Source organism: Kitasatospora sp. McL0602, assembly GCF_052076145.1.
GTDB lineage: Bacteria > Actinomycetota > Actinomycetes > Streptomycetales > Streptomycetaceae > Kitasatospora.
The window spans coordinates 3,132,986-3,247,837 of record NZ_CP197246.1 but is presented as its reverse complement, the minus strand read 5'-3'; the positions used below and the strand labels follow the sequence as shown (position 1 = coordinate 3,247,837).

General features: G+C 71.6%; 97 protein-coding genes, 2 tRNA genes, 3 rRNA genes, 2 pseudogenes and 1 riboswitch (2 of these 105 only partly in view). Of the genes and pseudogenes, 48 read left to right on the top strand and 56 right to left on the bottom strand.

Features of this window, described 5'->3' with window-relative positions:
- Together ACR68M_RS14655 and ACR68M_RS14650 are read right to left on the bottom strand one after the other, a co-directional pair.
- Positions 1-711, bottom strand: the 5' portion of a protein-coding gene (locus tag ACR68M_RS14655) for a radical SAM protein (RefSeq protein ID WP_441250926.1). Its footprint begins 192 nt before the window's first position; only the first 711 of its 903 coding nucleotides appear in the window; the start codon lies at positions 709-711; its stop codon lies beyond the left edge, outside the window.
- An 85-nt stretch (positions 712-796) separates the two neighbouring features.
- Positions 797-1,510: an HAD family hydrolase gene (locus ACR68M_RS14650; protein WP_441250925.1), complete on the bottom strand. Its 714-nt coding sequence runs from the start codon at positions 1,508-1,510 to the stop codon at positions 797-799.
- Between the two features lie 96 nt (positions 1,511-1,606).
- On the opposite strand from ACR68M_RS14650, the gene ACR68M_RS14645 reads away from it, so the two are divergent.
- Complete coding sequence (locus ACR68M_RS14645; protein ID WP_441250924.1) at positions 1,607-2,380, top strand: XRE family transcriptional regulator; 774 nt, start codon at positions 1,607-1,609, stop codon at positions 2,378-2,380.
- Positions 2,367-2,834 carry an NUDIX hydrolase gene (locus ACR68M_RS14640; RefSeq protein WP_441250923.1) on the top strand — a complete coding sequence of 156 codons (468 nt, stop codon included), beginning with the start codon at positions 2,367-2,369 and terminating at the stop codon, positions 2,832-2,834. Before ACR68M_RS14645 ends, ACR68M_RS14640 begins: the two co-directional genes overlap by 14 nt.
- On the opposite strand, the gene ACR68M_RS14635 is transcribed toward ACR68M_RS14640, so the two are convergent.
- On the bottom strand, positions 2,822-3,382 hold the full coding sequence (locus ACR68M_RS14635) for an HD domain-containing protein (protein ID WP_441250922.1): 561 nt from the start codon (positions 3,380-3,382) through the stop codon (positions 2,822-2,824). The genes ACR68M_RS14640 and ACR68M_RS14635 overlap by 13 nt on opposite strands.
- A 284-nt stretch (positions 3,383-3,666) precedes the next feature.
- Here ACR68M_RS14635 and ACR68M_RS14630 point away from each other — a divergent pair, with 284 nt between their 5' ends.
- The gene (locus tag ACR68M_RS14630) at positions 3,667-3,954 is read left to right on the top strand and encodes a transposase (protein ID WP_441250921.1); all 288 of its coding nucleotides are present in this window, start codon (positions 3,667-3,669) and stop codon (positions 3,952-3,954) included.
- A 506-nt stretch (positions 3,955-4,460) separates the two neighbouring features.
- On the opposite strand, the gene ACR68M_RS14625 is transcribed toward ACR68M_RS14630, so the two are convergent.
- Positions 4,461-6,587, bottom strand: a complete 2,127-nt coding sequence (locus ACR68M_RS14625) for a hypothetical protein (RefSeq protein WP_441250920.1) — start codon at positions 6,585-6,587, stop codon at positions 4,461-4,463.
- 252 nt (positions 6,588-6,839) lie between these two features.
- Here ACR68M_RS14625 and ACR68M_RS14620 point away from each other — a divergent pair, with 252 nt between their 5' ends.
- Positions 6,840-7,346 (top strand): hypothetical protein, encoded by a 507-nt coding sequence (locus tag ACR68M_RS14620; RefSeq protein ID WP_441250919.1) that lies wholly within the window; start codon positions 6,840-6,842, stop codon positions 7,344-7,346.
- A gap of 685 nt (positions 7,347-8,031) precedes the next feature.
- Positions 8,032-8,250: pseudogene (locus ACR68M_RS14615) on the top strand (ribosomal protein bL12); the annotation flags it as partial.
- A 449-nt stretch (positions 8,251-8,699) separates the two neighbouring features.
- Here the strand turns inward: ACR68M_RS14615 and ACR68M_RS14610 are convergent.
- From ACR68M_RS14610 to ACR68M_RS14600, 3 genes are all read right to left on the bottom strand, one after another.
- Positions 8,700-9,224: a GNAT family N-acetyltransferase gene (locus tag ACR68M_RS14610; protein WP_441250918.1), complete on the bottom strand. Its 525-nt coding sequence runs from the start codon at positions 9,222-9,224 to the stop codon at positions 8,700-8,702.
- A 42-nt stretch (positions 9,225-9,266) separates the two neighbouring features.
- A complete protein-coding gene (locus ACR68M_RS14605) occupies positions 9,267-10,331 on the bottom strand; it encodes a LysR family transcriptional regulator (RefSeq protein WP_441250917.1) in 1,065 nt (354 codons plus the stop codon).
- A gap of 146 nt (positions 10,332-10,477) precedes the next feature.
- Positions 10,478-11,023 (bottom strand): carboxymuconolactone decarboxylase family protein, encoded by a 546-nt coding sequence (locus ACR68M_RS14600; protein ID WP_441250916.1) that lies wholly within the window; start codon positions 11,021-11,023, stop codon positions 10,478-10,480.
- A 198-nt stretch (positions 11,024-11,221) separates the two neighbouring features.
- On the opposite strand from ACR68M_RS14600, the gene ACR68M_RS14595 reads away from it, so the two are divergent.
- On the top strand, positions 11,222-11,812 hold the full coding sequence (locus ACR68M_RS14595) for a TetR/AcrR family transcriptional regulator (protein ID WP_441250915.1): 591 nt from the start codon (positions 11,222-11,224) through the stop codon (positions 11,810-11,812).
- A gap of 47 nt (positions 11,813-11,859) precedes the next feature.
- Here ACR68M_RS14595 and ACR68M_RS14590 read toward each other — a convergent pair whose 3' ends face one another.
- From ACR68M_RS14590 to ACR68M_RS14560, 7 genes are all read right to left on the bottom strand, one after another.
- Positions 11,860-13,656, bottom strand: coding sequence for an AMP-binding protein (locus ACR68M_RS14590; RefSeq protein ID WP_441250914.1), 1,797 nt, complete (start codon positions 13,654-13,656; stop codon positions 11,860-11,862).
- Positions 13,653-17,144: an FAD/NAD(P)-binding protein gene (locus ACR68M_RS14585; RefSeq protein WP_441250913.1), complete on the bottom strand. Its 3,492-nt coding sequence runs from the start codon at positions 17,142-17,144 to the stop codon at positions 13,653-13,655. Before ACR68M_RS14585 ends, ACR68M_RS14590 begins: the two co-directional genes overlap by 4 nt.
- A 5-nt stretch (positions 17,145-17,149) precedes the next feature.
- Positions 17,150-17,638 carry a cobalamin B12-binding domain-containing protein gene (locus ACR68M_RS14580; RefSeq protein ID WP_441250912.1) on the bottom strand — a complete coding sequence of 163 codons (489 nt, stop codon included), beginning with the start codon at positions 17,636-17,638 and terminating at the stop codon, positions 17,150-17,152.
- 131 nt (positions 17,639-17,769) lie between these two features.
- The gene (locus ACR68M_RS14575; protein WP_441250911.1) at positions 17,770-18,186 is read right to left on the bottom strand and encodes a cupin domain-containing protein; all 417 of its coding nucleotides are present in this window, start codon (positions 18,184-18,186) and stop codon (positions 17,770-17,772) included.
- Entirely contained in the window at positions 18,179-19,045 is an 867-nt protein-coding gene (locus ACR68M_RS14570) for a sulfurtransferase (RefSeq protein ID WP_441250910.1), read from the bottom strand. Before ACR68M_RS14570 ends, ACR68M_RS14575 begins: the two co-directional genes overlap by 8 nt.
- A 53-nt stretch (positions 19,046-19,098) precedes the next feature.
- Positions 19,099-19,653: an HPP family protein gene (locus ACR68M_RS14565; protein WP_441250909.1), complete on the bottom strand. Its 555-nt coding sequence runs from the start codon at positions 19,651-19,653 to the stop codon at positions 19,099-19,101.
- 43 nt (positions 19,654-19,696) lie between these two features.
- Entirely contained in the window at positions 19,697-21,196 is a 1,500-nt protein-coding gene (locus ACR68M_RS14560; RefSeq protein ID WP_441250908.1) for a vanadium-dependent haloperoxidase, read from the bottom strand.
- Positions 21,197-21,493: 297 nt separating this feature from the next.
- Here ACR68M_RS14560 and ACR68M_RS14555 point away from each other — a divergent pair, with 297 nt between their 5' ends.
- From ACR68M_RS14555 to ACR68M_RS14515, 9 genes are all read left to right on the top strand, one after another.
- Positions 21,494-22,345 (top strand): AfsR/SARP family transcriptional regulator, encoded by an 852-nt coding sequence (locus ACR68M_RS14555; RefSeq protein WP_441250907.1) that lies wholly within the window; start codon positions 21,494-21,496, stop codon positions 22,343-22,345.
- A 184-nt stretch (positions 22,346-22,529) separates the two neighbouring features.
- Entirely contained in the window at positions 22,530-23,303 is a 774-nt protein-coding gene (locus tag ACR68M_RS14550; RefSeq protein ID WP_441250906.1) for a VOC family protein, read from the top strand.
- Positions 23,304-23,431: 128 nt separating this feature from the next.
- Entirely contained in the window at positions 23,432-24,181 is a 750-nt protein-coding gene (locus ACR68M_RS14545) for an HAD family hydrolase (protein ID WP_441250905.1), read from the top strand.
- Complete coding sequence (locus ACR68M_RS14540; RefSeq protein ID WP_441250904.1) at positions 24,178-26,577, top strand: glycoside hydrolase family 65 protein; 2,400 nt, start codon at positions 24,178-24,180, stop codon at positions 26,575-26,577. The genes ACR68M_RS14545 and ACR68M_RS14540 overlap by 4 nt, the downstream gene beginning before the upstream one ends.
- Positions 26,578-26,916: 339 nt before the next feature.
- Positions 26,917-28,155, top strand: coding sequence for a S53 family peptidase (locus ACR68M_RS14535; RefSeq protein ID WP_441251617.1), 1,239 nt, complete (start codon positions 26,917-26,919; stop codon positions 28,153-28,155).
- Between the two features lie 155 nt (positions 28,156-28,310).
- Complete coding sequence (locus ACR68M_RS14530) at positions 28,311-30,023, top strand: pyruvate dehydrogenase (protein ID WP_441251616.1); 1,713 nt, start codon at positions 28,311-28,313, stop codon at positions 30,021-30,023.
- A 76-nt stretch (positions 30,024-30,099) separates the two neighbouring features.
- Positions 30,100-30,684 carry a helix-turn-helix domain-containing protein gene (locus ACR68M_RS14525; protein ID WP_441250903.1) on the top strand — a complete coding sequence of 195 codons (585 nt, stop codon included), beginning with the start codon at positions 30,100-30,102 and terminating at the stop codon, positions 30,682-30,684.
- Between the two features lie 17 nt (positions 30,685-30,701).
- Complete coding sequence (locus ACR68M_RS14520; protein WP_441250902.1) at positions 30,702-30,842, top strand: DUF6126 family protein; 141 nt, start codon at positions 30,702-30,704, stop codon at positions 30,840-30,842.
- Between the two features lie 59 nt (positions 30,843-30,901).
- Positions 30,902-31,324: a DUF2690 domain-containing protein gene (locus ACR68M_RS14515; protein ID WP_441250901.1), complete on the top strand. Its 423-nt coding sequence runs from the start codon at positions 30,902-30,904 to the stop codon at positions 31,322-31,324.
- Between the two features lie 25 nt (positions 31,325-31,349).
- Here the strand turns inward: ACR68M_RS14515 and pdxR are convergent, their stop codons facing one another.
- Positions 31,350-32,777: a MocR-like pyridoxine biosynthesis transcription factor PdxR gene (gene pdxR, locus ACR68M_RS14510; RefSeq protein WP_441250900.1), complete on the bottom strand. Its 1,428-nt coding sequence runs from the start codon at positions 32,775-32,777 to the stop codon at positions 31,350-31,352.
- Positions 32,778-32,863: 86 nt separating this feature from the next.
- Between pdxR and ACR68M_RS14505 the strand changes: the two genes are divergently transcribed.
- Positions 32,864-33,343, top strand: coding sequence for a carboxymuconolactone decarboxylase family protein (locus ACR68M_RS14505; RefSeq protein WP_441250899.1), 480 nt, complete (start codon positions 32,864-32,866; stop codon positions 33,341-33,343).
- Positions 33,344-33,439: 96 nt separating this feature from the next.
- The gene (locus ACR68M_RS14500; RefSeq protein ID WP_441250898.1) at positions 33,440-34,282 is read left to right on the top strand and encodes an isocitrate lyase/PEP mutase family protein; all 843 of its coding nucleotides are present in this window, start codon (positions 33,440-33,442) and stop codon (positions 34,280-34,282) included.
- Between the two features lie 35 nt (positions 34,283-34,317).
- Here the strand turns inward: ACR68M_RS14500 and ACR68M_RS14495 are convergent, their stop codons facing one another.
- The gene (locus ACR68M_RS14495; protein WP_441250897.1) at positions 34,318-34,545 is read right to left on the bottom strand and encodes a hypothetical protein; all 228 of its coding nucleotides are present in this window, start codon (positions 34,543-34,545) and stop codon (positions 34,318-34,320) included.
- A 179-nt stretch (positions 34,546-34,724) separates the two neighbouring features.
- Between ACR68M_RS14495 and ACR68M_RS14490 the strand changes: the two genes are divergently transcribed.
- The gene (locus ACR68M_RS14490; protein ID WP_441250896.1) at positions 34,725-37,352 is read left to right on the top strand and encodes a WD40/YVTN/BNR-like repeat-containing protein; all 2,628 of its coding nucleotides are present in this window, start codon (positions 34,725-34,727) and stop codon (positions 37,350-37,352) included.
- An 89-nt stretch (positions 37,353-37,441) separates the two neighbouring features.
- Here the strand turns inward: ACR68M_RS14490 and ACR68M_RS14485 are convergent, their stop codons facing one another.
- From ACR68M_RS14485 to ACR68M_RS14435, 11 genes are all read right to left on the bottom strand, one after another.
- Positions 37,442-38,548, bottom strand: a complete 1,107-nt coding sequence (locus ACR68M_RS14485; RefSeq protein ID WP_441250895.1) for a cytochrome P450 family protein — start codon at positions 38,546-38,548, stop codon at positions 37,442-37,444.
- Positions 38,512-39,966, bottom strand: a complete 1,455-nt coding sequence (locus ACR68M_RS14480) for a cytochrome P450 (protein WP_441250894.1) — start codon at positions 39,964-39,966, stop codon at positions 38,512-38,514. The genes ACR68M_RS14485 and ACR68M_RS14480 overlap by 37 nt, the downstream gene beginning before the upstream one ends.
- On the bottom strand, positions 39,963-40,598 hold the full coding sequence (locus ACR68M_RS14475) for a GTP-binding protein (RefSeq protein WP_441250893.1): 636 nt from the start codon (positions 40,596-40,598) through the stop codon (positions 39,963-39,965). Before ACR68M_RS14475 ends, ACR68M_RS14480 begins: the two co-directional genes overlap by 4 nt.
- Positions 40,576-40,941 (bottom strand): DUF742 domain-containing protein, encoded by a 366-nt coding sequence (locus ACR68M_RS14470; protein ID WP_441250892.1) that lies wholly within the window; start codon positions 40,939-40,941, stop codon positions 40,576-40,578. The genes ACR68M_RS14475 and ACR68M_RS14470 overlap by 23 nt, the downstream gene beginning before the upstream one ends.
- Positions 40,938-41,351: a roadblock/LC7 domain-containing protein gene (locus tag ACR68M_RS14465; RefSeq protein WP_441250891.1), complete on the bottom strand. Its 414-nt coding sequence runs from the start codon at positions 41,349-41,351 to the stop codon at positions 40,938-40,940. The genes ACR68M_RS14470 and ACR68M_RS14465 overlap by 4 nt, the downstream gene beginning before the upstream one ends.
- On the bottom strand, positions 41,335-42,828 hold the full coding sequence (locus ACR68M_RS14460) for an ATP-binding protein (protein WP_441250890.1): 1,494 nt from the start codon (positions 42,826-42,828) through the stop codon (positions 41,335-41,337). Before ACR68M_RS14460 ends, ACR68M_RS14465 begins: the two co-directional genes overlap by 17 nt.
- Before the next feature lie 117 nt (positions 42,829-42,945).
- Positions 42,946-45,126, bottom strand: a complete 2,181-nt coding sequence (locus ACR68M_RS14455) for a SpoIIE family protein phosphatase (RefSeq protein ID WP_441250889.1) — start codon at positions 45,124-45,126, stop codon at positions 42,946-42,948.
- 208 nt (positions 45,127-45,334) lie between these two features.
- The gene (locus ACR68M_RS14450) at positions 45,335-46,399 is read right to left on the bottom strand and encodes a PP2C family protein-serine/threonine phosphatase (protein WP_441250888.1); all 1,065 of its coding nucleotides are present in this window, start codon (positions 46,397-46,399) and stop codon (positions 45,335-45,337) included.
- A gap of 168 nt (positions 46,400-46,567) precedes the next feature.
- Complete coding sequence (locus ACR68M_RS14445; RefSeq protein WP_441250887.1) at positions 46,568-46,771, bottom strand: hypothetical protein; 204 nt, start codon at positions 46,769-46,771, stop codon at positions 46,568-46,570.
- A gap of 122 nt (positions 46,772-46,893) precedes the next feature.
- Positions 46,894-47,466: a TetR/AcrR family transcriptional regulator gene (locus ACR68M_RS14440; protein WP_441250886.1), complete on the bottom strand. Its 573-nt coding sequence runs from the start codon at positions 47,464-47,466 to the stop codon at positions 46,894-46,896.
- Positions 47,466-48,305, bottom strand: coding sequence for an alpha/beta fold hydrolase (locus ACR68M_RS14435; protein ID WP_441250885.1), 840 nt, complete (start codon positions 48,303-48,305; stop codon positions 47,466-47,468). The genes ACR68M_RS14440 and ACR68M_RS14435 overlap by 1 nt, the downstream gene beginning before the upstream one ends.
- 158 nt (positions 48,306-48,463) lie before the next feature.
- Here ACR68M_RS14435 and ACR68M_RS14430 point away from each other — a divergent pair, with 158 nt between their 5' ends.
- Entirely contained in the window at positions 48,464-48,685 is a 222-nt protein-coding gene (locus ACR68M_RS14430; RefSeq protein WP_441250884.1) for a tautomerase family protein, read from the top strand.
- Here the strand turns inward: ACR68M_RS14430 and ACR68M_RS14425 are convergent.
- Complete coding sequence (locus tag ACR68M_RS14425; protein ID WP_441250883.1) at positions 48,682-48,972, bottom strand: YiaA/YiaB family inner membrane protein; 291 nt, start codon at positions 48,970-48,972, stop codon at positions 48,682-48,684. The two genes, ACR68M_RS14430 and ACR68M_RS14425, sit on opposite strands and share 4 nt — an antisense overlap.
- Before the next feature lie 216 nt (positions 48,973-49,188).
- Positions 49,189-49,347: riboswitch (cyclic di-AMP (ydaO/yuaA leader) on the top strand.
- Between the two features lie 13 nt (positions 49,348-49,360).
- On the opposite strand from ACR68M_RS14425, the gene ACR68M_RS14420 reads away from it, so the two are divergent.
- Positions 49,361-50,164, top strand: coding sequence for a M23 family metallopeptidase (locus ACR68M_RS14420; protein ID WP_441250882.1), 804 nt, complete (start codon positions 49,361-49,363; stop codon positions 50,162-50,164).
- A gap of 42 nt (positions 50,165-50,206) precedes the next feature.
- On the opposite strand, the gene ACR68M_RS14415 is transcribed toward ACR68M_RS14420, so the two are convergent.
- Positions 50,207-52,147 (bottom strand): hypothetical protein, encoded by a 1,941-nt coding sequence (locus ACR68M_RS14415; RefSeq protein WP_441250881.1) that lies wholly within the window; start codon positions 52,145-52,147, stop codon positions 50,207-50,209.
- Between the two features lie 218 nt (positions 52,148-52,365).
- Positions 52,366-53,241, bottom strand: coding sequence for a hypothetical protein (locus ACR68M_RS14410; protein ID WP_441250880.1), 876 nt, complete (start codon positions 53,239-53,241; stop codon positions 52,366-52,368).
- A gap of 51 nt (positions 53,242-53,292) precedes the next feature.
- Here ACR68M_RS14410 and ACR68M_RS14405 point away from each other — a divergent pair, with 51 nt between their 5' ends.
- Positions 53,293-53,904: a GNAT family N-acetyltransferase gene (locus tag ACR68M_RS14405; RefSeq protein WP_441250879.1), complete on the top strand. Its 612-nt coding sequence runs from the start codon at positions 53,293-53,295 to the stop codon at positions 53,902-53,904.
- Between the two features lie 100 nt (positions 53,905-54,004).
- Positions 54,005-54,715 carry a sensor domain-containing protein gene (locus tag ACR68M_RS14400; RefSeq protein ID WP_441250878.1) on the top strand — a complete coding sequence of 237 codons (711 nt, stop codon included), beginning with the start codon at positions 54,005-54,007 and terminating at the stop codon, positions 54,713-54,715.
- 70 nt (positions 54,716-54,785) lie between these two features.
- Here ACR68M_RS14400 and ACR68M_RS14395 read toward each other — a convergent pair.
- A tRNA-Met gene (locus tag ACR68M_RS14395) sits at positions 54,786-54,859 on the bottom strand.
- 152 nt (positions 54,860-55,011) lie between these two features.
- Here ACR68M_RS14395 and ACR68M_RS14390 point away from each other — a divergent pair.
- Complete coding sequence (locus tag ACR68M_RS14390) at positions 55,012-55,737, top strand: class I SAM-dependent methyltransferase (RefSeq protein WP_441250877.1); 726 nt, start codon at positions 55,012-55,014, stop codon at positions 55,735-55,737.
- Here the strand turns inward: ACR68M_RS14390 and ACR68M_RS14385 are convergent.
- Genes ACR68M_RS14385 through ACR68M_RS14340 form a run of 10 tightly spaced genes read right to left on the bottom strand, consistent with a single transcriptional unit; the run spans position 55,724 to position 65,025 of the window.
- Positions 55,724-56,716, bottom strand: coding sequence for a hypothetical protein (locus tag ACR68M_RS14385; protein ID WP_441250876.1), 993 nt, complete (start codon positions 56,714-56,716; stop codon positions 55,724-55,726). The two genes, ACR68M_RS14390 and ACR68M_RS14385, sit on opposite strands and share 14 nt — an antisense overlap.
- Positions 56,717-56,763: 47 nt before the next feature.
- A complete protein-coding gene (locus ACR68M_RS14380) occupies positions 56,764-58,278 on the bottom strand; it encodes a long-chain-fatty-acid--CoA ligase (RefSeq protein WP_441250875.1) in 1,515 nt (504 codons plus the stop codon).
- Positions 58,275-58,985, bottom strand: a complete 711-nt coding sequence (locus ACR68M_RS14375; protein WP_441250874.1) for a 4'-phosphopantetheinyl transferase family protein — start codon at positions 58,983-58,985, stop codon at positions 58,275-58,277. The genes ACR68M_RS14380 and ACR68M_RS14375 overlap by 4 nt, the downstream gene beginning before the upstream one ends.
- A 42-nt stretch (positions 58,986-59,027) precedes the next feature.
- Positions 59,028-59,921, bottom strand: a complete 894-nt coding sequence (locus ACR68M_RS14370; protein WP_441250873.1) for an alpha/beta hydrolase family protein — start codon at positions 59,919-59,921, stop codon at positions 59,028-59,030.
- A gap of 2 nt (positions 59,922-59,923) precedes the next feature.
- The gene (locus tag ACR68M_RS14365) at positions 59,924-60,871 is read right to left on the bottom strand and encodes a beta-ketoacyl-ACP synthase 3 (protein ID WP_441250872.1); all 948 of its coding nucleotides are present in this window, start codon (positions 60,869-60,871) and stop codon (positions 59,924-59,926) included.
- The gene (gene fabI, locus ACR68M_RS14360) at positions 60,868-61,671 is read right to left on the bottom strand and encodes an enoyl-ACP reductase FabI (protein ID WP_441250871.1); all 804 of its coding nucleotides are present in this window, start codon (positions 61,669-61,671) and stop codon (positions 60,868-60,870) included. Before fabI ends, ACR68M_RS14365 begins: the two co-directional genes overlap by 4 nt.
- Positions 61,671-62,873: a beta-ketoacyl-[acyl-carrier-protein] synthase family protein gene (locus ACR68M_RS14355; RefSeq protein ID WP_441250870.1), complete on the bottom strand. Its 1,203-nt coding sequence runs from the start codon at positions 62,871-62,873 to the stop codon at positions 61,671-61,673. The genes fabI and ACR68M_RS14355 overlap by 1 nt, the downstream gene beginning before the upstream one ends.
- 8 nt (positions 62,874-62,881) lie before the next feature.
- Positions 62,882-63,136 carry an acyl carrier protein gene (locus ACR68M_RS14350; RefSeq protein WP_441250869.1) on the bottom strand — a complete coding sequence of 85 codons (255 nt, stop codon included), beginning with the start codon at positions 63,134-63,136 and terminating at the stop codon, positions 62,882-62,884.
- A gap of 31 nt (positions 63,137-63,167) precedes the next feature.
- On the bottom strand, positions 63,168-64,274 hold the full coding sequence (locus ACR68M_RS14345) for a radical SAM protein (protein ID WP_441250868.1): 1,107 nt from the start codon (positions 64,272-64,274) through the stop codon (positions 63,168-63,170).
- 31 nt (positions 64,275-64,305) lie between these two features.
- Complete coding sequence (locus ACR68M_RS14340) at positions 64,306-65,025, bottom strand: Phenylacetic acid catabolic protein (RefSeq protein ID WP_441250867.1); 720 nt, start codon at positions 65,023-65,025, stop codon at positions 64,306-64,308.
- A 552-nt stretch (positions 65,026-65,577) separates the two neighbouring features.
- On the opposite strand from ACR68M_RS14340, the gene ACR68M_RS14335 reads away from it, so the two are divergent.
- Positions 65,578-66,783: a PLP-dependent aminotransferase family protein gene (locus ACR68M_RS14335; protein ID WP_441250866.1), complete on the top strand. Its 1,206-nt coding sequence runs from the start codon at positions 65,578-65,580 to the stop codon at positions 66,781-66,783.
- 18 nt (positions 66,784-66,801) lie between these two features.
- The gene (locus tag ACR68M_RS14330; RefSeq protein ID WP_441250865.1) at positions 66,802-67,233 is read left to right on the top strand and encodes a PaaI family thioesterase; all 432 of its coding nucleotides are present in this window, start codon (positions 66,802-66,804) and stop codon (positions 67,231-67,233) included.
- 317 nt (positions 67,234-67,550) lie between these two features.
- On the opposite strand, the gene ACR68M_RS14325 is transcribed toward ACR68M_RS14330, so the two are convergent.
- The 6 genes from ACR68M_RS14325 to ACR68M_RS14300 form a co-directional block, all read right to left on the bottom strand.
- A tRNA-Met gene (locus tag ACR68M_RS14325) sits at positions 67,551-67,624 on the bottom strand.
- A 59-nt stretch (positions 67,625-67,683) separates the two neighbouring features.
- Entirely contained in the window at positions 67,684-68,883 is a 1,200-nt protein-coding gene (locus ACR68M_RS14320; RefSeq protein ID WP_441250864.1) for a PrsW family intramembrane metalloprotease, read from the bottom strand.
- 94 nt (positions 68,884-68,977) lie between these two features.
- The gene (trmB, locus tag ACR68M_RS14315) at positions 68,978-69,826 is read right to left on the bottom strand and encodes a tRNA (guanosine(46)-N7)-methyltransferase TrmB (RefSeq protein ID WP_441250863.1); all 849 of its coding nucleotides are present in this window, start codon (positions 69,824-69,826) and stop codon (positions 68,978-68,980) included.
- A 56-nt stretch (positions 69,827-69,882) separates the two neighbouring features.
- Positions 69,883-71,118: an L-2-hydroxyglutarate oxidase gene (lhgO, locus tag ACR68M_RS14310; RefSeq protein WP_441250862.1), complete on the bottom strand. Its 1,236-nt coding sequence runs from the start codon at positions 71,116-71,118 to the stop codon at positions 69,883-69,885.
- Between the two features lie 220 nt (positions 71,119-71,338).
- Complete coding sequence (locus ACR68M_RS14305; RefSeq protein WP_441250861.1) at positions 71,339-72,934, bottom strand: TROVE domain-containing protein; 1,596 nt, start codon at positions 72,932-72,934, stop codon at positions 71,339-71,341.
- Positions 72,935-73,403: 469 nt separating this feature from the next.
- Positions 73,404-74,825: an MFS transporter gene (locus ACR68M_RS14300; protein WP_441250860.1), complete on the bottom strand. Its 1,422-nt coding sequence runs from the start codon at positions 74,823-74,825 to the stop codon at positions 73,404-73,406.
- A 749-nt stretch (positions 74,826-75,574) separates the two neighbouring features.
- Here ACR68M_RS14300 and ACR68M_RS14295 point away from each other — a divergent pair.
- From ACR68M_RS14295 to ACR68M_RS14285, 3 genes are all read left to right on the top strand, one after another.
- Complete coding sequence (locus ACR68M_RS14295; protein ID WP_441250859.1) at positions 75,575-77,689, top strand: asparagine synthase-related protein; 2,115 nt, start codon at positions 75,575-75,577, stop codon at positions 77,687-77,689.
- Positions 77,690-77,821: 132 nt separating this feature from the next.
- Complete coding sequence (locus tag ACR68M_RS14290; protein WP_441250858.1) at positions 77,822-78,316, top strand: universal stress protein; 495 nt, start codon at positions 77,822-77,824, stop codon at positions 78,314-78,316.
- A gap of 104 nt (positions 78,317-78,420) precedes the next feature.
- Positions 78,421-79,116, top strand: a complete 696-nt coding sequence (locus tag ACR68M_RS14285) for a DsbA family oxidoreductase (RefSeq protein ID WP_441250857.1) — start codon at positions 78,421-78,423, stop codon at positions 79,114-79,116.
- A 37-nt stretch (positions 79,117-79,153) separates the two neighbouring features.
- Here the strand turns inward: ACR68M_RS14285 and ACR68M_RS14280 are convergent, their stop codons facing one another.
- The gene (locus tag ACR68M_RS14280; protein WP_441250856.1) at positions 79,154-81,286 is read right to left on the bottom strand and encodes a sigma-70 family RNA polymerase sigma factor; all 2,133 of its coding nucleotides are present in this window, start codon (positions 81,284-81,286) and stop codon (positions 79,154-79,156) included.
- Between the two features lie 254 nt (positions 81,287-81,540).
- On the bottom strand, positions 81,541-82,512 hold the full coding sequence (locus ACR68M_RS14275) for a TetR/AcrR family transcriptional regulator (protein ID WP_441250855.1): 972 nt from the start codon (positions 82,510-82,512) through the stop codon (positions 81,541-81,543).
- A 407-nt stretch (positions 82,513-82,919) separates the two neighbouring features.
- Between ACR68M_RS14275 and ACR68M_RS14270 the strand changes: the two genes are divergently transcribed.
- The 13 genes and pseudogenes from ACR68M_RS14270 (at position 82,920) to pstB (ending at position 101,322) form a co-directional block, all read left to right on the top strand.
- Complete coding sequence (locus tag ACR68M_RS14270; protein ID WP_441250854.1) at positions 82,920-84,224, top strand: NAD(P)/FAD-dependent oxidoreductase; 1,305 nt, start codon at positions 82,920-82,922, stop codon at positions 84,222-84,224.
- 177 nt (positions 84,225-84,401) lie between these two features.
- Positions 84,402-85,637: pseudogene (locus tag ACR68M_RS14265) on the top strand (PP2C family protein-serine/threonine phosphatase); the annotation flags it as partial.
- A gap of 679 nt (positions 85,638-86,316) precedes the next feature.
- A 16S ribosomal RNA gene (locus ACR68M_RS14260) occupies positions 86,317-87,836 on the top strand.
- Positions 87,837-88,123: 287 nt separating this feature from the next.
- Positions 88,124-91,247 (top strand): 23S ribosomal RNA (locus ACR68M_RS14255).
- Positions 91,248-91,330: 83 nt separating this feature from the next.
- A 5S ribosomal RNA gene (gene rrf / locus ACR68M_RS14250) occupies positions 91,331-91,447 on the top strand.
- Together the 16S, 23S and 5S rRNA genes form the textbook arrangement of a ribosomal RNA operon.
- A 169-nt stretch (positions 91,448-91,616) precedes the next feature.
- A complete protein-coding gene (mshD, locus tag ACR68M_RS14245) occupies positions 91,617-92,639 on the top strand; it encodes a mycothiol synthase (protein ID WP_441250853.1) in 1,023 nt (340 codons plus the stop codon).
- A gap of 292 nt (positions 92,640-92,931) precedes the next feature.
- Positions 92,932-95,175: an RNA degradosome polyphosphate kinase gene (locus ACR68M_RS14240; RefSeq protein ID WP_441250852.1), complete on the top strand. Its 2,244-nt coding sequence runs from the start codon at positions 92,932-92,934 to the stop codon at positions 95,173-95,175.
- A 126-nt stretch (positions 95,176-95,301) separates the two neighbouring features.
- Positions 95,302-96,396: a CHAD domain-containing protein gene (locus ACR68M_RS14235; protein WP_441250851.1), complete on the top strand. Its 1,095-nt coding sequence runs from the start codon at positions 95,302-95,304 to the stop codon at positions 96,394-96,396.
- Entirely contained in the window at positions 96,381-96,920 is a 540-nt protein-coding gene (locus ACR68M_RS14230) for an NUDIX hydrolase (RefSeq protein ID WP_441250850.1), read from the top strand. Before ACR68M_RS14235 ends, ACR68M_RS14230 begins: the two co-directional genes overlap by 16 nt.
- Before the next feature lie 255 nt (positions 96,921-97,175).
- Positions 97,176-98,303: a phosphate ABC transporter substrate-binding protein PstS gene (pstS, locus tag ACR68M_RS14225; RefSeq protein ID WP_441250849.1), complete on the top strand. Its 1,128-nt coding sequence runs from the start codon at positions 97,176-97,178 to the stop codon at positions 98,301-98,303.
- Between the two features lie 141 nt (positions 98,304-98,444).
- On the top strand, positions 98,445-99,425 hold the full coding sequence (gene pstC, locus ACR68M_RS14220; RefSeq protein WP_441250848.1) for a phosphate ABC transporter permease subunit PstC: 981 nt from the start codon (positions 98,445-98,447) through the stop codon (positions 99,423-99,425).
- Complete coding sequence (gene pstA / locus ACR68M_RS14215) at positions 99,422-100,501, top strand: phosphate ABC transporter permease PstA (protein WP_441250847.1); 1,080 nt, start codon at positions 99,422-99,424, stop codon at positions 100,499-100,501. The genes pstC and pstA overlap by 4 nt, the downstream gene beginning before the upstream one ends.
- A gap of 44 nt (positions 100,502-100,545) precedes the next feature.
- Entirely contained in the window at positions 100,546-101,322 is a 777-nt protein-coding gene (gene pstB / locus ACR68M_RS14210; RefSeq protein WP_441250846.1) for a phosphate ABC transporter ATP-binding protein PstB, read from the top strand.
- 145 nt (positions 101,323-101,467) lie between these two features.
- Here the strand turns inward: pstB and ACR68M_RS14205 are convergent, their stop codons facing one another.
- From ACR68M_RS14205 to ACR68M_RS14190, 4 genes are all read right to left on the bottom strand, one after another.
- Positions 101,468-102,463 carry an anion permease gene (locus tag ACR68M_RS14205; protein WP_441250845.1) on the bottom strand — a complete coding sequence of 332 codons (996 nt, stop codon included), beginning with the start codon at positions 102,461-102,463 and terminating at the stop codon, positions 101,468-101,470.
- A 5-nt stretch (positions 102,464-102,468) separates the two neighbouring features.
- On the bottom strand, positions 102,469-103,089 hold the full coding sequence (locus tag ACR68M_RS14200) for a DUF47 domain-containing protein (protein ID WP_441250844.1): 621 nt from the start codon (positions 103,087-103,089) through the stop codon (positions 102,469-102,471).
- Positions 103,090-103,373: 284 nt separating this feature from the next.
- Positions 103,374-103,529, bottom strand: a complete 156-nt coding sequence (locus tag ACR68M_RS14195) for a hypothetical protein (protein ID WP_441250843.1) — start codon at positions 103,527-103,529, stop codon at positions 103,374-103,376.
- 118 nt (positions 103,530-103,647) lie between these two features.
- Positions 103,648-104,544, bottom strand: coding sequence for a hypothetical protein (locus ACR68M_RS14190; RefSeq protein ID WP_441250842.1), 897 nt, complete (start codon positions 104,542-104,544; stop codon positions 103,648-103,650).
- Between the two features lie 157 nt (positions 104,545-104,701).
- Here ACR68M_RS14190 and ACR68M_RS14185 point away from each other — a divergent pair, with 157 nt between their 5' ends.
- Positions 104,702-104,890 carry a hypothetical protein gene (locus ACR68M_RS14185; protein ID WP_441250841.1) on the top strand — a complete coding sequence of 63 codons (189 nt, stop codon included), beginning with the start codon at positions 104,702-104,704 and terminating at the stop codon, positions 104,888-104,890.
- 37 nt (positions 104,891-104,927) lie between these two features.
- On the opposite strand, the gene ACR68M_RS14180 is transcribed toward ACR68M_RS14185, so the two are convergent.
- Together ACR68M_RS14180 and ACR68M_RS14175 are read right to left on the bottom strand one after the other, a co-directional pair.
- Complete coding sequence (locus ACR68M_RS14180; RefSeq protein WP_441250840.1) at positions 104,928-105,599, bottom strand: phosphatase PAP2 family protein; 672 nt, start codon at positions 105,597-105,599, stop codon at positions 104,928-104,930.
- A gap of 164 nt (positions 105,600-105,763) precedes the next feature.
- Entirely contained in the window at positions 105,764-106,810 is a 1,047-nt protein-coding gene (locus ACR68M_RS14175) for a C40 family peptidase (RefSeq protein ID WP_441251615.1), read from the bottom strand.
- Positions 106,811-107,059: 249 nt separating this feature from the next.
- On the opposite strand from ACR68M_RS14175, the gene ACR68M_RS14170 reads away from it, so the two are divergent.
- From ACR68M_RS14170 to ACR68M_RS14145, 6 genes are all read left to right on the top strand, one after another.
- Positions 107,060-107,410 carry a hypothetical protein gene (locus ACR68M_RS14170; RefSeq protein WP_441250839.1) on the top strand — a complete coding sequence of 117 codons (351 nt, stop codon included), beginning with the start codon at positions 107,060-107,062 and terminating at the stop codon, positions 107,408-107,410.
- A 121-nt stretch (positions 107,411-107,531) separates the two neighbouring features.
- Positions 107,532-108,335 carry a hypothetical protein gene (locus ACR68M_RS14165; protein WP_441250838.1) on the top strand — a complete coding sequence of 268 codons (804 nt, stop codon included), beginning with the start codon at positions 107,532-107,534 and terminating at the stop codon, positions 108,333-108,335.
- The gene (locus ACR68M_RS14160) at positions 108,325-109,605 is read left to right on the top strand and encodes a hypothetical protein (RefSeq protein WP_441250837.1); all 1,281 of its coding nucleotides are present in this window, start codon (positions 108,325-108,327) and stop codon (positions 109,603-109,605) included. Before ACR68M_RS14165 ends, ACR68M_RS14160 begins: the two co-directional genes overlap by 11 nt.
- Before the next feature lie 7 nt (positions 109,606-109,612).
- Positions 109,613-111,181: an SCO6880 family protein gene (locus ACR68M_RS14155; RefSeq protein WP_441250836.1), complete on the top strand. Its 1,569-nt coding sequence runs from the start codon at positions 109,613-109,615 to the stop codon at positions 111,179-111,181.
- Positions 111,182-111,202: 21 nt separating this feature from the next.
- Entirely contained in the window at positions 111,203-112,552 is a 1,350-nt protein-coding gene (locus tag ACR68M_RS14150) for an ATP-binding protein (RefSeq protein ID WP_441250835.1), read from the top strand.
- A 155-nt stretch (positions 112,553-112,707) separates the two neighbouring features.
- Positions 112,708-114,525 (top strand): bifunctional metallophosphatase/5'-nucleotidase, encoded by a 1,818-nt coding sequence (locus ACR68M_RS14145; RefSeq protein ID WP_441250834.1) that lies wholly within the window; start codon positions 112,708-112,710, stop codon positions 114,523-114,525.
- A 69-nt stretch (positions 114,526-114,594) separates the two neighbouring features.
- Here the strand turns inward: ACR68M_RS14145 and ACR68M_RS14140 are convergent, their stop codons facing one another.
- Positions 114,595-114,852 carry the final stretch of a PDDEXK nuclease domain-containing protein gene (locus tag ACR68M_RS14140; RefSeq protein WP_441250833.1) on the bottom strand. It continues 339 nt past the right edge of the window, so the window shows 258 of its 597 coding nt (coding positions 340-597); its start codon lies off the right edge, out of view; it ends in the stop codon at positions 114,595-114,597.

The following is a 114,852-nucleotide window of genomic DNA, read 5'->3' as shown; positions in this document are numbered from 1 at the left end:
CGGAGCGCAGATCTCGGCGGCGCCGTCGGCGGACAGGTCCTCGTCGACGATGACCTCGATGGCCAGGTCCGCCGTCTGAAGCTGTTCGCGCAGCCGGGTGTAGGCGGCGGGATCGGTGACGAGGAGCTCGGGGTGGTCGGCGGCATTGCCGACCGGCCGCAGGCAGTGCAGCTTCAACTGCCGTGCACCGAAGTCCTGGAGGGTTCGGGCGAGTGGCAGCACCTCATCGATGTTGCTGGAGGTGACGGTCATCGTCGCGCCCGTCCGGACGCCGAGCTCCCGCGCGAGGTCGAGCGCGCTCAGCGCTCCCTGGTAGCTGCCGAACTTCCGGATGCGGTCGTTGGTGGCGCCGATCCCTTCCAGCGAGATCCGCAGGAGGTCCAGGTACGGGGCGATCTCGGTTAGCCGGCGCTCGATCCGGTAGCCGTTGGTGCAGATCTCGACCTGCAGGCCCAGCTCCTGCTTGGCGTGCCGGACGACCTGGGCGAGGTTCTTGTAAACGAACGGCTCGCCGCCCAGGAGTGTGACGGCCTCTGTGCCGTACCGGTCGCGCATGAGGGTGAGGAGGTTGATCGCCTCCTCGGGGCTGAAGGCGTCGGCGTGCTTGAGCCGCTCGCCGTGGAAGCAGTGCAGGCACTCGAAGTTGCAGCGGTACAGCAACTGCAGGTACAGCATCCGGATCCTGCGGATCCCGGTGACTTCCCCGATCACGTGGGCCTCCCTCGGTCAGTTGCCTGGTTGGAGACCTGATGGTGGCGGAGAGTGCACGGACCGCATCACCGCGTACTCGGACAGTTCAGGGACGTCCTGGGACGTTTTCGCGGGCCGCGAAGATCCGCAGGAGAGCAAGGAGACCGGCGGTGTCCGACAGGTCGGGCAGCACCACGGATGCGCCGGCGGCCGCCAGCTCGGCCTGGCTGTGGATACCGGTGGCGACCGCGATGATCCCTGAGCCCGTGGCGAGGGCTGCCTCGACGTCCCTCGGTGTGTCGCCGACCAGCACCACCGGCACGCCGCTGGGCAGGCCACGACCGCGCTGGACGCGCTCGCGAGCGACGGCCACAAGGTCTGGACGCCGCTCGGCGTCGGCACCGTAAGCCCCGACGGGAAGATCCAGGAGAGGATCGAGGCCGAAGGCCGACAGTTTCACGTGGGCGTTGGCCGCGATGTTGCCGGTCAGCACCGACGACACCCAACCGGACTGCACCGAGGTCGCCTTGAGGGCGTCGCGTACACCCGGCAGAGCCGCGCCGCGCCTGCGGAGGTCACCGAGCCGCTCCTCGCCGGCCCGTGCGAGGGCAGCTTCGACAGTCGGCCAGTTCGGCTCCGGGAGGCGATGCCGGCGGAACATATCGCGCATGATCAGGCGATCCGTGCGGCCCTCTGTCGACGCTGGTTGGGCAGGCTGGATACCGGTCAGCGCGGTGAACGCACCGGCATAGATCTCCTTGCTCACCCCTGCGTTATCGATGAGCGTGTGGTCGACGTCCCACAGGACGATGAGCTGCATACAGCCAGCGTAAGCACCTTGTCGGACCGTCAGGTCCAGTGAAACGTCCCAGAACGTCCTTGCACGCTGGTGCCCGCCTCGGCTTGTATGGCCTCCGTGAACGAGCGACTCCACTCCGTACTCGCCCAGCGCGGCGTCTCACCCGAGTTGCTCGCCGAAGCCTGCGAGGTGGACCCCAAGACCATCGGCCGCTGGCTCGGCGGGCGCGTGCCCCACCCAAGGCACCGCTTTCGTGCAGCCCAGCATCTGCGCGTGGAGGAGACCTTCCTATGGCCCGCTCCGCAGCCCCACGCGGGTCGGCGGACCGGTGGGTTAGGCAGCGAGCTCGTCGGTACCCACCAGAACCGCGCCAGCGTCCCTCGGGAGACCTGGCTGGCCTTGCTGAAGGAAGCCCAGGAGCAGATCGACGTATTGGTCTTCTCCGGTACCTTCTTCGCCCAGTCCAACCCGCACGTCGCCAAGATGCTCGCGGAACGCGCCGCCGACGGCGTCCAAGTACGGCTGTGCTTCGGTGATCCGAGCGGCCAGGCCGCCGCCATCCGGGGCCGCGAGGAGGGCATCGGCGACACTCTCGCCGCCAAGATCCGCGCCTCCCTCACCTACTACCGCACCCTGCTGCCCGAAGCGCGTTGCGAGGTACGGCTCCACGACACCACGCTGTACAACTCCCTCTTCCGCTACGACGACAACCTGCTGGTCAACCCGCACGTCTTCGGCCAGCCGGCCAGCGCCAACCCCCTGCTCCACCTCAAGCGAGTGGATGCCACCGGTTGGTTCGACAACTACGCTCAGAGTTTCGAAGCCGTCTGGGCCGGCGCACGGCCCTGGACGCCTGACCAGGAGGGGACCGCCGCACATGGGCAGGACTGAGTACTACAACGACCCCAGCGCACCCAAGGCCAACACCCTCATCCCCGCCAGCAACCTGCTCGTCGTCGACGACAGCGGCGCCATCCTGCTCCAGCGCCGCCGCGATACCGGCCAGTGGGCCCTGCCCGGCGGAGCCCAGGACATTGGCGAGACCGCCGCCCAGTGCGCCATCCGTGAGTGCTCGGAGGAGACGGGCATCACCGCCGAGATCACCGGCTTCCTCGGCGTCTACACCAACCCGCGCCACATCGTCGCCTACACCGACGGCGAGATCCGCCAGCAGTACGAGAACACCTACATCGGCCGCCCCACCGGTGGCGAGCCCACCGTGAATGATGAGGCCGACGGCGTGCGCTTCGTCCAGCGCGCCGACCTTGACCAGTACGACATCCACCCCAGCATGCGCCAGCAGATCGGCGACTATCTCGCCGGCACCTACCCCTACCTCGGCTGACCCGCCAGCGCCGCCTCTACCCGCGCCACCGCCGCGAAGATCTCCGGCGACGCCCGACGGATGAATCGTCCCACCACGCTGTCCGCCCCGTACCGGCCAACGATCTCCGCCACCCGCTCCTCGGCAGTCGTCAGTCCCCCGTCCGGCGTCGTCGTCATGTCACACCACACCAGTGCGTCCACGAGTCGCTCATCCTCCAGCAGCGGGAACTCTGCCTTCAGCGCCTCCCGGAGCCCGCGCTCTTCGGCCTCCAACAACGCGAACGAGTGGTTCGCCACCAGCCGCACCACTCGGTCGTCAGCGGCGTGGACGTCACGGAGAAACCGGGCGCCGTCGAGCGGGTGGAACCCCGTCGTCGCCAGCCTTGGTGCGTACCCGATGTCGTGCAGTACGGCTGCTGAGAGAAGAAGATCCGCCTCGTCACCCAGCAAGCCCGTGAGCTGGCTCGCGCGTTCCACGACACCGCGCGAGTGTGCCCAGCGTCGGGGCAACTGCTCTGCGAGTTCGGCCTCGGCCAGTTCCCGCCAGGTCACTCTGAATCCGCCCATACATGGGTGCATGCCCCGTACCCGGACGCCCACTCGTTCGCGAGAGCCTGGGAGGAATTCACGCGCCGTGACGGCGGTCGGCTCGTTGAGCCGTTCGTGGGATTGATGCTGTGGCCGTAGGCGGTCGTTTCGGGCGAGCTGGATGTGGCTGTGATCCGGGCACTGGAAGGGGAGTTGGAGGCGCTGTGCGCCTCGGTCGATGACGTGTTCGCGCGTCCGGCCTCGCGGGAGAACCTTCGGGCGATGGTGCGCGGGCTGTTGAGCGAGGTGCCGCGCAAGAACCTGTGGCAGCTCGCCGAGTTCGTCGGCCACCCAACCCGGACCGGCTGCAGGGCTTCCTGGCCAAGGCCGCGTGGGACGCCGACGAGTTGCGCGTCCGGGTCCGAGCCTACGCCGTTGGCGCCCTGGCCGATCAGGGCGCGGTGCTGATCGCTGACGAGACCGGCGACGTCGAGAGGGGCACCAAGAGCGCCAGCGTGCAGCGGCAGTACACCGGCACAGCGGGAGGGATCGATAACGCCCAGGTCAGCGTGTACTTTTCCTATGGATCAAGCCGGGGCCGCGCACCCTGATCGACCGCAAGCTCTACCTCGGCATTGGCCGGGATCACCGCCGACCATGAGCAGTGCTGCGCCGAACGGGGCGTCCCGCCCGAACGCGCCACCCCGGTGGCCACCAAGCCCGAGCTCGCCCGGCGCATGCTGGAGCGCGCCCTGCTGGCGGGAGTTCCGTTCTCGTACTTCCTGGCCGGCGAAGGTCTACGGGCAGTCCTGCGCCCTGCGCGCCTGGTTGGAGGAGCACCGCGTCCGCCACGGTCCCGAAGGACGAGGCCCTGCCCCTGCCCGACGGCCGTACCCGCCAGGGCCGCGAACTGTTACACAGCCGTGCCCGCCGAGGCGTTCGAGCGCCGCTCGTGCGCCAACGGCGCCAAGGATCCCCGTGACTACAACTGGGCCGTCGTCCAACTCGCCTCTACCTCATAGGGGTTGGAGCTCCACCTGCTGGTCCGCCGCTCCACCGTGCCCAACAAGAAGGGCAAGAAGACCGGCGAAACGCCGTGAAACTACCGGCTGTAGTATTAGGCGGTGCTGCCCGCGACCACCTGGTTCTTGAGGAAGGAGATGATCTCCGGAGTCTCCCGGAAGTTCCGCACGTCGACGTGGTTGATTCCAGCATTACCTAGAGCGCGAATATCCAGGACGAAGCTTTCGCCCGCCGTTGACAGTGCCCCGAGATCCGCGAGGCAATCCATTATTCTGGCAGCCTTCTCGTCCCCACGGATAACGTACCTGTCCAGCTGCGCCCGGTTGGCGGAGAGGTATCCGGTGTCGCGCATATGAACGGTGCTTCTGAAGCGCGAGAGTATCCGCCTAAGCACATAGAAGTACTCGCCCAGTGAGACCTCCCCGGGCGCCCGGGGGGCCTGGTGGTCGCGCAGAGATCCTTCGATTTCCTCCCCGATTACGGAGAATACCCCGGATCCGAACGTGCGCACATGGAGAGAATAGTCCGAGATGACGAGCTCACTATCGATGGACACTGGCCCGTCCTCAGTGGATTCGACATACAGCGATCCCGCTTCGATTGACAGGCACTCCGATCTGATGGAAACAGAAGGTCCTAGCTTCACCACCTGCCCTGGGGCGACGATCTCCACATTCCCTGCATAGTCCACGGAAAGGCCTTGGCAGCGACTCGGCAGGCGCAGGCCGCGCCCTGCCGTGTGGAGGGGGACCCGGGCGCTCTCGAAGTTTCTTCCCGGCGTGGCTCGCCGAACTTCCAGCTCGCCGCCCTGTACTTCAGCATTGATGCTGAACTCGTAGTCCAGGGCACCGTCTCTCCGGGCGGCAAGCGATGCAATTAGGAGATCGCAGCGGTTTCCGGGGAAGGTGTTGGTGGGAGATGAGTTCACCAGCTCTACGATGAACGGCGCAAGCGCGGGGGAGGGAAGGCTGTCGGAGTCTCGCAGGTGATCGATCACACGCAAGCTGACGTCATCGACAATCTGATCGCTGAGTACCAGTGCGTACATATAGTCTCGAAATATTCCATTCACGTATTTCCTGTCGGTCGTGATAAACGGATGCTCGCGCAACTGCCCGTCAACTCGATTCCGATAGCTCTCTCTGAGTGTCGCCGGAAGGTGTGCCGGGAGGTTGACATTCGTGGTTTGCGCTTCCACTAGAGATAGTAGTCGGATGCACTGTTCCAGCGGTGTGTAGGCTAGGGCGTGGCCATCAAATTCTTTCCTGGAAACCGTTTCTTCGTACGGCCATCCTCTTAGGAACTTGTCGTTTTCCCGAGTGAGGAGGTCTTCCGTCAGTTTCTTGAGGATCTTCCACTCCGGCATAGATCCTGGCGCCGCAAGTGCGTCATCCGAAATCTTTGCTGCCAGCTCACGATAATTCGGAACGCACAGATAGGAGGCGATTGTGTCGAGCACCGGAGAATATCCGAGGAAGCGCCGGGTGCTTTCCTTGCTCCAATAGTCTGGGCCCTCCACTCCCAAGCCATCGGCAATGCGTGCGAGCACCATTTCCCGTACGTCGAGATATGGCTTGAGATTCACCCGATGTACCGGCTGCCCCTCGTGCAGCCGATCGAGCTTCAGGTCGATATACCTTTCCGCCTCGGACTTCGAGAAGTACTCTAGCGCCAAGCGGCGCAGCGGCAAACCCTCCCGTTGGAACGTGTCGATCACCCAATCCGCGGTGTCGAGCCGGGAGAGCATGATCACATTCCCCAGGCCGGAGGAACGACGGAGTGCCCGGCAGATCCCCTGGAGAAAGGCTTGGAAGTTGAGCTCGCCGGAGAGTAATGAGGTTTCGTCGAGCGCATCCAGGACAATGGTGGCTTCGTTTCTCTCCAGCAGTTCGAGGAATCGTCCGCTAGCCGTCATGCCGAGCGCTTCGGCCAAAATCCCTTTGAAGTCTGTGGCGCCCACTCGCTGCCCGGCCAAATTAACAAGGGGTGCACCGCACCGTACCGCTATGGCCCGTGCGCATGTCGTTTTCCCCGCTGCCGCTGGGGCCACAATGAGGACTGCAGCGGCTCCGGCGTCCGAGTCGGAGGCCTCCGCCAGACGAGGTGACACGAAGTCCGACTGAGCATCGCTCAGGAATTCCAGCCCTCTGGCCGAATCCTCTACCGGGAAGGTCTGGCTATCGACTGCCGGTAACTGGTCCGCGAAACCGTTCATGTCCATGGAAAACACCGTCCCTGTCACCTGGTCCGCCGGTGAGCCGGGGCGCCCGGCGGACGCGAATGCCTTACCCTCCAGTCGAACCCTCAGCGGGCAATCTGGCAACCCCCAGGTTGTTCCTTGACGTGGCAGCCGTCCAGTGGTGATCAACTGCCGACTGCCTCACCATGGAACGTGTCCCTTCCTCATTCGCCGCAAAGCCCCACTCCTGGGAATCTGCATCCGCATGACATCTGGAGTCATGTGGTGATGTCCATGTCAGCGCTTGGCGTCCTCGTGGCCGGGGTGAGCACGGCATTTCTGATCGTGCAGGATGCTGCGACGAGTCTGACCACCGCAACCGCGATTCTGACCGCTCTGATTGCCGTGTACTGGGCGATGTCGGTGTGGTGGGTGAAGCTCGCGATGCGTGACACGGAGGAGATCGAGTCGAGGGGCGGGCGGGTCGTCGATGTGACCGCAAACGCAGACCAGGCGGCTCAGTCCATGTCGACGGCCGGCACGCTGGTCGTCACGGTCCAGGGAGTCGTCCTCGGGCTGCTCTTCGCCTTCAGCAAGGGCCAGCCGATCCTGGTGACGGCGAAGGTCGGCGTTGGGTCTCTCGCATTCGGCGTCTGTGCCGGTCTCCTGCTCGTGTCACTGTGCGCCTTCTCTCTGCCCGGCCGACGGACCCGGGTGGTGTCGGCGTTGCTCTTCAACCTCGCCATTTGGAGCTTGAGTTACGGGCTGGTGTGCATCGCGGCTGCAGCGATCGCATCGTAATTGCGGCTGGGCATCGGAGGTCGGCATGGATACAGCCATACAAATCGCTGCAGTACAGGCCCTGGAGCGAACGGGGTTGTTCACTTTTCAGGAGGAGTCACTGAGGGAGCTCGGGCTGCATGCCGCAGAGCTGGCCGACACCGTGGCAATGACGCCGGAGGGGATCGACGCGTTGGTCGCGCACGACTGCGTCGGTGCAGCAGAGTTGGCAGTCGTGGAGCAAGTGGCGACCGGCCACGCTATCGAGCCACCGGTAACGGTGCGTAACGAACACCTCGCATTGGCCGCCCTCAAGTACGACTGCACGGCACTCTATTGTCCCAAGCAGGAGATGTCCGCGAGCCGCTACACTCCCGACCGGATCACTCTCCTGTCGGGCGATGCCGAGAAGATCGCGACACTGGCGGTCGCGGGCCATGAGCTCATCTCTGCGCAGGCGTTGCACGAACTAGTCCGCAGGATCGAGGAAAGCTATCAGGCTCACCCGACGGGTTTGTTCCGGACCTTCGGCGCCGGACTTGGGCTAAGGATGCAAGGCGTCCTCTGGCGGCTCCAGCTCACTATTGACAAGCGGCCTGGGTTCCCGGGGCCGCTTGCCACCGCGTGCCTCGACACGGCGCGGGAATTGGGCCTGTGGGAGGAGCGCAGTCAGCAACCGTCGACCGGGCCGGCTGAGCGCGGGACTGTGGAACAGGACGAGTTCGACGTCGTCCTCCAGGACGCGGGCGACCGGGCAGCCCAGGTCATCAAGGAGGTCCGCACTCTGACCTCGCTCAAGTATCGGGAGGCCAAGGAGCTCGTCGAGAACGCTCCGCTGACCGTCCTTCAGAGGGTCGACAAGGAGACCGCAGACAGGGCCAAGACCCAGCTTGAAGCAGCCGGCGCCTCCGTAGAGGTCAGGTAGGAGTGTTCCCGGGGGACGAGACCTGAGCGCAGGGTTGGCCGGGTTTCTCCCATCAGCCGCTGGAATGGATCGCTTCGGCCAGCGATCGCGTCTCGCCGGGACCACTCGGTCGGCTGGGCCTTCACCAGCCGCGAGCAGGCGGTCCTCGAGCGGTGGGTCAGGTTTCAGGCTCGGCGCTGGTCCGGACTGACAGGGCGCGTCAGTGCGCTCGTAATGCGTGAGCGGACTGCACGGCAGTGCCCGCTTGAAGCTGGACCGGTAACCACTCCGCGGCACGTCAGCCTGCAGAGATCACACCAAGTGATCGATCGTGGCCATTCGGATCACGATCGGACTTGATCTTTTAATCCGTAGGTTCAGGGTTCGAGCCCCTGGCGGCCCACCGAGCGATCAGCCCCCATGAGTAGTCAACTGCCCATGGGGGCTTCGCTGTGCCACCCGGCAGGCGGCTAGAGGCTGATCCAGTAGCGGCGCTTGGGGCCGATGACGGTGTCGCGGACGTCCTCCAGGAGGCCGCCGTTCCGTTCGATGGTGCGGTACGAGCCCTCGTTGTCCGGGTCGCAGGTGATGAGGACGCGCTCCAGGCCGAGCTCGCGGGCGGTCGGCAGGACGGTGGCCAGGGCCCAGCCGGCCAGGCCCTGGCGGCGGGCGGTGGGCCGGACGCTGTAGCCGATGTGGCCGCCGGCTTCGAGGAGGAAGTCGTTCAGGGTGTGCCGGAGGGCGATCGTGCCGAGGTAGGTGTCGCCCTCGACGATCCAGTGGTTGGTGCAGTGCACCCGGTCCGGTGCCGGGGGCACCGTGAGGTCGGCCTGTCGGCGCAGCCCGGTGACCCAGGTGGCGAAGCCCTCCGGGGTGTCGACCTCGTCGTCGGGGGTGAGGCCCGATCCGTCCTGGTGGATGCCGCGGCCGAACTCGTCGCGGGCGGTGAGCCAGGAGGAGTGCAGGCGGGTGGTGGGTGTGATGAGTTCGGGCATGGCGAGACGCTAGCACCCACCCGGTGGACGGAAAACGCCTGGTCAGGCCACGCCCGAGGTGGCCGGGACGCGGCGGTGGGCGCAGGGCGGGGTGAGGGCCTGGCGGACGGCTTCGGTGAGGGCCCGGCGGTGGGTGTCGGAGATGTCCCGGGAGCGGACGGTGAGGAGGGCGACCGTCCAGTGCATCCGGGGGACGCCGGGGAGCGGGAGGAGGGGCGTGTCGGGGTGGGTCGAGAGGAGCTCGGACGGGACCATGGCGCAGCCGAGGCCGCTCTGGACGGTGGCGTCGACGCCGTCGACGGAGCCGAGTTCGAGGACTTCCGGGGTCTCGCCGTTGCGGAGCCGGAGGAACTCGGGCAGCCAGCGCTGGGAGGGGCAGTCCGGGTCGGCGGTGACCACGTGGCGCAGCGGCCCGGGGCTGAGGGTGTCCGGTCTGGGCGCGCCTGGTCTTAGCGCGTCCGGTCTGAGCGTCTCCGGAGTGGCCGCGCACTGGGGGATGCCTGCGACGGGGGCGAACTCCAGCTCGTGGACGGCGGTTTCGAGCAGGTCGTCGAGTTCGCGGCGGTCGCCGGTGTTGGGCCGGCCGGTGCGGGCGCGTTCGGCGAGCATGGCTGTGCGGACGCTGGCGGTGCTGCGGCGGCCGGGGCTCTCGGCCCCGGCGAGCAGCAGGGCGCCGTCGAGTTCGGCGCCGCGCAGTGCGGCGTGCAGTTCGGCGGTGCCCAGGACGCGCAGGGCGAGCTGGACGTCGGGCAGCAGGCGGCGGCCGAAGTGGGCGAGCCGGGCGAGCTGTTCGCCGTACCCGAGGGCCGGTGCGATGCCGATCGTGAGGCGTGGGGTGGTGGCGCTGGGGCCGCGCATGGCCTCCTCCAACTCGTTCACCAGAGTGAGGAGTTGGCGGGAGTAGCCGCGCAGGGTGGCACCGGCGGCGGTGAGCCGGACGCCGGTGGGCAGGCGCTGGAAGATCTGCTGGCCGAGCTCCCGCTCCAGGGCGCGCATCTGCGAGGTGACACTCGACTGCGAGTAGCCGAGCCGGTGGGCTGCCTTGGTGAAGGAGCCGGTCTGGATGACCGCACAGAAGGTGCGGAGTGTCCTGGCGTCGATGTCCACTGCTGTCGCTCCCGCCGCTGGTGCTGGAAAGCCGCTGGTAGGTCTGCTGGTCGAGCCGTGTGCCGAGCCGTATGCGTGGGGATGCGGGAGGACGCCCGGACCGTGGGGGCCGGGCGTCCTCGCGGGTGCGCGGTGGGCGCGAGTGCTCAGAGAGCCTCGTGCGCGTCGACGAGCGGGAAGTCGAGGTCCGGCTGGGCGACGTGGTTGAAGTAGTTCGACAGCACGTTGAGCGCGACGTGGCCGACGATCTCGGCGATCTCCGCGTCGGTGACGCCGGCCTCGCGGGCCTCGGCCAGCGTGGCGTCGGTGATGTCGCCACCGTTGGCCATGATGTCGGAGGTCAGGTGCAGCACCGCGTGCATGTGCGGGTCGGTGTCGTTGCCCTTGCGGGTCTCCAGCAGCTGCTCGGCGCTCATGCCGACCTTGCTGCCACGCATGGAGTGCGCGGAGACGCAGTAGGTGCAGCCGTTCTCCTGGGCGATGAACAGGGCGAGCTGCTCGCGCTGCTTGGTGCTGAAGGTGCCGCCGACCAGTGCCTCGCGCATGGCCAGGTAGCCGCGGAGCGCGGCCGGGCCGTTGGCCATCGCGGCGTACAGGTTGGGGAGCTTGCCGAGCTGCTTCAGGGTGCCCTCGAGCAGCTCGCGCTGCTCCTCGGTGGCGGTCTCGACGGTCAGCTGGGGCAGGCGGGACATGGTGTGTCTCCTCGGATCGTCCTGAGATGGAACTGATCGGTACCAAAAAAACGGTACCGATCGGTTCCGTCCGAGGCAAGCGAGGGTGCGGACTATGTCAGGTCAGGCCGTGAGTGCGCAGGTGAGTACGGGGGTGGGGTGAGATTCGTATGCCACGGAGCATTCAGTTGAGGCAGCACTGAGTGGTACCGTTTCTGAATGCCGAGCCACGCCAGAGAACGTCTCCTCGTCGCCGCCGAGCGGCTGTTCTACGAGGAGGGAATCCGTGCGGTCGGGATCGAGCGGATCCTCTCGGAGTCCGGCGTCGGCCGGGCCTCCTTCTACCGGCACTTCCCGAGCAAGGACGACCTGGTGGTCGAGGTGCTGCGCCGCCGTGACGCCAACTGGCGTGCCTGGCTCGCGGATCGGGTCGAGAGCAGTGGGCTCGGCGCCGAGGAGCAGCCGCTCGCGCTCTTCGACGGCCTGCGGGAGCGCTTCACCGCCGACGACTTCCGGGGCTGCGCCTTCATCAACACGATGGTGGAGGAGGCCGACCTCGGCAGCCCCGCCCACCACGTCGCGCACGAGCACAAGGAGCGGGTCATCGCCTACCTGGACGGCCTGCTCGACGGCGCCGGCTACCAGGACCACGAGGGCCTGGCCCGCCAGCTCGCGCTGCTCGGCGACGGCGCGATCGTGACCGCCCTGCGCGAGGGCACGCCGGACGCGGCAGGGCGCGCCAGGACCGTCGCGCAGGCTGTGCTCCGAGCCGCCGAGCGGCTCCCCCAGGGGGCGCACGCAGCGGGCTAGCCGCGGCGAGCGCCCCCAACGGGCGAGCCCCCGCGCCCGGGGGGCGCTCACGTGCTCTCGGCCCAGCCGTGCTGCTCCGCGAGGGCGGCGGCCAGCTCGGTGCGGCGGACCTTGCCGGAGCGGGTGCGGGGCAGTTCGGCCGAGAAGTCGACGCCCCGGGGGACGAAGATCGGCGCGAGGTGTTCCGCCGCCCGCGCGAGCAGGGCCGGGAGCAGGGCGGCCTCCGCCGCGCCCGGGATCGGGACGACCACCGCGTGCGGGACGAGCCCGCCGAGCGGGTCGGGACGGGGCAGCACCACGGCGTCGGCGACCTGGGGGTGTCCGCGCAGCACGGCCTCGATCTCCACCGGCGAGACGCGGTGCCCGAACGACTTGAACACGTCGTCGGTGCGCCCGAGCAGCCTGATCGACCCGTCGGCGCAGCGTTCGCCGCTGTCGCCGGTGCGGTAGAGGCCGTCGGCGAAGGCGGCCCGGGTGCGTACGGGGTCGTCGGCGTACCCGGCCATCAGGCCGGCCGGGCGCTCCGTCAGGTCGAGGCAGACCTCGCCCGTCTCGCCGAGCGCGCCGGTGGCCGGGTCGCGCAGCACGACCCGGTAGCCGGGCAGCGGGTACCCGAGCGGTGAGATCGGCTCGGGGCCGCCGGGGGAGCGGCCGATCAGCGCCGTCGCCTCGGTCTGGCCGTACCCGTCGCGGACGCGGACGCCCCAGGCGGCGGCGATCCGCTCGTTGACCTCGCCGGTCAGCGGCTCCCCGGCGGCGGTGGCCTCGCGCAGCCGTACGCCGGAGGGGCCCGGCAGGTGCGGGAGCAGGGCTCGCCAGGCGCTCGGCGGCCCGCAGAAGCTGTCCACCGTGTGGTCGGCCAGGACACCGGGCAGCACCTCGGCGGGCAGGCCGGTGTCCGGCGGGGCGAGCACGGTGGCCTCGGCGGCCCACGGCACGAAGAAGCTGCTCCAGGAGTGCTTCGCCCAGCCGGGGGCGGAGAGGTTGAGGTGCCGGTCGCCGGGGCGCAGCCCGTTCCAGTAGAGGCTGGAGAGGTGGCCGACGGGGTAGCTGGCGTGGGTGTGCTCGACCAGCTTGGGCAGCGAGGTGGTGCCCGAGGTGAAGTAGCAGAACGCCGGGTCGCCGGAGGGGGTGGCCCGCGTGGGCAGGTACGGCCGGTGCACCGAGGTGTCCGGGTACCGGGCCCAGCCCGGCCGGGGCGGGCCGGTCGTGACGCGCACCCCGGGGACGTGCACCCCCGCCTTCGGCAACTCGTCGATCAGCTCGGCGAGTTCGCCCGTGCACAGGACGTGCCGGATGCGCCCTCGGGAGATCCGGTCGGCCGCCTCCTCGCGGGTCACGTCCTGGTACGTCGGCACCACCACGGCGCCGATCTTCAGGCAGCCGAGCAGGCTCTCCCAGAGCGCGGCCCGGGTGCCGAGCAGCAGCAGTACGCGGTCGCCCCGGGCGACCCCGAGCTCGGTCAGCTCGACTGCCAAGGTGTCGGATCGCTCGGCGAGTTCGGCGAAGCTGACGCGTTCGGCGACGGGCACCGCGCCGGTGGGCCCGGGGGCGCCCAGCACCTCCAAGGCGGCCCTGGGGTTGCCGTCGGCGACGACGTCGAACCACTCCAGCGCCCAGTTGAACCGCTCGGCGGCCGGCCAGCGGAACTCGGCCGAGGCCGCCGCCGGTTCGCCGCGCAGGCGGAGCAGCAGGTCCCGCGCGGCCCGGTACTCCTCGTGAGCGGCCGTCCGCCGGTGCTCCCAATAGCCGGCGGGCCGGTCAGCAGTGGGCCGGTCCCCGTCAGGACGGTCAGCGGCGGGCCGGGCCCCCTGCTGGGAGCCCGGCCCTTCGTGCTCGGTCACCGGCTGCTCCCGATGTTCTGCGGGGTGCCCGGCTGTGCCCCGATGCCGAGCGGGTCCGCGCAGGCGGCCGCCGAGTGCGCGGGCGCGGGCTCGTCCTGGCCCAGCAGGGCCACGGCGATCGCGTCGGCGTCCTTGGTGAACGAGCCCCACGGGCCGGGCCGGCCGCTGCCGACCTGGGTGAACCAGCGGGTGTGCTCGCTCGGGATGCCGATCACGTGCATGGTGTTCTCGATCGTGCCGTCCGCCCGCACGGGGTGGAAGGGCGCGTCGGTGGAGGCCAGGCCACCGGTGTTGAAGGCATGATCGGCCCAGGTGTTGACGAAGGTGCGGATCACGCCGTCGGCCAAGAGACCCTTGAGCAGTGGGTCCTGACCAACCCTCAGGTCGGTGCTGGGCACCCGGGCGTCGACCAGCACGTCCAGCTGCGTCCGGGAGTTCTCCACCTGCGGGGAGCAGATGGTGAATCGGCCGTGCTCCTCGTCGGTGCGGAACCGCGCCTGCGGCCCGACCGGGTCGAGGATCCCGGCGTTGACCAGGGCGAGGAACTGCTCCGTCCGCAGCGGCGGCGGGCCGGTGGAGACCAGCGCCGCGACGGGGTTGAACTCGGAGAGGAACCGGCGGTGCGACTCCGGGCAGAGCCCGCCGAAGTCGACCACCGACCTGATCGTCTGCCGGACGTCGCGAAGCACGTCGAACGCGGCCTTCAGCGGCCCGTCCGCGTTGCCGAGCCTGGCCTCCGCCAGGTCGGCCCGCAGCCACTCGGCGAGCGACTTGCGGAACTCCTCGGGCGAGCCGAACCGCACGCCGCTGAACGGCCGGGCGAGCCGGTTCAGGTCGTGCAGCAGGGAGGTGTCCACGCAGTAGGCGGCGGCCAGTTCGGAGAGCGTCTCCAGCCTGGGCAGCTCCGCGCAGCCGAGCTCGGCGACCGCCAGTTCGGCGAACCGGGCGGCGGCCTCGGGCCCGGCCGCGTTCCGGATCCGGGTCTCCAGCAGGACGAGGTTGATCTCGGCCATCAGCCAGGGCAGCACCATCGCGTAGAAGTCGACCGGGCCGCGCGAGCGGACCTCGGCCATCCGCACGGGGGTGAACAGCCTTGCGGTGTACCGGTAGAACGGACCCTTCTGGTTGGCGCCACGGGTCAGCAGCGGGATGCCGCCGCGCGAGGCCGGGTAGATCCGGGGTTCCCGGCCGCTCGGCACGTACCGCAGGCCGTCGTCGCTGGGCACGAACTTCCCGCCCCGGCCCAGCGTCAGCTCGGCCAGCAGGTCGTAGAAGGTCAGGCCCATGCCGACCACGCCGACGGCGGAGCCGGGCGGGATGTGCGAGAGCGGCATGTCGTTGGCGGATTCGCCGACGATGTACTGGAGCGGAGGGTGCGCGGCGGCGAAGGCCGCCCGGTTCTTCTGCTCGCAGTCCAGGTCGTTGCTGGGGTGGCCGGTGGCGAGCACCAGCCGGTCGACGGTCAGTACGTCGCCCCGGTTCATCCGCAGCCGGTAGACCCCGGCCGTGGAGTCCCGCGGCGTGCTGGCACGGCTGCCGCCGACGCCCCAGCCGATGCTGCGTTCGGAGCCGAGGTCGGCGATCCGGTCGGCGGTGAGCACCTGGCCGCGCACCCGGTGCACGGTCAGGTTGGCCGGCAGCGCCATCATGATCCGCTCGAAGACGAACGACAGGTACCGTCCGTAGACCACCCGGGGGGCGAAGCCCTCGGGCTCGGCGGTCTCCGGCTCGGCCTGCGCCCACCACTCGGCGAGCGTCGGCCCGGCGCCCGGCCGGGCCGGGCCGTCGTCGGTCGCCCCGGAGAACATGGTGACCTCCTTGGCCGCCGTGTTCATCAGGAAGTGCGGTGACTGCTCCTGCCGCCAGATCCGCCCGGCCCCCGCGTCGTGCGGATCGATCACGTGGACCATGACCGGGTGCTCCAGCGGCTGTTCGGCGGCACGCGCCACCAGCCGCTCCAGCACCGAGAGCCCGCGCGGGCCCATGCCGACCACGGCGACCCGCAGCGGCTGCTGCGCGACGGGCTCCTCCACGGCGGCCGGGCGCAACAGTGGCACGACCCCGGAGACGGTGGCCGCACCCGAGCCGGCGCCCGACCCGGCACCGGCCGCTGCCGCCGAGGTCTCGGACCCGCCCTGGGCCTCGGCCTCGTAGTCGTGGTCGTCCGCGACGTGCCGGAGCATGGTGGCGAGCCGCCCGGAGGTGAGCGGCGCCGTCCGGCTGGAGCTGGTGAGCGGCATCGCGCCGAGCTCCGCCCAGCGCAGCCGCCCGTCGCTGGCGATGATGCCCCTGGTCGCGCCCCGGTTGTCGGGGTGCAGGCAGTACGGGACGTCCAGCAGGCCGCGGTGGAAGGCGCGTTGCAGTGCGGTGCCGACGTTGTCGGAGAGCGAGAGCACGGCGGTGACGAGGGCGCGGGCCTCCGTCAGCACCTCCTCGGCGTCGACCCCGCCCTGGCCGGGCCGGACGGCGCGCAGGGCGCGTACCGGCTGCCCGTCCCGGAAGAGCTGCCCGTCCCGGAAGGGCAGGCCGCCCTGGTCGGCCAGCGTCTCGCGGGTGCGCCGCGCCTGGGTGGCGGCGGCACGCAGCGCGACGAGGTTCTCCGCGACGGTCGGGATGCGGTGCGCCTCGGTCTCGGTCTTGACGATCAGCCGCTCGGCCCCGCCCCGGACGGCGAGTTCGGCGCTGCGGGCGAGCAGCAGCCGGGCGCCGGGGATGGTGCGGGGGAAGACGCCCATGTAGGTGTAGAGCACCAGGTGCCGGTCGACCTCCTTGGGCAGGAGTTCGTCGGCGAGCAGCCGCAGCGCGGTGAGCGCCTCGGCGTCCTGCTCGTGGTGGGTCTGCTGGGCGTAGCTGAGCGAGACGCTGGTGATGCCGTGCTGGGCGAAGAACAGCGCCTCCAGCGCGGAGATCGCGATCAGCAGCGAGGGCGGGCAGAGCTGCCCGAGCATGCAGCCGCCGAAGGTCTCCAGGTGGGCCCGGATGCCGTTGCTGCGGCTCTCGTCGGCGAGCAGCCGCACCGAGTCGCGCCAGGCGGCGATCGACTCGGCGAGCGGGGTGCGCCCGTACGGGAGGCAGTACGAGACCGGGCCGCCCTCGCTGGCGCCGAGCCCGGCGGCGGCCATGGTGCGGAAGATGGCCATCGGGTCGGCCGAGCCGTGCCGGATCTGCACGGGGACGCGGCCGGCCGCGGCGGCGACCTGGGCGGTGACCCGGGGGCCGTGGCTGACCAGCGGGAAGCCGTTCAGCGGCTGGCCGGCGCGGACGGCGGCGGTGGCGGCCGCGTGGTTGCCGACGCGGGTGTAGCTGTCGAGGGTGATGGTCGCGACCGTGCGCTCGGCCAGGCTTGCGACTGCGCCGACCCCGGCGGACATCTCCTCGGGGCGCGCCATGCCCATTCTGGGCTGTACGACGAGTTCTCCGGCCGCCGCGGCGGCTCGAACGTACGCGCCCAGGTCAGGTGCCGGGGCGCGGTTCGTGGCGGAGGGCACGCGGGTCATGCTGCGACCCGCGCCGTACAGGTGCTGTCGAGGGAGGCGAGCTTGCCGAGCAGCGCGGCCGGGCCGGTGCCGTCGGGGTGGACCTCGTCGAAGCCGGCCGCGAGCAGGTCGGCGGTGCGCTGCTCGGCGCCCTCGGGCGAGATGCCGAGCAGACCGCCGATGACCATGGGTATGTCGCGGGTGGAGCGCTCGGCGCGCATGGCGCCGGCGGCCCGCATGCCGTCCAGGTGGCCGTGGCCGTTGACGGAACTGAAGACGACCAGGTCCGGCTTGGTCAGCTGGGCGGTGTCCACCAGGAGCTTCTCGGGCACGCAGGGCCCGAGGTTGAGCACCGAGTGGCCGTGCTCCTCCAGGAAGAGCTGCAGATGGACCAGGTTCCAGGTGTGGGCATCGGAGGACCCGGTGGTGAGCAGGATGCGGCGGCCGGCGGGAGCCGCTTCCTGCTGGCCGGGACGCAGCAGTTGCGGGGTGGAGGACTGGGACATGACTACTCCTCGGAGGATCTGACGATATGTCAGGTACGCGTAATGCGGCTCGGAACCGCAACAGGGGCGCGGGGTGCGTGAGTTGCTCACAGCGCCCCGCGCCCTTGCTGACAGTCCGCACCTTTGCCGGGTCAGGCTCCCGCGCCGACCCCGGTGGTGATCTGTCCGGCCTCGGGCACGCGTGCCGAGGCCGGGCGGGCGCGGACGGCGAGCACGGTGCAGCCCTCCGCGCTGGACATCTGGTGCCGGGTGCCCGGGGGCTCCACGACCATGTCGCCGCGGTGGAAGCTGCGGCCGTCACTGTGGTCGAGCACGCCGTCCAGGACGAGCATCAGCTCGTGGCCGAGGTGCTCGTGGAAGTCGCCGTGCGCGCCGGCGGGGAAGCGCAGCAGCAGCGCCGCCGAGTCCTCGCCGGTCTTCTCGTCCGGCCCCCAGAGCACCACGTACTCGACGCCGACCCGGCCGGGCTCCGCCCAGGGCACCCAGGGCAGGTCGGTCATCTCGAAGCCGTCGCGGAAGACGTCGGCCATCACGGTGATCTCAGACATCGGCGTCCTCCGTCGTCCGGACGACGCCCCACGGCAGCGGTCCGCGCACCACGGGGGAGCCGATCAGCGAGCCGAACTCCCGCCAGGCGCCGTCGTAGTTGCTGACCTTGTCGAGGCCGAGCAGCTCGTGCAGCACGAACCAGCTGTGCGCGGAGCGCCAGCCGACCCTGCAGTAGACGACCGTCTCCACCGAGGCGTCCAGACAGCCGTACGTCTCCTTGAGCGCCTCGTCGGAGCGGAAGGTGCCGTCGGCGTTGACCGCGGAGTTCCACGGGATGTGCTGGGCGGAGAGGACGTGGCCGGGACGCACGCCCAGGTCGTCCGGCACGCCGGGAGGCGCGGTGCGCTCGCCCAGGTACTCCTCCAGCGAGCGGACGTCGACGAGGTTGAGCTTGCCTATGCCGCTCAGCAGGTCGTCGCGGAAGGCCCGGGGGCCGTGGTCCGGGGTCCGGACGGGGTACTCCACCGGTGTCCGGCGCGGGGACTCGAAGGTGAACGGCAGGCCGAGCGCCTCCCAGCGGGCCAACCCGCCGTCGAGCAGCCGCAGTTCGCGGTGGCCGGCCATCCGGAACTGCCAGAACCCGGCAGCCGCCCACCAGTTGCTGTTGCCGCTGTAGAACACCAGGGTGTCGTCCGGGCCGATGCCGTGCTTCCCGGCCAGGGCGGCGAACTCCTCGGGCGTGATGAGATCCCGGCGGACGGGGTCCTGAAGGTCCCGCGTCCAGTCGAGGCTGACCGCCCCGGGGATGCGCCCGGAGGCGCTGGGCCCGCCGTCAGTGATCTCGACCAGCACGACACCCTCGTCCCGCGAGTGTGCCTGCAGCCAGTCGGTACTGACCAGAATGTTGTCTCGGTTCACCGGATCTCCGATTCCTCTCTGCTCCGGCCGGAAGCTCCGGCCGGAGCCGCCGGTCACCACCAGTAGGTGGGGTACTTGCCGATCGCGCCGATGCGCGAGGCGATCATGCCGACCGCGATCAGCAGCACGCTGCCGATCGCCAGCAGGGCAAGGAACTTGCCCTCGGCCGGGTGCTGCACCACGACCAGCGCGGCGGTGGCGGCGGCCGGGGCGTGCACCGCGCGGAGCAGGCCCATCGCCGCGACGGAGACCCCGGCCGCCACTGCGGCGACCCAGAGCGAGTGCCCGAAGAGGGCGGCGCCGGCGAAGCCGACGACGGCCGAGCCGAGCTGGCCGAGCAGCACACCACGGGGTTGGGCCGGCGGCAGCCCCGGGCTCGCGCAGATGATCATCGCGGTGGCCGCGAGCGGCGCGATCATCAGCAGCTTGTCGGTGGCCTGGCCCAGGGCGACCAGGATCAGCAGGGACACGATGGTGGTGACGGTGCCCAGCACGGTGGCCTTGGTGCCCGCGAACGGCGGTGCGCCCCCGGCCCACCAGCTGGCCTGCGGGCCTGCCGCGGGCTTGCTCACCGGTGTGGACTGCTTGGTGGTGGTCGAGTTGGTCATGGTGTCCTCCTCGCCGAGCACGCTCGGCGGTGGGTCGAGGGGCTCAGGCGTCGCCGTTGAAGTAGCTCATCGCCTTGTCGTAGACGACCGCGCCGATCTGGTGGCCCATCACGATGCCGGGCTCGTTGTCGAAGCTCCAGTGCATTCCGCCGTAGATGCGGGAGATGCCGGCCTGCTCGGCTGCCGCGGTGAAGGTCGGCCAGGTCAGCGTGACGTCCTTGGCCGGCGTGATGCCGGGCTCGACCGTCGAGGTGCCGGCCTTGAACGTGTACGAGTCGCCGAACTCGTCCGAGCCGGTGAAGCGGCGCAGGAACTCGGCGGCCGCACCCGAGAAGGTGCTGTGACCCGAGACGGTCGCCGGGAAGCCCGGGACGGCCACGTAGGCACGGTACTTGGAGCCGTCCATGGTGACGGTGCCCTGGCCGGGGCCGCCCCACGCCTGGATCTGCTGGCCGCGCAGGTCGTACGGCACGAGGGTGCTCGGGCGGGCGTAGTTGTACTTGATCTTGACGGCCCAGGAGCCGATCGCGGCGTCCGTCTCGGCCATGTTGAGGCCGAAGAAGAGCTTCGCGTCGTCGCCGATGTCGTAGCCGTCACGGGCGGAGACGAAACGGGCCCACAGCTGCTGGGCGCCGGGCGGGGTGGTGTCGTTGTCGAGCCAGAACTCGGCGATGGCCTTCTGCTCGTCCGTCAGGTTGGCGCTGTACGCGACGGTCTCGGCGATCGCGGCGGAGGCCTGCAGCGACGGGTAGCTCGGCGGGGCGGGCACCGAGAACTGGTCCGGGCGCTCCAGGGCGAACGGCTTCATGACCGCGAACTGCGGCGTCAGGTACTTCTGGGTGGCGCCGTTCACGATCAGCGGCGTCCAGTGCTCCGGCTCCTTGACCAGCGCCGGGTCGAAGGTGGCGATCGCCTGCGCCGGGTTGACCGGCACGTAGCCGGTGGTGTCCGCGTAGGCCGGGTTGCCGAGCTGGTTGGCGCCGTCCTGGTGACGGAAGTCGAGCACCGCCTTGGCGCAGCGCAGACCGATGTCGGCCGGGCTGTTCTTCGGGGCGCTGGTACGCGTCGGGTCGTAGCCGAGGCTCGTCATGAACGAGTCGGCGGCGGGGGCCTGCAGCGGGAAGAGGTCGACCAGCGCGGTGTGCGCGGCGTAGCTGATCGCCTCGTTCATGTGGGCCGGCGTCCGCTCGCGGCGCGGGCGGCGCATGGAGCCACCGAACTGGGTGCCGACGGCGACGGAGTCGTAACAGGCCCAGGCGTCGTAGATGCAGTTGTGGACGATGGCCAGCGCGCGGGCGTTGACGGTAGCCGGGCCGAAGACGGCGCCGGCGGCCTTGTACTTCGCGAGGATGGCGTCCATCGTCGCCTCGTTCCAACGCACCACCAGGCTCGGGGACGTGGAGCAGTGCGGGCGCACGGTGGACCGCTTCTCGGAGGCCCAGGTGGTCGGGGCCGACAGGGCCAGTGCGCCGACAGCGCCCACCGAGGTGGCGATCACTCTGCGGCGGGACAGCGAACGGGGGGCGGAGGACGGAGGTGTCATCGATGGGTTCCTTCTCGCGATGCTGATGACGGCCGGGTCTGGCCGGCAAGCGGAAGGTATGCGAGGGGACGTGTCACGACCGTTGCAGGCGTATTGCACCGTGTTGCCCAGCGCCGCCGAAACCGCGGCGGAGGGGCCGCCCAGGAGGATCTCCGGCCAGGTCAGGGCACGGATGGCGGGGTGTCGGGCAATCAGCTTCTTCTATGTCAGGTATGCGCCGGGTCGATTGCGCTCGCCGCGCCCACGGCGAGTGGTTAGCGTGGGAAGCCGGTGAAGGAGCTGGGGGGAGTTGGCACCATGATCCAACCTCTGTCTACGGGCGCCGAGCGTGGCAGCACCGCCGCGCTCCAGGCGGTCGAGCACGAGCCGCACGACCCGCACGACTCGCACGAGGACCGGCAGGGGGGCTGCGCGCAGCCGCTGGTCGAGCTGGACCTGCTCGGGGGGTTCGCCCTCCGCTTCGACGGCAGGGAGATCCAACCCACGGTCGGGGCGCGGCGGTTGCTGGCGCTGCTGGCGGTCGAGCCGAACGGGCTGACCCGCTCCCGGGCGGCCGCCGTGCTCTGGCCGCAGCTCGATCCGGCGCGCGCCGGAGCGGCCCTGCGGACGGCGCTGCACCGGCTCCCGGGGGAGCGCGCCAACCTGGTGGACAGCACCCCCGAACGCCTCCGGCTCGCCCCGCACGTCGCCGTTGACCTGGTGGAACGCCGATCCGTGGCGGCCCACGTGCTCAACCTCGCGATACCGATGGGGACGGAGGAGCTCGGCCGCGCGGTCGGCTGCGACCTCGGCGCCGACCTGCTCGCGGACTGGGAGGAGGACTGGCTCTCGCACCACCAGGTCCGCTGGCGACAGCTGCGGCTGCACGCGCTGGAGGCCCTCTCCAGCCGCCTCTCCGAGGCGGGCTGGGCGGGCGCGGCGGTGGACGCCGCACTGGTCGCCATCCACTCCGACAACCTCCGCGAGAGCGCCCACGAGACCCTCGTCGCGGCGTACCTCGCGGCGGGCAACCAGATCGCCGCGCACGCCTACCGGGTGTCCTACCGGGAGCTGCTCCAGCGCGAGCTGAGTGCGGCCGCGCCGGGCCTGTGGGGCCAGCCGCCGGCGGGGCCGGACAGCCCGGGGCGGCGGGTGCGGCGGCTGAGGTGACTGAGTCCGCCCGGTCATCTGACTGAGTCGCGCACGACCGGCCCGTCGGATTCATCTTGGCTGTCCCACCGCTCGGGACGCACCGGGCGCACGGGGACGCACTCGGGTGGCGGCTGCGGCGGAGGGCGGCCAAGGTGGCTCCGGGGGGCTACCACCACGTGCTACCACCACAGGAGAGAAGCACATGCCCGAAGTCACCGCCCCGTACGCGCCCGGCACGCCCTGCTGGGTCGATCTGATGGCCAAGGACCAGCAGGCCGCGCTCGACTTCTACCGCGACCTCTTCGGCTGGCAGGGCGAGAAGGGCCCCGAGGAGTTCGGCGGCTACGCCATCTGCACGCTGAACGGCAAGCCCGTCGCCGGGATCGGCCCGGCGATGGCCCCGGAGGGGATGCCCGAGCCGCCGACGGTCTGGACGACCTACCTCTCCACCGACGACGCGGACGCCGCCCTGCAGGCCGTCACCAAGGCCGGCGGCACCGTGATGTTCCCGGTGATGGACGTCGGCACCACCGGCCGGATGCTGGTCGCCGCCGACCCGACCGGCGCGGTCTTCGGCATCTGGCAGCCCGTCGACTTCTTCGGCGCCCAGATCGTCAACGAGCCGGGCGCGGTGACCTGGAACGAGCTGCACACCGGCGACATGAAGGCCGCGGCGGCCTTCTACCAGGCCGTGCTGGGCATCGTCTCCGAGCCGATGGAGGGCGTGGAGAACTACAGCTCGATCAACGTCGGGGGCCGCGCCGTCGGCGGGCTGACCTCGGTGGCGGCGCCCGGTACCCCGCCGCACTGGCTGACCTACTTCGCCGTGGACGACACCGACAGCGTGGTGGACGCGCTGGTCAAGAAGGGCGGCAACGTCCTGATGCCGCCCTTCGACATGGTCGCGGGCCGGATGGCCGTCGTCCAGGACCCGCAGGGCGCCGTCTTCGCGGTGATCAAGCCCGTCCCGATGTAGGAGCCCTCGATGTAGGGGCCCTCGACGGACGACCGCCCACGTGCCGGAAGGCGCGTGGGCGGTCGCGCGACGCGCCCGGCGGGCCCGAATGGGCGGATCCGGCGGGCTGTTGGCCGAGACTGGCAGTCATGCTCGGGCTTCCGGACCACATCCACGCGTACCTGTTCGACCTCGACGGGGTGCTGACGCAGACCGCCAAGGTGCACGCCGCGGCCTGGAAGGACATGCTCGACACCTTCCTCCGGGCCGAGGCCGAGCGGACGGGGGGTGAGTTCCGCCCCTTCGACCCCGTCGACGAGTACGACACCTACGTCGACGGCCGCCCCCGCCTCGATGGCACCCGGGCCTTCCTCGCCTCCCGGGGCGTCGAGCTGCCGGAGGGCAGCCCGGAGGACCCGCCGGGGGCCCGGACCGTCCAGGGCCTGAGCCGGGCGAAGAACGACACCGTGCTGCGGATGATCCGCGAGCAGGGCGTGCAGCCGTACGAGGGCTCGGTGGCGTACCTGCACCGGCTGCGCGAACTCGGCCTGCCGCGCGCCGTGGTCTCCTCCAGCGCCAACTGCCGGGACGTGCTGCGCGCCGCCGGGATCGACGACCTGTTCGACGTCGTGGTGGACGGTGAGACCGCCCGGCGCGACCAGCTGCCTGGCAAGCCCGCCCCCGACACCTACCTGGCCGCCGCCAAGGCGCTGGGCACCCCGCCCGAGCACGCCGCCGTCTTCGAGGACGCCCTCGCCGGGGTGGCCTCCGGCCGGGCCGGGGGCTTCGGCGCCGTGGTCGGGGTCGACCGCACCGGGCAGGCCGAGGCGCTGCGCGAGCACGGCGCCTCGGTGGTCGTGAGCGACCTCGCCGAGCTGCTCGCGGGGGGCTCGGAGTGACCGCCGTCAGCGCCTTCACCGTCGAGCCCTGGGGCATCTCCGAGCACGGGCTCGACCTGCCCGGCCAGGCCCGCGCCGAGTCGGTCTTCGCACTCTCCAACGGCCACATCGGCCTGCGCGGCAACCTGGACGAGGGCGAGCCGCACGGCCTGCCCGGCACCTACCTCAACGGCGTCTACGAGCTGCGCCCGCTGCCGTACGCCGAGAGCGGCTACGGCTTCCCCGAATCCGGCCAGAGCGTCATCAACGTCACCAACGGCAAGATCATCCGGCTGCTGGTGGACGACGAGCCCTTCGACCTCCGGTACGGCGAACTCCGCAGCCACCAGCGGAGCCTGGACTTCCGGGACGGCCTGCTCCGGCGGGAGGCCGAGTGGACCTCCCCGGCCGGGCGGACGGTGCGGGTCTCCGCCACCCGGCTGGTCTCGCTGACCCAGCGGGCGGTCGCCGCGATCGACTACCGGGTTCAGGCGGTGGACGGGCCGGTGCGGATCGTCCTGCAGTCCGAGCTGGTCGCCAACGAGCAACTCCCGGACGGCGAGGCCGATCCGCGCGCGGCGGCGGTGCTGGAGGCGCCGCTGGTCGGCGAGGCGCACCAGGCGGGCGGCACCAAGTCGGTGCTGGTGCACCGCACCCGCTTCAGCGAGCTGCGGGTGGCCGCCGGGATGGACCACCTGCTGGAGGGCCCCGACGGCTTCGACGCGGTGGCCGAGAGCTCGGACGACCAGGGCCGGATCAGCGTCACGACCGTGCTGCACCCAGGCGAGGAGCTGCGGCTGGTCAAGTTCCTCGCGTACGGCTGGTCGGCGACCCGCTCGCTGCCCGCCGTCCGGGATCAGGTCGAGGCGGCGCTGACCGCCGCCCGGTACACCGGCTGGGAGGGGTTGGTCGCCGAACAGCGGGAGTACCTGGACGAGTTCTGGGCCGGCAACGACATCCGGATCGAGGGTGACGTCGAGCTCCAGCAGGCCGTCCGGTTCGCGCTCTTCCACGTGCTCCAGGCGGGCGCCCGGAGTGAGGAACGGGCCATCCCCGCAAAGGGGTTGACCGGCCCCGGCTACGACGGGCACAGCTTCTGGGACACCGAGACCTTCGTGCTGCCGGTGCTCACCTACTGCCTGCCGGGGGCGGTGAAGCAGGCGCTGCGCTGGCGGCACGGCACGCTGCCGATGGCCCGCGACCGGGCGGCCCAACTCGGCCTGGCCGGTGCGGTGTTCCCCTGGCGGACGATCCACGGCGAGGAATGCTCCGGCTACTGGCCGGCCGGGACGGCCGCATTCCACATCGGCGCCGACATCGCGGTGGCCGCCGCCCGGTACGTCCGGGCCACCGGGGACGTCGACTTCGAGCGGACGTACGGGCTCGAACTGCTGGTGGAGACGGCCCGGATGTGGCGTTCGCTCGGCCATCACGACGCCGCCGGGAGATTCCGGATCGAGGGCGTCACCGGGCCCGACGAGTACAGCGCGGTGGCCGACAACAACGTCTTCACCAACCTGATGGCGCAGACCAACCTGCGGGCCGCCGCCGAGGCCGTCAACCGGCACCAGCTGGAGGCCGCGGCGCTCGGCGTCGACACCGAGGAGACGGCCGCCTGGCGGGACGCGGCGCGGGCGATGTTCATCCCGTACGACGAGAAGCTGGGGGTGCACCCGCAGGCCGACGGCTTCACCGACCACCAGCTCTGGGACTTCGAGGCCACCCCGCCGGAGAAGTACCCGCTGCTGCTGCACTACCCGTACTTCGACCTCTACCGCAAGCAGGTCGTCAAGCAGGCCGACCTGGTGCTGGCCATGCAGGTGCGCGGGGACGCCTTCACGGACGAGCAGAAGGCCCGAAACTTCGCCTACTACGAGCGGCTGACCGTCCGGGACTCCTCGCTCTCCGCCTGCACCCAGGCCGTCATCGCCGCCGAGGTCGGCCAGCTCGACCTGGCGTACGACTACACCGCCGAGGCCGCGCTGATGGACCTGCACGACCTCGGGGGCAACACCCGGGACGGCCTGCACATGGCCTCGCTGGCGGGGGCCTGCATCGCGCTGGTGGCGGGCTTCGGCGGGCTGCGCGACCACGGCCCGTACCTCTCCTTCCGGCCCCGGCTGCCCGCCGGGCTGCGGCTGCTGTCGTTCTCGATGAAGGTGCGGGGCAACCTGCTGAACGTGGAGATCACCCACACCAGGACGCTCTACTCGGTCCGCGAGGGCGGCCCGATGACGGTGCTGCACGAGGGCGAGGAGCTGCAGCTCACCCCCGAGGAGCCCGTCAGCCGCCCGACCACCGCACCTGAGCTGGTCGAGCGCTGCACCCAGCCGCCCGGCCGCGAGCCCGCGATGCGGAAGGCGCAGGCCGGCGTCCAGGTCGGCAGCGGGTCGGTGGAACACCTGCAGGCCGAGTAACGCTTGCTCCCTGTGTGTCCGCTCTATGTGTGCGAACTTGGCATTCTGTAAGTCAGGTTGAGCAAGTGTGTTTCAACTGTATGCCGGGCCGATGAAGGTGAGTGACGCATTCCCAGCCCTTGGGTAAAGGGATAGTCGAATCTCTGTCCGACCCATTGTTGTCCTGCCCATGCCCTGGCTAGCGTCAGCGGCGGCTCCCCAAGCGGTACGTGGCGACCTGATCGCCCGTCACGTCCGCATGCCCGGCCGCCACGGCGCTCACCCGTGCCCGCGCGGCTGCCCCCCACTCGGCCCCTAGGTTCACCGCCACAGGAGGCAGTCCCAGTGCGTACCCCCACCATGTCCGCAGCCACCCGCCGCAGCGTTCTGGCACTCGCGGGCACCGCCGCTCTCGCGGTCTCCAGCTTCGCCGCCGCCGTGCCCGCCGGCGCGGCCGGCACCCCGACCGTGCACTCGAAGGGCGGCACCTCCTGGGTGCGCTCCTGCGAGACGCTCGCCAAGGGCGACACCATGGCGTGCAACGCGCTGCGCGTCACCAGCAGCGCCCAGCACGTCAACGCACTCGGCCTCACCCCGAACGCCACCCCGGGCGGCTTCGGCCCGAGCGACCTGCTCAGCGCCTACAAGCTCCCGGCGGGCGGCGGCGCGGGCCAGACGATAGCCATCGTCGACGCCTACAACGACCCCAACGCCGAGTCGGACATGGCGGCCTACCGCGCCCAGTACGGCCTCCCGGCCTGCACCAAGGCGAGCGGCTGCTTCAAGCAGGTCAGCCAGACCGGCAGCTCCACCCTCCCGGCCAACAACTCCGGCTGGGCAGGCGAGATCTCGCTCGACCTCGACATGGTCTCGGCGATCGCCCCCAACGCGAAGATCATCCTGGTCGAGGCCAAGACCGCCTCGATGACCAACCTCGGCACCGCCGTCAACGAGGCCGTCAAGCTCGGCGCCAAGTTCGTCTCCAACAGCTACGGCGGCGGCGAGTCCTCCAGCGACAGCAGCTACGACACCACGTACTTCAACCACCCGGGCGTCGCCGTCACCGTCTCCGCAGGTGACAGCGCCTACGGCGCGCAGTACCCGGCCTCCTCCAAGTACGTCACCGCCGTCGGCGGCACCGCCCTCAAGCGCGACTCCAGCGCCCGTGGCTGGAGCGAGTCGGTCTGGTCCACCAACAGCACCGAGGGCACCGGCTCCGGCTGCTCCGCCTACGACGCGAAGCCGACCTGGCAGAAGGACACCGGCTGCGCCAAGCGCACCGTCTCCGACGTCTCCGCCGTCGCCGACCCGGCGACGGGTGTCGCGGTCTACCAGACCTACGGCGGCAGCGGCTGGGCGGTGTACGGCGGCACCAGCGCCTCCTCCCCGATCATCGCGGGCGTCTACGCGCTGGCGGGCACGCCCTCCACCGGCAGCACCCCGGCCTCCTTCCCGTACGCGCACACCGGCTCGCTCAACGACGTGACCACCGGCTCGAACGGCAGCTGCTCGCCGTCCTACCTGTGCACCGCGGGCGCGGGCTACGACGGCCCGACCGGCCTCGGCACCCCGAACGGCACCGCCGCCTTCGCGGGCTGACCGGCTCCACCGCAGGGCCCGCCCCCGTACACCGGGGGCGGGCCCTCACCCGTTCGCCCGCCCGGGGTGCCCGCCCGGACCGCCGCCGCCAGGCTGGTGGCGACCTGTGACCGGACGGCGAGCGGAGGAGCCCCGTGGGCAGCGTGGCCGAACAGATGGTGGAGGTGCTCCGGCAGGCCGGGGTCGAGCGGGTCTACGGAGTGGTCGGCGACAGCCTGAACCCCGTCGTGGACGCCATCCGCCGGGCCGAGGGCATCTCCTGGGTGCACGTCCGCAACGAGGAGGCCGGAGCCTTCGCGGCCGCCGCCGACGCCGAGCTGACCGGCACGCTCGCGGTCTGCGCGGGCTCCTGCGGGCCCGGCAACACCCACCTGATCCAGGGCCTCTACGACGCCCAGCGCTCCGGCCTCCCGGTGCTCGCCCTCGCCTCGCACATCCCGTCCGGCCAGATCGGCACCGGCTTCTTCCAGGAGACCCACCCCGAGCGGGTGTTCACCGACTGCAGCAGCTTCTGCGAGCTGGTCAGCACCCCGGCCCAGCTCCCGCGCCTGCTCAGGGTCGCCGTGCAGCACGCGCTCGGCGCGCGCGGCGTCTCGGTGCTGGTCTTCCCCGGGGACGTCGCCGCGCTCCCGGCCGCCGGGCCGACCGGCCGGAGCAACTTCCTCACCGAGCAGGCCGTCGCCGCCCCGCCCTGGAGTCAGGTGCAGGAACTCGCCACGGCCCTCAACTCGGCCGCCGGCGTGGCACTCTTCTGCGGCGCCGGGGTGCGCGGCGCCCACGCCGAGGTGCTGGAGCTCGCCGCCCGGGTGCAGGCGCCGGTCGGCCACTCGCTGCGCGGCAAGGAGTGGATCCAGTACGACAACCCGTACGACGTCGGCATGAGCGGCCTGCTCGGCTACGGCGCCTGCCACGAGGCCCTCCAGAGCGCGGACCTGGTGCTGCTGCTCGGCACCGACTTCCCGTACGACAGCTTCCTCCCGCAGGCCCGGACGATCCAGGTCGACCACGACGCGACCCGGCTCGGCCGCCGTACGCCGCTCGAACTCGCCGTGCACGGCGACGTGTCGGCCACCCTGCGGGCCGTGCTGCCGCTGCTGGAGCAGAAGACCGACCGGGGCTTCCTCGACTCGATGCTGGAGAAGCACTACCGGGCACTGGAGGGCGTCGTCGGCGCCTACACCAGGAACATCGAGAAGCACCTGCCGATCCACCCCGAGTACGTCGCCGCCGTGCTGGACGAACTCGCCGCCGAGGACGCGGTGTTCACCGTCGACACCGGCATGTGCAACGTCTGGGCCGCCCGCTACCTCACCCCGAACGGGCGACGGCGGGTGATCGGCTCCTTCCTGCACGGCTCGATGGCGAACGCCCTGCCGCACGCGATCGGCGCCCAACTCGCCTGCCCCGGGCGGCAGGTGGTCTCGATGTCCGGGGACGGCGGGCTCGGCATGCTGCTCGGTGAGCTGCTCACCGTGGTCAAGCACCGGCTGCCGGTCAAGACCGTGGTCTTCAACAACGGCGCGCTCGGCATGATCAAGCTGGAGATGCTGGTCAGCGGTTACCCGGAGGCGGAGATCGACAACGGCGACGTCGACTACGCCGCGATCGCCCGCGCCGCCGGGATGCCCGCCAAGCGGGTGACCGACCCGGCGCAGCTGCGCGGCGCTCTCGCCGAGATGCTGGAACGCCCCGGCCCGGCCCTGCTCGACGTCGTCACCGACCCGAACGCGCTCTCCATCCCGCCGCGCATCACCGCCGCCCAGCTGCGCGGCTTCGCCCTGGCGGCGGGGCGGACGGTGCTCTCCGGCGGCGTCGGCCGCATGATCGACCTGGCCCGGAGCAACCTGCGCAACATCCCCCGGCTCTGAAGCCGCCTCCCTGAGTCCGCCTTGCCTCTGAGGCAAATTTGTTGCCTCTGCGGCACGCCGGGTGTGGACTGGCCCCATGAGTGAGGACCAGGAGGTCGAAGGCCTCGGAGCCCGGCTGCGCGAGCACCGGCTGAGCAGCCGCTACACCTTGGAGACGGCCGCCGCCCGGGTCGGGCTCTCGCCAGCGTACCTGTCGCGGCTGGAGACCGGCCGACGGCAGCCCTCGCTGCCGGTGCTGCTCGGGCTCGCGCGGGCGTACGGCACCAGTGTCGCGGGCCTGCTCGGCGAGACACCGGGGGAGGCCGACCCCGTGGTGCGGGGCGGGGTGATCGAGCCCGGCCTGGCCGGCGGCTGGGGCTACCGCCGGGCCGGGGCACCCGGCCGGGCGATGCAGGCGCTGCACGTCCAGGTGCCGCCCTCGCTCCAGGACGCCGTCGTCCGCATCCACCCGGGCGAGGAGTGGCTCCACGTCACCCGGGGACGGCTCCGGCTCACCCTCGGGGAGCGCACCCATCTGCTCGAACCGGGCGACTCGGCGCACTTCGACTCGCTCACCCCGCACTGCATCGCCGCCGACTCGGCGGACGGTGTCGAACTGCTCTTCCTGCACACCCTGCTGCAGAGCCCCGGTGGAGAACTCTGCCTGGGCACCCCGCACTGACCCGAGGAGGACTCGGCATGACCCAGCAGACTCCCAGCACCGACGCCGGGCACCGCACCGACAACCGGGTGTGGATCCGGGCCGTCATCTACGTCGGCGTCACGCACTTCTTCGCCGGGTTCGTGATCCTGCTCTTCGAACTCGGTTCGCGGAAGTAACGCGCCTGGGTCAGCCTGAAGGGGCGTCAGCACACCGCCCGCCCAGCTCAGGAGGCCCCATGCGTACCGTCAGGAATGCCGCCACCCTCACCGCCGCCCTGCTGCTCGCCGCCACCGGGGTCGCCGCCCTCCCCGGCACCGCCTCCGCAGCAGGCAGTTGCAGCGGCGCGGGCTGCACCGGCAAGGACCCGCAGGCGGCGGGCTGCGGCGACGACGCCGTGACGTCGGCCTCCTTCTCGGGCGCGTCCGTCCGGGTGGAGCTCCGCTACAGCCCCAGCTGCCACGCCGCCTGGGCCAGGGCCGCCGGCGCCCCCGCCGGGCAGGCCCTCTTCGTCGAGAACACCCGGGGCGCCAAGCGCCAGGTGAGCATCCGCAACGGCCAGACCACCGTCTGGACCACGATGATCGACGGCACGGTCAAGGCCCGCGCCTGCCTCGGCCCGGCCAACAGCGACGCCATCACCTGCACCGGCTGGGCCTAGAGCCTGTCTGACACCCCCGGCGCCGTCACAGCTGGAGCAGCGTGCAGAGGGCGTCGAGCGCGCCCGGGAAGGCGTGTTCCGGGGGTGTCCCGTAACCGATGACCAGGGCGGGCGGGGCCTCGGGGGGTGGGCCGGCCTCCGGGGTCCGGAAGAAGCTCATCGGGTGCAGCCCGAGCCCCAGCCAGCGTGCCTGTTCGGCCAGCTCGCGCTCGTCCAGCGAGCCGGGCGGCAGCCGGAGGACGGCGTGCAGCCCGGCGGCGATGCCGGTGACGCGGACGTGGGGGGCGCGGGCGGCGAGGGTGGCCGTCAGCAGGTCGCGGCGTCGGCGGTAGCGCAGACGGCTGCGTCGGACGTGGCGGTCGAGGCCGCCGCTGGTGATCAGCTCGGCCAGGGTGAGCTGTTCGAGGGCGCCCGACTGGTTGTCGGCCAGCTGCTTCTGCCGGGTCACCGGCTCGACCAGGTCGGCGGGGAGGGCGAGCCAGCCGAGCCGCAGGCCGGGGGCCAGGCTCTTGCTGGCGGTGCCCGCGTAGACCACCCGCTCCGGGTCCAACGCCTGGAGCGCGCCGACGGGTTGGCGGTCGTACCGGAACTCGCCGTCGTAGTCGTCCTCGATCACCACCCCGCCCGTCCGGCGGGCCCAGGCGACGGCCGCCGCCCGGCGCGGGGCCCGCAGCGCGACCCCGGTGGGGAACTGGTGCGCCGGGGTCAGCACCACCGCCCCGGCGGCCGTGCCGTCGAGCAGGTCCGTCCGGGCGCCGTCCTCGTCCAGCGGCAGCGCGATCGTCGCCGGCCCGGCGGCGGTGATCACCCGCTGCTGCGGCGGCAGCCCGTACTCCTCCACCGCGACGCTCCGGGCGCCCCGCTCGTGCAGCGCCCGGCAGACCAGGCCGAGCCCCTGGGTGTAGCCCGAGCAGACCACGATCCGCTCGGCGTCCGTCCGCACCCCGCGCACCCGGGCCAGGTAGTCGGCGAGCGCCTGCCGCAGCTCGACCCGGCCGCGCGGGTCGGAGTAGCCGAGCGCCGAGTTCGGCGCAGCGGCGAGGGCCCGGCGCCCGGCCGCGAGCCAGGCCGTCCGGGGGAAGCGCGACACGTCCGGGCGGCCGGGGGTGAGGTCGTGCCGGACGGCGGGCGCGCGCTGAGGCGCCACCGGGGCGTGCGAGGCCGAGGGCGCCCCGCGCTCGGCCACCACCGTGCCCGAGCCCTGCCGGGCCGTCAGCCAGCCCTCCGCCACCAGCTGCGCGTACGCCTCCGCCACGGTGTTCCGGGCCACCCCGAGATCGGTGGCGAGGGTGCGTGAGGCGGGCAGCCGGGTGCCCGGGGCGAGCCGCCCCTCCCGGGCCGCCGTGCGCAGTGCGTCCTCCAGCGCCGCCCGCAGGCCGAGGCCCCGGGCCCGCCCGGCGGACAGGTCGAGGTGCAGATCGGTGCCGAAACCGGCCCAGGAGTCCAGAGGCATGACGTCAACCAATCACGGATTGGCCCAGGAAAACGAGCCGGAGGTTCACCAGCCTGGCGGGCAGCTCTGCTCCTAGGGTGGGAGGCATGACGAACCAGAGCGAGCCCTACGCCCCCGCCCCCGAGCAGCGCTTCTCCATGCCCGAGCTGGCCTCCGAGTGGTACCGCGCGATGATCGACCTCGACCGCGCCTCGCGGACGGCCGTCGACCCGCTGCTCGCCGAACTCGTCCGCACCCGCGCCTCCCAGGTCAACGGCTGCGCGTTCTGCCTGGACATGCACACCACCGACGCCCTGAAGCACGGCGAGCAGGCCCACCGGCTGCACACCCTGGCCGCCTGGCGCGAGACGCCGTACTTCACGCCGCGCGAGCGGGCCGCCCTCGCGCTCACCGAGGCCGTCACCCTGGTCACCAGCGGGCACGTGCCGGACGACGTCTACGAGGAGGCCGCCAAGCACTTCGGCCCGCAGGAGCTGGCCCAGCTGATCGCGGTGATCATCTCGATCAACTCCTGGAACCGTGTCGCCATCGCCAGCCGGATGAGCCCCGCGCCCAAGGAGAACTGAGCCCCCCGGCAGGGCCTCCAGGAGGGCCCCCGCCGAGCTGACGCAACGTCGCGGAACCGCTGTCCATCGCCCGACCCGAGCTGACAGGCTGCCAGCATGACGAATCAGCACCACAGCACCGACCAGCAGACCAAGGCCCGTACCCTGCACGACCTGCACCGACCGGGCACCCCGCTGGTGCTCGCCAACGTCTGGGACGCGGCGAGCGCCCGGCTGGTCGCCGAGGCCGGCGCCCCGGCGATCGCCACGGCCAGCGCCAGCGTCTCCTGGACGCTCGGCGCGCCGGACGGCGGCGGGCTCGACCGCGACCGCGCGCTCGCCCAGACCGCCCTGATCGCCGCCGCCGTCGACCTGCCCGTCACGGCGGACCTGGAGAGCGGCTTCGCGGACACCGCCGAGGGCGTCGGCGAGACCGTCACCCGGCTGCTCGCCACCGGCGCCGTCGGCGTCAACCTGGAGGACGCGGACCACGCCACCGGCGAACTGCTGCCGCTGGCCGAGGCCGTGGAGCGGATCGCGGCGGCCCGCGCGGCAGCCGAGGCGGCCGGTATCGACCTCTACCTGAACGCCCGGACGGACGTCTTCATGCTGGGCGTCGGCGAGCCCGAGGAGCGGCTCGGCCTGGCGATCGCCCGCGCCGAGGCGTACGTCGCGGCGGGCGCCAGCGGCATCTTCGTCCCGGCCCTGATCGACCCGGACTCGGTGGCCGCCTTCGTGAAAGCCGTGCCCGTGCCGGTCAACGTGCTGGCCTTCCCCGGCGCGCCGAGCATCGCCGAGCTGGCCGGGCTGGGTGTCGCCCGGGTCAGCCTCGGCCCCGGCCTGGCCAAGGTCGCGTACGCGGCGGTCGAGCGGGCGGCCCGGGAGGTGTACGCCTCCGGCACGTACGGCGCGCTCGACGGCGGGCTCGACTACGGCCGCCTGAACGGCCTGTTCCAGTAGCGTCACCCCCCGTCACCCCCCCCGGTCCGGGTGGGCTACTTGGCCGGCGTCCGGTCGAGGTTGTCGCGGATGTCGGCCGCGTAGGAGCCGAGCAGCGGAGCCCCGGAGAGGTCCCTGAGCGCGGCGTCCGTCTCGGCGAGCTTGCTGTCGGGGGCGGGGGCGGGGGCGGGGGCGGGGGCGGGGGCGGGCGCCGCGTTCGCGACGGGGGCGGCCAGTGCGAGACCGGCCATGGTGAGGGCGGCGAGCGCCGCGATCTTCTTCATGGCCGGTCCAACGAGACGCGGGCCCACCGGGTCACCCGGCTGCCGGGTCACAAAGATTCGGTCAAACTTCCGCCAGGGCGTATCGGGCCCGCCATGATCTGTGGTCGAGTCTCCCCGGCCCCGTCGCCAACACCTATGGGCGACAGGGCCTTTGGTCAGTCATGACTGGGGAGGAACTGTTGTCGGCACCCACCCGTAACAGGCGATGGCTCACGATCTGTGCCGTCGCCGCGACCATGGGCCTGATCGGCGTACCGGCGAGTGCCGCCGCCCGCCCGGGTACTCCGTACGGCCTCCGGCTGATGCAGGCGAAGGCCCACCAGCCGGGCGGCGCAGCGGCGTTCAGCGCCAAGGCGGCCGGCGAGGGCGACGGCGGTGAGGCGGACGCCGTCCAGGAGGGCGCCGACCAGCGCGCCGAGGCCCGCACCTCGCCCGGCATCGTCGCGCCCGGTGCCTTCGGGGCGGCCTGGGCCCAGCTGACGGCGCTGCCGCAGGCGGGCGGTGACTGGAAGCACCTGACCGGGCTCCCGTACGACTCGGACGACCCGCGCTACCGCGACACCGACTCCAACTCCAGTGCGGGGATGGGCAAGGTGACCGGCCGCGCGGCGGCGGTCGTCGCCGACGACCGTGGCCACGTGTACGAGGGCAGCGCGGGCGGCGGCGTCTGGCGCTCCTCGACCGGCGGCGGCCACTGGCAGCCGATCAGCGACCAGCTTCCCACCCAGGCGACGGGCGCGCTGGCCCTCGACGGGCGCGGCAGGCTCTGGCTCGGCACCGGCGAGGCCAACACCAACTCCGACGCCTACCTCGGTGCGGGTGTCTTCGTGCTCGCCCACCCCGAGGACGGCGAGTTCGGCCCCCGCAGCCGGGTCGGCGGGGCCGAGCTGGACAGTGCCACCGTGCACGCCATCCGGTTCGGCGGCGACCGAGCCTGGGCCGCCACCAGCAAGGGCGTCTGGAGCCACTCGCTCAGCGACCTGACCGGCCCCTGGCAGCTTGAGTTCGCGCCCAACCCCGACTACCTGCCCGGCGGCCCGCTGGCGGCCGACCCGAACGCCCCGTACAAGAACATCACCACCGACGTCGCCATCGACCCGCGCGACGCCTCGAAGGTGGTGCTCGCCGTCGGCTGGCGCGGCGGCGACAGCTACAACGGCTTCTACACGAAGACGGCCGGGAGTTGGCAGCGGCTGGCCTCGCTCGGCGACCTGCCCGCCGACGCCGCGAACGTCGGCAGCGTCACCTTCGCCCGCTCGGCGGACGGCTCCCGCTACTACGCGGTCGACCAGTCGCCGCAGCAGCTCAACAACGACCCGAGCAGTGCGCTGGCCGGCATCTTCGTCTCCAAGTCCGGCTCGCCGATGGGCCCCTGGACGCGAATAGCCGACTACCACCAGCTCGCCGCGTCCGGCTCCGGCCTGACTCAGGAGAGCGACCTGCCTGGCCAGCAGTCCTGGTACGACCAGTCGTTGCAGGTCGACCCGACCAACCCCGACCACGTCTACGCCGGGCTGGAGGAGATCTTCGAGACCTCCGACGGCGGCGCGAACTGGAAGGCCGTCGGGCCGTACTGGAACTTCAACTTCAGCTGCTGGAGCATCGATCCGACCAAGCAGACCGGTGACTGCTCGCCCACCACGCACCCCGACCAGCACGGCCTGGCCGTCGGCAGCTACCAGGGCAGGCCGTACCTCTTCGCAGGCAACGACGGCGGTCTGTACCGCCGCCCGCTGGTCGGGCAGACCGACGCCGCCGGCCACGCCACCGACTGGACCTCGCTCAACGACGGCACCATCGACACCCTCCAGTACTACTCGGTGGGCATCGGCAAGGACCCGGCCGGCCACGGCGTCGCCGTCAACGGCGGCCTCCAGGACAACGGCCAGTCGATCCTGCGCCCGCGCGACCGGGTGATGGGCTCCAACTTCGGCGGCGACGGCGGCGACACCCTCACCGACCCGGCGAACGGCTGCAACATCGCCCAGGAGTACGTCTACCTCGCCGTCAACGTCACCCAGAACTGCGGCGTGAACGACGGCAGTTGGCTGACCGACCCGAGCAAGGCGACCTCCTTCGCCGTCGCCCCGCCCGACAACGCGCTCGGCGGCGCGGGCGCCCGCTTCATCGCCCCGCTGAGCACCGACGTGAAGAACAACGCGGTCTGGGTCGCGGGCGGCCGGCACGTCTGGGTGCAGACCCAGGGGTACGCCATCCGCTCCTCCGACGCCTGGAAGGCCGCCTACGACCTCGGTGCCGGCCACGTCGCGACGGCGGTCGCGGCCTCCGGCGGCAAGGTGTACGCCGCCTGGTGCGGCCCCTGCAACAACCAGGGCTTCACCCGGGGCATCGCCGTCGGCAACGCGGACGGCACCGGCTGGCAGCAGCTCACCCTCCCCGCCGACGGCTCGGGCGTGCCCAACCGCTACCTCAGCGGCCTGACCGTCGACCCGGCCGACTCCACGCACGTCTACCTGGCCGTCAACGGCTTCTCCCGGCACTGGACGGAGGGCCCCGGCACCGGCCTCGGCCACCTCTACGAATCCCGGGATTCGGGCGCCCACTGGACGGACATCAGCGCCAACCTCCCCGACGCCCCGGCCGACTCCCTGGTCGTCACCCCGAACGGCGGCCTGGCCCTCGCCACCGACCTCGGTGTCGTCTACCGCGCCCCGCACCGCACCACCTGGCAGCGCCTCGGCGAACTCCCCGCCGTCGCCGTCGACCAACTGAAGATCGGCCCCGACCACCGCCTCTACGCCGCCACCCACGGCCGCGGCCTGTGGAGCATGTCCCTCGACGACTGAGCCCACCAGGGGCGCGGGGAACTGCGCGAAACCGGAAGGCGCTGTCCGATGCCTTCCGCAATCGCGCAGTTCCTCGCGCCCCCCTGTGGCTAACGCTGCACGCGCAGCTCCCGTACGCCGTTGCTGATGAACGACCCGATCGGCTCCGGAGCCTCCCCGGGCGCGAGCGACAGCCCGGGGAAGCGTCCGAAGAGCTCCCGCAGTGCGGTCTCCGCCTCCAGCCGGGCCAGCCCCGCGCCCAGGCAGAAGTGCGGCCCGTGCCCGAGCGAGAGGTGCTTCGCCGGTGCCCGGGTGAGGTCGAAGCGGTCGGCCTCCGGGTGGTGGCCGCTGTCCCGGCCGGCCGCCGCGTACGAGGCGATCAGGGCCTCGCCGCGCCGGATCAGCACGTTGCCGACCTCGATGTCCTCGATCGCGTACCGCAGCGGGAACTGCCCGACGGGCGAGTCGTACCGCAGCGTCTCCTCGACCACGGTCGCCCAGGAGACCTTGCCGTCGAGGACCAGCCGCAGCTGCTCCGGGTGCGCCAGCAGCGCGCGGACGGCGTTGGTGATCAGGTTGAGCGTGGTCTCGTGCCCGGCGACGAGCATCAGCAGCAGCGTGCCGACCAGCTCCTGCTCGCTGAGCCGGTCGGTCTCCTCCCGGGCGGCGATCAGATCGGTCGTCAGGTCGTCGCCGGGGCGGGCCCGCTTCTCGGCCACCACGGAGGCGAGCAGCGCGAACAGGCCCTGCTGTGCGGCGATGGCGGCGGCCGGGGTGGCGGAGCTGCTGACCATGGTGTCGGAGAGCTCGTGCAGCTCGTCCTGCTGCGCCAGCGCCAGCCCGAGCAGCTCGCCGATCACCTGCATCGGCAGCGGGTAGGCGAAGTGCTCGCGCAGGTCGAAGTCGCCTTCCAGCTGGGCGACGTCGTCGAGGAGATCGCTGGTCAGCTGCTCGATCCGGGGCTGCAGGGCGGCTATCCGGCGCGGGGTGAACGCCTGGGTGACGAGCCCGCGCAGCCGCTTGTGGTCCTCGCCGTCGGCGGTCGTCATGCCCGGCACGGTGACGAAGTTGAGCAGCGGCCAGCCCTCCGGCAGGCGGCCCTCCCGGAAGGTGTTCCAGAGCTGGGCGTTCTTGCCGACCCGGGGGTCGTTCAGCAGCTGCTGGAGCGTCTCGTGGTGGGTTATCGCCCAGACCACCACCCCGCCAGGGAGTTCCACCAGGGCCGCCGGTCCGGCTGCCCGGAGGCGGGCGTTCTCGGCGTGCTGGTCGCGTCCGAAGGGGTCGAGGGCGACGGCGTCGACGGAGCTGGAGTCGACTCTGCCGGGGGCGCGACTGCCGGGGATGTCCATGCGGGCCTTTCAGGTGCGGGGGTGCGCGGCGGGGTGAACGCGCTGTACAGGACGGGCAGCGAGACGAGAGCCCGCGACCACGGCGACGGTCGCCAGGCCAACTCGTGCCCGGACACCGCGAGTTGCAGATCGGGGAGGCGGTGCAGCAGGGTCTCGACGGCGGTCTCGACGATCAGCCGGGCCGGGTGCTGGGCCGGGCAGACGTGCTGACCGGCGCCCCAGGCCAGGTGGGCCCGGTTGCCGCCGACCCCGCCCGCACCGTGCACGGCTGGGTCGGCGTTGGCCCCTGCCAGCCCGAGCACGAGCATGTCGCCCGCGCTGATGTACTGGCCGCCGAGCATGGTGTCGCCGGTCGCCCAGCGGCCGGGGAAGTTCTGCGTAGGCGGGTCGCGCCAGAGCACCTCGTCCAGCGCGTCCGAGACGGTCAGTCGCCCGCCCGTCAGGGTGGCCCGGAAGCGTCGGTCGGTGAGCAGCAGCCGCAGCGTGTTGCCCGTCCAGTTGATGGTGGTCTCGTTGCCCGCGACCAGGATGACCACCAGGTGGTGGACGGCCTCCTCGTCGGTCAGCCCGGCGGGGTGCGCCAGCAGCCAGGAGGTCAGGTCGGCGCCCGGTTCGGCCCGGCGGCGCCGCACCAGGTCGATCAGGATCGCCTGGAACTCGGCATTGGCCCGCACCGACTTCTCGCTGCTGTCCACGAAGTGACTGATCAGCTCGATCAGGTGCGGCCCGGTCTCGGCGGGCAGGCCGAGCAGCCGGGTGAAGACCAGCAGCGGCAGGCGGCGGGCGTACTGGCTGATCAGGTCGGCGGTGCCGTCCGGGCCCCAGCTGTCGATCAGGCAGTTCGCGGCGGCTTCGGTGGTCTGCCGCAGCTGCCGGTGGTCGATCCGGGCGAGCGTCTGCGCGACGGCGCCGCGCAGCCGCCGGTGCTCGGCGCCGTCCAGGTTGAGCAGGGTCGGCCGCCACGAGGTCATCGGCAGCAGCCGCGAGTCGGCCTTGAGCCGGCCCTCCCGGGGCACCCGCCAGCGGCGCGAGTCCTTCGAGAACAGCTGCTCGTTGCGGGTGAGTTCGAGCAGTTCGGCGTAGCCGAGCACCAGCCAGGCCTCGACGCCGGGCTCCAGCTCGATCGGCGCGACACTGCCGTGCTGCTCGCGCATCCTGGCGTACAGCCCGTGCGGGTCGTCGGCGACCGTCGCACCGTACAACGGCGTGACGGCCGGCGGGGGTTGGTGCGCCGGGCAGCCGGGCGGCGGAGCAGTGGTGGCCTGCTCGGGGCGGGGAGTCGTCATGCTCGGGGCTCCAGAACGGCGGTCGCGTGCAGGTGGGCGACGAAGTCGATCAGCAGGTCGTACGCGCCCTGGCGGTCCCGGGCGTCGCAGCGCAGGATCGGCACGCCGGGGAGCAGGTCGAGTGCCTCCCGGAGCTCCTCCTCGGGGTGGTCAGGGCTGTCGGGGAAGGCGTTGACGGCGATCGCGAACGGGATCTGCTGCTCCTCCAGCCGCCCCAGCACGTCGAAGCTCTCCTCGATCCGCCGGGTGTCGATCAGCGCGATCGCCCCGAGCGCCCCGCGCGAGAGGTCCTCCCAGAGCGGCCAGAAGCGCTGCTGGCCGGGGGTGCCGAAGAGGTAGAGCGCCAGCCGGGGGTTGAGGGTGATCCGGCCGAAGTCGAGCGCGACGGTCGTGGACGCCTTGCCGGGGCGGCCGGTGAGGTCGTCCACGCCGGCTCCGGCGGCCGTCATCGTCTCCTCGGTGCGCAGCGGCGCGATCTCGCTCAACGAGCCGACCAGGGTGGTCTTCCCGACGCCGAACGGGCCGGTGACGAGGATCTTCACCGCACCCCGGACGGTCGACGGCAGGTAGTCCGGTTCGGCAGCGGACAGCTCGGACAGCTCGGACGACTCAGCGGAGTTGGCGGAGGCCAACGAGTACCTCCTCCAGGAGCGTGGCGGGCAGCCGCTCGGCCTGCGGCACGGGCGGTATCACATGGACGGCGCCGAGATCCCAGAGGTCGCCGATCAGCACCTTCACGACGCCGAGCGGCAGCCGCAGATGGGCGGCGATCTCGGCGACGGAGAGCAGCTTGCGGCAGAGCGCGAGGATGCGCAGGTGCTCGCGGTTGAGCGTGCCCTCCTCGGTCTCGGGCAGCTCGCCGAGGCCCGGCCCGGCCGTCGGGGCGGCGCTGACCAGGCTCTCCAGGGCGAGCACGTTCCGGCTCGGGCGGCTGCGGCCCCCGGTGATCACGTACGGCCGGACGGGGCCGCTCAACGGAGCTCCCCGGCCGCGTGTTCCACCCGGGGCGGGCTGGTCAGGTGGGTGCCGATCCGCTCGACCAGCACCTGCATCTGATAGGCCACCAGCCCGGCGTCGACGGCATCGCTGGTCACCACCGCGAGGTGCGCACCGGCGCCGGCCGCGACCACGAAGAGGTAGCCGCCGCCGTACTCGATGATGATCTGCCGGGTGGTGCTCTGCTGCCCGCCGAACCCCTGGGCGACGCCCCGGGCCAGCGACTGGAGCCCCGAACAGGCGGCGGCGAGGCGCTCGGCGTCCTCCCGGGCGATCCGCTCGCTGCGGCCGATCTCCAGCCCGTCGCTGGAGACAACGACGGCGTGCTGGACCTCGGGGACGTTGACGATGTCGGCGAGCAGCCAGCCGAGGTCAGGATTCGGGGTCATGGAATTCTCCGGAGCGCTGGGGAGATCGGGGTGATCGGGGGGCGAACGGGGTGAAGGGGGTGAAGGGGGAAGCGTCGTACTGGTCCCGGGCGCCGTACTCGTCCGGGGCGTCGTACGCGTGGTGCGGGTCGACCGAGCCGTGGGACTCGTACGGCTGGTAGGGCTCGTAGGACTGGTCCTGAGCCTGGTACGGCTCCTGAGCCTGGTAGGGCTCGGGCGGCCGGGCGGCCGAGCGGCCGCTGGCGGTGCCGGCCTGGAAGAGCGCCATGAAGGTCTGCGCCTCCCGGGCCGAGCGCGGCGGTACGGGGGCACCGCCGAAGTCGTCGGGCTGCCGGGCGTGTGCCGCGCCGCGCCGGTTGGTGCGGCGCGGCAGGCCGCCGGCCGGCGGAGCGGGCTCCCGGGCGGGCTCCTGAACTGGTTCCGGGGCGCGCTCCCGGGTGGGGAGCGGCGGGGCGGCCTCCTGCACGAAGGGCTCCTGGAAGCTGTCCTGGAAGCCGTCCGGGAAGGTCTGCTGGTAGTCGCCAGGGAAGTTGCCCGGGAAGTCGCCCCGGAAGTCCTCCTCGAAGCCGCCCGGCAGCGGCGTCGGCAGCGGTTCGGTGAGCAGCGCGTGCGGGAGCAGCACCACCACCCGGACTCCGCCGTACGGCGAGGGCGCCGAGCTGAGGGTGGCCCGGAAGCCGTACTGCTCGGCCAGCCGGCCGACCGCCGCGAGGCCCAACTGCGGTACCTCGCCGAGTCGGGAGACCTCCAGGGTGGAGCCGCCGGCGAGGGCGGCGGCGGCCTTCTCCACGGCGTGCTCGGGCATGCCGACGCCGCCGTCGTCGATCTCGATGACGGCGCCGTTGTGGACGGGCATCAGGGTCACGAACACCTGTGTGCTGGGCGGCGAGTAGCGGGTCGCGTTGTCGAGCAGTTCGGCGACGGCGTGGATGAGCGCCTCGGCGGCGGCGCCGACCACGGCGGTCTCGATCCGGCTGCGCACCACCACGCGCTGGAAGGGGAGGATGCGGGACTGCGCGCCGCGCACCACGTCCTCCAGGGCGACGGGCTCGGGCCAGTGCCGTCCGGCGCGGGCGCCGCAGAGCACGGCCAGCGTCTGGGCGAGCCGGGCCTGTTGGGCGGCGGCGTGGTCGGCCTTGAGCAGGCCCTCCAGCAGCGCGGGGTCGTCGTGGGTGCGCTCCATCTCGTCGAGCCCGGCCTGCTGGTCGTGGGCCATCACCAGGATGCGGCGGGCGACGCTGAGGAAGGCGCGCTGGGTCGAGGCGTTGAGCTCCTGCTCCTGCATGACCGCGGCGCTCTCGGCGTCCCGCCGGGCGGCCTCGCCCGCCACCTGCTCGCGCAGGACGGTGAGTTCGCGGTCCCGCTCGGCCAGCCGGGCGCGCAGGGTACGGGTGACCGCGTGGTACCGGGCGGCGGCCAGTACCGAAAGGGCGGCGAGCACACCGGCTGCGGAGCTGAACCACTGAGTCGTCGTCACGCCGCGAATTCTAGGGCGATGGTGCTATCTACTGGTGAACAGTTCTGACGTTCTGTGACCTGGTCCCGACAATTTTTACCCTTATGGGCACCGGATCAGCCCTTTGACCAGCCCTTTTCAGCCAGTCGGCGCGATCCGGTGCAGCAGGAGCAGGGCGACGTCGTCCGGTCGCGAGTGCCGCTCGGTGACGTTCAGGGTGAGCAGATCGGCGAGCCGCTCCAGGCCGGAGGCCGAGGCGTCGGCCGGGTCGGCTTGCCTGGTCCAGAGCTCCAGGCCGCCGAGCATCCGCTGCACCGACTCGTCGTAGTCCTCGCCGCGGTCCTCGACCAGGCCGTCGGTGTACACCAGCAGGGTCTCGCCGTGCGCCAGGCTGCCGGTCGACAGCGGGTACGCACCGCCCGGGTCGACCCCGAGCGGCGGGCCGCCGGGCAGCTCCAGCTCGACGGCCCGGCCGCCGGAGAGCCGGACCGGTGGCGGGTGCCCGGCGCGGGCGCCGCGCAGCTCGCCGCTGGCCGGGTCGAGGGTGAGGTAGAGGCAGGTCGCGAAGAGGTCGGTGTCCAGCTCCGCGAGCAGCCGGCTGGTCCGGGCCAGGGTGGCGGCCGGGTCGTGCCCGTCGGTCGCGTACGCCCGCAGGCCGCTGCGCAGCTGGCCCATCACGGCCGTCGCCTCGGCGTTGTGGCCCTGCACGTCGCCGATCACCAGCCCGACCAGCCCGCCGGGCAGCCGCAGCAGGTCGTACCAGTCGCCGCCGATCTGCATGCCCTCGGTGCTGGGCAGGTAGCGGGCGGCGGTGGCCGTGCCGGGCAGCCGGGGCAGGCTGCGCGGCAGCATCGCGCGCTGGAGCTCCGTCGCCCGGTGGTGGTGGGTGTCGTAGAGCCGGGCCCGCTCCAGGGACTGCGCGAGGACGCCCGCGAAGGCGGAGTACATGGTGCGGTCCTCGCGGCTGAAGACCCGTGAGGTGGCGAAGGTGATCAGGCAGGAGCCGACCTGCCGCCCGGAGGCGACCAGCGGCAGCACCGCCCAGGCGGTCGGCGCCAGCGGGTTGCCGCTCGGCGGCGCGCCGGGCCCGCCGGGCTCGCTGAACAGCGGGGTCGCCACCGTCAGCGCGTGCTGCATGACTCCGGCGGAGAGGTCGTGCAGCCGGCTCAGCTCGCTCCGGTACGGGCCGCCGTAGACGGTGTGCGAGACGGGCAGCAGCCGGCCCTCCTCCACCAGGTCGAGCACCACGCTGGCCGCGCCCAGGGCCGGGCGGGCTATGTCGGTGAGCGCGGTGGTGACGTCCCGGACGGTGATCGCCCGGGAGAGCGTGCTGGTCAGCGACAGCAGCAGCGCCGAACGGGCCCCGGCGACGGTGGGCGCGGGCCCGGCGGCCGGTGGCGGCCCGGGGGGACCGCCCCGGTGCCGGTCGCCGAGCAGCCCGGCGACGCGCACCGGCCGCCCGTGCAGGTCCAGCAGCACCTCGCCGTTCTCCTCGACCGGGACGACCGCGCCGTCCGCCCGCACCACCCGGTAGCTCAGCCGGTACGGCCCGCCGGAGGCCAGCGCCTCGACCATCCCGGCCTGGAGATCGGGCAGGTCCTCCGGGTGCACCAGCTCGGCGAAGTCCGGTGCGGGCGCGGTCTCGGGCGGCGGCTCCAGGCCGAAGATCTCGTACGCCCGGGTGTCCCAGGTGGTCTCGCCGGTGACCAGGTCGCGTTCGAACGCGCCGACGCCGGAGGCCCGGACGGCGATCGTCAGCAGCGGCTGCGGGCTGGGCCGCCCGCCGGCCCTGACGCCCTCGGGGGCGTGCTCGCTGGACTGCACGTGGTCGATCAGGTGGGCGAGGCGGTGGGCGCAGGCCTCGGCCAGCGTCTCCAGCACGTCGATGTCCCGGCGCGGCACGGTGCCCCGGTGGGCCAGCGCCAGTGCGAGCACGCCGACGGTCGCGCCGTCCACCAGCAGCGGCAGGGTGGCGAGCGCGACCAGGCCGGTGCCCCGGCCGGTCCTGGTGTTGGGGTAGTCGGTGCTGGTCTGTTCGGGGCTGAGCAGCACCGGGCCGCGCTGGCGCAGCGCCAGCGCGGCGGGCAGGTCGCCGGCGGGGTCGACCAGGCTGTAGCGCTCGTGCGCCCACTCGGGCAGGCCGTGCGAGGCGGCGAGCCGCAGCATGCCGTCGCCGTCGAGCAGGTACAGCGCCGAACCTTCGCCGGTCACCCAGGCGGGGCCCTCGGCCAGGATGGTGCCGAGCAGCTCGGCGGCACTCCCGCAGCGCAGCAGCAGCCGGACGCAGCGCATCGCCGTCCGGGCGGACTGGGTCCGCATCCCGTCCTCAGGAGGGAGCCACGGCGAGCTGAGGTCCATGGGGAGTACCCGGCCCTTCCCGCTCGCGCTCCGGTACTACGTAATGCTCAACATCCTAATTTCCAAGCCCCCGAATGGCCGGTTCTACGACCCCGCCACGCCGTGCGGGCCGCACGCGACCGCCGCTGCCGCCGCTGCCTCGGGCCCCGCTGCCTCGGGCCCCGCTGCCTCAGGCCCCTGCGCCGAGTCGCCGCACCACGACCACCGTCCGGTCGTCGGCCACGGTCGCCGCGACCGTCCGCAGCAGCTCCGCCGCCGGGTCCGCCGGCGAGCCGTACCGCAGCAGCGGCCCCGCCGCCACGAGCAGCCGGGCGATGCCCGCGTCGATGTCCTCGCCCGGTACCTCCACCAGGCCGTCGCTGTAGAGCAGCAGTCCGTCGCCGTGGTCGAGCCGCCCGGCCGCCGCCGGGAAGGACGCCCCCGGCAGGATGCCCAGCGCCGGGCCCCCGTCCTCCAGCAGCCGCCAGCTGCCGCCCGCCGCCCGGCGGTAGTGGGCGGTCGGCGGGTGCCCGGCGTGGAACAGCCGGTACTCCCCGCTGGAGGGCCGCAGGGCGAGGTGCACGGCGGTCGCGAACTCGTCCTCCCAGTCGAGCCGGCAGAGGTAGTCGTTGGCCCTCGGCAGGAAGGACTCCGGCGGTACGGAGCCGAGCAGCATCGCCAGCGCCCCGGAGAGGTGCATCGAGCGCGCCGCCGCCCGGCTGCCCTTGCCGGAGACGTCGACCAGCACGACCTCCAGCAGGTCGCGCTCCGGCCGCTGGGAGCTGAGCACGAAGTCGCCGGAGAAGAAGTCCCCGCTGACGGGCGCCAGTGCCCGGTGGAACTGCCAGTCGAGCAGCTGCACCGGCAGCCGCCCGAGCGCCCGGGTGCGCTCCGCGAGCTCCAGCAGCATCGAGTCGCCCCGGGTGCCGCGCAGCCCCAGCCGGGTCCGGTAACGCGAGGTCAGCAGCACCACCACGGCCGCCGCGACGACCACCAGCGCCGAGCCCGGCCGCACCCCGTAGGGCCTGCGCAGCAGGACGTCCAGCACCAGCCCCACCGCGACCGGCCCGAGCAGCATCAGCTGCCGCCGGGTGTGCAGCACGAACCCGCCGCAGATCACCGGGAAGACCAGTGCGGACGGCGGGCAGATCTCCGGGTACTCGATCGCGATCCAGGTCAGCGCCCCGGTGAGGGCGGTCAGCAGCCCCAACGCGCCCCGCTCGGCCTGCGGATCACCGTCCAGCAGCCGGCTCATCCACCGCCCGAACGGCCCGCGCCGCACCCGCGCTCCCACACGCCGCGCCACTGTCGTGACTGCGGGCACCCGGACCTCCGCTGCTACATCGGGACAATTCGCCCAATCTAGCCTGCGCCGGGGCTCAACGGCGGGTGGCCGCGGGTGGCCGCCTCCGGGCTGTCGGTCCTACTGGCCGTCGGACTCGCCGTACGACGGCGTGCTGCTCGCCTCGACCGGGCGCAGCCCCCACGCGCTGCGCGCCACGGCGAACGCCCGCCGGACGGCGCCCCCGAGGCCCTCGCCCGCCGGGGCCGGGGCGGCGGCGGTGCGGGCCGGGGCGGCCGTGCGCTGGCTCGGGATGAGGCCGGTGCTGTGCGCCGTCCGCGTCATGTGCCCACATCCTTGCTGAGATCCACTGGTGCCCGAACCATATGGTTACCCAGGCTGCCGACAGTCTCGCGGGTGTCCGGCGACGGATTGGTCTCGGAATCCACCCGAATCGGTACCAGCTGTCACGCGGACGGGGGCCAGCTGCGCAGACCGTCCGTCAGGACCCGGACCAGCCGGTCCTGTGTCACCGTCAGGTCCGCCGCCAGCTGGAAGGCCCCGCCGGTGGCCAGCGCGGCGTACCCGTGCGCCATCGAGCGGACCGTCCGGGCCGCGTGCACGGCCTCCGTCCCCGCCAGGCCGTAGCCCCGGAGCACGGCGATGATCACGCCGACCAGCCGGGCGGCGGCCTCCCGCAGGTCGGCGTCCGGCTGCGGGGCCTGCGGCAGGGCCGCGTACCGGTAGGGGTACCGCTCCGCGTAGCCCAGGTAGGCGGCGAACAGGGCCGCGACCGCGTCGTCCCGGCTGCGCCCGAGGACGGCCTCGCCGAGGGCCTCGGCGAGCTCCTGGGTGACGCGTACCGAGACCAGTCGGCGGAGTTCGGGCAGGCCGCCGGGCACGTGCTTGTAGAGCGAGGGGGTCGCGACGCCCGCCCGGCCGGCCACGGACGCCAGGGTCAGCGACTCGGGGCCCTTGTCGTCGATGATCTCCAGGGCGAAGCCGACCACGGCCGCCGGGGTGAGGCCGACCCGGGGCATCAGGCCACCTCGGCGAGGAAGGGCAGCAGCGCGTCGGCGGTGGCCTGCGGGAACTCGGCCATCGGGTAGTGCCCGGCGCCCTCGATCATCACCTTGCGGGCGTTCAGGGCGGCGGCCTGGCGGTCGGCGACGACGGCCGGGTCCGGGAAGTCGGGGTCCTTGGTGCCCATCACGACCAGCGCGGGGCAGCTGACGGCGGAGCTCCAGCCGACCGGCGAGGAGTCACCGAAGACGTAACCCCGGGTGGCGGCCTTGCGGCCGGGGGTGCGCAGCGCGGCGACCAGCCCGGCGACGTACTCCTCGAAGTCGGCGGGCTTGGCGCTCGGGTAGGCCATCTTGCGGAGGTAGAGGCCCCAGACCGAGGGGAGGCGCAGCAGGGTGTGGCCGAGCGCCTTGACCACGAGGCGCTGGAGGGCGTTCTGCGGGAGGTTCTCGATGAAGCCGTCCAGCAGGGCGATCCCCGCGACCCGCTCGGGGGCGAGCCCGGCGGCCTTCACGACCGTGGCGGCGGTGTACGAGCTGCCGACCAGGGTGGCCCGCTCGATGCCGAGGTGGTCGAGCAGAGCGAGCACGTCGTCGGCGATCGCGGCGGGGGAGTAGTCGTCCCAGGCGATCGAGGACTCGCCGAAGCCCCGGACGTCCATGGTGATCACCCGGTGCCCCGCCCCGGCCAGCAGCGGGCGCAGGTGCCGGTAGGCGGCGCGGGAGTCGAGCATGCCGGGCAGCAGCACGATGGGGGTGCCGGTGCCGGAGACGGTGTCGTCGAAGGCGATCCGGCCACCGGGGAGGTCGAGGTGACGGGTGGTGGTGTGGTCGGGGGTGGTGGCGGTGGCGTTCATTGCGGTCTCCTCGGGGCCGTTGCGGTGTTCCCTATAGCCATAAAGCTAAGGCTAATAGCCTTAGCCGTCAAGGGGGTGCCGCGAAGCCGTGCGGTACGGTCGCGAAGGATCAAGGAACCCGTCGCACAGGGGATCGACCGTCGTACCGAGGAGCAGTCATGCCGTTCATCAACGTCAAGCAGCTGTCCGGCCGCACCGATGAGCAGAACGCGGAGATCAGCCGCGAGCTCACCGCCACCTACGCCCGGGTCACCGGGGTGAAGCCGGAGAACATCTGGGTCGCGATCGAGGAGATCCCGGCCAAGAACTGGTCCGCCGGGGGTGTCACCTTCGCCGCGAAGGCCGAGCTGGCGGCGAAGGCCGGGGAGCAAGGGGCCTAGAGTCCCTCGACCTTGAACGGGTCGTGCTCGGCCAGCAGCTTCTCCAGCCGCGCCTGGTCGACCCGGGTGGTGATCGCGCCGGCTTCCTGGCGGTCGCGGACCACCTTGGCGAGCGTGAACGCCGAGGTGATCTCGTAGAGCAGGCCGACGGCCAGGAAGCCGCGCATCCACGCGCTGACGGGAAGGTAGGCGATCCCGACGGCGAGGGCGGTCGAGGCGAGGGCGAAGGAGAGCACGGCCTGGATGTAGTACGCGGCCGTGGTGCGGGGTTGCGTCGGTGCGTTCATGTCTGAAGGCTCTCCAACTTCCGTGCCCGCCACATGAGTACGGCTACTCAGCCGGGGTGTGCGCAGTGCGGTGGCCGGGTGGGTGAAAAGGTCGCGAACCACCCGAATCACCTCCGGAGGTCTGGTCCACCTGTCGGAGTGGCTTGGAATCAGGGACTCGTGGGATTAACGTTTGATAACGCAGCGCGGTCGGCAACGCCGTACCCGAAACGGCACCGTGCGCCGTCGCCTAATCCGTGGACCCGCCTTCGCCGGTGGGTCCGGGAGCCGGGGAACCACGTTCCACTGGGGTGAATCAGCCGGGCCCGCCCGGCCGTAGGAGACCTTCCTGCTCCGAACCCGTCAGCTAACCCGGTAGGCGCGAAGGAAGGAAAGGAGCGCGCCTCCCTTGGCGTCGACGCACTCCCCCGCGAACCCCGGAGCGGCCACCAAGCTGCTCGACGAACCCGCCGACCTCCAGGCCCGGCACCGGATGCCCCGGCAGACCCGCACCGGCGGGCCGCTGATCGGCGTCACCGCGATGGCCGCCTCGCTCGGCGCGACCGGCTTCGCCGCCGCCGTGCCGGCCGCCGCAGCCGTGCCCGTGCCGCCTCCCGCCAGCGCAGCGGCGGCCGAGAGCACCATCGAGCTCTCCGCCGACCCGGGGCTGGCCCTCGCCGCACGCATCCAGCAGCAGGCCGACGGCCAGCGCACCTCCGCCGAGGAGACCGCCCGGCTGGCCGCCGCGCAGGAGGCCGAGGCCAAGCGGGCCGCCCAGCAGGCCGAGGCCGAGGCGGAGTCCGCAGGCGCGGCCCTCACCGCCTTCACCCTGCCGGCCGCCAACTACACGCTGACCGCGCACTACGGCCAGTCCGGCTCGTACTGGTCGCACCTGCACACCGGCCTCGACTTCGCGGCCCCCACCGGCACGCCCGTGACCGCCGTCGGCGCGGGCACCGTCAGCTCGGCGGGCTGGTCCGGCGCGTACGGCTACCGGGTGATCCAGGCCCTGCCCGACGGCACCGAGATCTGGTACTGCCACCTCTCCGCCATCACCACCGCCTCCGGCGCCGTCACCGCCGGCACCGTGCTCGGCAAGGTCGGCGCGACCGGAAATGTCACCGGCCCGCACCTCCACCTGGAGGTCCGCCCGGACGGCGCCGCCCCGATCGACCCGCTGCCCTGGCTCCAGGCGCACGGCCTCCAGCCGTAGCCGGACGACCGGGAGGGCCGAGCCCTCCCGGTCGCACCCCGGCTAGTTGGAGCGGGCGTAGAAGTCGTACTCGGCGTACTGACCGACCCAGCCGGACACGGTGGACGCCTGCACAAAGAGGGTGTGGCTGCCCCAGCGCCCGACGGGGAGCTGGAGGTGCGCCTTGCCGTCCTTGTCGGCGGCGATGTGGGTGCACCCGCTGCCCGGCTGGCCGTCGACGTAGCAGAAGTCGGCGATCTGCCGGCCGTTGCTGCTGCCGGTCGAGACCGCGCTGAAGGTGAAGTTCAGCATCGTGCCCGGGTAGATCTGGCCCGGGACGGCGTCGGAGGTGATGTTCACCGCGCCGACCCGCGAGTCGCCGTCCGCCTGGAAGTAGCAGGGCTTGCTCGCGGGGGTCGACACCTTGCCGTCCGTGGCGTACGCGTAGAAGCTGTACGCGCCGCTGAGCACCGGCTTGGGCAGCGGGATGGCCATCCCGTGGCCGTTCTCGGTGGCGTAGTCGGTCGTCAGGCCGGACGGGTCCGTCACCACCGCGTGCACGCGGAGGTCGGAGGAGTAGGGCAGCGGGCCCGGGTCGAGGGCGCCCACGGAGACGGCCTGGCCGTCCACGACGGTCTCCCAACGGCCGGGGGCGGTCGGGCCGCAGGGGAACAGCAGGCTGCTGTCCGTACCGTTCTGCAGGGCGCCGGGGGTGCCGACCGGGTCGGTGAAGTAGCCGAAGATGTCGACCACGACGTCGGTGGAGCCGAAGCGGTTGTAGATGTTGATCAGGCCCGAGTCGTCGACCGGGACGACGACCTGGTTCGGCACGACCTGCCTGGGGCCGAAGTTGAGGTTCGAGGTGGTCGGGCGGTTGGTGCCGTTGCCCGGGAAGACGGTGAGGTAGCCGCCCGCCGTGGCGTTGACCGCCGTGACGTTCAGGACGACGGCCGAGACCTTGGTGGTGCCGAGACCACCCCGGGCGACCGGCAGCTGCAGCGTGGAGTCCTGGCCGATCGGCGAGTTGCCCTTCTCGCGGGTGTCGATCATCCGGGTCGGGCCGGTCGGGGTGAAGCCCGCGCCGTACGGGGCGCTGGTGTAGTAGCCGAAGACGTCGGCGACGACGTCGGTGCTCCCGGCGAAGTTGTAGATGTCGACGCTGCCGTCGGCGCCGAGCGGCACGGTCACCAGGTTCGGGACGGTCTGCCCGGCGGTGAAGTTGAGGTTCGAGGTGGTCGGCAGCGAGGTCCCGTGCGGGTAGACGGTGAGGAAGCCCCCGGCCGTCGGGCGGGTCGCGGTGACGTTGAGCACGACGGCGGTGGCGCCCCTCGGCGGTATGCCCGCGGTGCCGGCCAGCTTCAGGTTCAGCGTCCCGCGCGTACCGACCGGCCGCCCGCCCGGGTTGCGGGTGTCGAGCACCCGGCCGGGGGTCAGCGGCATGTACGAGGAGCCGGGCACCGCCGGGCTGTCGGTGTAGTAGCCGGCCAGGTCGGCGACCACGTCGGTGTTGCCGCCGAAGTTGTAGAAGTCGACGTAGCCGTTGGTCACCGGCACGGTCACCAGGTTCGGCACGGTCTGCCCGGCGGTGAAGTTGAGGTTCGAGGTGGTCGGGCGGGTGGCGCCGTCCGGATACACCGTCAGGAAGCCGCCACCGGTGGTGTCGGTGACCGTGACGTTCATGACGACCGCGCGGACGTTCGCGGCGGTGAGGCCGGTGTTCACCTTGATGGCGCCCCGGTTGGCGACCGGCACCCGGCCGGGCACGCCGATCGCCTGCCGGGTGTCGAGGATGCGGGTCGGCGTGGTCGGCACGAACTTGCCGGTCTGCGCGGGCGGCGGCACGGGTGCGTCGCCGGCGTGCGGGGCAACGTGCGGGGCGGCGGCGAGGGCGGGCGTCACGCCGGTGGCCAGCGCGCCGGTGGCCAGCGTCAGCGCGGCGGCGCCGGCCAGCGAGAGGCGGCCGAGCCGGCGGGGCATGGTGAGGGGGGCAGCAGCCCGGACCATGGACAACTCCTGTGCAGAGAAAGTGACGAGTCCGGGCATGCCGGGGCATGCGAACCGGCAGCGGGCGCGCGAAGCGGCGCCGCTGCTGTCACTGAAATCCCCCGGCCGGTAAGGAAACCCGGATGATCACTTCTATCAGCCGGGGGTCGGCCCGACAGGGGGCGGGTGGTCAAGATTTCGCAAAGCCGGGCTCTGCGGTCTCCCCCGGCCGGCGCTGCCTACGCCTGCTGCGCCGCCAGGTACGCCTCGACCTCCGCCGGGCCCGGCACCGGTGCCAGTTCGGGGTAGTCGAGCAGCAGCGCGGGCAGCCCGGGGACGGTCCACTCGCCGAACAGCCGGAGCGCCTCCGCGATCACCGCCTCCTCGAAGCCCTCGAAGTCGCCGGACAGCTCGGACGGCATCGGCAGGCCGAGCGCGTTCAGCCCGGCCAGGTTGCGGTAACTCCGCTGGATCAGGCGGTTCTCCAGCAGCATCCGGGCGCCGTCGGTGGCCATCCCGATCGACAGCAGCCGTACCGGCCCCCAGCCGCCGTCCCCGTCCACCCGGTCCAGCTCGCCCGCTTGCTCCAGCGCCTCGAAGGCCGCCAGCCGCCCCTCCTCGCCCAGCTCCCGGAAGGCGTCCAGCCAGGCCCGCACCGCGTCCTGGTCGGCCGTCTCGACCCCGTCCGCCCGCAGCACCAGCGCGTACAGCCGGGGCCAGGTCACCAGGTGCGGCTGCCGCAGCAGCCCGCAGAGCAGCTCGCCCTGCCACTCGGCCTCGGCCTGCAGCCGCTCCCACCGCTTGGCGTTCAGCCGCTTCGTCGCCCGCTGATGGTCGATCAGGAGCCGCACCGCAGCGCCGTACGCCGCCGGGTCGGACTCCGGCTGCACGTACATGTACAGCCGCTCGTACAGGAGTTGCTCGACCACCGGGGAGCTCAGCTCGGGGAAGCCGTCGTGCATCCGGCCGTCACCCAGCTCCAGCAGGGTCAGCACCGTCCGCAGCACCTCCTCGGGCAGCGGCCCGTACGTCCGGTCGCGGCCCTCCTCGGCGGCCCAGGAGAGCAGGTCGGCGGCGCGGGTCTGGGGGGTGAGCTGCAGGTCTTCGACGTTCACCCTCGGTACGGTAGCCGGTGCGGGGGTGCGGCCGCTGTATCGTCGGGAGCCATGAAGCCCGAACGCGAACCGGCCCGTGACCGCCACCGGGCCGTCCGGCTGACCGGGCCCCGCCTGGCGATCCGCGAGTTCCACCACACCCCCGAGGACATCGACGCCCTGCACGCCGTCTTCGGTGACCCGGAGACCGCCCGGTACCTCCCCTTCGAAGCCCGCGACCGCGAGACCTGTGCCGACCAGATCGCCCTCTACGTCGAGGAGGCCGAACACCTGCCGCGCACCGTCCACCGCCTCGCCGTCACCCTGCTTGCCGACGGCGAGCCCGAGTACGCCGTCCCGATCGGCACCGCCGCCCTCGGCGTCGAGGGCGACCGCGCCGCCTCCGTCGGGTACGCGCTGCGCCGCGACACCTGGGGCAACGGCTACGCGGGCGAGCTCACCGCGCTGCTCTGCGACTTCGCCTTCGGCACGCTCGGCCTGCACCGCCTGGTGGCCCGCGTCGACCCCGAGAACACCGCCTCCTCCCGTGTCCTCACCCGGGCCGGCTTCCAGCTGGAGGGCCGCATCCGGGACGAGCTCCACCTGCGCGGCCGGTGGTACGACGCGCTCCAGTACTCACTGCTGGAAGGCGAGTGGGTGGAGCCGTCCACCGGACGGGGGTAGGGATAACTCCACCATGAACTCGGTAGTGGGCTGCATACCGCCGGAGCTCTCGACACGGCACCTTTGAGGTGTGAGAACGGACGAGACCGAGGGGCCCACGATGAGCACCAGCACCAGCACGCTGCACCACACCGCCACCGCGCCGCAGCCGTACCGGCGGCACGATGCCCCCTCCTTCTGGCGGGCGCCGTTCGCCGCAGCCACGTACCGCGAGATCGGCTTCACCGTCACCGGGCTGCCGATCGCCGTCTTCGGCTTCGTCCTCACCGTGACGCTCTTCTCGGTCGGGGTCGGCCTGGTCGTCACCGCCCTCGGCCTCCCCCTGCTCGCCCTGCTGCTCAGCTGGGCCCGGGGCCTCGGCGCGCTGGAGCGGCAGCGGGCCCGCACCCTGCTCGACAGCGAGACAGTCGCCCCGGCGCCCGTCCGCCCGAGCCGCCCCGGCTTCTGGGGCGGCGTCACGGCCCGGCTGGCGGACGTCGCGGGGTGGCGGGCGGTGCTCTACCAGGTGGTGATGTTCCCCTGGGCGATCCTGTCCTTCGTCGTCGCGGTGGTCTTCCTCGTGACGGGCTGGGTGGTCGCGCTCTACCCGCTCTACCAGTGGGTCTTCGCCCGGTACACCCCCTGGCCCGGGTACCAGCTCTACGACTTCACGGTCGACGGCGTCCGCCACCAGTACTTCCTGTCCTCGCCGCTCCAGATAGCCGCGACGTCGGCCGTCGGCCTGGTGCTGGTCTTCCTCACCCCGCTGCTGGTCCGGGGCCTGACCAACGTCAACCGGCTGGCCGTCCGGGGCCTGCTCGGCGCCCGCTGACCCGGAGAAGAGCCGGGGGAAAGCAGAAGGCCCGGCAGACGATGTCTGCCGGGCCTTCTGTGCTACTGAGTAGCGGGGACAGGATTTGAACCTGCGACCTCTGGGTTATGAGCCCAGCGAGCTACCGAGCTGCTCCACCCCGCGTCGGTAAACCTGACAGTACGCGACATCCGCCCGTACGCGAAATCGTTTCTCCGGGCACTCTGCCCGGGGCAGCCTCCCGGGAGCCCGGATGCGGCCTCCGACCAGCCGTGTTCCGATGTCCCTACCGCACCGCCACCGGTCAGGGAGCGTCCGTGAACACGCCCGGCACGTTGGTCACCTCTCGCCCGCTGGACGAGTACTGCCAGCTCTTCGCCCTGAGCCGCAGCGCACTGTGCGCCGTCCCGGGCCCAGTCCTGGACTGTCCGGGCGGCGCCTCCGGTCTGGCCGCCGAGGCTCGCGCCCTCGGCGTCGAGGTGGTCGCAACCGACCCGGCGTACGCGGCGCCGCTGCCCGCCCTCACCGCGCTCGCCCGGCACGGCCGGGATGCGATGGCCGTGGCGATGGCCGCCACCCCGCAGCTCTACCCCGCGCCCCGGCACCTGCCGCCCGCCCGCTACCTGCGCAGCTGGGACCGCGCCCGACGGCTCTTCGCCGCCGACAGCGCCGCCCGCCCCGAGCGGTACGTCGCCGCCGCCCTGCCCCGGCTGCCGTTCGCCGACGGCTCGTTCGCGCTCACCCTCAGCTCGTACCTGCTCTTCGCCTACCCCGAGCTCTTCCCGCCCGCCGCCCAGCTGGCCGGCCTGCTCGAACTCGCCCGGGTCACCGCCCCCGGCGGCGAGGCCCGGATCTACCCGCTGCACGACGGCGCCGGGCACCCCTGCCCGCACCTCGACGAGCTGCGGGCAGCCCTCGGCCGCCGCCAGGTCTCCAGCGAGATCCGGCGCTCGCCCCGCCCCGGCGACGGCCGGACTCGGCGCGTCCTGGTGCTCCGCGCCGCCGACCACCGCCGCCGGGCGGCCGGGGTCACGGGCCTTTGACCGCCGCCGGTGGCTCCGCCGGTGCCTCAGTCGATGCCTCCGTCGGTGCCTCAGCCGGTGCCTCCGGCCGACGGGGCTGCGGCACCGTCCGCAGGATCTCCTGGGCCACCGCCCTGCGGCGCGAACGCGGCGGGAGCTTACGGGAGTTGGGCAGCACCTCGGCGACCACCGCCAGCAGCTCCTGCACCTGCTCGGCCGGCAGGGCCGGGTCCGTCGCCTGCACGGCGCTGCGCGCCGCCAGCAGGGCCTGGAGCAGTTCGAAGGAGGACAGCGGGTCCTTCACCGCCGTGACGATCAGATCGACCGACCCGGCGTCCGGGCGGCCCTTCAGCAGCGCCAGCGCCTGGACCCGCAGCCCCTGCACGCCGGAGTCGAAGAGCATCCGCACCTGCTCCGGGCCGATGTCCACCAGTGAACCCGCCGCCGTGGCCGTCTGGTTGACGGAGTCCGCGAGCGTCTCGCGGTCGGCGACGGAGAAGGCGCGGGCCATCCGCAGCCGGGTGAGCAGCCAGCCGGAGAGGAACCCGACGACGGCGAAGTACACCGCCAGTGCGGCCCCGAAGCCCGCCGCGCCGCTGCCGCCGCCGACCAACGGCGCCACCGCGTCGCCGAGTTGCCGCAGCCGGTGCGGGAGGGTGACGAGCTGGGTGAGTCCGGCGCCCAGCAGGATCTTCGTCAGCCAGTCGGAGACCTGCTCCAGATTGGTGTTGGGGGCGTAGTTCGCGGTCGAGGTGGTGTGCAGGTCGTCCGGGTCGGCCGCCGCGCCGCTGGTGAGCAGCCTCGGGATGCCGAAGAGGAAGCCCAGCCCACCCCCGGCCACGGTGAAGCCGCCCGCGACCATCAGCCCGCCGCCGAGCGCCCGCGTCCAGTCGTCGGCCGATGCCGCGAACAGCACCAGCCCCGCCACCCCGGCCAGCAGCACCGCGGCCAACCCGGCCTGCACCGCCGGTGCCAGCTCCCCGTCACGTTCGATCGCCACCGCGCCCCGCCTCCCCGCAAACCGACCTGACGGCACGACTCTAGGGCCTAGGGCCTGTCCGACAGCAGCTGCGCGGGCGGGGCGATCTCGCGCTTGAGGATCTTCCCCGTCGGTCCCTTGGGCAGTACGTCGGTGGTCCACACCACGCGCGGGTACTTGAAGCTCGCGACCTGGGCGCGGACGAACTCGCGTACCTCCTCGGGCGTCGTCTCCGTGCCGGGCCGCAGCACCACAGCCGCCGCCACCTCCTGACCGTGAGTCGGGTGCGGCACGCCGACCACGGCGGCCTCGGCAACGGCCGGGTGCCGGTAGAGCACCTCCTCGATCTCCCGGGGGTAGACGTTGAAGCCGCCCCGGATGATGACGTCCTTGCTGCGGTCGACGATCCGGAAGTCCCCGCGCCCGTCCCGGGTGCCGAGGTCGCCGGTGTGCAGCCAGCCGTTCCGCACGGTCTCGGCGCTGGCCTCCGGGCGGCGCCAGTAGCCCTTCATGACGTTGTGCCCACGGATCACGACCTCGCCGACCTCGCCGTCCGGCAGCTCCCGGCCCTGCCGGTCGAAGACCCGCATCTCGACCCCGCCGATCGGGATGCCCACGGTGCCGGGCACCCGCTCGCGGTCGCTGCGATTGGCGCAGGCCAGCGGCGAGGACTCGGAGAGCCCGTACCCCTCCAGGACGGCGCAGTCGAACCCGGCCTCGAACCCGTGCAGCACCTCGACCGGCAGCGCCGACCCGCCGCTGAGGCAGACCCGCAGCGCCGAGACGTCGTAGGCCTCCCGTCCGGCCAGGCCCAGCAGCAGCGTGTACATCGTCGGTACCCCGAGGAAGACCGTGACGCCGTCCCGGGCGAGCACCGCCATCGCTCGCTCGGCGTCGAAGCGGGTGAGCAGGGTCAGGCAGCCGCCGGTCGCCACGGCGCAGCCCAGGCCCATCACCTGGCCGAAGGAGTGGAAGAGCGGCAGCCCGCCGAAGATCACGTCGTCCGGGCCGATGCCCAGCACCTCGGCCCCGGCGGCGATGTTGCGCCGGATGTTGTGGTGGGTGAGCTCGGCGCCCTTGGGTCTGCCGGTGGTGCCGGAGGTGTAGAGGATGACGGCGGTGTCGTCGCCCGACCGGGGCACGTCCTCGGCGAGCGGCTGCTGCTGCTCGCGCAGCTGCGCGGCGAAGGCGTCCGGCGCGAGGGCCAGGTACGGGGTGCCGGCGGCGCGGGCGCCCGCCTCGGCCTGGTCGGCGCCCTCGTGCCAGGCCAGCATCAGGGCGGCCTCGGCGTCGCCGAGGCAGTGCTCGACCTCCGCCGCCTTCAGCAGCGGGTTCATCGGCACGACGACGGCGCCCGCCCGCAGGATGCCGTAGTAGAGCACCGCGAAGAGCGGCACGTTGGGCAGGAACACGGCCACCCGGTCGCCCGCCGCGACGCCCGACGAGCCGAGCCAGGCGGCGGTTCGGGCGGACAGCTCGTCCAGCTCGGCGAAGGTCAGTACCTCCTGGTCGAGCCGCAGCACCGGGTGGTCCGGCCGCAGCGCGGCGGTGGCGGGCAGCAGGGCGTTCACGGTCTCGGTCATCGACGGGACTCCTCAGGTCGTTCGACGGCGACTCGGTCAACAGCGGCTCGTTCGACGGCGACAGCGGTCACGAGCAGGCCACCGGCGGCGGCCCACCGTCCTTGCAGCAGTGGGCCGATGGCGCCACCGGCGGGGAGCACGGCGTGGAAGGTGCCGGTCTGCGAGCGCCCCGGCGGGTCGATGCCGACCACGGCCTCCTCGAAGCCCAGCCAGCCGCCGCCCGCACCCGACCAGGCCTTGTAGACGGCCTCCTTGGCGCTGAAGAGCAGTCTGTCCCAAGCCAGTTCGGGGCGCAGCCGACGGTACGCGGCCAGCTGGGCCGGCTCCGGCCCGAACGCGACCGCCGCCAACACCCCTTCGGGCAGTGCTGCGTCCGGTTCGGCGTCGATGCCGAGCCCGAGGGCGTCCCGTCCGTCGGCCACGGCGGCGGCCCGGTACCCGGCGCAGTGCGTGATGCTGCCGACCACCCCCGCCGGCCAGGCGGGCATCCCCCGCCGCCCGCGCAGCAGTGGCGCCGGAGGCACCCCGAGGGCGGCCAGTGCCTCCCGGGCGCAGCGCCGTCCCGTCCCGAACTCCCGCCGCCGCCCGGCAGTTGCGCGCGCCACCAGCGCCTCCTCCTCGGCGAAGGCGAAGGCGAAGAGCCCGGCCGGTCCGTCCGTCGTGGTCTCCACCACTCGGGCCCAGCGTGGCAGCAGTTCAGCGAGCAAGGCCGGGCTCCCGAGCCCCGGGGGAGGCGGGCGGCGTGGAGTTCATGCCGGGCTCCGGAGGGTGTCGGTGATCCAGTCGGTGATCCGGTCGGCCAGGCCGGAGTTGTGGCGGATCCAGCGGAAGTGGTCGAGGGGGCGGCCGTCGGCGTCGGCGCTGGTGTAGCTCCAGCGGGTCACCCGGGCGCGGGGCATCTTGCCGCAGAGGTGGTCGACGGCCCGGGGCGGCGCGAGTTCGTCGTTCTCGACGTCCACCGCCAGGATCGGCAACTCGACCTCGGAGAGCGCCTGTTCGTACGGTACGAGGCTGCCCCGGACGTGGTAGCGGCCGGTGAGCATCTGCCGGGCCCAGTCCCGCATCAGCCGGGCGGATTCGCGGCCGCCGAAGCCGAGCCGCTCGCCGGGCCAGTAGCCGAGCAGGGCCGCGCCGACGACGTACAGGCGGCTGAGCACGAGCCGCCGCAGGCCGGCCCGGAGGCCGAAGGTCCGGTACCAGGCGGAGCCGCTGGCGACCAGGACGACCCCGGCCGGGCGGATGCGGCCCAGGCCGCAGTGGACGGCGCCCAACTGCCCGCCCAGGCTGTGGCCGAGGAGCAGCACGGGGGCTTCGGGGAAGGCCGCCCGGGTCTCCCGCAGCACGGCGCCGATGTCGTGCTCGACGATCTCGCGGTAGCCGAAGTGCACGCCGCGCGCGGGCGTGGGCAGGCTCTCGCCGTGGCCGCGCAGGTCGGTGGTGACGACGGAGAGGCCGCGCCGGTGCAGGGCCCGGACCAGCGGGGTGTAGTGCCGGGCGGCCATGCCCATCGCGGGCAGTACGACCACCACGGGCGCCGTCCGGTCCGGCTGGGCCAGGGTGCGGCAGGTCAGCCGGGCGCCGTCGGGGGTGGTGAGCTCGGCGAGCACGGGGAAGCGCGGCGCCTTGCCCGGCCGCGCGGCCACCGTCACCCCGCTCCCAGCTGCCAGGGCAGCACGCCCGCGCCCCAGGCGATCCCGGCCCCGAAGGCGGCGACCCCGAGCAGACCGGAGGCGGCCAGCTGCCCATCGGCGTGGGCCTGGGCCAGCGCGAGCGGGATGGACGCGGAGGAGGTGTTGGCGACGCGGTCGACGTTGAGGGCGAGCCGCTCGGGCGGCAGGCCGACCTCCTTGCCGACGGCCTGCACGATCCGGGCGTTGGCCTGGTGCGCGACGAACAGGTCTATGTCGTCGGCGGTCAGGCTGCGCCGCTCCAGCACCTCGCGGGTCGCGGCGGTCATCTTCTCGACGGCGTGGACGAAGATCTCCCGCCCGTCCATCCGCAGCTTCCCGTCGCTGCGGTCGGCGTGCAGCAGCTGGACGTGGTTGCCGTCGGAGCCGAGTACGAAGCACGGTTCCACAGCAGCGCCCGGCAGGTCGGCGAGCAGGACGGCTCCGGCGCCGTCGCCGAGCAGCACGGCGGTGGAGCGGTCCTCGTGGTCGGTGATCCGGGTGAGGGCCTCCGCGCCGCAGACCAGCACGGCGTCGGCGCGGCCGGATTCGATCAGTGCGGTGGCGTGGTCGAGCCCGTAGACGAAGCCGGCGCAGGCGGCGTGCAGGTCGAAGGCGGCGGCCTGCGGCATGCCGAGCCGGGCGGCGACCTCGACGGCCATGCCGGGGGTGACGCGGTCGGGGGTGATGGTCGCGACGACCAGGTGGCGGAGCGTCCCGGCGTCGCGTCCGGCGGAGCGCAGCGCCTCGCGGCAGGCCGCCAGGGCGAGGTCGGCGAGGTGGCCGCCTTCGTCGAGGAAGCGCCGTTCGCGCATGCCGGTGCGCCGGGTGATCCACTCGTCGGAGGCGCCCAGCCGCTCGAAGTGGCTGTTGGGCACGGTCCGTGCGGGCAGGGCGGCCCCGAGGCCGACGATCGTGGCGGTCACCGTGCGCTCCCGTCCGTGGGTCCGCCGAGGTGGACGGCGTGCATCCCGCCGTCGGCGTGCACGATCTCGCCGGTGACGGTCGCGGCGAGGTCGGAGAGCAGGAAGAGCACCGGGCCGGTGACGCGGGCCGGGTCGGCCCGGTCCCAGCCGAGGGGGGCCTCGGCCTCCCAGCGGTCGGCGATCCGGTCGAAGGTGCTGATGGCCCGTCCGGCGACGGTCTCCACGGGCCCGGCGGCGACCAGGTTGACCCGGATCCCGTCCGCCCCGAGGTAGAGCGCGAGGTAGCGGCAGACGGCGCCGAGCGCGGCCTTGCTGACGCCCATCCAGTCGTAACCGGCCCAGGCGGCCGAGGAGTCGAAGTCCAGCCCGACCACGCTGCCGCGCCGCCCGTCGGCGCTGAGCAGCGGCGCGAGCGAGGTGGCGAGGGCGTGCAGCGAGAAGGCGGCGGTACGGAAGGCGAAGGTCGCGCTGTCGACGGGGGTGGTGAGGAAGTTGCCGCTCAGCGCGTCCTGCGGCGCGGCGGCGACGGCGTGCAGGGCGCCGTCCAGCCCGCCCCAGCGCTCGGCCACCTCCCGGGCCAGCTCGGTGAAGTCCTCGGGCCGGGTGATGTCCAGCTCCAGCACCTCGACGGGCTTGGGGAGTTCGGCGGCGGCGGCCTCGGTGATCCGGCGGGAGCGGCCGAAGCCGGTCAGCAGCACTTCGGCGCCCGCCTCCTGGAGGGCCCTGGCGGTGTGCCAGGCGATGGAGTCCTCGTTGAGGACTCCGGTGATCAGGTAGCGGCGTCCTTCGAAGCCGAGCATCAGCTGCCTTCCGTAGCGGCGGGGGCGGCGAGTACCAGGGCCGCGTTGTGCCCGCCGAAGCCGAACGAGGTGGACAGGCCCAGCAGTTCGGGGCCGCCGTGGAGCGGCCGGGCGGTCAGGACGGGGTCGAGCGGGCCCAGTCGCGGGTCGGGGTGCCGCAGCCCGGCGGTCGGCGGCGCCGTCCGGTGCCGCAGGGCCTGCAGGGTGACGATCGCCTCGACGGCTCCGGCGGCCCCGAAGAGGTGCCCGAGCGCCCCCTTGCTGGACGACATCGGGAGGGCCGCGAGGGCCGGTCCGAGGGCCGATCGCAGGGCCTCGCACTCCAGTTGGTCGTTGAGCAGGGTGCCGGTGCCGTGCGTGTTGAGGTAGGCGAGTTGTTCGGGTGTGGCCCCGGCGTCGGCGAGCGCCCGGGTCACGGCGGCGGCCGCCGGGGCGCCGGTCGGGTCGGGGGCGGTCAGGTGGTGGGCGTCCGAGCTGGCGCCGTAGCCCAGTACCCGGCCGAGCACGGGGGCCCCGCGCCGCGCGGCCCCGGCGGCGGTCTCCAGCACCAGGACGCCCGCGCCCTCGCCGATCCGGAAGCCGTCCCGGTGCCGGTCGAAGGGCACCGAGCGGCCGGTCGGCGAGAGCGCGCCCGCGTTCCGGAACGAGGCGGCGATCAGCGGGCCGGTGGACGCCTCCGCGCCGCCCACCAGCACCGCGTCCGCGACCCCGGCGGCCAGCAGCCGCAGCCCGGCGCCGATCGCCTGGGCGCCGCTGCTGCAGGCCGAGGCGACGCAGTACGCCTCGCCCTGGAAGCCGTACCGCATCGACACCTGGGCGGCGGCCGCGTTGGCCATCATCATCGGCACCATCAGCGGCGAGACGAACTCCTCGTCGACGCCCCCCTGGGCCTCGAAGCTGGCGGTGCCGCCCAGTGCGCAGCCGATCACGCAGGCGATCCGGTCAGCCGGGTAGGGCGGTGTGCCGTCCGGCCAGCCGGCCTGGGCGAGGGCCTCGGCGGCGGCCGTCAGGGCGAACTGGGTGAGCCGGTCGGTGCGGCGGATCTGCTGGCGGGAGAGGTGCTCGGCGGGCACGAAGCCCGTGCACCGCCCGACGCCGTCGGTCAGGCCGCTCTCCCCGGCGACCCCGCGCTCGTGCAGCAGACCGGCCCCGACGCCGAGCGGGGTGACCGCGCCGAAGCCGGTGACCACCCCGGTGCTCACCCCGTCGGTCACTCCAGACCGGCCTTGGACCAGCAGAGCTTCAGCAGCTGGCCGATGGTGTCGATGTCGTCGAAGTCCTTCGGCTTCACCGGCAGGGCCAGCTGCTTCTTGATCGACTGGCTGAGTTCGACCATGTCGAGCGAGTCGATCTCCAGGTCGTCGAGCGCGGCGTCGGCGACGATGTCGTCCGGGGAGACCCCGAGTTCGACGAGCGCGTCGGTGATGAACGCCTCGATGGCGGTGCGGTCGAGCGTGGTGGACATGCGGTTCCTCCCGAGAGAGCTGGTGGGCGGGTCAGATCTTGCTGGCGTGGTACGGCGCCCAGTGCCACTGCCGCCAGTAGCTCTCGACGATGTCGAGCCACTGCTCCAGCCGGGCCTCGTCGTCCAGGAAGCGGTTCGCGCTCACCACCAGCCAGCTGTAGACGGCCTGGCTGTCCCGGCAGCCGTTGCAGTCGCCGGAGGTGCAGCAGAACTGCAGCGACTCGTAGTCGGCGCCCCAGGCCGCGAAGCCGGGGATGACGGGGTTGCCGTTGGCGACCCGCTCGACGTGCGCCGGGTGGTCCACGCTCAGGCTCGGGCAGACGTCGTAGCCGAAGGTGCCGCCCCAGTGGGTGGTGCCGGTGATCAGCGTCTCGATGAAGTACGGGTGGCTGACCACGGCTTCGGGGTACAGCGCCTTGACCCGCAGTGCCTCGTCGAGGATCCGGCGCTCGTTGGTGATCCGCAGCGGGTGGTCCGTGCCGTGCTCGCTGTAGAAGTTGAAGGTGACGATGTTGCCGTTCGCGGCGATCTTGCGGACCGTCGGTTCGAGGTGCTGGACCCCGTCCTCGGAGAGCGCGAAGATGAACAGCACCCGGGGGTCGTCCTTGTAGTGCGAGAGCGCCGTGTCGAACAGGCCGGTGAACTTGGAGCCGTTGACCCGGATCGCCCGCAGGTCGTCGTCCAGCGGCCCGCCGCCGAAGATGCTGACCGCGATCGCGATCTTCTCGAAGCCCTGCATCGGCATCGGCCGCAGGCCGTTGGTCGAGATGGTGACGTACGGCAGCTCCTCGACGAACGCCTCGACCCGCTGCGGCACCAGCGTCGGTTCGCCGCCGATCAGCGTCGCCTGGTTGACGCCCTCGTCGCGCAGCCGGCGGGCGAAGGCGCGGATCTTCTCGACGTCGGTGAGCTCCTTGACGGCGGTGTCGAAGCCGCCCTCGAAGTACCAGCAGCCCTTGCAGCGGATGTTGCACGCGTTGGTGAGGTGCACCTCGCAGGAGCGGACGGTGCGGCCGAGCCGGCGGGCGCGGTGCAGGCGGGTGGCGAGGTCGGGCCGTCCGGCCAGCAGGGCGGCGGTGCGCTCCTTGGCCTCCCGGCGGTCCAGCGGGCGCTGCGAGATGGTGAGCGGGGTGGCCATCAGCGGTTCTCCTCGGTGGTCGGGTGGGTGGTCACTCGGGGAGGCGCAGGCCGAGGTTGGCGATCCGGGGCGTCACCTTGGCCCGCCACACGTCGCAGGCCTGCCCGTTGGTGGTCTGCCGGAGGCCGAACCGGACGGCCTGCCGGGAGCGCTCGGAGCGCGGGCTGCCGAAGATCCGGATGAAGGTCGGCCAGAGCCGGTCCAGTGCCTGCTGCAGCTCCTCCCGCCCGTCGGCGGTCTGCGCGAGACCCCGGCAGACCCGGGCGCCGTGCGCGATGTGCACCTTCTCGTCCTGGATGATCGTGCGGACGGCGTCGGCCCAGGGCTTGTAACTGCTCTGCGCGAACTCGGAGATCATCACCATCGCGGTCTCCTCGCCGATGTACGAGAAGATGCCGCGCTCGGCCCAGGTGGTGCAGGTGTGGAACTCCTGGGCGGCGAAGAGGTTGCGCTCGGCCAGCGTCTGGGTCTCCATGTAGCTGGTGTCGACGCCGACGCCGGCCAGCACCGCCTTGCCGATCTTGTAGTGGTCGTACTCCTCGACGGCGCGCTCGGCGCAGACCTGCCGCTCCTCGGCGTTGGGCGCGAGCGGCAGGAACACCTGGATGTAGTCGTCGCCGCCGGAGAGTTCGCCCTCGGTGTTGACGATCATCCCCCTGATGGCGATCTCGCGGTACTCCTCCGGCATCGCGAGGAATTCCTCGGGGGTCCTGACGACGACGGCCTCGTCGTCGAGAATGGAGATACTCATGCTGGTCCTCGCCTCGTCCGGGATCAGCCATGGCTGATCGACAGTGGTGGGGGTTCGGGGGAAGGGCCCGGTGCCGCCGGGGGCGCGTCATTGCGCTCGAGCTACGGAAGTTCGACCGGGCACCTGTGCGACTGCAGAGCTTTCCGCACGTTAGTTGCGGCGATCTGGGCGATCAAGGGCCGTCAAGACCGCAGGTGCTGACTTCGGGCCACCGCGGCCCGCGCGCCGCGCTGCACTTTCCTCTCCGGCCCTCCCGTCACCCGGCGTTGACGATGCGTCAACAGGCTGGTCAGCCCGGTGATGACACGAACTGACAACATCGAGGCATTACTTGGCCGAATACGGATGCCGATTCGGCCGGGCCGCAGCGCAGCAGGAGGCGCGAGGTGTGACCGGAGCCCAAGGGGGGGAAGGGAAATCCCGGGAGGTCGGGGCAGTTCGGGCCCGAGGTGTCCCCCCGGGCCCAGGCGGACGCCCGGGGCGGGTGGCCGGAAGCGACCGCATCATGGTCATCTCTCTGGACAGCCCCTCGAATCTCTATAGGCTGAGGCCATGCGACCTGCCGTGTCTCCGCCGCCAACTGCCACTCGTGTCAGCGCAGTCGGGTCCTCGCCCGTACGCGAGATCCTGGCTCTCACCGCGCGTCCCGAGGTCATCTCCTTCGCCGGCGGCCTGCCCGCGCCGGAGCTGTTCGACGCGGCGGGCATCAGGGCGGCGTACGACGCGGTACTGGCCGAATCCCCGCACCGGGTGCTCCAGTACTCCACCACCGAGGGCGACGTCGACCTGCGCACGGCCGTCGCGGCCCGGTTCACCGGCCGGGGCCTGCCCACCGAGGCCGACGACCTGCTCGTCACCACCGGCTCGCAGCAGGCGCTGACCCTGCTCGCCACCGCCCTGCTGGAGCCCGGCGACGTCGTCCTCGTCGAGAACCCGTGCTACCTCGCCGCCCTCCAGTGCTTCGGCTTCGCCGGCGCCCGCGTGGTGCCCGTGCCCACCGACGACGACGGCCTCGACCCGGAGGCCCTGGAGGAGATCGTCCGGCGCGAGCGCCCCAAACTGCTCTACCTCGTCCCGACCTTCCAGAACCCCACCGGCCGCACCCTCCCCGAGGCCCGCCGCCGGGCCGTCGCCGAGATCGCCGCCCAGCACGGCTTCTGGATCGTCGAGGACGACCCGTACGGCGAGCTCCGCTACGACGGCGAGCCCGTGCCGTGGGTCGCCGCCGTCCCGGCCGCCGCCGACCGCACCGTGCTGCTCGGCTCCTTCTCCAAGATCCTCGCGCCCGGCCTGCGCCTCGGCTACCTCCGCGCTCCCGCCGCGCTGCGCCGGGCCTGCGTGATCGCCAAGCAGGCGGCCGACCTGCACACCTCGACCGTCGACCAGGCCGCCGCCGCCCGCTACCTGCGCGACAGCGACCTCGACGCACACGTCGCGGTGATGCGCGCCGCCTACCGCGAGCGCCGCGACGCCCTCGTCGGCGGCCTCGAAGCCGCCCTCCCGGCCGGCAGCCGCTGGAACAACCCGGCGGGCGGCATGTTCATCTGGGTCTCGCTCCCGGCCGGCCTCGACGCCACCGAGCTGCTGCCGATCGCCGTCAAGCACGAGGTCGCGTACGTCCCGGGCGCGCCGTTCTTCGTCGGCGAGCCCGAGCCCGGCGCCCTCCGGCTCTCCTTCACCACCCACTCGCCGGACGAGATCGACGAGGGTCTGCGCCGCTTCACCAAGGCCATCGAGGAAGCGTCCTCCGGGCGCTAGAGAAGGGTGTTGCCGCCGGTGCCGGACGAGACCGGGCTCGCCATGACGGTGGACGAGCTCAACGAGTTGATCATCAGCCAGTTCCCGGACTACGCGGCCTGCCGGGTGGCCGAGGTGTCGGCCACCCGGTTGCTGCTGGAGGCGGACGGCGAGAAGCTCCGGACCCGGCCCGGCGGCACCATCAGCGGCCCCGAGCAGGCCGGGCTGACCGACCTCGGCGCCTTCCTGCTGATCAACGCCCGGATCGGCCGCACGCTGATGGCCCTGACCAGCTCGATGCAGGTCAACTTCCTCAGCCGCCCCCGGCCGGGCCTGCTCCGCACCGAGGTGCGGCTCGCCAAGCTCGGCAGCCGCCTCTGCGTCGTCCTGGCGGAACTCCGGGACGAGCCCGGCGGCCTGGTCGCGACGGCCACCCTGACGTACTCCGTACCGCCGCCGCACCAGCGCTAGCCTGCTCGGGGCAACAGGAAATGCCGAAGCCCCCGGGGCCTCGAACTGAGGGGCTCCGGGGGCTCGACAACTTCTGCGCATCTCCGCCGCAGAGGGGTGACGGACTAGGCCGCGACCTCTGCGGAGGCGCGCCCGAGCGAGTCAGACGCGCACGTGGACGCAGTCGTGTAGGTACTCAACTCAGGATCACCTCCCTTCTCTTCGATGTCCCCAACACTAGGCACGCCGTCCGGCCGGTGCAACGGATTTAAAGCGGGAAAGCGGGAACGCAGAAGGCCCGGCAGACGATGTCTGCCGGGCCTTCTGTGCTACTTGAGTAGCGGGGACAGGATTTGAACCTGCGACCTCTGGGTTATGAGCCCAGCGAGCTACCGAGCTGCTCCACCCCGCGTCGGTAAACCCAACCCTACGGGAGTGTGGTGCAGAAGGGAAATCGCTTCCGTCCCACGGTTACGGGACGGCGTGCCGCTGGGCGTGCCGGGCCGTCCGGGCTCTGGCCCAGACGGCGAAGCAGACCAGGGCGGCGAAGCACGGCACCATCAGCGCGGCGTACACCAGCAGGAAGCCGTGGGTGCCGAGCCCGGCGGCGGCGTTCCAGCTGCCGTGCAGGGCCATCGCCAGCAGCAGCCCGCCCGGGGCGGCCAGCCGCGCCAGCCCACGGCGCCCGGTGGTGAGGGCGACGGCCAGGCCGAGGCCGGTCAGGGCGGTGAAGAGCGGGTGGGCGAAGGGGGAGAGCAGACCGCGCAGGACGAAGGTGTGCACGGTGCTGTCGAAGTCCCGCAGGCTCGGGGTCGCGCCCAGCCCGATGCCGTCGAGCCGGCTCTGCTGGTCGTCGGTGAAGGCCCGGCCCAGGTAGAGCGCGTTCTCGGTGAACGCGAAGCCGCTCGCCGTCACCCCGCCGAGGACGACCCCGGCGGCGAGCGTGCGCGGGTTGGCGCGGGCCCGGCTGCGGGTCTGCGGGTGGGTGTACGGGCGGGCGTGGAAGTACGGCTGCGGGCGCAGCCGGAGCCGGCGCGCGGAGCGGCGCAGCGCGGCGGGGGAGCGGCGGGCCAGCACGGCGCAGGTGCGTTCGGCCCGGCAGCGCAGGCGGCGGCGGACGGGCAGCAGGAGCAGCAGCAGCGCCGCGGCCTTCGCACTCTCCTCGATCAGCGGGGTGGCGAACTCCGCGCCCAGGGTCTCCCCGGTGGCGCTGCCCTGGTGGGCGACGAGGAAGTCGCTGGCCCAGCCGTTGGCCATGATCGCCACGGTGGTCGCGGCGCAGGCGCCCCAGGCGAGGCAGAAGAGGGTGTGCCGCAGCGGCACCCGCGCGGTCTGGTTGAGCCAGGCCAGCGCACCGAGCACGAAGGGCAGCGGCAGCAGCGCCAGGCCCATCCCCACCAGCAGCCCGACCGTCCCGGTCTGCCGGTGCACGAGTTGCAGGATCAGCACGCCGCACCCGGCCAGCGCGAGGGCGGCCAGCGCCGACGACAGGGCGGGGTAGCGCAGCCGCGCGGCCCGGCGCAGCAGTCGGTCGGCGGCCGGGGGCGGGTGCCAGGGCAGCAGCCGACCCGCCCGGCGCACTCGGGGCCCCGGGATCAGCCGGGTGCCGGTCGCGCGCGTGGGCGGGTCTGCGGCGGCGGCGCGCGGGCGGCCGCCGGACGGACTGCTCACCCGGAAAGCGTAGGGGAACCCGCTCCTCCCGGGGAGGGGCACTTCGTGAAGTTCACACACCCGGGGCGTCCGCACCCCGGGTGTGTCGGTTGGCTCAGCGCCTGCGGAAGAGCAGGTCGTGGACGACGTGCCCCTTCGCTATCCCCGCCCGCTCGAACTTGGTGACCGGGCGCCAGTCGGGGCGGGGGGCGTAGCCGGGGACGCTGCCGACAGGGTGGTCGGCGGGCTCCAGCCAGGCGGTCCCGTCACCCTCGGGGTGCAGGTTCTCCAGCTCCGGGGAGGCGGAGAGCACGGCGAGCATCTGCTCGGCGTACGGCTCCCAGTCGGTCGCGCAGTGCACCAGCGCGCCGGAGGCGAGCCGGGGCAGCACCAGCTCCAGGAACTCGTCCTGGACGAGACGGCGCTTGTGGTGCTTCGGCTTGGGCCACGGGTCGGCGAAGTAGACCCGGAGGCCGGCCAACGAGGCGTCGGGGAGCATGTCGCGGAGCAGGATCACCGCGTCCCCGGCGGCGAGCCGGACGTTGTCGCAGCCGTCGCGCTCCAGCAGCTGGAGCAGGTTGCCGTGGCCGGGGGTGTGCACGTCGGCGGCGAGGATGCCCATGGCCGGGTCGGCGGCGGCCATCCGGGCGGTCGTCTCGCCCATGCCGAAGCCGATCTCCAGGGTGACGGGCCGGCCGTCGAAGAGCTCCGCCAGGTCGAGCGGGGTGCCGTCGATGGCGTGGCCGTAGTTCTCCCAGCCCCGGTCCAGGGCACCGGCCTGGGCGTTGGTCATCCGGCCCCGGCGCGGCTGGAAGCTGCGGATCCGCCGCTCGCTGTGCTGAGCCTCGGTGGCCCGGTGCGGGTACATCGGCGCGGGGTACCCGGCCGGGGCGGCGGAGAGCCGGGCGGACGGCGAGGTCTGCGCGGACGGGGAGGGCTGGGGGCTGGGGGCGGTGGCAGTCACAATCGCCCCATCCTACGGGGGCTGCCGGACGGCCGGACGGGGGCGTGACGCATTCCTCACGCCCCCGCGGCGAGCGCCGCGAGCGCCCGGCGGGCGACCTCCCGGCCGATCGGGAGCGAGGCGGTGGCCGCCGGGGAGGGCGCGTTGAGCACGTGCACCGTGCGCCGGGGCGAGGACGCGTCGTCGGGGTCGAACCCGGCGAAGGCGAAGTCGTCCAGCAGCGTGCCGTCCCGGGCGACGGACTGGGCCCGGACCCCGGCGGTGGCCGGGACGAGGTCGGCCGCCGTCACCGCCGGCAGCAGCCGCTGGACGGCCGTGGTGAACGCCCGCTTGGAGAGCGAGCGGTGCAACTCGCCGATCTCGTACCGCCAGTGCCGCCGGGCGATCTGCCAGGTGCCGGGGAAGGCCACCGTCTCGGCCAGGTCCCGGGCCCGGACCGTCCGCCAGTCGTAGCCCTCCCGGGCCAGCGCGGGGACGGCGTTCGGGCCGACGTGCACGTCGCCGTGCACACCCCGGGTGAGGTGCACCCCGAGGAAGGGGAACGCCGGGTCCGGCACGGGGTAGATCAGCCCGCGCACCAGCCCCCGCCGCTCCTCGGTGAGCTCGTAGTACTCGCCCCGGAAGGGGATGATCCGCACCCCGGGCTCGTCCCCGGCCAGCCGGGCGACGCGGTCGCTCTGCAGCCCGGCGCAGTTCACCAGCACCCCGCAGCGCAGCTCCCGCCCGCCCGCCAGTACCGTCACGCCGTCCGCCCGCCGGTCGATGCCGGTCACCTCGGTGCCGGTCAGCAGCTGCGCCCCGGCCTGCTCGGCGAGCACGGCGTACGTCCGGGCGACGGCCGGGTAGTCGCAGATGCCGGTGGTGCCGATGTGCAGCCCGGCCAGGCCGGTCACCTCGGGCTCGTACTCGGCGATCTGCGCGGCGCCCAGCTCGGCGACGGGGATGCCGTTCTCCCGGCCGCGCCGGGCCAGTGCCTGCAGCCGGTCGAGCTCGTCTCGGCCGGTCGCCACGATCAGCTTGCCCGTCACCTCGTACGGGACGCCGTGCTCGCGGCAGAACTCCACCATCTCCTCGGCGCCCTCGGTCGCGTACCGGGCCTTCAACGAGCCGGGCCGGTAGTACACACCGCTGTGGATGACCCCGCTGTTGCGCCCGGTCTGGTGCGCGGCGAAGCCCTGCTCCTTCTCCACCACCGCCACCCGCACCCCCGGCCGGGCCAGCGTCAGCGCGTACGCGGTGGACAGCCCGACGATCCCCCCGCCCACCACGACGACGTCGAACTCCTCAGCCATACCCGCCCCTTCGGTCGACACCGGCGTCCGGGGGGAAGCGTACGCACCGCTGGCGCGACGCGTGGCCGGGGGCCTGTCTGACAATTCCCGCCGGGTCCGTGCCGCCCGGCACGCACGCTCGCCGCACGGCCGAAACGCCCGAGTAGCTCCGCTACAAGGGCGCCCCGGCCGCACGCCGATCGCACGCCCCGAACGACCCGGCCTGATCCGACGCGAATTGTCAGACAGGCCCTACGTCCCAGGGCCAGGCCGCGTCCCGGCCCGCCTCCAGCAGCGGGATCAGCCGGAAGGCCGCGTCGGTGAGCCCGCCGAAGGTGTGGCGGTGGGCGCCGCCCGAGGGGGCGTGCCCGGCCCGGTACCCGGCGAGGTTCCAGGTGTACGCCGGGATGTGGGCGGGGAGGTCGGCGAGTGCGTTGCCACCCCAGGAGCCGTACGCCTGCTCGTCGGTGACGATCACCACCCGGTCGTGATCCCGGTAGTGGTTGCGCACGGCCGTCGCGGTCTCGGTGCCGCCGAGGTTGCCGAAGCGCTCCAGCACCCGCAGCACCGGCTCGCCCCGGCCGACCTTGACCACCGCGCTGCCGGTGCCGAACTGCACCAGGTCCGCATCGGCGGCGCGCAGCTTCAGCGCGGTGCCGAAGACGGCCGCCGAGTCGGCCCGGTTGAGCTGGGTCCGCTCGTTCGGGCGGTCGAACATCGAGCCGGAGCGGTCGACCAGGATCAGCGTCCGGCCGGGCAGCGCGGGCACGTTGGCCAGCGAGTGCCCGAGTGCGAGCTCCAGCGCGTGCCCCCAGCGCAGCGACGGCGCGTGCCGGTGGGCGGCCAGGTACCGGAACGGGAACTGCCGGGAGCGCGCGACCTCCGCCGGGTCGCTGATCCGGCCCGCCACGGTGGCCGCGACCTCGTCCGAGACCCCGGCCTCGTCGAAGTTGCGCAGGTTGCGGACCAGCGCCATCGGCCCCATCGACGGGATGACGGCCTCCCAGACGGCCGCGTCCAGCGGGCCCCGCAGCCAACCGGCCAGCGCCTCCCAGGTCAGCCCGGCGGCAGCCAGCCGCGCGGCGCCGCCCGGGGAGGTCACGGCGGCCCGCCGCTGTTCGACAGGCAGGGCGAGCAGCTCCCGGTTCGCGGTCAGCACCGCGTCACCGCCCGGCGGCAGCGCCTCCTCCGGGTGGTGCCTGCGGTCCAGCGCGTACTTGAACAGTGGCCCCTGCCAGGGCTTGTCGGCGCTCGGCGCGGGGTGCGTCAACTCCAGCACGTCACCGAAGCGGTAGTCCTTCGAGGCGGTGTCGTACTTCAGCAGTGCCCGCCCGCTGTAGAGCCGCCGCACGGCGTCGGCGACGCCGCGCTTGAGCGGCTGCGGCAGCCTGCGCCCGTAGCGGGAGGTCCAGTACGCGAGCAACTCGCCCGGCTCGTCCGGCCGCTGGAGCACCGCGTCGACGGCCTGCCGGGAGTACCCGGCCGCCCCGGCCTCCGACCGGGCCCGGGTGAACTCGGCGGCGCCGACCAGCGAGGCCGTCCGCATCGCCCCCTCACCGCGCAGCCAGCGCAGCAGCCCCAACGTCCACTCCGGGTCGGCGACGGCGAGTTCGCGGACCAGCGCGGTGTAGCGGTCGTCCCGCTCGCCGGCGCGCTCGTAGAAGGTTTCCTGACTGACGAAGTTGGCCACGGCGAGCAGGAAGAGCTCCGACCGGGCGTCCCGCAGGTGCCCGGCACCACCCTCGTGGTTGGCCGTCCGCTGCCCGGTGGTCGTCACGGGCGAGCTCGGTGCGGTCTGGGTCTCGGTCTTGGTCCTGCGGAGGTTGAAACGCGACATGGTGGTGCCTCCCCTACGGGGTAGTGGAGGCACGGCGAAGCCGGGGTGCCCGAGATCGGAGCGGCGGCGGTACGGAAAGACTCAGCTTCAACGCGCCCCACCGGGGGCACTCCACGGAAGTAACCACTGCCTGCGCACCGGGCACCCCGGCGCCGTACCTCCCGAGATCGGAGTGGCGGCGGTGTTGACGTGGAGTCGAACCACACACCCCGAGGGGTGTTTCACCAGAGAAGTAGCCGCAGCCGGCGCACCGGGAGGTGCATGAACGTATTCAGATGTGGGTGTCCAGAGATCGAAGGCGGCTGGGGTGACGAAGCTGCTCTACCAACTGAGCTACACCGGCCCGAAGCCGGTGACGGGACTCGAACCCGCGACCTGCCCATTCGGAGTGGAAGTAACCCCTGCCTGCGCACCTGGACAGGACAGACCGTATCCGTGGCTCGGCCCCGCCCGCACCCGAATATCCGACCTACGCCGGGGCGGCCAGCACCAGCCGGGCGCGCTCGGTCAACTCCCGGACGCGGCGCTCGTCCTGGTAGGGCGCCAGCTTTCGCAGCAGCTCCACGACGTACTCGCGGCTGCGCTGGGAGGAGATCCGCCCGGCCAGGTCGACGGCGCGTATCCCCGCCGCGACGGCGGCCTCCAGGTCACCGGCCTCGGCCTCGGCCATCGCGGAGACCACCAGACGCAGGCCGTGCGAGCGGACGAATCCCTCGGTCGGGCGGGCCAGCGCCTCCCGGGTGAACTGGCGGACCTTGGCGGGCACCCCGAGGTCGCGGAAGCACTCCGCCGCGTCGGCGGCCAGGCGGTCGTAGGCGTAGAAGTCGATCCACGCCGGATCCGCGTCCCCGGCGCGCGCCCGCTCCAACGCGCCCTCGGCCGCGCTGAGCGCCGCTGCACACGCCGCCGCATTGCCGCCCTTCGCCTGGGCCCGCGCCTCCACCAGGTGGAAGAAGCTCATCGTCCGGGCCGTCGCCAGCCCCCGGTTGCGCTCCAACGCGGCCTGCGCCAGGTCGACGGCCTCCTCGGCGAAGCCCCGGTAGCTCGCCTGGAGGCTCATCGAGGCCAGCACGTAGCCGCCGAGCGGCACGTCGGCCGCCGCGCGGGCGAGCCGCAGCGCCTGGATGTAGTACCGCTGCGCCGCCTCGTGCTGCCCGGTGTCGAAGGCCATCCACCCGGCCAGCCGGGTCAGTTCGGCTGTCGCGCCGAACAGCGCCCGCCCCACCGCGTCGCTGTACGAGGCGAGCAGCAGCGGTGCGGCCTCGACCCGCAGGCACTCCGGCACCATCGAGGAACGCCAGTCGCCGCCGCCGTACTTGGAATCCCACCGCCGGGCCTCCTGCGCGGCCTCGCGCAGCTTCGCCGCGTCGGAGTGCCCGACCCGGTAGCCGGACAGGTCCGGCGCCTGCGGCTCCCGGGCGACCGAGCCGTCGGCCGGGGTGATCAGCCAGCGGGAGACCGGCGTCGCGTACGCCGACACCGCGAAGGTGCCCGCCAGGCTGTCGCTCCAGCGCCCGCCGCCCGGCCCGCGCCGCAGCTCCAGATCGACCCGCCACAGGTCGGTCGCCGACCGGACGGCCTCCGGCACCTCGCGCGGGAAGGCCAGCCCCAGCTCGGGCGTCGGGTCGGTGTCGCCGAGCCCGATCTCGTCCAGCGGCACCGGCCGACCCAGCTTGCTGCCGATCGCCGTCGCGATCAGGTGCGGCACCGGACCCTGCGGGACCATCCCCTTGCCGACCCACCGCGCGACGGAGGTCTTGTCGTAACGGAGCGTCAGACCGCGCTGGGAGCCCAGGTCGTTGACCCGGCGGGCGAGGCCGGCGTTGCTGATCTGGGCGAGGGTGAGGAGCGTACCGAGCCGTTCGTTCGGTCCACGTGAGCTGACGGTCATGGTGGCGGCGGCACCCCCTGCTGGCACTGCGTGGTGGGGCTGGGTGGTGGGGCTGGGTGGTGGGGCTGGGTGGTGGGGCTGGGTGGTGGGGCTGGGTGGTGGGGCTGAGCTCTGGGGCTGGGCGGGCAGCAGGAGGTGCGGCGGAGGGAGCCCCCGGGCTGCTGCACCTAGAGTAGTCGGCCGCGTTCCGAGGGTTAAGAGCCCGCATTCCGGATGGCGGGAACCAGCACACCGGCACGGCCGCTCCGGGCCCTGGCCGTGCGGCCGGGGCCGCCGCCGCGCTGCCGCGCCGCCGCCTCCGGGCGGCCCGGCGGACGGGCGTGCTCCGGTCCCGTGCCGACGTGCGCCCGGCCGTGCTCCCTGGCCCGAGCGGCAGGTGGGCGATTCGCTGGTGGCTGTGGGTCGGCCCGTCGTCGAGGACCCGGCGGGCCGGGGGACGCCGCTGCCTACATCCCCGCGGGCGGCGGCGGGTCCGGGAGGGCATGCGGATGCCCTCCCGGGCAGAACGACGCCTTTCGGCCATCTGTAGATGTGCATGTCAGGGCGGAAATGCCGGGGTGGTCCGGGCCACGGAGGGGGAGGCCCGGCCCGCCCCGGCTCGCCCGGTCCAGGGTCCGGCCGAGGTTTCGGCGCGACAGTGCCGTGCTGATGCGTCCGTTCGGGGGATTCCGGTGGCACGATGGCCTCCTGACGGTGCGCCGAAAGCCGCTGGACGGATCGGTGTGCCCCCGACTCGGGCGGAGGCGCGGATGCGGTGGCTCACGGGCTGGAGCGGTTGCACACCGCCGGGGGCCGTCCTGCCCCTCGCGGCCACCCCGCTGTGGACCGGCCCGGACCCGCTCTGGGCCGTCGGCGACTGGCGCCCCGACGAGATCCGGCTGGTCACCCTGCGCCCCGGCGCCCCCGCCGTCGTCACCACCGGCCTCGACACCCCGGCGCCCACCGAACGGGACACCCCCGCCACCACCCGGCTCGCCGTCCTCGGCCGCTGCGGAGCCTCCGACGCCGAACTCGCCGCCGGCCTCGCCACCGCCCGGGGCGGCGCCGTCCGCCACCTCACCAGCTGGCCCGGCAGCTACACCGCCGTGCTCCGCAGCGGCACCCGCAGCACCCAGCTGCTCACCGACCTGGCCGGCGCCCTCCCGGTCTTCCACGCCGCCTGGCAGGGCGGCACCGCGTACGCGACGGCCGCCCTCCCGCTGGCCGACCTGACCGGCGCACCGATCGACACCGGCCACCTCGCCGCCCGGCTGGCCTGCCCCGAGTCACCCGAGGCGCTCGGCACCGGCACGCCGTACCTGGGCGTCCGCCGCGTCCCGCCCGGCCACGTGCTCGCCGTCCGCAACGGCCGCCCGTACGTCGCGGGTTACGAGCACCCTGGCCCGCCCGGCAGGCGCGAGGAGGCCCCGGCCGTCCGCGAACTCACCCGCGCGCTGCTGGAGGCCGTCCGCTGCCGCGTCCGCAGCTCACCACCGGAGGGCCACCACGGCGACCCCGACCGTCGCGGCGCCCCTGGCCGTCCCCGGCTCGGCGTGGACCTCTCGTACGGCACCGCCTCCGCGACCGTCGCACTGCTGGCCGCAGCCGTCCCGATCGGCCCCTCGCCCGGCAGCGCTCCGTCCGGCCGCCCGCCGACGGGCGACCGGCCCCGGACGGGTGCCGTCCGGGGCTCCTGGGCCAGGCCCTCCGCCCAGCAGGCCGAAGCCCGCCCCGCCGAGGCCGCCGACGCGCTCGCCGCCGTCACGGTCGGCGAGGCCGCCCGAGCCACCCTCGCGGTCGAGGTGCCCCGGCTGCGCCACCTCGTCCTGCCCCCCGGCCTCCCGTACGCCGAACTGGCCGGTCTGGGAGGCGAATTCCCGCCGGGCCCGCTCACCGACGAGCCGGGCCCGGTGTTGGTCGCGGCCGCGCCGACGGCCGCCCGGTTCGACCACGGCGGCGTGGACCACCTCACCGGCTACGGCGCCCGGCAGCTCCTGGACGGCCACCCGGCCCGGCTGGCCGACCTGATCCGGGCCGGCCGCCCCCGCGAACTCCTCGCCCCGGTCGCGGCGTTGGCCTCCCTGGACGGCAGCCTCCGCACCCCGGTCACCGTCCTGCGCGCGGCCCGCCGGCTCGCCAGGGCCGGGTACGGCGAAGCGCTCGACGACGCCGCCGTGAAGCTGACGGTACGTCACATGAGCTCCTCCGCGCCGCGCGAGAGCCTCGCCTGGTGCACTCCCGGCCCGGCTGCCCGCTGGCTCTCCGACGACGCGCTATCCGCCGTCGCCCTCCGGCTGCGGCTCGCCGCCCGCGCACCCGCGCCCACCGAGGCCCCGGGCGCCCGCCGGGCCAGGCTCGCCCTGCACCGGGCCGCCGCCGACTACCGCACCCTCGTCCAGGCCACCGAGCAGCACGGCCAGCGCCTGCACGCGCCGTTCCTCGACAACCAGGTCGTCCGGGCCGCCGCCCTGCTGCCCGACGAGACCCGCCTCCAGCCCGGCGCGCGGCACGCCCTGCTGCGCGCCGTCCTGACCGGCGCCGGCCGCACCGACCTGCCGCCCGACTGGGGCCGGGGCCCCCGGCCGGACCGGACCACCCCCGCCCGGACGGGCCTGCGGCAGGCCGCCGACGCCCTGGCCGAGCTCTTCGCGGCCCCACTGCTCGCCGAAGCCGGCCTCCTCGACCTGCCCGCCGTCCGCACGGCCCTCGCCCGTGCCGCCGAGCCCTCCGCAGACCTCCCGCCGGGGACGCTGGCGGGGCTGGCCGAGCTGGTCGCCGCCGAGCTGTGGCTGCGCCGCAGCCTCGCCCGCCGGGGTTCCTGCTGGTCGGGCCTCCCGATGCCCGTCCGGCCCGCTCTCTGCCCCACGGGTGACGCCGTCGCGTGACGCGGTCGTGAGCGCCGCCGGGTGAGCGCGCGTGGGATTGTGCGTGGGATCGCGGGGCGGGCGTGTCGAGGCCCAAGATGGAGCGACCGCGCCGAGTGCCACGGCGGAGCGGTCGAACCGAGGAGGAGCCCCGTGCCCGAACCGCTGCAGGTCTCCGGCGAGCCGCCGACCCCCGCCCCGCCCGGCGTCGTCGCCGCCTGCGACGGCTCCGACGGCTCGCTCTGGGCGCTGGACCGCGCGATGACCGAGGCCCAGGCGTACGGCCTGCCGCTGTACGTCCTGGCGGTGGTCAACCCCTCTCCGGCGGGCTACCCGCCGGGCATGGCCGAGCTGGTGCAGGAGAGCGTCGAACGGCTGCTGGAGAGCATGGCCGACGGCCTCCGCCGCGCGGTCACCACCGTCCAGTCGGCCCGGCCGCACCCGTTCGCCGGGCCGCTCACCCTGCACGTCGTGCTGGGCAACGTGATCGAGGTGGTCCTCGCCGCCACGCCCGGCCACCACACCCTGGTCCTCGGCACCCGGGGCAACGGCGGCTTCGCCCGGCTGCTGCTCGGCTCGGTGAGCACCGCCGCCGTGCACCACGCGGCCTGCCCGGTGCTGGTCGTCCCGGCCCCGCCCGCGACGTAGGCGTAGGCGTAGACGTAGAGCAGGGCCGGGGGAATATCCACCACTTTGTTGACGGTTCACCCTTTCGGAAGCCCCAAACCACCCGAAATCAGGAGTTGCCCGTCATGAAGGTCGAGATCTACTCGGACATCGCCTGCCCCTGGTGCTACATCGGCAAGCGCCGCTTCGAGCAGGCCCTTGACCGTTTCGACGGCAAGGACGGCGTCGAGGTCGTCTACCGCCCGTACCAGCTCGTGCCGGACGCCCCGGCCGAGGCCACCCCGCACCGCGCCTGGCTCGCCGAGCGCTACGGCCCGCAGTCCGTCGCGATGGACGCCCGGGTCGCCGAGCTGGGCCTGGCCGAGGGCATCACGTACGACTTCGACGCGGCCCTGCACGCCAACACCTTCCTCGGGCACCGGCTGCTGCACCTCGCCGAGGCGGAGTACGGCGCGGCCGTCCAGGGTGAGCTGAAGGAGGCGCTGCTCAAGGCCCACTTCACCGACGGTGTCGACGTCGGTGACCGCGAGCAGCTCGTCGAGGTCGCCGCCACCGCCGGGCTGGACCGCGCCCGGGTCACCGCCTACCTCGCGGGCGACGAGGGCACCGCCGAGGTCCGCGCGCAGCTCGCCGAGGCCCGCGGGGCGGGCATCAGCGCGGTGCCGACCTTCGTCTTCGAGGGCAAGTGGGCCGTCCAGGGCGGCCAGGAGGCCGAGACCTTCCTCCGCGTCCTCCAGCAGGTCGCCGCCGAGACCTCTGCGGAGACCCCCGCCGCCACCGAGGCCGTCCACGCCTGCACCGACGGTTCCTGCGCGGTCTGAGCCGCTGAGCCGCTGAGTCACCCCGGTCCGGGGCGGCTCAGCTGCAGCTGAACTTCGCGTCCGCCCAGTCCGAGAGGTTGATCAGGGCCCAGCGCCCGGACGCCGGAGTGACCACCAGCCGTACCGACCGCTGACCGGCCAGCGAGACGCGGACCGGGACGGGGTCGTCGCCCGGTGAGAAGGTGCCGGAGTGCCAGAGCGTCCGGCCGCCGTCGCCCTGCACGCTGAAGACGACGTCCTCGGTCTGCGGGGCGAAGTCGTCCAGCCCGGCGACGGCCTCGAAGGAGGTGCAGCTCCGGTTGAGGTCGATCGTCACCTGCGCCGGGGCGTGTACGGCCAGCCCGTGCTCGTAGTGCTGCCCGCCCATCCACAGGCCGGTCCGCTGCCACAGCCAGTCGCTGTCGCGCCGGATGGTCGGCTGGGTGGGTGTCTGCCGGTGGTCGCTCTTGCCGTACGGAAGGTCGTCCACCCAGAAGTCGGCCGGCGGCGGAGTGACCACCGGCGGCGGGGTCGGGGTCGGCACCGGGATCGGCGTGAGGGTCGGCGGCGCCGGCAAGGTCGGCGGGTCGATCACCGGTGGCTCCGGTGGCTGCGGCGTGGGCGTCGGCAGCACCGGGGGCGACGGGAGCGGCGACGGCGGGGGAGTGACCTCCGGCGTCGGCGTGGGCGTCGGGGTGGGGGCGACGGCCGGCGCCGGCGTCGGAGAGACCACCGGCTCCACGACGGCCTCGGGTGTCGGTTCCTCCGGCGGTGCCGAGGGCGGCGGCGGCACCGGGGAAGCGGCCACCGGCGGCGGCAGCACGGGGGCGGAGGCCACTGACGCGGCCACCGGGGGCTTCGGCTCGGGGGCCCCGGTCAGCGCGTACGCGGCAACGGCGGCCGCCGCCACGGCGACCCCGGCCGCGATGGCGGCCTTCGCCGTGGTGCCCAGCCCCTCGCCGGCCGCGCTCGCCACGCCGCCCGAGGCCGAGCCGCCGCCCGCCGCGCCGCCTGCGGCACCACCTGCCGCACCTGCACCACCCGCCGCGCCGCCCGACACCGCCGTCGTCCCGGCCGCGCCGCCGGCAACCACCGCAGTCCCGGCCACGCCGACCCCGACGGCCGCCGCGGCTGCCGTGAAGTACCCGGCGCCGACCCAGACCAGCACCCCGCCAGGCAGGAGCGCTCGCAGCCCGGTGTTGATCTCGGTCAGTTCCAGGTAGGCGGCCGTGCAGCGGTCGCACTCCTGCACGTGCCGCCCGACCTCCGCCGAGGCGCGCTTGCGCAGCGAGCCCCGGGCGTACGCGCCCAGCCGGTTGGCGTACGCGGCGCAGTCCTGCTCCTGGCTGCCGGAGACGTGGGCCTGGAGGAAGCCCGCGGCGAGCCTGTCCCGGGCCCGGTGCGCTTGGACGGCCGTGGCGTTCGCGGTCTTGCCGAGCAGCACGGCGACGGTCTTCGGCGACTCCCGTTCGACCTCGGTGTGCCAGAGCACCACCCGGTCGTCCTCGGGCAGGTCGACGAAGGCCTGCATCACCATCCGCTGGTCGGCCAGCGCCATCGCCCAGGCGTCGGCGCCCGGGTCGGCGAGATCCAGCTCCGCACCGGCGGCCGCGCTATGGGCGAACGTGCTGAAGTCGTCCACGAGTTGTTCGCGCCGCTCGCTGCGCGCCCAGGCGGCGGCGACGTTCCGTACGGCGGTGAGCAGGTAGGCCCGGACGGCGAACTCCGGGCCCTTGCCCGCGCGCAGCGCCTGGAGGGTGCGGGCGAACACCTCGCCCGCGAGGTCCTCGGCGGTGAAGCTGTCCCGGCAGCAGGTCCGCGCGTAGCGGCGCACCGAGTCGGCGTGCCGCCGGTAGATCTCCTCGTACGCGGTGTCGTCCCCGGCCCGGACGAGCGCCGTCAACTCGGCGTCCGAGGGTGGGCGTTCGCCGTCCACCGGATCGGCGGGGGCGGGTACGACGGCGCGCGCGGCATCGTCCGGCGCACTGCCGCTCCGCACGCCGTCGGCTGCGCTCTCCCGCGCACCGCCCTGGGCGACGAACGCCTCCGGAGTCACCCCGCCCTGCCCGGCGCCCGCCTGTCCGGGCACCCGCCCGACCAGCGACTCCCTGAGCGGCGCGCCCGCCTGATCGGGCACCTGGCCCGGCAGTTCACGGCCGTAGCCGCGCTCGTTCTGCTCCTCGGCGCTCAACACGGCCCCCAGCACTCGGTACGGCGCACGGCGCGGCCGCGCCCTCGGCGCACACCCGACGACGTACGCCGGGGCGCACCCGCCCGCGCTGCAAAGGGCGGGCGAACGGTGCGCAACGGGACAATGGCTCCAACCACGGCCAAAGAATGGCATAGCGGAGCAAGGACCGGAAGCCGGTCCGACCCCTCCCCACTCTTCCGAGCAGCCGCTCGCAGATCGGTTCGGACCCGGCCCGCCGCCAATCCCCGGGCCCGTCAGGCGGCCCGCAACCCCTGCAGCAGGATGCGCAACAGCCGCTCGGCCGGTGCGTCGTACGGTTGACCGCCTCCACCCCGGTGCGCCCCGAACCGGGTCGTTCCCGACCCCCAAGGCCCCGGCTGCACCGCCGCCGATCCCCCGGGCGCCGATCCCCCGTGCGCCGAGTCACCGTCACCGGCCCGTGCCTGACCGACGTGCACCGGCACCGCCGCCGTGAGCACCAGCACCACATCCGCGACCGTCACCCCGCTGCGCAGCTCGCCCGCCGCAGCGGCGCGCGCGACCAACGCCGCCAACAGGTGCAGCAGCAGACGGGGGTCGGCGTCGCCGACCGGGTCGGCCGTACCGAGGCGGCCGCCACCCGGCTGACCCGACTGGTAGGCCGAGTCGACCTGTTGCTCCGCCAACCGCTGCTCCGGCACCGTGCCGTCCGCCGCCGTCGCCAGCTCCTCCGCGTACCGGAAGGCCGAGGGCGGGAGTAACCGCCCGGCCCCCGAGGCGACCGCCCGCGCCAGGTACTCCGCCAGTGCGTCCCACGGCCCCGAGTTGCCGTACAGCGAATCCCGGGCCTGGGTCGTCAGCCAGGCGACCTCCTCGGCCGCGATCCGCTGGACCAGCACCTCCTTGCTGGGGAAGCGCCGGTACACCGTCCCGACGCCGACCCCGGCCCGCCGGGCGACCTCCTCCATCGGCGCGTCGTAGCCGAGCTCCCCGAACACCTGCCGGGCCGCCCGCAGCACGCTCTCCAGGTTCCGCCGGGCATCCACCCGCAGGCGGGACGGCACCTGGTTGACCGGTGCCTCCACCCCGGCGGGCGAATCCCCGTACGGCTCCCCGTACGACTCCCTGAACAACTCGTCTTCCGTCGGGCTCCGTTGCTCGGGCACCACGCCGTGCACCTCGGGCACCATGCCGTGCACCTCCGGCGCCACACCGTGCACCCCGAACACCTGATCCTGATCCGTCATCTCAAACCTCCCCCGCAGGAGCCCGCAACGGGCACCCCTGCCTGGCCACTTCGCACCCCCCGGTGCGCGGTACTCCCGCCCAGCTCCGGGCGGACTTCCGTGGACCAACCTTCCCCGGAAGGCCCCGGCGCAGTCGAAAACCGCCGTGGGCCGACGCCGGACCGTTCGGCCTCGACGCACAATCCGACCATAGTTCAAGGAAGTTCGCGGCAGAAGTGGACCTAAACGCAGCCCGGACCGGAGCCGGGGCCCCGCACAGCACCCCGGCGAGCGATCGAAACGGCCGAATCCGGTACGCCCTGTGGACAAGACACCCCCGGACAGGGCGTCATGGAGCCGTGAATCAGGTCACATCGGCAGGGGGTGCCCCCATCAGGATTCTGATCGTCGGCGGCGGTTGCGCCGGAATGGCCGCCGCACTGCGCCTTCAACAGACCCTGCGTGCCCGCCTACGCGAAGGCCGGGCCGAGATCACCGTGGTCGAACCCCAGTCCTACCTCACCTACCATCCGCTGCTCGCCGAAGTCGCCGCCGGGTCCATCGACCCCCGGCACGTCGTCGTGCCGCTGCGCCGCGTGCTCCCCGACTGCCGGGTGCTCACCGCCCGCGTCACCCGGATCGAACACGCCACCCGCCGTGCCTGGGTCGACGCCGCCCCCCGCGGTGAACGCGGAGTCCTGACCGAACTCGCCTACGACGTCCTCGTGATGGCCCCCGGCTCGGTCTCCCGCACCGACCCCGTACCCGGCCTGGCCGAACACGGCCTCGGATTCGCCACCGTCGGCGAGGCCGTCAGCCTGCGCAACCACGTGCTGGAGCAGCTCGACCTCGCCTCCTCCACCCGTGACCCGGAACTCCGCCAGGCCGCCCTCACCTTCGTCTTCGTCGGAGCCGGCTACGCGGGGGTCGGAGCCCTCGCCGAGCTGGAGGACATGGCCCGGTACGCCGCCAAGGGCTACCACAACCTCACCGCCGCCGACCTGCGCTGGGTGCTCGTCGAGGCGACCGACCGCATCCTCCCCGAGGAGTCCCCCGAACTCGCCGCCCACACCCTCGCCGAACTCCGCGACCGCAGCGTCGACGTCCGCCTCTCCACCCGGCTGGAATCCGCCGTGGAACAGGTGACCGTCCTCTCCGACGGCAGCCGCTTCGCCGCCCGCACCCTGGTCTGGACGGCCGGAGTCCGGCCCGCCCCCCTGCTCCGCGACACCGACCTCCCGCTCGACGTCACCGGCCGGGTCCGCTGCCTCCCCACCCTCCAGGTGCTCGGCCCGGACGGCGAGCCCCTCCGCGGCGTCTGGGCCGCAGGCGACTGCGCCGCCGTCCCCGACCCGAGCGCCGGCACCCCGGGCGCCCGCTGCGCCCCCAACGCACAGCACGCCCTGGCCCAGGCCAGGCTGCTCGCCGAAAATCTCGCCGCCACCTTCGAGGACCGGCTCCCGACCCCCTACCTGCCGGAGCGGCTCGACTGCTCCACCTCCCTCGGTCTGCGCCGGGGCGTCGCCCACACCAGGCGCGGCGGACAGCTCACCGGCCGCCGTGCCTGGTGGCTTCACCGGGCCCGCCACCTGCGACGACTCCCCAGCCTCGACCGCCGGGTCCGCGTCCTGACCGACTGGCTGCTGGCCGGCATCTTCAACCGCGAGGTGGTCTCCCTCGGCACCGTCGAGCACCCCCGCTCGGAGTTCGAGGCAGGCTTCCCGCACCAGTGACACGCCCGAGGACACATCCGACGACACCACCTCCCGACCGCGCCGTACCGGATCGACGACTTCCGGAACGGCGCCGAGCCTGACAGGATCACCCCATCCCGTTCATCACTGCACGTGCCAAGATGCACACAAGGTGTGATTGACTACCTGCCATTCGACCGAGGAAGCGGCCGTCGTTTGAACCTCATGCGCTGGAGCGCCAGGCTCACCGGAGCCGCATGGCGCGCCGCTCCCCCCGCCGCCTCCGGCGAGCCGGTCACCGTCCCGGGGCCCCGTGACCCGATCAGCGGGCCTGCCCTGCTCGACCCGCGCGACATCCACGAGCTCTACGACCTCCGGGACGTCCTCGGCCGCCTCCCCGCACCCGTCGCCGTCACCTACGGCCCGCTGCACCAGCTCGGGTACGTCAACCGCGCCTACCGCGAGCTCTTCGGCGAGCGCACCCCCGGTCTCCCCGCCTCCGAGGCCCTGCCCGAGCTCGCCACCCTCGGCGTGCTGCCCCTGCTCGACCAGGTCATCCGCAGCGGCCGCCCCCGCAGTGTGAAGGCCCGCTGCATCCTCGGCCTCGGCGGCAGCCGCTACTACAACGTCGCCTGCGTACCGCTGCGCGCCGAGCCCGCCGCCGACCCGCCCGGGATCCTGGTCTACGCCTCCGAGGTCACCGACCAGGTCCAGGCCGCCACCCGGCTGCGTGAGGCCGAACGCCGACAGCGCGAAGCCGCCGTCACCCTCCAACGCAGCCTCCTCCCGCAGAAGCTCGAACAGCCCGCCGACCTCCGGGTCGCCGCCACCTACCAACCCGGCGGAGCCGAAGCCGCCGTCGGCGGCGACTGGTACGACGTCATCGGCCTCGGCGGCGGCCGGACAGCACTCGTCATCGGCGACGTCATGGGCCGAGGCCTGCGCGCCGCCGCCGTCATGGGCCAGCTGAGAACCGCCGTCCGCGCGTACGCCCGCCTCGACCTCCCACCCCACGAGGTGATGAGCCTGCTCGACGGCCTCGCCATGGAGATCGACGCCAACCAGATCGCCACCTGCACCTACGCCATCTTCGACCCCGGCCCCGGCACCCTCCTGTACGCCTCCGCCGGCCACCTCCCCCTGCTCCTGCGCACGTCGGACGGCACCGTCCTGCGCGGCGAGGAGCTGAACGGCCCACCCCTCGGCACCGGCAGCGGCGGCCACCTCTCGCACACCCTCCGCCTGCTCCCCGGCACGACCGGCGTCCTCTATACGGACGGACTCGTCGAACGCCGTGACGAGGACATCGACCAGGGCATCGACCAACTGGCCCACACCCTCGCCGGGGCCGCAGGCGAGCCCGAGGTGGTCTGCGCCCGGCTGCTCCGAGCCATGGGCGTCACCTCCGAACACGACGACGACGTCGCTGTCCTGGCCTTCCACCTCCCGGCCGTCCCCGTCGTTCCCCCGTCCGGCGGCCCGTGTCTTGACTCCGGAGCGGTCGAGGTCTAGTGTTCTCCGAGCTGCCTGACAGGGAGAACCGGACGCGCGCTCTGCACGGACGGTCCCGAGACAGCCAATCCTCTTGAACCACCACTTCTCTTCTCGGCTGAGTCGTGCACCGTCACGTCTCGGCCCGAATTGCTGTGCGCATTTAATTGGGTTGCGGCCGGATTCGCTTTACGGAGCGTGCGTCGGCTAGAGTTTGAGCCATCGGACGGGCCGTCAGGTCCGCACGGTGAAAGCCTCCTGAAAGCCGGGAAGCGGGCCGGACCGCCGGGGAAAACCTGGTAGAGTCTGAATCGCCGAAAGGCCGAAGGAAAGCGGATCGGGTGAGTGAAACTCCGGAAAACGGAGCGGAAAACATCTGCTAAGCTGGAAACACGAAAGAACGAAGCGCCCGGAGAGCTTGCGAGAGCGGCTTGAAGGAAGCGTCCGTTCCTTGAGAACTCAACAGCGTGCCAAAAGTCAACGCCAGATATGTTGACATCCCCGGCCTGGATCGTTTCGGCGTTCCGGGTTGGAGATTCCTTTAGTAATAAAACACAGCGAGGACGCAGTGCACGGGGCCACCTATTCCGGTGGTTGTCGTGCCGCTCAACGCGAGTGTGAACCGGATATCCGGAAAACATTCACGGAGAGTTTGATCCTGGCTCAGGACGAACGCTGGCGGCGTGCTTAACACATGCAAGTCGAACGATGAAGCCTTCGGGTGGATTAGTGGCGAACGGGTGAGTAACACGTGGGAAATCTGCCCTGCACTCTGGGACAAGCCTTGGAAACGAGGTCTAATACCGGATATGACCTTCCTCCGCATGGGGGTTGGTGGAAAGCTCCGGCGGTGCAGGATGATCCCGCGGCCTATCAGCTTGTTGGTGGGGTAATGGCCTACCAAGGCGACGACGGGTAGCCGGCCTGAGAGGGCGACCGGCCACACTGGGACTGAGACACGGCCCAGACTCCTACGGGAGGCAGCAGTGGGGAATATTGCACAATGGGCGAAAGCCTGATGCAGCGACGCCGCGTGAGGGATGAAGGCCTTCGGGTCGTAAACCTCTTTCAGCAGGGAAGAAGCGCAAGTGACGGTACCTGCAGAAGAAGCACCGGCTAACTACGTGCCAGCAGCCGCGGTAATACGTAGGGTGCGAGCGTTGTCCGGAATTATTGGGCGTAAAGAGCTCGTAGGCGGCTTGTCACGTCGGATGTGAAAGCCCGAGGCTTAACCTCGGGTCTGCATTCGATACGGGCAGGCTAGAGTGTGGTAGGGGAGATCGGAATTCCTGGTGTAGCGGTGAAATGCGCAGATATCAGGAGGAACACCGGTGGCGAAGGCGGATCTCTGGGCCATTACTGACGCTGAGGAGCGAAAGCGTGGGGAGCGAACAGGATTAGATACCCTGGTAGTCCACGCCGTAAACGGTGGGAACTAGGTGTTGGCGACATTCCACGTCGTCGGTGCCGCAGCTAACGCATTAAGTTCCCCGCCTGGGGAGTACGGCCGCAAGGCTAAAACTCAAAGGAATTGACGGGGGCCCGCACAAGCAGCGGAGCATGTGGCTTAATTCGACGCAACGCGAAGAACCTTACCAAGGCTTGACATATACCGGAAACGGCCAGAGATGGTCGCCCCCTTGTGGTCGGTATACAGGTGGTGCATGGTTGTCGTCAGCTCGTGTCGTGAGATGTTGGGTTAAGTCCCGCAACGAGCGCAACCCTTGTTCTGTGTTGCCAGCATGCCTTTCGGGGTGATGGGGACTCACAGGAGACTGCCGGGGTCAACTCGGAGGAAGGTGGGGACGACGTCAAATCATCATGCCCCTTATGTCTTGGGCTGCACACGTGCTACAATGGTCGGTACAAAGGGCTGCGATGCCGCGAGGCGGAGCGAATCCCAAAAAGCCGGCCTCAGTTCGGATTGGGGTCTGCAACTCGACCCCATGAAGTTGGAGTTGCTAGTAATCGCAGATCAGCATGCTGCGGTGAATACGTTCCCGGGCCTTGTACACACCGCCCGTCACGTCACGAAAGTCGGTAACACCCGAAGCCGGTGGCCTAACCCTTGGGAGGGAGCCGTCGAAGGTGGGACCAGCGATTGGGACGAAGTCGTAACAAGGTAGCCGTACCGGAAGGTGCGGCTGGATCACCTCCTTTCTAAGGAGCACATAGCCGGATGCGAGCGAATGTCTCGCACGGTTGCTCATGGGTGGAACGTTGACTATTCGGCACACACGGTTGGTTCCGTTAGTACTGTCCTTCGGGGCGTGGAAGGCGGGTTATCGGTCGGGTGTGTCGGGCACGTTGTTGGGTCCTGAGGGAACGGCCACTTCGGTGGTTGTTGCTTCAGAGATGCCGGTCCTACTCGAGGGTCCTCAGTTGAGGGTCTGAGGGTGGGTGACTGGTCGTTGTTTGAGAACTGCACAGTGGACGCGAGCATCTGTGGCCAAGTTTTTAAGGGCGCACGGTGGATGCCTTGGCACTAGGAACCGATGAAGGACGTGGGAGGCCGCGATAGTCCCCGGGGAGCCGTCAACCAGGCTTTGATCCGGGGGTTTCCGAATGGGGGAACCCGGCAGTCGTCATGGGCTGTCACCCGCACCTGAACACATAGGGTGTGTGGAGGGAACGAGGGGAAGTGAAACATCTCAGTACCCTCAGGAAGAGAAAACAACCGTGATTCCGGGAGTAGTGGCGAGCGAAACCGGATGAGGCTAAACCGTTCTGGTGTGATACCCGGCAGGGGTTGCCAGTGCGGGGTCGTGGGAAAGTTCTTGATCGGTCTGCCGGCCGGTCGGCGAGTCAGAAACCGTATGGGTAGTCGAAGGACATGCGAAAGGTCCGGCGTAGAGGGTAAGACCCCCGTAGACGAAATCTGTACGGCTTGCTTGAGCTTCTCCCAAGTAGCACGGGGCCCGAGAAATCCCGTGTGAATCTGGCGGGACCACCCGCTAAGCCTAAATATTCCCTAGTGACCGATAGCGGATAGTACCGTGAGGGAATGGTGAAAAGTACCGCGGGAGCGGAGTGAAATAGTACCTGAAACCGTGTGCCTACAAGCCGTGGGAGCGTCGGACAGTGGGCTTGCCCATCTGTCTCGTGACTGCGTGCCTTTTGAAGAATGAGCCTGCGAGTTTGCGGTGTGTAGCGAGGTTAACCCGTGTGGGGTAGCCGTAGCGAAAGCGAGTCCGAATAGGGCGATTGAGTTGCACGCCCAAGACCCGAAGCGGAGTGATCTAGCCATGGGCAGGTTGAAGCGCGGGTAAGACCGTGTGGAGGACCGAACCCACCAGGGTTGAAAACCTGGGGGATGACCTGTGGTTAGGGGTGAAAGGCCAATCAAACTCCGTGATAGCTGGTTCTCCCCGAAATGCATTTAGGTGCAGCGTCACGTGTTTCTTGCCGGAGGTAGAGCACTGGATAGGCGATGGGCCTCAACGGGTTACTGACCTTAGCCAAACTCCGAATGCCGGTAAGTGAGAGCGTGGCAGTGAGACTGTGGGGGATAAGCTCCATGGTCGAGAGGGAAACAGCCCAGAACACCGACTAAGGTCCCTAAGCGTGTGCTAAGTGGGAAAGGATGTGGAGTCGCAGAGACAACCAGGAGGTTGGCTTAGAAGCAGCCATCCTTGAAAGAGTGCGTAATAGCTCACTGGTCAAGTGATTCCGCGCCGACAATGTAGCGGGGCTCAAGCACACCACCGAAGTCGTGTCATTGCAGCATTAAGGGCCAACGCCTGCTGTGATGGGTAGGGGAGCGTCGTGTGCCGGGTGAAGCAGCGGAGGAATCCAGTTGTGGACGGTTCACGAGTGAGAATGCAGGCATGAGTAGCGATACAAGAGTGGGAAACTCTTGCGCCGATTGACCAAGGGTTCCTGGGTCAAGCTGATCTGCCCAGGGTAAGTCGGGACCTAAGGCGAGGCCGACAGGCGTAGTCGATGGACAACGGGTTGATATTCCCGTACCCGCTTTGAAGCGCCAACGTCGAACCTCTGAATGCTAAAGCCGTGAAGCCGGCCCGGAGTCTTCGGACAATGGGACGTGGTGGAGCCGCTGACCCAACAGGGTAGTAGGTGAGCGATGGGGTGACGCAGGAAGGTAGTCCAACCCGGGCGGTGGTTGTCCCGGGGTAAGGGTGTAGGCTGAGTGATAGGCAAATCCGTCACTCATTAAGGCTGAGACCTGATGCCGAGCCGATTGTGGTGAAGTGGATGATCCTATGCTGTCGAGAAAAGCCTCTAGCGAGTTTCATGGCGGCCCGTACCCCAAACCGACTCAGGTGGTCAGGTAGAGAATACCGAGGCGTTCGGGTGAACTATGGTTAAGGAACTCGGCAAAATGCCCCCGTAACTTCGGGAGAAGGGGGGCCGGAACTGGTGATCCGATTTACTCGGTGAGCTGGGGCCGGCCGCAGAGACCAGCGAGAAGCGACTGTTTACTAAAAACACAGGTCCGTGCGAAGCCGTAAGGCGATGTATACGGACTGACGCCTGCCCGGTGCTGGAACGTTAAGGGGACCGGTTAGTCACATTTCGGTGTGGCGAAGCTGAGAACTTAAGCGCCAGTAAACGGCGGTGGTAACTATAACCATCCTAAGGTAGCGAAATTCCTTGTCGGGTAAGTTCCGACCTGCACGAATGGCGTAACGACTTCTCGACTGTCTCAACCATAGGCCCGGTGAAATTGCATTACGAGTAAAGATGCTCGTTTCGCGCAGCAGGACGGAAAGACCCCGGGACCTTTACTATAGCTTGATATTGGTGTTCGGTTCGGCTTGTGTAGGATAGGTGGGAGACTTTGAAGCAGCAACGCCAGTTGTTGTGGAGTCGTCGTTGAAATACCACTCTGGTCGTGCTGGATGTCTAACCTGGGTCCGTGATCCGGATCAGGGACAGTGTCTGGTGGGTAGTTTAACTGGGGCGGTTGCCTCCTAAAGAGTAACGGAGGCGCCCAAAGGTTCCCTCAGCCTGGTTGGCAATCAGGTGTTGAGTGTAAGTGCACAAGGGAGCTTGACTGTGAGACCGACGGGTCGAGCAGGTGCGAAAGCAGGGACTAGTGATCCGGCGGTGGCTTGTGGAAGCGCCGTCGCTCAACGGATAAAAGGTACCCCGGGGATAACAGGCTGATCTTCCCCAAGAGTCCATATCGACGGGATGGTTTGGCACCTCGATGTCGGCTCGTCGCATCCTGGGGCTGGAGTAGGTCCCAAGGGTTGGGCTGTTCGCCCATTAAAGCGGTACGCGAGCTGGGTTTAGAACGTCGTGAGACAGTTCGGTCCCTATCCGCTGTGCGCGTAGGAATATTGAGAAGGGCTGTCCCTAGTACGAGAGGACCGGGACGGACGAACCTCTGGTGTGCCAGTTGTCCTGCCAAGGGCATGGCTGGTTGGCTACGTTCGGGAGGGATAACCGCTGAAAGCATCTAAGCGGGAAGCCTGCTTCGAGATGAATGTTCCCACCTCCTTGAGAGGGTAAGGCTCCCAGTAGACGACTGGGTTGATAGGCCGGATGTGGAAGCCCTGTAAGGGGTGGAGCTGACCGGTACTAATAGGCCGAGGGCTTGTCCTCAGTTGCTCGCGTCCACTGTGTTGTTCTGAAACAACGACCCCATCCCTGGCCAGGGGTGGTGCGGTCATCTGGTTTCATAGTGTTTCGGTGGTCATAGCGTGAGGGAAACGCCCGGTTACATTCCGAACCCGGAAGCTAAGCCTCAAAGCGCCGATGGTACTGCAGGGGGGACCCTGTGGGAGAGTAGGACGCCGCCGAACAATCTTTAGGAAGGCCCCCATCCGGGAACGGATGGGGGCCTTTCGCATTTCCAGGGTCAATCCAGGGCCATTCCAGGGCCATTGAGGTGCCAGGACCATTGAGGCACTAGGTGACGGACCTTCCCCCGACACCCCGTCGCCCGGACCTGATACGACGTAAGGTCGGACCATGACTGCCTCCAACGTCGGCCAGCAGCCGCAGCCTCGTCGCTCTCGTTCGGTGAACCTCGGCCAGGTCGAGAGTCTGGTCGTCACGTCGCCCGTTCTGTCGGAGGGGGAGTCGCTCGCGGCTGCCGAGATCCTCGGGCTGGCGGCGCTGACGGACGGGCGGCAGGCGGTGTCCGAGCAGGGCCGGCTGCGGTTGAAGGCGTCGGAGCCGAGGCAGGGGATCGTCCACTTCCTCCAGTCGGCCGTGAGCTCCGAAGGCCAGGCCAGCCAGGACGTGGGGTACGCCCAGCTGGAGTTTCCGGCCGGCGACGGTTCTGCTCGGCCGGGGACGGCCGAGCTGGCGGTCGCGCCGGGGCACCGGAGGTCCGGCTTCGGGCGCGAGCTGCTGGAGGCGGTACTCGCGGAGGCCGAGCAGGCGACGCCCGGCAGCGCGGTGGAGTTCTGGGCGCACGGCGGTCACCCGGCGGCCCGGCATCTCGCCGAGGTCTACGGTGCTGAACTGGTAAGGGAGTTGCGGCAGATGCGGCGCCCCTCGCCGGTCGACGACACGGAGCTGCCGCCGCTGCCCGAGGGCGTCACCGTCCGGACCTTCCGGCCGGGCCGGGACGGCGCCGAGTGGCTGCGGCTGAACGCGCTGGCCTTCGCGCACCACCCTGAGCAGGGCGCCTGGACGGAGCAGGACCTGGCGGACCGGGTGGCCGAGCCGTGGTTCGACCCGGACGGGTTCTTCCTGGCCGTCCGGGACGGTCGGGTGGTCGGCTTCCACTGGACGAAGGTGCACCCGGAGGGCCTGGGCGAGGTGTACGTCGTCGGGGTGGATCCGGCGGAGCAGGGCAACGGGCTCGGCCGGGCGCTGACGGCGATCGGGCTGCGGTACCTGGCGCGGGAGCGCAAGCAGGAGACCGTACTGCTCTATGTGGACGCGGACAATTCGGCTGCTGTGCGGGTATACGAGAGGTTGGGGTTCACCATTCACGAGGTGGATCTGATGTACCGGGTGGAAGGTCGAGGTCGGCGCACCTGACGCTCCTGAGCCACAGGGGTGACCGACTCAGCTTTCCTCCTGGCCATGCGGTGTTTACCGTGGATTAAATTGCCGCCGCGAAGATCACAGGATGACGTCTGTAGTGCCTCGCCCTCGCGCGGCCGGCCAGCTCCCGAGGGCCGGCCGGCTTCCGGCCGCACCTGGTGGCTGGGAGCTGGCTCCGCAGGACGACGGTCACGTCGCGGAGGACGGCGCGCCGGCCACGAGCGGTGCGCGCCGAACGAGCGGTGAGCACCGCCCGGACTTCGTCCTGCTGGAGGAGCTGAATCCCATGAGCGTCCCCCGCCCTGCCTCACTACCCCGAGACACCACGAGCACGACCCGCACGCCGAAGCCCACGGGGAACCCCACGCCGAGCCCCACGTCGAACCCCGGTGCGGTCACAGCCGTGATCCCGCTGGAGGCGCACGACCAGCCGCTGGGCGCCGACCACGACCTGGGCGAGCTGCCCGAGGGCCGCTTCCTCGACCGGGAGCGCAGCTGGCTGGCCTTCAACGAGCGGGTGCTCGAACTCGCGGAGGACCCGCAGATCCCGCTGCTGGAGCGGACGAAGTTCCTGGCGATCTTCGCCAGCAATCTGGACGAGTTCTTCATGGTCCGGGTCGCCGGGCTCAAGCGCCGGATCGCCACGGGGGTGGCGCAGCGTTCGGCCTCCGGTCTCCAGCCGCGTGAGGTGCTGGACCAGATCTGGACGCGCTCGCGGGAGTTGATGGCCCGGCACGCCGCGACCTTCCAGCACGAGGTGCTGGCCGATCTGGCGGCGGAGGGCATCGAGCTGGTCCGCTGGTCGGAGTTGGCGGACAAGGAGCAGGCCCGCCTGCACACGCTCTTCCGGCAGAAGATCTTCCCCGTCCTGACGCCGCTGGCGGTCGACCCGGCGCACCCCTTCCCCTACATATCGGGGCTGAGCCTCAATCTGGCCGTCGTGGTGCGCAACCCTGTCTCGGGTCACAAGCACTTCGCCCGGGTGAAGGTCCCGCAGTCCCTGGCGCGTTTCCTGGAGGCGTCCCCGCAGCGGTACGTACCGCTGGAGGACGTGATGGGGGCGCACCTGGAGGAGCTCTTCCCGGGGATGGAGGTGCTCGCCCACCACGCCTTCCGGGTCACTCGTAACGAGGATCTGGAGGTGGAGGAGGACGACACCGAGAACATCCTGAAGGCGCTGGAGAAGGAGCTGATGCGCCGCCGGTTCGGCCCGCCCGTCCGGCTGGAGGTGGAGGAGTCGATCGACCCCTACATCCTCGACCTGCTGGTGCGGGAGCTGAACATCACCGAGGCGGAGGTCTTCCCGCTGCCGGGGCCGCTGGATCTGACGGGGCTGTTCGGCATCGCGGGGCTGGACCGGCCGGAGCTCACGTACGCCAAGTTCATCGCGGGCACGGCGCGCGGCCTGACCGACGTGGAGTCGGCCTCGCAGCCGGACATCCTGGCGGCGATGCGGGAGCGGGACGTGCTGCTGCACCACCCGTACGACAGCTTCTCGACCTCGGTGCAGGCCTTCCTGGAGCAGGCGGCTGCCGACCCGGACGTGCTGGCGATCAAGCAGACGCTCTACCGGACCTCGGGTGACTCGCCGATCGTGGACGCGTTGATCGACGCGGCGGAGTCCGGCAAGCAGGTGCTGGTGCTGGTCGAGATCAAGGCGCGGTTCGACGAGCAGGCGAACATCAAGTGGGCCCGCAAGCTGGAGGAGGCGGGCTGCCACGTCGTCTACGGACTGGTCGGGCTGAAGACGCACTCCAAGCTCTCGCTGGTGGTGCGCCAGGAGGGTGACACCCTGCGGCGTTACGCGCACGTGGGGACGGGCAACTACCACCCGAAGACGGCCAGGCTCTACGAGGACATCGGGCTGCTGACGGCGGACCCGGAGGTTGGTGCGGACCTGTCGGACCTCTTCAACCGGCTGTCGGGCTACTCGCGCCGGGAGTCGTACCGGCGGTTGCTGACGGCGCCGCGCGGGCTGCGGGACGGGCTGGTCGCGCGCGTCCACAAGGAGATCGCGCACCACCGGGCCGGGCAGCCGGCCGGGGTGAAGCTGAAGCTCAACTCGATCGTGGACGAGGAGCTGATCGACGCGCTCTACCGGGCCTCCCAGGCGGGTGTGCCGGTGGACGTGTGGGTGCGTGGCATCTGTGCCGTCCGCCCGGGGGTGCAGGGGCTGAGCGAGAACATCCGGGTGCGCAGTGTGCTCGGGCGGTTCCTGGAGCACTCGCGGATCTTCGTCTTCGGCAACGGCGGCGAGCCGGAGGTGTGGTTCGGCAGCGCCGACATGATGCACCGCAATCTGGACCGCCGGATCGAGGCGCTGGTGAAGGTCAGTGACCCGGCGCACCGGGCGGAGCTGTCCGGACTGATCGACCTGGGCATGTCGGACGAGACCGAGTCCTGGCACCTGGGTGCGGACGGGTCGTGGACGAGGCACTGGCAGGACGCCGAGGGCAGACGTCTGCGCGATGTGCAGGAGATGCTCATCGACTCCCGGCTGCGGCGTCGCAGCTCTGCCGTGACGCGCTGAAGCCCGATCCGCCGAGAGCCCGCAGACAGTGAGCGCTCGGTAGCACTTCACACCCAGCCCCCGGGAACCCCTCCCGGGGTGAGGCCCTCGGGGGACGAGGTTTTTCCAGCCATGACCGATGCGCCGATGACAGCTCGGACCACGGCCGACACCACCGCCACCGTCGGGGAGATTCTCTCCGGTCGGCTCACCGCCCAGGCGGGTGCGTTCCTGCGCGCCCTGCCGCAGGCGGTGGGGGAGGCCGGTTCGAGACCGGGGGAGCGGGTGGCGGCCGGGGCTGCGGGCACGGACGACCTGCTGCGGTGCGTCCGGCGGATCGGTGGCGCGCTGCACACCTTCGGGTCGGCCTTCGAGCCGATGTGGGCGGCGGAGACCCGGACGGAGCTGCGCTGGCTGCTGGGCCTGCTCGCCCAGGAACCGGCGTACGTGCGGCGGACGGCCCGGCTGCTGGCGGCGGTGGACTCGTTGAGCGAGACCGATCCGGCGGGGCCGGGGATGCTCGCCGGGCACGCGGGGGCGCCGAAGGCCCGTGCGCTGCTGGAGCGGCAGCTGACGCTGGCCCGGACGAGGGCGCACAGCACGCTGCTGCAGGAGCTGCGGTCCTCCCGGCTGCATGCGGTGGCGGACCGGATGACGCTGCTGGCGGGCGAGGTGCCGTTGGTGGAGCCGGGCCGGGGCCGGCACGCCGGTGCGTTGCTGCCGATGGCGGCGGCGGCGCTGATCGAGTTGGGGGCGGGGGTCGAGCGGCTGCCGTTGCGGCGGGCCGCGACGCCGTACGGCGGGGAGGGGCTGCACCGGCTCGGTGCCCAGCAGCAGCAACAGCAACAGCAACAACAACAGCAGCAACAGCAGGAGCAGCGGACGGTGCCGGCGGCCCGTTCGGAGGCGGAGACGGACACGGTGGTGGCGGCGGACGACGCGCCGTGGCACCGGGTCCGGATCCTGGTGAAGCGGGCCCGGTACGCGCTGGACGTGTGCGGGGCGCCGTCGGCGGAGCTGGACGCGGTGGACGAGACGCTGGGCCGTCATCAGGAGGCGGCGGACGCGGCGGTGACGGTCGCGACGGCGGCGCGGACGCCTCGGATCACCCCGGCGACGGCTTATGTGCTCGGTGTGGTGCATGCTGATCAGCGACTGGAGGTGGAGGCGGCCCGTTATGCCTTCGGCCACCAGTGGCCGAAGCTCCCGCATCACGGATGGCATGAATGGGCGACCGTCTGAGCGCACCGCAGCGCTCGAACCGTACCGACCGCTCCAAGGGCCCGCGTGCCGTCCGGCCGTCGGCCCCGGTCAAGGGCTCGAAGGGGCCGAAGGTGTACCTGCGCAGGCAGACGATCCTGGCGGCGGGCGCGGTGCTGTGGGTGCCGGGGCCGCCGAAGAAGAACGGTCCGGGGCGGAAGAAGCCCCGGATCGCGCTCATCCACCGGCCGAAGTACGACGACTGGAGCCTGCCGAAGGGCAAGCTCGACCAGGGCGAGGGCTGGCAGGAGGCCGCGCTGCGGGAGGTCCGGGAGGAGACCGGGCTGAGCTGTGTGCTGGGGGTGGAGCTCCCGACGCAGCACTACCTCGCCCAGGGCCGTCCGAAGGAGGTCCGGTACTGGGCTGCGGTGCCCACGGGTGGCAGCTTCACCCCGAACCGTGAGGTGGACCGGCTGGAGTGGCTGCCGCCGCGGAAGGCGCGGGCCCGGCTGACCCACCCGAGGGACCGGGCGCTCGTCGACGCCCTGCTGGAGGCGCTCGGCTGAGCGGGCCCCCGGTCAGCACTGGGAGACCTTGCCGAGTCTTGGCTGTGACGCAACCGTTACTACCGGACGGTGTTTCCTGTCATCCGTTCGAGGTTCACCCTCCGTTCACTTGCGACCGGCTGATGCGTCACCTGCCCGGCTTAACTTCGGGGTTAACCGGAGGGCCGCACGGGCCCCGGACCACAGCAAGACCCGCGCCACCGAGAGCCTCCGGGCCCGGCGAAGCGCAGGTTGAGCCACAGAAAGGGACACCCTGTGAAGCTCCAGCGGAACGGCCGCACCAAGGCCCTCGCAATCGGTGCCGTGGCGCTCGTCAGCTCGCTGTCGCTCGCTGCGTGCGGCTCCGACAACAACACCACCACGACCTCCACGAGCTCGGGCAGCGCCTCGAAGGCCGCGATCGACTGTGGCAAGGGCGGCAACCTGCTCGCCTCGGGCTCGACGGCCCAGGGCAACGCCATCGACGTCTGGAAGGCCGCGTTCGGCAGCGCCTGCTCCAGCACCACCATCACCTACGGTGGCGGCGGCTCGGGTGCCGGTGTCCAGCAGTTCAACCAGGGCAAGGTCGCCTTCGCCGGCACCGACGCCGCCCTGAAGCCGGCCGAGGTCGAGGCCTCGAAGGCGGTCTGCAAGACCGGCCAGGCGATCGACCTCCCGATGGTCGGCGGCCTCGTCTCGGTCGTCTTCAACGTGGACGGCGTCGACAAGCTGATCCTCGACGGCCCGACCACCGCCAAGATCTTCGACTCGCAGATCACCAAGTGGAACGACCCGGCGATCGCCAAGCTGAACCCGGGTGTCACCCTCCCGGACGCCGCGATCCAGGCGATCCACCGCTCGGACGACTCGGGCACCACGCAGAACTTCACCACCTACCTCTCCAAGGCCGGTGCCGGCGCCTGGAAGTACGACCCGGCGAAGACCTGGAAGGGCCAGGGCGGCCAGTCCGCCGCGCAGAGCGCCGGTGTCTCGGCCCAGGTCAAGGCCGTCAAGAACTCGATCAGCTACGTCGAGCTCTCCTACGCCCAGACCAACAGCCTGAAGAGCGCCGCCATCGCGACGGGCGCCTCCAAGCCGGTCGAGGCCACCGCCCCCAACGCCGCCACCACCTTCGCCAAGGCGAAGATCTCGGGCACCGGCGCCGACCTGTCGCTGACCCTCGACTACGCGACCAAGGACGAGGGCTCGTACCCGATCGTCCTGGTCACCTACGAGATCGTCTGCGACAAGGGCAACAAGGCCGAGAGCCTCGACACCCTGAAGTCCTTCCTGAACTACACGATCAGCGACGCCGGCCAGCAGGCCATTGGCGACAAGGGCTACGTCCCGCTGCCGCAGGAGCTGGTCACCAAGGTCAAGGCCGCTGTCGCCAGCCTCGCCTGACCCCCTGAATACCTGGTGGAGCGGCCCTCGTAGGGGGGCGGGGCCGCTCCACCGGCTCAGACCCACACCACAAGTCCGGGGCACCGCCGCCATGGTGCCGCCCTCCTGCGGGGCAGCGCCGCCAGACCGGAGTAGACCATCATGACTTCATCCCTCCCTCCCTCACCGCGAGGTGGGGGCCGCCGCCGCTCCGACAGCAGGCGCGGCGACGCCATCTTCTTCAACTTCTCCCGCGGCGCGGGCATCCTGCTGCTGGCGGTCATGGCCGCCATCGCCGGGTTCCTCGCCTGGCGTTCGGGGTTGGCCCTCGGTAAGAACCAGGGCAACTTCCTCACCACCTTCGAGTGGACGCCGGACGCGGTCGAGCCCGTCTTCGGAGTCGCCGTCCTGGCCTTCGGGACGATCGTCAGCGCGGTGATCGCGATGGCGATCGCCGTGCCGGTGGCCATCGGCATCGCGCTCTTCATCTCGCACTACGCGCCGCGTCGGATCGCCCAGACGTTCGCCTACCTGGTGGACCTGCTGGCAGCAGTCCCCAGCATCGTGTACGGCCTGTGGGGGGCGCTCTTCCTCGTCCCGCACATGAGCGGCCTGACCGCGTGGATGGACCAGTACCTCGGCTGGACGTACGTCTTCGACCAGACCCAGAGCGGTGTCACCCCGCGCAGCCTCTTCACCGTCGGCGTGCTGCTGGCGATCATGATCCTGCCGATCATCACCGCGGTCACCCGCGAGGTCTTCCGGCAGGTCCCCCGGACGCACGAGGAGGCGGCTCTCGCCCTCGGTGCCACCCGCTGGGAGATGATCCGCACCGCCGTCCTGCCGTTCGGACGCCCCGGCATCATCTCGGCCTCGATGCTCGGTCTCGGCCGCGCGCTCGGCGAGACGATCGCCGTCGCCACGGTGCTCTCCACCAACAGCAAGCTCTCGCTGCACGTGCTCGACCTGGGCGGCGGTACCTTCGCCCAGAACATCGCGCTGAAGTTCGGTGAGGCGTCGTCCTTCGGCCGGGACGCCCTGATGGCCTCCGGCCTCGTCCTGTTCGTCATCACCCTGTTGGTGAACGGCGCCGCCCGTCTGATCATCGCGCGCCGCAAGGAGTACTCGGGGGCCAACGCATGAGCGCCGTGACCATCGCCGACACCGCGCCCGCTGCCCCGCAGCTGCGCCGCGGCCTGACCACCGCCCGGCTCCCGAAGTGGGCCCCGGCCGGCATCGCGGTGCTCTCGGTCGCCCTCGGCTGCGCGATCGGCGCGGGCGCCGGGCTGGCCAGCCACATCCAGTGGGGCCTGATCGCCGCCATCCTCTTCCTCGGCATCAGCTACGGCCTGTCGGCCAAGGTCGAGGGCCGCCGCCAGGCCAAGGACCGCCTCGCCACCTCGGTGGTCTGGGTCGCCTTCATCCTCGCGCTGGCGCCGCTCGCCTCCCTGACGATCTACACGATCCAGCAGGGCGCCGCCGTGGTGAACGGCGACTTCCTGAGCCACTCCATGAAGAACATCGTCGCCTCCGGCCCCGGCGGCGGCATCTACCACGCCCTGATCGGCACGCTGGAGCAGGTCGGCCTGGCCACTGCACTGGCCGCGCCGGTCGGTCTGCTGACCGCCGTCTACCTGGTCGAGTACGGCCGTGGCCGGCTCGCCAAGGCGGTCACCTTCTTCGTCGACGTCATGACGGGTGTCCCGTCGATCGTCGCCGGTCTGTTCGTCCTCTCGGTCTGGAACCTCGCACTCGGTTTCCAGTACTCCGGCTTCTCCGGCAGCCTCGCGCTCGCCATCCTGATGATGCCGGTGGTCGTCCGCTCCACCGAGGAGATGCTCAAGCTCGTACCCAACGAGCTGCGCGAAGCCTCGTACGCCCTCGGCGTGCCCAAGTGGAAGACCATCCTGCGGATCGTCCTGCCGACGGCCATCGGTGGCATCACCACCGGCGTCATGCTCGCCGTCGCCCGCATCGCGGGTGAGACGGCACCGGTCATGATGCTGGTGTTCGGTGCCGACGCGATCAACGGTGACCCGTTCAACGGTCCGCAGCAGTCCCTGCCGCTCTTCATCTGGCAGCAGTACGCCTCGGTCAACAACGACTTCGGCTACGCCCGTGCCTGGGGTGCCGCGCTGGTGCTGATCGCCTTCGTGATGGGGCTCAACCTCATCGCACGGGGCATCGCACGCTGGCGCTCGCCCAAGGCCGGACACTGACGACCCGACTGACGAACGACACAGACGAGAGAAGACGAAAGATCATGGCGAAGCGCATCGACGTCAGCGGACTGTCGGCCTACTACGGCGGCACCAAGGCCATCGAGGACATCTCGATGACCATCGAGCCCCGCTCCGTGACGGCCTTCATCGGCCCCTCCGGCTGCGGCAAGTCGACCTTCCTCCGCACCCTCAACCGCATGCACGAGGTCATCCCCGGCGCCCGCGTCGAGGGCAAGGTCCTCCTGGACGACGAGAACCTGTACGGCTCGGCGATCGACCCGGTCGCCGTCCGCCGCACGGTCGGGATGGTCTTCCAGCGCCCGAACCCCTTCCCGACCATGTCGATCTACGACAACGTCGCGGCCGGTCTGCGGCTCGCGGGCGTGAAGAAGAAGTCCGTCCTGGACGGCGTGGTGGAGAAGTCCCTCCAGGGCGCCAACCTCTGGAACGAGGTCAAGGACCGGCTGAACAAGCCCGGCGCCGGCCTCTCCGGCGGCCAGCAGCAGCGCCTCTGCATCGCCCGCGCCATCGCGGTCGAGCCGCAGGTCCTGCTGATGGACGAGCCCTGCTCGGCGCTCGACCCGATCTCCACCCTCGCGGTGGAGGATCTGATCAGCGAGCTGAAGTCGCTGTACACGATCGTCATCGTGACCCACAACATGCAGCAGGCGGCCCGCGTCTCCGACCGCACCGCCTTCTTCAACCTGGCCGGTGTCGGCCAGCCGGGCAAGCTGGTCGAGCTGGACGACACCCAGCGGATCTTCTCCAACCCGTCCGTGCAGGCCACCGAGGACTACATCTCGGGCCGTTTCGGCTGAGCCCCACCCCCCGTGACTACTCCGCGGCGCTGCATGGCGGTGCCGCCGCGGAGTAAACGCAGAGCCCGCCCCCGTGATGTGGGGGCGGGCTCTGCTGTTCTCTGCCGTCTGCCTGCTGCCGGGCCGTGTTCTCCGCGTGCCTGCGTCAGCCGAAGATCAGGTGGGTGATGCCGTACATCGCCGCGGCGACCAGCGCGGCCGCCGGCATGGTGATGAACCAGCCGAGGACGATGTTCTTCGCGACGCCCCAGCGGACGGCGCGGACCCGCTTGGTGGCTCCGGCACCCATGATCGCCGAGGTGATCACGTGGGTGGTGGAGATCGGCGCCTTGAAGACGAACGACGAGATGTACATGATCGTCGCGGCGGTGGCCTCGGCGGCGAAGCCCTGCGGCGGGTCCAGCTCGATGATCTTGCGGCCGAGCGTCCGCATGATCCGCCAGCCACCGGCGTAGGTGCCGAGCGAGAGCATCGTCGCGCAGGAGATCTTGACCCAGATCGGGATGTCGCTGCCGTGCTGGTGCCCCGAGATGGTGAGCGCCATCACCACGATGCCCATCGTCTTCTGGGCGTCCTGAAGACCGTGGGCGAGGGCCATGGCGGCGGCCGACGCGGTCTGGGCGACCCGGAAGTTGCGCTTCGCCTTGTGCGGGTTGGCGTGCCGGAAGATCCACAGGATCGCCAGCATCACCGCGAAGCCGGCCACCAGGCCGACCACCGGAGACAGGAACATCGGGATGACGATCTTGTCGACGACGCCGCTCCAGATCACCTCGGTGCCCCCGGCCAGCGCCGCACCCACCAGGCCGCCGAAGAGCGCGTGCGAGGAGGAGGACGGCAGGCCGTAGTACCAGGTGATCAGGTTCCAGGCGATCGCACCGACCAGCGCCGAGAAGAGGATGGTCATCCCCTGCGAGCCGGCCGGGGTCTCGATCAGCCCCTCGGAGACGGTCTTCGCGACGCCGGTGCCGAGGAAGGCCCCGGCCAGGTTCATCACGGCGGCCATCGCGAGCGCCGCCCTGGGCGTCAGCGCCCGGGTGGAGACGGAGGTCGCGATGGCGTTGGCGGAGTCGTGGAAGCCGTTGGTGTACGTGAAGAAGAACGCCACGCCGACGACGGCGATGAGTGCTGCCATGTCCACGCTGGTCAGGACTCCTTGACGGCGATGGTCTCCACCGTGTTGGCCACGTGCTCGAACGCGTCGGCCGCCTCTTCGAGGACGTCCACGACCTGCTTGAGCTTCAGCACCTCGATGGCCTCGTACTGGCCGCTGAAGAGGTGGGCGAGCAGCTTGCGGTGGATCTGGTCCGCCTGGTTCTCCAGCCGGTTGATCTCGATCCAGTACTCGGTGAGGTTCGACATGCTGCGCAGGTTCGGCATCGCCTCGGCGGTCAGCTCGGCGGCGCGGGCCAGTACCTCGATCTGCTGCTCGACACCCTTGGGGAGGGTCTGGATGTCGTAGAGCACGACGAGGTCGACCGCCTCCTCCATGAAGTCCATGATGTCGTCCAGCGACGAGGCGAGGTTGTAGATGTCCTCGCGGTCGAAGGGCGTGATGAAGGACGAGTTGAGCTGGTGGAACACCGCATGGGTGGTGTCGTCGCCTGCGTGTTCGGCGGCGCGCATGCGCTCGACGATCTCCGCGCGGCCGGCAACGTCTGAACCCAGCAGTTCCAGCAGGAGCTTCGATCCGACGACAAGGTTCTCCGCGGCGGCGGCGAACATGTCGTAGAAGCTCGTCTCCTTCGGGGTCAGGCTAAAACGCACGGAAATCTCCGATGTGCGGGGTAGGGACTGAACGATGCTAGGCGCACTCCGACCCAACTGTGCAAACCGGGTGACGCCTCGGAACCGGACGATCCCCTTCCGGACGGTGGACGGCGGCAGACTCGGGGCCCGCACAGCCGTGTGCAGGCGTGAGCCCTCAGTCTGACGGAACCTCGCCCGGTTTGCGTCCCGCCTGCGGCCCGCAAGCGGGGCAGCCGCCCGTACGGCGGAATGCGCCCCCCGCCGACGCGGCGTCAGTCCAGGCCTCGTCAGCCCAGGCCGCGTCAGTCCCGGTCGAGCAGGACCTCGTCGATCCGCTCCGGGGCGAGCCGCTCCTCCGGGCTGGCGGTGGCGGCGATGATCAGCTCGCCCGCCAGCTCGATCTCGTCGAGTGCCGTCTGGTCGTGGCCGCCCTGGCGGGCTTCCGAGGACGCGACCATCTGCCATCCACCCCCTCCGACCGCACCGGCAGGGGGCAGTCGCCCCCAGGTCCAGCGTAGGCAGCGGGCGGGCCGGGCCCCATGGCACGGACGGGTCATCTCTGCGCCCGTCCCCGGGCTACTTCGCGGGGGCGGACGGCGGTGCCGAGTACACCTCGTCGGCCGTCGGCTCGACCGCGTCGACGGGCTTGCCGAAGTCGGTCAGGGTGAGCGTCGACACCACCTTGACCTGGTCCTTCGGGTCCTTGGAGCCGGCCACGCCGGCGAAGGCGAAGTTCTCCACCAGCTTGTGGACCCGCCCCTGGGCATCCAGCCACACCTCGTACGGCACCTCCTTCACCACGAAGGTCTGCGCCCCCATCCGCAGGCTGTCCGCGCCCCGGCCGCCGGTCGCCTCGGCGGCCTTGGCCAGGTCGAGGGTGCCCCGGTAGTGCTTCAGCGCCGTGCCGTCGAGCGTCTCCGGGCCGACCAGCTCGGCCTTCTGGGCGCCGCGCAGCGCCCCGGTGGCGCTGGCCGGGTCGGTGGTGCCGCTGCTCACCAGATTGCCGTCGGGCAGCTGGCGGACGTCCAGCCGGACCCACTTGCCCTCGGGGATCTTGGTGCCGCTGTTCTGGGCGCCGCTGTTCTGGAGGTAGACGGTGCCCGGCAGGACGACCTCGGCGAGCTTGCCGGAGGTCGCGGCGCCGGGCGGCACGTTGACCTCCAGGCGGCCGATCCGGCGCACGTAGTCGTACCCGCCGGTGCCGGTGAAGGAGGCCTTCTTGGTGCCCGACTCGGTGGTCAGCTCGGTGCTGGTGTGGACGGAGCCGGTGCGCCCGGTGATGTCGGCGGCACTGCGCACGGCCGTCAGCGGGTCGGCGGCGAGCTGGTCGGCCGCCGCGTCCTGCGAGTGCCCGGCGCCGGTGGCGCCGCCGCAGGCGGTGAGGGCTGCGGCCAGCAGCGCGGCCAGGGCGGCGGCCCGTACGGTCCGCGTCGGCACGCTCTGCACGCTCTGCACGCTCTGCACGGTCTTCACGATCGACAAACCCCCTCGGGCCAGCTGCCCGGCAAGCTGCCACCCCGGATGGGCAGAGCTCCTGCCTCCCAAACGAGTTGACGCTGTGAGGGTTACGACTCGACCGGCGCGCGGACTTCGTTTCGCGCCGGGGGGCGGGCGGGTTACCGTGAAACACGTGCACAGCGAGCTGCCGGCCCGGCCCGGCGCAGGCCCGACGTCCGTCCACCAGGTGGCCACCGCCGAGCGGGGGTCGTTCTGCTTCGCCAGCTGCAGCTGCGGCTGGGCCGCCCCGGGGCGGCGCTCCCGCGAGCGCGCCCGCCGCGACGCCGAGGAGCACCTGGCCGCGCAGGAACACCGGGACTGATCGCCCGCGCCCCTCGGAGTACGCCTTCCGGAGAGCCTCAGGCGGCGAGGTCGGAGTCCCGAGGCGCGGCCCGGCGGCGGCGCGGCTGCCTCGCGGTGGAGACCAGCAGCGGCGCGACGGCCGTCCGGGTCAGGGCGTGGCAGAACGGGACGAGGACGGCCATCGCCAGCGGGGCGAGCAGCAGCACGATGGCCGTCGCGAGGGCGTAGCCGCCGATCACGTCGGTGGGGTAGTGGACGCCCATGAACATCCGGCAGAAGCCCTGGAGCAGTGCGAGCCCCCCGGCGATCAGGCCGAGCCGCTTGTTGACGAGGTAGAGCGCGACGGCGATGCCCATGGACATCGCGGAGTGGTCGCTGACGAACGAGAGGGTGCCGGCCTTGCCGCTCACCAGGACGTCGAGCTCGGGGTGGTCGACGAAGGGTCTGGGGCGGTCCACGATCGAGGAGACCGGGATGTTGGCCAGCTCGCAGAGCGCGACGGCGAGCGGTGCCCAGAGCAGCCCGGCGATCGCCACGGGGGCGTCGGGGCGCTTGCGGGCCTGGAGCCAGCCGACGGCGCAGAGGGCGGCGAGGCCGAGCAGGATGCCGTACTCGCCGATCCACGAGACCGAGCTGTCCAGCCAGGCCGGGGAGGCCTTGGCGAGGCCGTTGACTGCCTTCAGTACGTCCAGATCGGGGCCGGACGTGTCGGCGAGCAGCGTCGACACGCCGCACCTCCCTTTCGGTCACCGGTGCGGACCGTCGCACCACCGGTCACAACGCCAACAGCGCCGCCCAGGTTTCCCCGGAAACGCGCTGTTATGGAAACTTGACTGACTGTCCACTCTGCTGCCACAAGCCGCCATGGACCGCCATCAAAGGCCATGGAACGTCAGGTTTTGGGTACGGCCTGCCCGGAGGTGGTGATCGAGCCGTCCTTGCCACGGACGGGCAGGGCCTCGGCGCCGTCGGAGGTGACGCGGGTGGCGCCGATGTAGTCCTTCTGGTCGATGGAGTCGTAGCGGATCACGGCGCCGGTGTGTGGGGCGTCGATCATGTACCCGCCGCCGACGTAGATGCCGACGTGGTGGATGGAGCGCGGGTCGTTCAGGTCGGTGGCGAAGAAGACCAGGTCCCCCGGGCGCAGCTCGCTGCGGGCGGGGTGCTGCCCGGCGTACCACTGGTCGTTGGCGACCCGGGGCAGCGTGATGCCGACGCTGGCGTACGCCTGCTCGGTGAGCCCGGAGCAGTCGAAGCGGCCCTCCTGCGAGGGCAGGCCCTCGCCGCCCCAGAGGTAGGGGGTGCCGAGCACCTTCTGGGCGAAGTAGATGGCCCCGGCGGACTGCTGGGAGAGTGCGACGCTCGCGGTGGGGGCGGTGAAGCTGCGGGCCAGCGCCTGGATGTTGCGGACGTACCCCTGGGTCTCCTTGTACGCGGGGATCCCGCCGGCCTTGATGACGGCGTACGGCCCGGCGTTGTAGGCGGCGAGCAGATTGGCCTGCCGGTCGCCGGGGACGGCTGAGACGTCCTTGGCGAGGGCGCAGTCGTAGGTGGCGGCGGAGGCGATGGCGTCGGACGCGTCCCAGATGTCGCGCTTTCCGTCGGCGTTGCCGTCGGTGCCGTACGTCGCCCAGGTCGGCTCCAGGAACTGCGCCATGCCGTAGGCCTTGGCGGGGCTGCGGGCGGCCGGGTCGAAGCCGCTCTCCTGGTAGAGCTGGGCGGCGAGCATCGGGGGGGAGATCTCGGGGCAGAGGGCGCCCCACTTCTGGATCGTCGGCTGGTAGACGGCCGGCACCGTGCCGCTGGAGAGCGCGAGGTTGTTGCTGGTGGTGCGGGAGGCGCCGCTGGCGGCGAAGGTGCCGAGCGTGACCACGCCGACGAAGCCGACGGCCACAACCCCCGCAGCGACGGCGGCAGCGCCTGCCTTCCGGAGTACCATCAGCACCATCCCGACGTAGCGTCAGTTGTCCGTGTTCTGGAAGGCGTTGCTCAGCGCAATCATCGCCGATACAAAGAGTGAGCGGTATCCTTCGTACGGTGGACATCCTGTCGTACGTGTCCCACGCCGCACGGCCAATCCGCGAGAAGTAGCCAAGTCGACATCAGATTTGGCCAAGAATAGGTCCCGGCCCTTCGCGAAACCGTGTTGCTGGGCCTTGAATTTGCCTGATCGGGCGGTGAGATGGAAATGAAGCTGAGCAGCGTGGACAGCAGGCTCGTCGGCCACTTGGCCGCGGACCCACCCAAAAAGGCCAATATCGACACCATCATCGGCGGGATCGCCCCGGACTGGGGGCCGTTCGCGACCCTGGGTTCGGAGGCCCGGGTGATGGTCGAGGTGGTGATGGCCGTCGCCATCCTGGGCTGCCTCGCCATCGCCGTCTGGGGTGCGGCCAAGCAGCGGATCGGTGCCACCGCGATGAGGGACACCTTCAGCGCCGAACAGGGCAAGGGGCTGATCGTCGCCGGGCTGACCGGCGTGTTCATCATCGGATCGCTGGGCACCCTGTTCACCATTGTCTACGGCATGGCCATCTGACGATCAGATAGTCGTCCCGGTGGCACGGCCGAGCCGTCCCACTGGGGCTGTCGCGCTCCCGGGGCGGGTGCGCTGTCGACCTCGGGGCCCGCCTGGGCTCCCCGCACCAGGAGGGGCCGCCGTGCCGGTGTCCGACGACCAGCCGCACACCCGTACGCGGCTACCGGTCGCCGAGCAGTCCGTCTACCAGCCGAGCAGCCGTCAGGGCCGGCCGCTGCGGACGCTGCTGGCGGTCCTGGTGGTGGTCACCCTGCTGGTGCTGGCGATCTCGATCGCCAACCGGGACAAGTCGACCCCGCCCGCCCGGCCCTCCGGGGACCAGGCCGCGCCGTCCGCTGCGCCCACCGCCGCCAGCGGCCAGGAGCCCGTCGCCACCACCAGCCACGGCATCGCCAACGGCTACCCGCACACCGACCAGGGCGCCCAGTCGGCCGCCGCCAACTACGCCACCGCGCTGGGCTCGGCCGACATGTTCAATGCCGACGCCCGGCACACCATCGTCGCCACCGTCGCCGACCAGAGCGTCGTCACCGCCCTGCAGACCCGCCTCGACGCGGCATTCAGCGCCGACACCGCCGCCCACTTCGGCCTGGACGGCCAGGGCAGGGCAGCCAAGGGCCTGATCTTCGTCAGCCGCACCGTGCCCGTCGGCACGAAGACCACCAACAGCGCCGACACCGCGACGAAGGTCGACGTCTGGTGCACCGGCCTGGTCGGGCTGGCGGGCGAGCACTCCACCCAGCCTGTCGCCGAGAGCTGGTACACCCTCAGCGTCACGATGCGCTGGACGGGCAGCGACTGGAAGCTCACCGACTTCAGCCGGCAGTCCGGCCCGGCCCCCGTCCCCGGCGACCAGCAGGCCGCCACCGCAGACGAGATCACCCGCGCCGTCCAGGACTTCGGAGGCTTCCGCTATGCCCGCTGACGGCCCGCCCACCCCGCCCGCCTCCCTGCTGCGCCGGGCCGCCGGGCTCGGCACCGCGCTGACGGCCCTCCAGATCACGCTGCTGCTGACGGCCCGTGCGGTCTTCGCCGACCCGACGCCCACGCCCAGCCCCAGCGCGAGCTGCAAGATCGACCTGCCGATCCCGTCCGCCGGGCAGGCCTGCGCGCCGCCCGGCGCCGTCGTCGTCCCCGGCGGCACCGGTGCCGTCGCCGATGTCACCGACCCGCTCGGCTCGCTCGCCAAGGGCTGCGCCCAGGCCGCCGCCTGGGTAGTCCGCAAGCTCTCCGGCGCGATCGACGGCACCACCCAGGTCGACTTCACCAACGCCGCCTTCCTCCAGCAGTACGCCGTGGTCTTCGCCGGCTCCACCGTGATCACGCTGGTGCTCTGGCTGCTGGCCGTCACCAAGCGCGCCGTCCGGGGCGCGCCGCTGACCACCGCGATCTCCGAGGCGATCGGCTTCCTCTGGCTGACGGTGATCGCCTCCGCCTTCACCCCGCTGATCCTCTACACCGTGGTCAGCGCCACCGACGGGCTCACCAGCGCCATCGCGGCGGGCACCAAGTCCGACACCGGCACCTACCTCGGGGGCTTCGCCGACACCCTGGAGAAGGGCAGCCTCGGCGGCGGCCCGCTGATCCTGATCATCGTCTCGCTGGTCGCGGTGCTGGCCGCCGCCGTGCTCTGGATCGAGCTGCTGATCCGGGCGGCGATGCTCTACGTCGGCGCGCTGCTCGGCACCGCCGTGTACGCGGGGCTGGTCGACAAGCAGCTGTGGAAGCACGTCCGGCGCTGGGCCGGGGTGATGGCCGCCGTCGACCTGGCCAAGCCGATCATCGTGATCATCCTCGGCCTGGCCGGGGCGGTCGCGGGCGCAGCCGGGGCCGGGGACGACTTCTCGCACGTGCTCTCCGGGCTCGCCATCCTCTTCCTCTCGATCTTCGCCAGCGCCTCGGTCTACCGCTTCATCCCCGGCTTCGGCGACGAGATGCTCCAGATGCGGCACGCCCGTGCCAGCGCCGTCTCGGCCGGCTCCGCGATGATCAACGGCCCGGCCAACCTGGTGAAGCAGGGCATCAGCGCCCACGGCTCCCGGGGCGGCCCGCAGACGGCCAACGCCTCCGGCTCCGGCGCGGGCGGCGGCTCCGTCGCCCCCGGCATCGCCGCCCACGCCGGCCGCACCCCGGCCCCGCCGCCCCAGGCCCCGCCTGCCGCCGCCCAACACAGCAACCCAGCGAAGGGAGGGTGACGGGTAGATGAGCACCGAGACCCGCTACGGCGCCCAGTACGCCCAGCCGTACGTGCACCAGCGCCGCACCTATCTGATCGGCAAGTCCCGGCCGAACGCGCCGATCGGGCGCAACCGCGAATCGGGCGAGATCGTCCTGATCATCTTCGGGGCCTTCCTCGGCATGCTCTGGGGCCTGCTGATGCCGATCCTGCCGCTGCGGATCGCCGGGCTGGTCGGCCTGCCGCTGCTCGCCATCATGGCCGTCTACGTGCCGTACCGCCGCCGTACCTTCTACAAGTGGCTGGAGATCAACCGCAGTTACCGCCGCACCGTGCGCAGCGGCCGGGCCGTCTGGAAGTCCGAGGTGGTCGACGCCGGCACCCGGCTGGACGGCCGGGAGGTCGAGATCGGCCCGCCGCCCGGTGTCGGGCGGCTGCGCTGGCTCTCCGCGCCGTTCGGGCCGGACGAGGTGGGCGTGCTGATGCACCTGGAGCGCCGCACCGTCACCGCCGCGATCGAGATCGAGGGCCCCGGCGTGGGCCTGCGCGACTCCGAGGACCAGGAGGCGCTGGTCGACCGCTTCGGCACGCTGCTCAAGCACGTCGCCAACGGCGACGGCTTCGTCACCAGGCTCCAGATCCTCGCCCGCACCCTGCCCGCCGACCCGGACGCGCACGCCAAGGACGTCGAGCGGCGCGGCAACCCCGAGTCGCCGGGCTGGCTCCAGGACTCGTACGACCAGCTCCAGTCGATGGTCTCCACCTCCTCCGAGCAGCACCGCGCGTACCTCGTCGCCTGCATGCACTACAACCGTGACCTCGCGGCCGAGGCGTACGCGATGGGCCGGACGGCGGGCGGCGCGCGGCAGCGCGACGACGAGGGGCTGGCCGCCGTGATGGCGCGCGAACTCACCGACATCTGCGCCCGGTTGGCGGAGGCGGACATCCGGGTGCGGCAGCCGCTCGGGCACGCCCGGCTCTCCTCGCTGCTGCACTCGATGTACGACCCGGACCACTCGATCGACCACATCCAGGCGATGTCCCAGCGGAACGCCTGGCCGGCCGAACTCGACGCCACGCACCCGCAGTTCCTCCAGGCGAAGACCCGCGAGTCGACCACCAGGGCGCCCTGGTGCCACGCCACCGCCTGGGTCAAGGAGTGGCCGCTCACGCCCGTCGGCGTCAACTTCCTCGCCCCGCTGCTGGTCCACACCCCGGACGTGATCCGCACCGTGGCCGTGACGATGGACCTGGAGCCGACGGACGTCGCGATCGAGCGGATGCTCACCGAGAAGACCAACGACGACGCCGAGTCCAGCCGGGCCGCCAAGATGAACCGCACCGTTGACCCGCGCGACCTCGCCCACACCGGCCGGGTCGACCAGCGCGGCGACGACCTCGCCTCCGGCGCGGCCGGGGTCAACCTGGTCGGCTACATCACCGTCTCCTCCCGCAACCCGGAGGCGCTGGCCCGCGACAAGCGCACCATCCGCGCCTCGGCGGGCAAGAGCTACCTGAAGCTGGAGTGGTGCGACCGCGAGCACCACCGGGCCTTCGTCAACACCCTCCCGTTCGCCACCGGCATCCGCCGCTGACCCCTCTGGAGGGCCCCCGTCATGGCGATCGGCAACCTCAGCGACGCGTTCACCAGCCTGATGTTCGGCAAGGTGGAGACCACCCGGCTGCCCGTCCGGACCTCCACCGGCCAGGCCCAGGCGGTCTACCTCCCCACCGCCGCACCGGGGTTGGGGGACTCCGGCGTCATCATCGGCCGCGAGGTCTACAGCGGCAAGGGGTACGTCTACGACCCCTTCCAGCTGTACGGGCAGCAGCTGCCCGCGCCGCACTGGCTCGTCCTCGGTGAATCCGGCAACGGCAAGTCGGCCCTCGAGAAGACCTACGTGCTGCGGCAGTTGCGCTTCCGCGACCGGCAGGTCGTGGTGCTCGACGCGCAGGGCGAGGACGGCGTCGGCGAGTGGAACCTGATCGCCGAGGCGCTGGGGATAAAGTCCATCCGGCTCGACCCGATGGCGGCCCGGGACGGCGGCGTCAAGCTCAACCCGCTCGACCCGGCGATCACCACCACCGGGCAGCTCTCGCTGCTGCGCACCATCGTCGAGGTCGCGATGGGGCGGGGCCTGGAGGAGCGGGCCGGCTTCGCGCTGAAGGCCGCCCACGCGCACGTGATCGCCTCGGTGACGGGCCGCCAGCCCGTCCTGGACGACATCATCACCACCCTGCGCAGCCCCGAGCTCTCCTCGGTCGAGTCGCTCGGGGTGGCCGTGGACGACGTGCAGTCCTGGGGCCTGGACGTCGCCCTGGTGCTGGACAGGCTGGTCGACGGCGACCTGCGCGGCATGTTCGACGGCTCGACCACGGACGGCATCGACCTGGACGCGCCGCTGATCGTCTTCGACCTCTCGCACATCGACCGGAACTCGATCGCGATGCCGATCCTGATGGCGATCGTCGGCGTCTGGCTGGAGCACACCTGGATCCGCCCCGACCGGAAGAAGCGCATCTTCCTGGTCGAGGAGGCCTGGCACATCATCAACAGCCCGTTCGTCGCCCAGCTCTTCCAGCGGCTGCTCAAGTTCGGCCGCCGGCTCGGCCTCTCCTTCGTCGCGGTCGTCCACCACCTCTCGGACGTGGTCGACGGCGCCGCGGCCAAGGAGGCCTCGGCGATCCTCAAGATGGCCTCCACCCGCACCATCTACATGCAGAAGGCCGAGGAGGCGAGAGCCACCGGCCGGGTGCTGGGCCTGCCGCGCTGGGCCGTCGAGATCATCCCGACGCTCTCGCCCGGCATCGCGGTCTGGGACGTCAACGGCAACGTGCAGGTGGTCAAACACATCATCACCGAGGCCGAACGCCCGCTGGTCTACACCGACCGCGCGATGACGGAGGACGCCGTGATCGAACGCGACCGGGCGGAACGACAGCTGGCCGCCGAGCCGGGGGTCTGAGAGCAGGAGGGTCTGAGGGACTCTCAGCCGTCGGTCACAAGAAACCCTCTTGTTACTCACCACACCCTGACAGCTACGCGCGTTGACCCTAGGCTGCACAGGTCACGCCCATTCCCGGGCCCACCCAGCGGGCCCCGACGGTGCAGGGAACCCTCATGCCCCTTTCCGGTCAGAAGCCACCCGCCCGCCGCGGCCTCCGCCGCGCAGCCCTGGTCACCTTCGCCGCCGCCGGCCTGGTCGGCGGCCTCGTCGCGCCCAACATGTCCTCGGCGACGAGCGCCCCGAAGCCCCGGGTCGAAGACCTCCAGCTGCTCGCCATCAACGACTTCCACGGCAACCTCGAGCCCCCGGCCGGCTCCTCCGGCACCATCAAGGAGGTGGACCCGAAGACCGGTCAGGTCGTCTCCACCCCCGCCGGCGGCATCGAGTACCTGGCCACCGCGCTGCGCCAGGCCCGCGAGGGCCAGCGCAACTCCGTCACCGTCGCGGCCGGTGACATCGTCGGCGCCAGCCCGCTGCTCTCCGGGCTGTTCCACGACGAGCCGACCATCGAGGCGATGAACAAGCTCGGTCTCGACGTCACCAGCGTGGGCAACCACGAGTTCGACGAGGGCTCGAAGGAGCTGCTGCGCATGCAGCGCGGCGGCTGCCACCCCACCGACGGCTGCTACGTCGACGGCCGCACTTTCGAGGGCGCCGACTTCAAGTACCTGGCCGCCAACGTGACCAGCGAGAAGACCGGCAAGCCCATCCTCGCGCCGTACTGGATAAAGAACGTCCGGGGCGTGAAGGTCGGCTTCATCGGCGTGACGCTGGAGGGCACCCCCAACATCGTCACCGCCGAGGGCGTCAAGGGCCTGAAGTTCGGCAACGAGGTCACCACGATCAACAAGTACGCCGCCGAGCTGAAGAGCCGGGGCGTCAACTCGATCGTCGCGCTGATCCACGAGGGCGGCTACCCGGCCAGCAGCACCTACAACTACGACTGCGGCGCGGCCGGCCAGGGCATTTCCGGCCCGATCGTCGACATCGCCAAGAAGATCGACCCGGCCGTCGGCGCCATCGTCACCGGCCACACCCACAACGCGTACGCCTGCTCCATCCCGGACCCGGCGGGCAACCCCCGGTCGGTGACGAGCGCCGCGTCCTTCGGCCGGCTCTACACCGAGATCGACCTGAAGCTCGACAAGACCACCGGCACGATCATCCGGCCGTCGGTCACGGCCGCCAACCACGTCGTGCGGCAGAACGTCCCCAAGGCGCCGGACATGACGGCCCTGATCGCGTACTACAACAAGCTCGCCGCCCCGATCGCCAACCGCCCGCTCGGCTTCATCGGCGCCGACATCAACGGCCGTGGCAGCACCGACTTCGAGAAGCCGCTCGGTGACGTGATCGCCGACGCCCAGCTCGCCGGGCTCGCCGCGAAGGACAAGGGCGGCGCGCAGATCGCCTTCATGAACCCCGGCGGTATCCGCTCCGACCTGGTCTACAAGGCCTCCGGCGCCGAGGGCGACGGCGTGGTGACCTACGCCGAGGCGTTCACCGTCCAGCCGTTCACCAACATGATGCAGGTCAAGACGCTGACCGGGGCCCAGATCATCGCGCTGCTCCAGCAGCAGGTCAGCGGCCTCAACGCCGCCGCGCCGAAGATCCTCCAGTCCTCCGCCGGCCTGACCTACACCCTCGACCTGACCAAGACGGACGCCGCCCGCATCGTCGTCCCCTCGATCAAGCTGAACGGCACCCCGATCGACCCGGCCGCCTCCTACCGCGTCGCGGCCAACGAGTTCCTGGCCGGCGGCGGCGACGGCTTCCCCGCCTTCGCAGCCGGCACCGACAAGCTCGTCGGCGCCTCCGACCTCGACCTCTTCGCCGCCTACCTGGGCGCGAACAGCAAGGCCGGAGCCCCGCTGGTCGTCCCGGCCCAGAACCGCATCACCGTCGTCGGCCCCGGCTCCGACCAGGACTGACCCCACGACCGTGAGTTGCTGAGGGCGGGCACCCCACCGGGGTGCCCGCCCTCTCGTCTACGGGTGCTCCTACCCCCGGGCGTCCAGCACCTCGTGCGTGACCCGGGCAAGATCGGCGTCGGTCGGCAGCAGCGCGCGCATCTCGGGCGGCAGCGTCTCGTACGTGCTGACCGCCATCGGCTGCGTACTGCCGCGCAGCGAGTACTGGACGACCTCACTGTCGCGGCCGGCCGCGATCAGGATCCCGAGCGTGGCGTCGTCCCGGGACGGGTCGCGGACCTTGTCGTCCACCACGGCGGTGTAGAAGCCGAGTTGGCCGAGGTGAGC

Coding starts and splice junctions, on each gene's coding strand:
- ACR68M_RS14650 (WP_441250925.1), bottom strand. CDS start 1,510: ATGCAGCTCATCGTCCTGTGGGACGTCGACCACACGCTCATCGATAAC.
- ACR68M_RS14640 (WP_441250923.1), top strand. CDS start 2,367: ATGGGCAGGACTGAGTACTACAACGACCCCAGCGCACCCAAGGCCAAC.
- ACR68M_RS14635 (WP_441250922.1), bottom strand. CDS start 3,382: ATGGGCGGATTCAGAGTGACCTGGCGGGAACTGGCCGAGGCCGAACTC.
- ACR68M_RS14625 (WP_441250920.1), bottom strand. CDS start 6,587: ATGGACATGAACGGTTTCGCGGACCAGTTACCGGCAGTCGATAGCCAG.
- ACR68M_RS14620 (WP_441250919.1), top strand. CDS start 6,840: ATGTCAGCGCTTGGCGTCCTCGTGGCCGGGGTGAGCACGGCATTTCTG.
- ACR68M_RS14610 (WP_441250918.1), bottom strand. CDS start 9,224: ATGCCCGAACTCATCACACCCACCACCCGCCTGCACTCCTCCTGGCTC.
- ACR68M_RS14600 (WP_441250916.1), bottom strand. CDS start 11,023: ATGTCCCGCCTGCCCCAGCTGACCGTCGAGACCGCCACCGAGGAGCAG.
- ACR68M_RS14595 (WP_441250915.1), top strand. CDS start 11,222: ATGCCGAGCCACGCCAGAGAACGTCTCCTCGTCGCCGCCGAGCGGCTG.
- ACR68M_RS14580 (WP_441250912.1), bottom strand. CDS start 17,638: ATGTCCCAGTCCTCCACCCCGCAACTGCTGCGTCCCGGCCAGCAGGAA.
- ACR68M_RS14575 (WP_441250911.1), bottom strand. CDS start 18,186: ATGTCTGAGATCACCGTGATGGCCGACGTCTTCCGCGACGGCTTCGAG.
- ACR68M_RS14565 (WP_441250909.1), bottom strand. CDS start 19,653: ATGACCAACTCGACCACCACCAAGCAGTCCACACCGGTGAGCAAGCCC.
- ACR68M_RS14560 (WP_441250908.1), bottom strand. CDS start 21,196: ATGACACCTCCGTCCTCCGCCCCCCGTTCGCTGTCCCGCCGCAGAGTG.
- ACR68M_RS14555 (WP_441250907.1), top strand. CDS start 21,494: ATGATCCAACCTCTGTCTACGGGCGCCGAGCGTGGCAGCACCGCCGCG.
- ACR68M_RS14550 (WP_441250906.1), top strand. CDS start 22,530: ATGCCCGAAGTCACCGCCCCGTACGCGCCCGGCACGCCCTGCTGGGTC.
- ACR68M_RS14545 (WP_441250905.1), top strand. CDS start 23,432: ATGCTCGGGCTTCCGGACCACATCCACGCGTACCTGTTCGACCTCGAC.
- ACR68M_RS14535 (WP_441251617.1), top strand. CDS start 26,917: ATGTCCGCAGCCACCCGCCGCAGCGTTCTGGCACTCGCGGGCACCGCC.
- ACR68M_RS14530 (WP_441251616.1), top strand. CDS start 28,311: ATGGTGGAGGTGCTCCGGCAGGCCGGGGTCGAGCGGGTCTACGGAGTG.
- ACR68M_RS14525 (WP_441250903.1), top strand. CDS start 30,100: ATGAGTGAGGACCAGGAGGTCGAAGGCCTCGGAGCCCGGCTGCGCGAG.
- ACR68M_RS14520 (WP_441250902.1), top strand. CDS start 30,702: ATGACCCAGCAGACTCCCAGCACCGACGCCGGGCACCGCACCGACAAC.
- ACR68M_RS14515 (WP_441250901.1), top strand. CDS start 30,902: ATGCGTACCGTCAGGAATGCCGCCACCCTCACCGCCGCCCTGCTGCTC.
- pdxR (WP_441250900.1), bottom strand. CDS start 32,777: ATGCCTCTGGACTCCTGGGCCGGTTTCGGCACCGATCTGCACCTCGAC.
- ACR68M_RS14505 (WP_441250899.1), top strand. CDS start 32,864: ATGACGAACCAGAGCGAGCCCTACGCCCCCGCCCCCGAGCAGCGCTTC.
- ACR68M_RS14500 (WP_441250898.1), top strand. CDS start 33,440: ATGACGAATCAGCACCACAGCACCGACCAGCAGACCAAGGCCCGTACC.
- ACR68M_RS14495 (WP_441250897.1), bottom strand. CDS start 34,545: ATGAAGAAGATCGCGGCGCTCGCCGCCCTCACCATGGCCGGTCTCGCA.
- ACR68M_RS14480 (WP_441250894.1), bottom strand. CDS start 39,966: ATGACGACTCCCCGCCCCGAGCAGGCCACCACTGCTCCGCCGCCCGGC.
- ACR68M_RS14465 (WP_441250891.1), bottom strand. CDS start 41,351: ATGACCCCGAATCCTGACCTCGGCTGGCTGCTCGCCGACATCGTCAAC.
- ACR68M_RS14455 (WP_441250889.1), bottom strand. CDS start 45,126: ATGCGGACCCAGTCCGCCCGGACGGCGATGCGCTGCGTCCGGCTGCTG.
- ACR68M_RS14450 (WP_441250888.1), bottom strand. CDS start 46,399: ATGAGCCGGCTGCTGGACGGTGATCCGCAGGCCGAGCGGGGCGCGTTG.
- ACR68M_RS14445 (WP_441250887.1), bottom strand. CDS start 46,771: ATGACGCGGACGGCGCACAGCACCGGCCTCATCCCGAGCCAGCGCACG.
- ACR68M_RS14440 (WP_441250886.1), bottom strand. CDS start 47,466: ATGCCCCGGGTCGGCCTCACCCCGGCGGCCGTGGTCGGCTTCGCCCTG.
- ACR68M_RS14435 (WP_441250885.1), bottom strand. CDS start 48,305: ATGAACGCCACCGCCACCACCCCCGACCACACCACCACCCGTCACCTC.
- ACR68M_RS14430 (WP_441250884.1), top strand. CDS start 48,464: ATGCCGTTCATCAACGTCAAGCAGCTGTCCGGCCGCACCGATGAGCAG.
- ACR68M_RS14425 (WP_441250883.1), bottom strand. CDS start 48,972: ATGAACGCACCGACGCAACCCCGCACCACGGCCGCGTACTACATCCAG.
- ACR68M_RS14415 (WP_441250881.1), bottom strand. CDS start 52,147: ATGGTCCGGGCTGCTGCCCCCCTCACCATGCCCCGCCGGCTCGGCCGC.
- ACR68M_RS14405 (WP_441250879.1), top strand. CDS start 53,293: ATGAAGCCCGAACGCGAACCGGCCCGTGACCGCCACCGGGCCGTCCGG.
- ACR68M_RS14400 (WP_441250878.1), top strand. CDS start 54,005: ATGAGCACCAGCACCAGCACGCTGCACCACACCGCCACCGCGCCGCAG.
- ACR68M_RS14380 (WP_441250875.1), bottom strand. CDS start 58,278: ATGACCGAGACCGTGAACGCCCTGCTGCCCGCCACCGCCGCGCTGCGG.
- fabI (WP_441250871.1), bottom strand. CDS start 61,671: ATGCTCGGCTTCGAAGGACGCCGCTACCTGATCACCGGAGTCCTCAAC.
- ACR68M_RS14350 (WP_441250869.1), bottom strand. CDS start 63,136: ATGTCCACCACGCTCGACCGCACCGCCATCGAGGCGTTCATCACCGAC.
- ACR68M_RS14345 (WP_441250868.1), bottom strand. CDS start 64,274: ATGGCCACCCCGCTCACCATCTCGCAGCGCCCGCTGGACCGCCGGGAG.
- ACR68M_RS14340 (WP_441250867.1), bottom strand. CDS start 65,025: ATGAGTATCTCCATTCTCGACGACGAGGCCGTCGTCGTCAGGACCCCC.
- ACR68M_RS14335 (WP_441250866.1), top strand. CDS start 65,578: ATGCGACCTGCCGTGTCTCCGCCGCCAACTGCCACTCGTGTCAGCGCA.
- lhgO (WP_441250862.1), bottom strand. CDS start 71,118: ATGGCTGAGGAGTTCGACGTCGTCGTGGTGGGCGGGGGGATCGTCGGG.
- ACR68M_RS14305 (WP_441250861.1), bottom strand. CDS start 72,934: ATGTCGCGTTTCAACCTCCGCAGGACCAAGACCGAGACCCAGACCGCA.
- ACR68M_RS14300 (WP_441250860.1), bottom strand. CDS start 74,825: ATGACCGTCAGCTCACGTGGACCGAACGAACGGCTCGGTACGCTCCTC.
- ACR68M_RS14295 (WP_441250859.1), top strand. CDS start 75,575: ATGCGGTGGCTCACGGGCTGGAGCGGTTGCACACCGCCGGGGGCCGTC.
- ACR68M_RS14285 (WP_441250857.1), top strand. CDS start 78,421: ATGAAGGTCGAGATCTACTCGGACATCGCCTGCCCCTGGTGCTACATC.
- ACR68M_RS14275 (WP_441250855.1), bottom strand. CDS start 82,512: ATGACGGATCAGGATCAGGTGTTCGGGGTGCACGGTGTGGCGCCGGAG.
- ACR68M_RS14270 (WP_441250854.1), top strand. CDS start 82,920: ATGGCCGCCGCACTGCGCCTTCAACAGACCCTGCGTGCCCGCCTACGC.
- mshD (WP_441250853.1), top strand. CDS start 91,617: ATGACTGCCTCCAACGTCGGCCAGCAGCCGCAGCCTCGTCGCTCTCGT.
- ACR68M_RS14240 (WP_441250852.1), top strand. CDS start 92,932: ATGAGCGTCCCCCGCCCTGCCTCACTACCCCGAGACACCACGAGCACG.
- ACR68M_RS14235 (WP_441250851.1), top strand. CDS start 95,302: ATGACAGCTCGGACCACGGCCGACACCACCGCCACCGTCGGGGAGATT.
- ACR68M_RS14230 (WP_441250850.1), top strand. CDS start 96,381: ATGGGCGACCGTCTGAGCGCACCGCAGCGCTCGAACCGTACCGACCGC.
- pstC (WP_441250848.1), top strand. CDS start 98,445: ATGACTTCATCCCTCCCTCCCTCACCGCGAGGTGGGGGCCGCCGCCGC.
- pstA (WP_441250847.1), top strand. CDS start 99,422: ATGAGCGCCGTGACCATCGCCGACACCGCGCCCGCTGCCCCGCAGCTG.
- pstB (WP_441250846.1), top strand. CDS start 100,546: ATGGCGAAGCGCATCGACGTCAGCGGACTGTCGGCCTACTACGGCGGC.
- ACR68M_RS14195 (WP_441250843.1), bottom strand. CDS start 103,529: ATGGTCGCGTCCTCGGAAGCCCGCCAGGGCGGCCACGACCAGACGGCA.
- ACR68M_RS14175 (WP_441251615.1), bottom strand. CDS start 106,810: ATGGTACTCCGGAAGGCAGGCGCTGCCGCCGTCGCTGCGGGGGTTGTG.
- ACR68M_RS14170 (WP_441250839.1), top strand. CDS start 107,060: ATGAAGCTGAGCAGCGTGGACAGCAGGCTCGTCGGCCACTTGGCCGCG.
- ACR68M_RS14160 (WP_441250837.1), top strand. CDS start 108,325: ATGCCCGCTGACGGCCCGCCCACCCCGCCCGCCTCCCTGCTGCGCCGG.
- ACR68M_RS14155 (WP_441250836.1), top strand. CDS start 109,613: ATGAGCACCGAGACCCGCTACGGCGCCCAGTACGCCCAGCCGTACGTG.
- ACR68M_RS14150 (WP_441250835.1), top strand. CDS start 111,203: ATGGCGATCGGCAACCTCAGCGACGCGTTCACCAGCCTGATGTTCGGC.
- ACR68M_RS14145 (WP_441250834.1), top strand. CDS start 112,708: ATGCCCCTTTCCGGTCAGAAGCCACCCGCCCGCCGCGGCCTCCGCCGC.